Raw genomic sequence first — 115,343 nt, forward strand, 5'->3', positions numbered from 1 at the left:
GCTTTTCATTCAGGGGACGGTCCGCATAGCGGATATGGCTTTGCACTTCGCCGGTGCCGGCCGCCAGGGTCAGGCGGTTCCAGGCCCGCTCATGGGCCGGCCGGGGGTCGAAATACATGAACTGGTAATCTCCCCCCGGCTGGGGCAGACGCAGGGTGGCGGTGGAATAGCCCAGCGGTGCCGCCTGCTCGAAGAGCCGCCAGACCCTGTCCACCTGCGCAAAACGGTCAACCGCCAACTGGCGAGGCGGGGATGCCTCGCGGCCCATGGGGCCACGGGGACCCGCTTCTCCGCCTCGGGCACTGCCCGGCCGGGCATCGGCATTGCCCTCCTGGGCGGGTTGCGGGGGACCCGGGCGCACCGGCATGGGTACGCCGCTGAGCTCATGCAGGCCGGCCCGGTACCAGTCATAGGACCAATACAGCCCCGTCAGGGCTGCCAGCAGATAGAGGGGCAGCACCCAGGTACCCACCACCCCATGCATGCTGGAGATGAACCCGCGCCCCGAGCGGCGAAAACTGAAGGTGAACCAGCCGGCCAGGGCCTTCCAGGACCGGGGCCAGCGCAGGTAGATGCCCGACAGCACCAGGATGATCAGCATGATGGTGGCCGCCCCGGTGATCTGCTTGCCCACGTCCCCCATCAGCAACCAGCGATGCAGGCGCTGCAAGGTGCGGAAGAAGGCCTGTCCCTTGAGTTCGGCGCCGATCAGCTCCCCGTTGTAGGGATTGAAATAGTGATTGACCCCGCGGCGGGCCTGCGGCCCGTCACCGGCCACGTTCACGGTGGCCGCATCCTGGGGATCGGAGGACAGGCTCAGGGAATTGATCTGCCGTTCCGGCAGGACCTCTTGGGCCTGTCGCAGCAGGGCTTCCGGAGACAGGCGTTGTGTGTCCAGGGGCTCCACCCGCAGGACATCACTGTTGATGGCGCGGATGATCTCGCGCTCGAAGGTCAGCATTCCCCCGGTCACGCCGAGGATGATCAGCACGACACCGACCGTGATGCCCATGAACCAGTGAAGCTGGAACCAGAGTTTGCGTAGCATGGAAGAATGCGCCTGTGCATGGAGAAGGAAAAGCGAAGAAAATACGGCCGAATACATGAGGCCCGTGGGCGCCGGCCTGCCGGCGGAGATCGCCGTATGCTGTCCTCAGGCAAGGTCCTTCGCCGCCGGGGGCCGCTCCCACAGGGACGGCCCCCGGGGATTAACTCCCATCGGGGGCCGGCACCCGCTTTGGATCAGAAGTCGTAGGTGGCGGACAGCCACAGACTCCGACGGTCCAGATACACCCCGCTGGTGGCGGCGGCGGTCTGGGTGTACCGGTAGGCGTGGTAGGTCTGGCCATCGTGGACATAGCTGTCCGATTTGCCGAAGTCCTTGTCCAGCAGGTTGTAGACGGTGCCGGTCAGGCGCACCCGGTCGGACATGCGATAGGTGGCGCCCAGGTTGAACACGGCGTAGCTGTCCAGCTTGTTACCCAGTTGCTGATACAGGGAAAGGTTCTGACCGGAGGTGGGCAGCCCGCCGCTAAAGCGCTCCCGGGAGGAATAGAACTCCCCGTCCAGGCGGGCCGACAGCCGGTCGCTGACATCCCACAGCAGTCGGGTGGTCAGGGCGTGCTCCGGCGTGTTGGTCAGCAACAGCCCCTTCTGGGCACCGGAGCGGATCTCGGTGTCCGTGTAGGTATAGCCGCCACTGATCTCCCAGGCCGGGGCAAAGCGATAACGGGCACTCAGTTCCACCCCCTGGGAAATGGCGCGATCGATGTTCACCGACTGGGAGAAATCTTCCTGCTCGGTGAAGTTACCGATGCTCAGACAGCCCGGTGTCCCGGCATGGGGCTGGTTGCCGCTCCCATCCACATACTGGCAGTTGAGGATCCCTTCACCGCTGGCAATCCGATCCGTGAAGCGGGTATGGAAGAGAGTGACATCCGCAGACAGCCCGGTTCGGTTGTCAAAGCTTGCGCCCAGCTCATAGTTGGTGCTCTTTTCCGGCTTGAGATGGGGTGAGCCGATGGTGATCGTCCGCCCCTGGTTGGTGAAACCGGTAATGCCGTCATGGAGCTGGTTCAAGGTGGGGGTCTTGTAACCCCGGCCGACACCGCCCTTCAAGGTCCACTGATCATCGGTCTTCCAGACCAGATAGGCGCGGGGGCTGAAGTGTCCGTCAAAGGCATCATGGTTTTCATAGCGGGCACCCAGGGTGAGGGCCAGATCATGTCTGAGCCACCACTCGTCCTCGACAAAGACCGACCAGTTGCTCTGCTCAAAGGCCTCGCTGCCTGCCGCGCCATCTTCCAGCTTGGAATCCACATACTGTCCACCCAGGGTCAGCATGTGATCGCCGGTGGGCATGACCCATTTGCCATCCACCACCAGGTCACGGTTCTCCAGCAACCTGGGCTCGCCGCCCACGGCCTCATAGCCGTAGTCCGGCGCACTGCCCGCGGGCAGGGTGCGGCCAAGGGTTTCCGTGGTGATGCGGGTCACACTGCCTTCCAGGGTGCCGGCCTCGAAATTGCCGCGATAACCCAGCACGGCCTGATCCCGGTTGAAGCGCATCTCATCCTCATAGCCCCAGACCGTGCCGGGCTGAGGGGCGCAGGTGTTGCGGTTGGTGCCATCCAGAGTGCCCAGACGGCAGTTTTCGTTGGAATAGGTCTGCCGGGCACGCTCCAGATCCAGCCAGACCTGCTGATCGTCCACGGGGGTCAGGGTCAGACGGCCGCCCAGGGTGTGGATCCGGGCCTCCGGTGGACGGGGATCACGCCCGGCGCTGTCCTCGATCAGCCGGTCCGAGGCATCCCGGTCGAACAGGCGTCCACGCACCTGCAGGCCCAACCGGTCTTCCACCAGCGGTCCGGTGGTGAAGACGCTGATGCTGGAGCTGTTGCCGGCACTGCGATCTTCCTGGAAGGTGTTTTCCACCGTGACGCTGCCCCCCCACTGTCGGCTGACCGGGCGGGTGATGATGTTGATCACCCCGCCCATGGCGTCCGATCCATACAGGGTGGACATGGGGCCACGGATTACCTCGATGCGCTCAATGGCCGACAGCGGCGGCAGGAAGCTGGTGGAGGTCTCGCCGAAGCCATTGGGGGTGACATTGCCTGAAGTGTTCTGGCGGCGACCATCGATCAGGATCAGGGTGTATTCACTGGGCAGACCGCGGATGCCGATGTTCAGTCCGCCGGTTTTGCCGGTGCCCGCCCGCACATCCACCCCCGGCACATCCGCCAGGGCCTCGGCCAGATTGGAAAAACGCTTCTGCTCCAGATCCTCCCGGGTCACCACCGAGATGCTGGCGGGGGCATCCCGCAGCGCCTGCTCAAAACCCGCGGCACTGATGACGGTGATCTCGTCCAGCCGGAGGGTTTCCGAAGCCAGGACGGAACCGACCATACCCCCCAGGGCCAGGGCCACGGCGGTCCTGAGCATCAGGGGGCGAAGGGTCGGAAATGAAGATACCGAGGGTCGGGCGGGTGAAACCATGACGTGACAACTCCCATTTAATGCGGATTGAACTGTTCTGGCAGGCTGCATGCCCTGACCTGGAGACATCCCGCGTCAGGGACAGGACTGGCTGGCTGACAGCAACAGGAGGAAGAAATAAGGGTGCGAATGTTAATCGATATCAATTAATATTATCAGCGTCCGCGCCCCTTCCACCGACCCGGGCGGCGCATCTTCACACAATCTCCACAATCCTCATGGACTTCCCTTCGACGGCATGTCTGCTATCCCAATCCCCCAGCCCGACATCCACCCCATGACCCGCGCCCATGTCCTGGTGGTGGAAGACGAACCCAAGATCGCCGCCCTGCTCTCGGATTACCTGCATCGGGACCACTACACGGTCAGCCTGCTGGACAGCGGGCAACCGGTGATGGACAGGCTTCGTGCCACCCCCCCCAACCTGATCCTGCTGGACATCATGCTGCCCGATATGGACGGGATGCGCCTGTGCCGGGAGATCCGGCAGATATCCACCGTACCCATCATCATGCTCACCGCCCGGATCGAGGAAGCCGATCGGCTCAGGGGCTTTGAACTGGGCGCGGATGACTATGTCTGCAAGCCGTTTAGCCCCCGGGAGGTCATGGCCCGGGTCCGGGCCCTGCTGCGTCGGGTGGGACAAGAGCCGATACCACCGTCGATGCACACCCAGGATGCCTTGGGACTGCATCTTGAACCCGCCTGTCACCGGGCCGTGTTCAACGGCCGGGAACTCACCCTCACCCCCGTGGAATTTCGTCTGCTGCAACAGTTTCATGATCAGCCGAACACCGTCCTGAGCCGGGAAAGCCTGCTCGACGGTCTCTACGATGACCATAGGGTGGTAACGGCACGCACGGTGGATAGCCACATCAAGAACCTGCGCAGGAAACTGCAGGCGGCCGCGCCGGGACACCGCCTGATCCAGGCGGTCTATGGTGTCGGCTACCGCTTCACTTCCTTGGCACCCTGAATCATTGGCTCAACTTCACCCACCCGCCCCTGGGCTGCGCACCAAGCTGTTTCTCGCCATGGTGATCACCTTCGCCATCCTGACCCTGGCCATCATGGGCGCCACGCGCCTGAGCTTCCAGCAGGGACTGGCGGGTTATCTGGCGCAGGTGGAGCAGGAACAGGCGCACAATTTCACCCGCACCCTGGCGGCGTATTACCGGGTCAACGGCAGTTGGGAGTCCCTGGTACAGAATCCGCGCCTGTGGGGGCGCCTGCAGCGGATGGCCGACGGCGCGCCGCCGGCCTATCCGTCCGAAGACGCGGTACTTCAGGATCTGATCCGGCGACCGGGACGTCTTGCCCTGCTGGATGAGACGGGCCGCAGGCTGATCGGACCGCCCCTGCCGTTCCCGGACGAGGGCAAGCGTTACCCGGTGCAGGTGGACGGCACCACCGTGGGCATCCTGTATGTGATGCCGTCCACCCACATCACCGACGGGCTGGCCCAGCAGTTCGAGCGCCAGCAGGAACGGATTCTGGGTCTTATCGGCCTGATCGCCCTGCTGGTGGCCGCCATCGCCTCCTACCTGCTGGCCAACCGCCTGCTGGGTCCGCTGCAGGCCCTGACGAGCGGCACCCGCGCCCTGACCACGGGCGACTACTCGGCCCGGGTACGACTGCGCACCCGGGATGAGTTCCAGACCCTGGCCGAGGACTTCAACCAGCTGGCCCTCACCCTGGCGCGGAATGAAGCGGCCCGGCGCCGCTGGATCGCCGACATCTCCCATGAACTGCGTACCCCCCTGTCGGTACTGCGGGGAGAAATGGAGGCGCTGGAAGACGGCATCCGCACGCTGGACATGCAAGCACTCCAGTCACTGCAGGCGGAGGCGGCCCTGCTGGGAAAACTGGTGGATGACCTCTATCAGCTGGCCCTGTGCGATGTGGGCTGCCTGGACTGTCACCGGGAAAGCGTGGACATGATCGCCCTGCTGCGGGAGACCGCGGTCCAGCACCAGACCCGTTTCACCCAGCAACGGCTGACCATCACCCAGGCACTGCCGCCCGCCCCGGCCTTCGTCCAGGCCGACCCGACCCGCCTGAAGCAGTTGCTGAACAACCTGCTGGAAAACACCCTGCGTTACACGGACCCCGGCGGCAGACTGCATGTGGAGGCCCGGCAACAGGATCGGCAGCTCATCATCACCCTGGACGACACCGCCCCCGGCGTACCCGCGGACGCCCTGCCCCTGCTGTTCGAACACCTGTTCCGGGTGGAGCCCTCCCGCAGCCGGCGCCACGGCGGCGCGGGCCTGGGTCTGGCCCTGTGCCGGCGCATCGTGGAAGGTCACGGGGGGCGGATCACCGCCGCGCCCTCCCCCCTGGGCGGACTGCGGATCAGCGTCTGCCTGCCGCTGACCAGGCCGTGACCGGCGGGTTGTTTCCTGCGATCAGTCCGCCACACCGTGCTCAGGCAACAGGCGATAGCGCCGTTTGCCGTCCGGGTATGCCGACTCCAGCAGCATGACGGTATCACCCACCACGGGCGGACGGCCCAGACCCTGGACCCGGGTTTCCTCGCCGGTTTCCAGACGGACCCGCAGGGTCACCAGAGTGACGGACTGACCGGAGCGCAGTCCGGTGGCGGTGCCTTCATTGACCTCCAGCACCGTCGCGCTCACCTGTCCCGTGACCGGGGCACCCTGGGGCAGCAGCCACAGCCCGGCCACCAGGGCAAACCCCATGACCACCACCAGAAACCTCAGGCGGTTGCTCACGTAACCAAACCCATCGGCCATGGCCACCCCTCCCCGGACAGGACTTACCAGAACATGAAGATCAGGAATGCCCCCAGCAGCAGCCGGTAGATGACGAAGGGCAAAAAGCTCATGCGGGCCAGCAGCTTGAGGAACAGGTGAATACACAGATAGGCGCTGATCCCGGCCACCAGGGCGCCGATCAGAATCATCGACCAGGCGACGTTTTCCTCCGGGGCCTGGATGAGCCCCCAGGTCTCATAGCCACCCGCCAGGGCGATGATGGGAATGGAAAGCAGGAAGGAGTAGCGGGCCGCCGCCTGACGGTTGAACCCCATGAACAGGGCGGCGGTCATGGTGGCACCGGAGCGGGAGACCCCGGGGATCAGCGCCAGGGCCTGGGCCAGACCGATCACCAGCACGTCCAGCCAGCCGATCTGGTACTCATCCCGGCGCCGCCGACCCACCCAGTCCGCCAGCCCCAGCAGCAGTGCGAAGGTGATGGTGGTGAAGATGATCACCTCCACCGAACGCAGGCTGGTGGAGATCACATCGTGGAACAGGAGTCCCGCCAGGCCCGCCGGAATGGTCCCCAGACCCACGGCCCAGGCCAGCTTGGCATCCGGAGTGAAACCCCGCCCCACCAGCGAGCCGGCCCAGTGGGTGGCCATGCGCCGCAGCTCGGCGCGGAAGTAGAAGATCACGGCTGCCAGACTGCCCACATGGGTGGCCACGTCAAAGGTGAGCCCCTGATCCTCCCAGGCGGTGAGCTCGGGCACCAGGATCAGGTGGGCGGCACTGGAAATGGGGAGAAATTCCGTCAGGCCCTGTACCAGGGCAAGGACCAGGGTCTGAAAGAGATCCAAGGGGAGGCTCCATTCGTGGGTTCCGGAGACACATTATCCGTGCCGCGTCCCGTTTGAACACCCCTTCTCTGTGCTTGTCGTTCTTCCATGGGGATGCCCGGGCAACACGCCTGTCGTCACACCTATGAATCCCCCGCCGTCACTCCTGAAATCTCTTGCTGTCGCTCCCGCGCAGGCGGGAGCCCATAATGCCCAAGCCCGCCCCTGGATTCCCGCTTGCGCGGGAATGACGGCGTTGAAACCAGCCGCCGATGATGGATACCCATGGATTCCGCTGATGCGGGAATGACTTGTTCAGAGCGCCCTTTAGGGAATAACCTTTCGACCGATATTGATCATCAAGAGACGGCCAGCGACTGCTCAATCAACCATCGGACCCACTGGATGGCAGGCAGCCGTGACGGATGGTGACGGTACCGGGGGACCGCACCTCAAGTCGAAAAACCAAAACAAGAATCGACATAGGGACGACAAAATGACAATCCGGCTGCGGATGATCCTGTTTGCCAGCTTGAGCTTCCTGCTGCTGGGTTGCCTGCTCACCGGCGTGGCGCACCTTTCCGCGTCGGGGATGGCCCGGCTGCTGGTTGACCACACACTCCTCATGAAGGTCGACGGGGACCTGCAAGCCCTGAAATCCTACCTCAAGAACCATTACGGCTCCCTGAGCGTCCACAATGGACAACTACTGGACAGTGACGGCCGCCCGATTGAAGGTCGTTTCGAGATGGTGGACGCCTTCCACCGGGACATGGGGGTGGACCTGGGACTGTCCGTGCGGCGCGGGGACGATTTCGTCAGGGTCAGCACCAATCTTCGCAACGCAGAGGGACAAAGGGCCATAGGCACGACGCTGAGCCGGCAATCGCCCGCCTACGACGCCATGATCCGTGGTGAGCGGCACGTCGGCGAGCTGCAGGTGCTGGGCACGCGCTACCTGGCCGCCTATGAGCCGGTGATGGACGATGCTGGCCGGGTCATCGGGATGTTCGGCCTGGGGGTGTCCCGCCAGGACGCGGACGACATCATCGCCTCGGGCATGCGGCGCCTGGTGACCTGGATGCTGGTCGCGCTGGCCGCCGCCATCCTGCTGGGCCTGATGCTGTCCGTTGGCTTTGCAGGCATGATCACCCGCCCCATCCGGGAACTGGCCGGTGCCCTGAAGGAGATTGCCGAAGGCGGCGGCGACCTGACACGCAGGCTCAAGGTGCGGGGCCAAGACGAAGTGACCGAACTCTCCGCAGCCTTCAACCGGTTCGCGGACCGAATCCATGAACTGGTTCGCGGTGTAACCCAGGGCACGGAACAAATCGCCGGAGCCGGCAACCAGTTGTCCAGCCATGCCGTGCAGGCACAAGGCCAGACCGAGCGGCAGACCCGGGAGATCGAGCAGGTTGCCACCGCCATGAACGAGATGGTCACCACCATTCAGGAAGTGGCCAGAAACGCCAGCCAGGCCGCCGATTCAGCCCGGGCCACCCGGACCGAAACCACTGCCGGCAACCGGGTGGTGTCGGAAACCATCCAGGCCATCGGGGAACTGGTCACGGAGGTGGAAAACGCCGCCGAGGCGATGAATCGCCTTTCCACCGACAGCGACGATATCGGCAAGGTGGTGGACGTGATACGAGGCATCGCCGAACAGACCAACCTGCTGGCCCTCAATGCCGCCATCGAGGCGGCCCGGGCCGGTGAAAAGGGACGGGGATTTGCCGTTGTGGCCGACGAGGTTCGTACCTTGGCCAGCCGCACCCAGGCCTCCACCCAGGAGATCCAGGCCATGATCGAACGGCTGCAAAAGGGCGCCAACGATGCGGCCCAGGTCATGAACCGGGGCCAGACAAAAGCCAGAAACACGGCGGAAAAGGCCGGCTTCGCGGAAGCCTCTTTGTCCACCATAGAAACCGGCATCGCCGCCATCTCCGACATGAACCTGCAGATCGCCAGTGCCGCGGAGGAACAATCCACCGTGGCCGAAGAGATCAACCGCAACATCAACAATATCAGTCAATCCGCCATCCAGACCGCCCAGAGCGCCACGCACATCGCCACCACCAGTGACGGGCTTGCGGGAACCGCCGCGGCACTGCGAAAACAGATCCAGGGCTACAAGACATGAGTTCAGAATGGTGGTGACCCGGCGACTCACGGTCGACGGGATCATGTCCCCCCACGACACCCCGGACCGCTGATCCGGCTTCTGCCTCCGGTCTGGGGGGTCACCTGGATACGGGTGGCGATGCGTTCCTTCAGTGCGGATACATGGGAGATCAGGCCGATCAGCTTGCCCTCTTCCCGCAGCCCCGCCAGGGTCTGCAGGGCCGTATCCAGGGCATCGTCGTCCAGGGTACCGAACCCTTCGTCCAGGAACAGGGAATCCACCCGAACCTGACGCCCCGCCATGTGGGACAGCCCCAGGGCCAGCGCCAGACTGACGATGAACCCCTCGCCGCCGGAGAGGTTCTTGGTGGAACGGATCTCGCCCCCCTGATAGCTGTCGATCACGTTCAGCTCCAGCGGCTGGGCCTCGTCGCGGATCAGCAGATAACGGTCCGTCATTTTCTGCAACTGCCGGTTGGCGTGGCCGATCATCAGTTCGAAGGTCAGCCCCTGGGCAAAGTTGCGGTATTTCTTGCCGTCGGCGGACCCGATGAGTTCATGCAACTGATCCCAGCGGTCACACTCCCGTTGCTGTGCCTCGATGGCCGCCGTCTGCTCCCGATACCGGTGCCGCAGGGTGTCATTGTCCGCCAGGCGCTGACGCAGTCCGCCGATCGCCTGCTGCACCGCCTGATGGGCACGGATCTGCTCCGTCAGCTGTTCCCGCAGCACCACCAGGGGCTGATCGGTCAAAGCCTGTTCCCGGGCCGTCGCCAGCAGACGGCGGGTGTCCTCGGCGCGGGCGTCCAGGGCCACCCGCGCCGCCTCCAGTGCCTGGGCCTGTTCGCTCAGTGCCCGGCGCTCGGGTTCCGGCAGACAGGCGGCCTGGAAGTCGGCCTCATCCGCCAGGCCCAGCGCCTCCAGGCGCTGCCGGAAGGCCGTCTCCGCCTCCCGCAGCCGGGGTTCCCGCTCCGCCAGGGCCGTGCGCAGATCCTCCAGCCGGATGCGCAACTGCCGGCATTCATCCCCCGTCCGGCGGGCCTGTTCCCGGGCCGACTCCAGCGCCCCGTCCGCCGCTTCCACGGCGGCCTCCAGCTGTTGCTGTTCCGTCTCCGGCGACTGCTCCCCCAGTAACCGCCGGCGCTCGGCCCAAAGGATCTCGGTCGACTGTTCCAGGGTGTCGGCCTGGATGGACCGCTGATGCACATCCTCGGCGCTGTCCCGGATCTGTCCGTCACGATGGGTCATGCCGATCTCCAGGGCCTTGAGTTCTCCCTCCAGGGTCGCCAGGGCCTGCCGGCGGGACTGCCATTGATCATGACGCTGTTCCAGTTGTTCCAGCAGCGCGGGCAGGGATGCCCGATCGACGGACCGGATACCCAGCGGCTGCACCGAATCCAGCAGCAGATCCTGCTGCCGGGCTAGGCGCGCCCGCAACTCCGACAGCTCCCCGTCCAGTCGCCGGACCGTCGCCGCTTCCCCATCCCGGCGATGGCCGGCGGCCATCAAGGCCTTTTCCGCCTCGACCAGCGCCTCCCGGGCCTGCTCCAATGCCTGTCGACGCCCCTCCAGCGCCGTCTGGTCCGCCTCCACCGTCGCAATGCGCGAGGCGACGGCCTTCAGTTGATCGGCATTCTCCCCGGCCAGGGCCTCCAGTTGCCCGGGCCACTCGGGGTCCGCCGACGCCAAGGCTTCCCCATGGCGGACCAGTTCGGTGGTCCACGCCTCCAGTGCCGTGGCCTGGGTCTGCCGTTCCCGGGAAATCCGTTCCAGATCCTTATCCACCTGGGCCCGTCGAACCCGCAGATCCGTGTCCTGTTGCCGCAGGGTCTTCAGTTCGGTCCTGACCCGCTCAAGGGCCTCCCGGGTCTCGTCCGCCGCGGGCACATTGCCCCGTGCATAGGGGTGGTCAAGGGCGCCGCACAGGGGGCAGGGTTCCCCGTCCCGTAACTGCCCACGCGCCGATTCCAGGGCCTCGATGCGCTGCAGCAGACCCTGCTGGGTCTCCAGCAATGTCGCCTTTTCCTCCAGCCCGTGGAGCCGTTCGGCCAGGGTTCCGGCCTCCCCGCCCAGGCGCTCAAGGTCCGCGGACAATCCCTGCTCCTCCACCACCAGGGCCGCCAGCCGGGAGTGAGCCTGATCCCGGGCCGCCAGGGCCTCCCCTGCCTGCCGGATCCGCGTCTCCCGCGCCTGCAACGCCGCCAGATCCGAGCGCCAGTCGGTCAGGGTCCGGCCCAGCAGCCGGGCTTCCATGACCTGGTGGATCTCCTGCCACCCGGCCTGCAGATCCTGCTGCGCCAGGGTCAAGGCTTCAAACCGCTCGTGGCAGGCCTGTCGCTCCGCCTCGGCCCGTTCCTGGGCCTCACGATACTGCCGAAGCGCGGTGATCCCCTCATCCTGCTGTCGATGCAGGGCCTCCAGGGCATTGGCCTGCTCCCGGATGCCGGTCAGCCGACCCACCAGGGTTTCATCGGCACGGGTCCGGTCCAGTTCACCACGCAATGCCTCGATCTGTTCCCGTCCCGCCTGCAACCGCGCTTCCGCCCCGGTCTGCTCCGAGCGTAGCGCCTCCAGACGCTGCTTCGAAGTCGCCAGCGTTTCATGGGACTGGGCCAGGGCGGCGCGACGGTCGGCGACCTGCAGATCCAGTTCCCGTACCTTCTGCAGCACCGGCAGACGCGCCCGCAGCGTCTCGCGGGCGGTGTTCAGTTGTTCCTGCGTTTGCTGCAGGACGGCTTCCGCCTGCCGGGCCGCCTCCTCGGCACCGGGCAACTCGGCCTCACCGGCAACCTGCCGCGCCCGATCCCGTGCCTGACCCTGGCGCAACTGGATCAGGGCGGCATGATCGCCCGCCAACTCCAGGGCCTGCCGGGCCCGGTGCAGCCGTTGCCGATCCGGGGCGAAGGCCTCGATACGGGCCTCAAGATCCGCTGCCTCCTGTTGGATCTGCAACTGGGCGGCCTCCAGTGTCGCGATCCCCTCCAACCAGTCGACGGCCTTGCGCTGCTGTTCCACCTGTGCGTGCAAGGCCGTCTCCTGGGCCTGCCGCGCCGCCAGTTCCGCCGACAACTGCTGCTCTTCCTCCAGGCTGAGCAGACGCATGCCTTCCAGCGCCGTCCGTAGATGCTCAAGGGTACGGCGGGCCTCGCCGCGACGCTCATGCACGGCCACGGAGATGCGGCTGTAGATCTCCGTGCCGGTGATCTGCTCCAGGATCGGCGCGCGCTCGTCCGGCGGCGCCTGCAGGAAGGCCGCAAAACCGCCCTGGGCCAGCAGCATGGAACGGGTGAAACGCTCGAAATCCATGCCCGTGGCCTGTTCGATCTGTTCCGCCACCCCCCGGACCTTGGCCTCGAAGATCTCCCCGGTGTCCGCATTGGCGATCTCGTGGCGGGGGGCCTGCAACTCCCCGTCGGGCCGCCGCCGGGCCCGGTGCTGGCTCCAGTGGCAACGATAACGTCCCGTCGGCGTCTCGAAGGTGACTTCGGCAAAGCAGTCACCCGTGTGCCGGGACATGACCTCGTTGCCGCTGCGGTTGACCCGGTGCAGGCGCGGCGTGCGCCCGTACAGAGCCAGGCAGATGGCGTCCAGCAACGTGGTCTTGCCGGCGCCGGTGGGGCCGGTGATGGCAAAGATGCCGTCGGCGGTGAAAGCGGGATGGGTCAGGTCGATCTCCCATTCACCGGCCAGGGAATTGAGGTTCTTGAAACGTATCTGCAGGATGCGCACGGGGCAGAGTCCTATTCCGCAAGCGGGTCGGCATCATGGAGGGCGGCCACGGTCTCCCGATAGGCCAGGCGCAGGGACGGCCGCTGCGTGTCCGGCACTTCATGCCGGGTCAGGCAGCGTTCGAAGACATCATGGACATCCAGATCATCCAGGGTTTCCCGGTCGTGGCACTGCGCCAGCACACGGTCGATGACCCGGGCATTCTTCAGCCGCAGGACCTCCAGACGACTGCCCGCCAGGATCTCGTCCAGCCGTGCCCGCAGGTCACCGATCACCGCCTCCCCCTCGTAGATGATCTCCAGCCAGGCCCGCGAGTCGGCGGCAACCAGTTCCCGCAACCGGGTCTGGATCGCCTCCCAGTCGCCACGCACCCGGGCCAGGGGTTGGAACACCGGCACCTCCGGACAACGCACTGTCAGGGTGCCGCCTGCCTCCAGTTCCACCAGGCAGACACTCTTGCGTTGCCCGGCCTCGCCAAAGCCCATGGGCAGGGGCGAGCCGCTGTAGCGCACCCGCTCCGAGCCCTGCACCGTCTGCGCCACGTGCAAATGGCCCAGGGCCACATAGTCCAGGCCATCAGGGAAGATATCGCTGCCCACGTGGGCCAGGGCCCCCACATACAGATCCCGCACCCCGTCGCCGTCCACCGTCCGGCCACCGGCGGTAAACAGATGGCCCGTGGCCAGCATGGGCGGATGCCCGTCCAGTGCCGCCCGGCGCCGACAGGCCAGTTCGACCACGCTCCGGTAATGGTCACGGATTCCCTCGATCAGCTTGCGGTCCTTGTCTTCCACGCTCTCCCCCGCCTCCACCCGGCGGATATCCCGGTCCCGCAGATAGGGCACGGCGCAGACCACCAGTTCCGCCGTCCCCGTCTCCGGGTGATGCAGGACCAGCACCTCGTCGGCAGGGTCATCGGGCACGGCACCGATCACATGCACATCCAGCACCTTCAGCAGTTCGCGGGGGGCATCCAGAAAGGTGGGGGAATCATGATTGCCGGCCACCACCACCACATGCCGGCAGCAGGAACCGGCCAGCCGGCACAGAAACCGGTAATACAGGGACTGGGCCCGGTTGCTGGGGGTGCTGGTGTCGAACACATCCCCGGCCACCACCAGCACATCCACCCCGGCGTCCTCGATGAGCACGGCCAGCCAGTCCAGAAAGGCCTCAAATTCCTCATAACGCTGGCGGCCGAAAAGACGTCGGCCCAGATGCCAGTCGGAGGTGTGGAGGATTTTCAATGTTCAAGCCCCCCTCGCGCTACCGGCGTCGCCCCAATGCCGGCAATGGCACGGCGGTTCGTCGGCACCATGGGTGCCGACATTGTTGAAGAAATGCTCCATCGGAAACTCCGCCACACTCTGCTCCTTCACTCCCAACCACTCCAACACTCCCAAACACGCCGTGGCAACAGAGGCCCATGTCCTTCCCCACTCACCCCAACGGCGTCAGCAACCCCACCACGGCTCCGGTCATCAGGGTGGCCAGTGTCCCGGCCACCAGGGCTCGCATCCCCAGTGCCACCACCTCGCCACGCCGCTCCGGCACCATCGCGCCCAGACCACCGATGAGGATGCCCAGACTGCCCAGGTTGGCAAAGCCGCTCAGGGCATAGATCAGGATGAGCTCGGAACGCGGGGAAAGCACCTGAGGGTCCAGCTGCGCCAGCTGCAGGAAGGCCAGCATTTCGTTGAGGACGGTCTTCACACCCAGCAATGTCCCGGCCACCTGGGCCTCCGCCCAGGGAATGCCCATCAACCACGCCAGCGGCGCCATGATCCAGCCCAACAGGCGTTCCAGGCTCAGGTCGGCTCCCCCCACCGCGGGCAGCAGGCCCAGCAGGCCGTTGGCCAGGGCCACGAGGGCGATCAGCACCACCAGCAAGGCCACGATCTGCAGCAACAGCTCCAGTCCCCGCAGGGTACCCCGGGTGATGGCGTCCATGGTCCCGGCCGCCGGATCCAGCCCCTCGTCCAGCGCCCCCTGAGTGGCCGGGCCGGTGGCGGGGACCATCACCGCCGCGATCAGCAGCGCCGCGGGCAGGCTGATCACCGAGGCAATGATCAGGTGCCCCAGGGCGTCATCCAGCACATGGCCGATGAAGGTGGCATAGAGCACCAGCATGGTGCCCGCCAAAGTGGCCATGCCCACGGTCATCAGGGCAAACAGCTCGCTTCGGGTCATGCGCGCCAGATAGGGTCGCACCAGCAGAGAGGACTCCACCATGCCCAGAAAGACATTGGCCGCCGTCCCCACCCCCAGGGCTCCGCCGATGCCGAAACTGCGCTCCAGCACCCGGGAAGCCCCGCGAATGATCAGCGGCAACACACGCCAGTGGAACAGCAAGGCCGACAGGGCACTCATGACCAGGATCAGCGGCAAGGCCTGGAAGGCGAAGACAAAGGCCTGCCCGGCCCCTTCGGCCTCGAAGGGTAACTCGGCACCACCCAGATAACCGAAGACAAAGGCCGTGCCCGCCCGAGTGGCCTGGCTCAGGGCAATGACCAGTTCGTTGGCCCACAGGAACAGATGACGTCCGCCCGGCACCCACAGCAACAACGCCGCCAGACCGAACTGCAGTCCCAGGCCCGCCGCCACCGCCCGCCAGGGCATGCGCCAGCGATCCTCGCTGAGCAACCAGGCGATGCCGATGAAGACCACCAGTCCGGCAATTCCCTGCACCATCAACACGGGCTCGCCCCCCAAGTTCAAATGTCGGGGAGGATAACCCGCGGATGGCGAACCTGGGTATCCGGGGCACACCGAAGCAGCTGATGCACCGGCATGGCCCACAGCCTCATCCCACAGGGACGAGGGCATCAATCAATTGTTAAAAACTATCAAAAAAATGAAAACCATTTATTTGATTGTATTACCCATACCATCTATAAACTAATAACGAACGCAGGGCGAACGAATTGGCGCGAGTCACTCCCGGCAGTCATCGTCGGTGAACCTGGCCTCGCACAGGCCGCATGAGCGGGCTGCCCTGCCCCGAACGTGGTCTGGATTTTGATCGAATCAACCAACCAAGTGGTAAATGGGGAGATAGACATGGCCGGAAACAACGTCAGCAGCCCGGGCAAGTGCCCGGTAGTACACGGCGGCAACACCGCCAGCGGAGCTTCCAACAACGTCATGGAATGGTGGCCCAATGCACTGAACCTGGACATCCTTCACCAGCATGATTCCAAGACCGACCCCCTGGGCGAAGATTTTGATTATGCAGAGGAATTCAAGAAGCTGGATCTGGAAGCCGTAAAGCGGGACCTGCGGGCGCTGATGACGGACAGCCAGGACTGGTGGCCGGCCGACTGGGGACACTACGGCGGCCTGATGATCCGCATGGCCTGGCACGCCGCCGGCACCTACCGCATTGCCGACGGCCGCGGGGGGGCCGGGACCGGCAACCAGCGCTTTGCGCCGCTCAACAGCTGGCCCGACAACGTCAACCTGGACAAGGCCCGTCGCCTGCTGTGGCCGATCAAGAAAAAGTACGGCAACCAGCTCTCCTGGGCCGATCTGATCATTCTGGCCGGCAACATGGCCTATGAGTCCATGGGTCTGAAGACCTTCGGCTTTGCCGGTGGCCGCGCGGACATCTGGCATCCGGAAAAAGATATCTACTGGGGCTCCGAGAAGGAATGGCTGGCCAAGTCCGGCGGCGAAGGCAGCCGCTACTCCGGCGAGCGCGACCTGGAAAACCCCCTGGCCGCCGTGATGATGGGCCTGATCTACGTCAATCCGGAAGGGGTGGACGGCAATCCCGACCCACTCAAGACCGCCCATGACGTGCGCATCACCTTTGCCCGCATGGCGATGAACGATGAGGAAACCGTGGCCCTGACCGCCGGTGGCCATACCGTGGGCAAATGCCATGGTAACGGCGATGCCTCCAGGCTGGGCTCGGACCCCGAAGGGGCCGGCGTCGAAGAACAGGGCCTGGGCTGGCATAACCCCCAGGGCAAGGGCTGTGGCCGTGAAACCATCACCAGCGGCATTGAAGGCGCCTGGACCACCTACCCCACCAAGTGGGACAACGGCTACTTCAAGATGCTGCTGGAGCACGAATGGGAGCTGAAGAAGAGCCCGGCCGGTGCCTGGCAGTGGGAGCCTGTCGATATCAAGGAGGAAGACAAGCCGGTGGACGTGGAAGATCCGTCCATCCGCTACAACCCGATCATGACCGACGCCGACATGGCCATGATCAAGGACCCCATCTATCGGGAGATCTCCGAGCGTTTCTACAAGGATCCCGAGTATTTCAACGAGGTCTTCGCCAGGGCCTGGTTCAAGCTGACCCACCGCGATCTGGGGCCGAAGAGCCGTTACCTGGGTCCGGACGTGCCCCAGGAGGACCTGATCTGGCAGGACCCCATCCCCACCGTGGATTACACCTTGGATGATGGCGAAATCGCCGACCTCAAGAACAAGATCCTCGCCAGCGGCCTGAGCGTTTCCGAGCTGGTCGCCACTGCCTGGGACAGTGCCCGTACCTTCCGTGGTTCCGACTGCCGGGGCGGCGCCAACGGCGCCCGGATTCGTCTGGCGCCGATGTGCGACTGGGAAGGCAACGAGCCGGAACGTCTCAAGAAGGTACTGGGCGTGCTGGAAGGCATCCAGGCCGGCCTGGGCAAGCCGGTGAGCATGGCCGACCTGATCGTGCTGGGCGGTACGGCGGCGGTGGAAAAGGCGGCACGGGATGCCGGCGTGGACATCACCGTGCCCTTTGCACCGGGCCGTGGGGATGCCACCGAGGAGATGACCGACACTGAGTCCTATGCCGTGCTGGAACCCATCCACGACGGCTACCGCAACTGGCAGCAGAAGGACTATGTGGTCACCGGTGAGGAACTGTTGCTGGACCGCACCCAGCTGATGGGGCTGACCGCCCCGGAAATGACGGTGCTGGTGGGCGGCATGCGCGTCCTGGGCACCAACCATGGCGGCACCCGGCATGGTGTGTTCACGGATCGCGTGGGCGTGCTGAGCAACGACTTCTTCGTCAACCTCACCGACATGCGCTACAGCTGGAAACCGGCCGGCAACAACCTCTACGAAATCCGTGATCGCAAGAGCGGCGAGGTGAAGTGGACGGCCACCCGGGTTGATCTGGTGTTCGGTTCCAACTCGATCCTGCGTTCCTATGCCGAAGTCTATGCCCAGGACGACAACCGGGAGAAGTTCGTCAAGGACTTCGTCAAGGCATGGGTCAAGGTGATGAATGCTGACCGCTTTGATCTGAAGTAGGTGGAGGGATAGAGGCGGGGTTCAGACCCCGCCTCTACCATTCACTCTGAAATCTTCGGGCGCAAACTGATTTCGGCTGCGCCCTTTTTTCGTCTGCAGATCTTGATCTGCTGAAAGCTTTCCCTCGCCGAACCATTCCTATTGACCCTTGCCCTGGCAAAGGCCTGCGAAACCCTGGGCGTGACATTCCTGATGAACACCTCGATCGAGGCCATTGACACCGGCAAAAGTGGCCGTCACCCACTTCAACACCGCATCCGGATGGGAGGGATTGATGAGGTCTCCGTCGACAACTATCTGGCCCTCCTGCTCCGGTAGCGGCGCGGACTGAGCCAGCAGTGATTCGGTGGGCCGCTGGTGGCGCTGCCACTGAGAGGCGTGGACCACCGGTTCGCGCAGTCATCTGTTGACAATGGAATCTGAATCATTATTATTTTCACTAGCGCTTTCTGGCATCCATAGATTTCCACGTCAAGCGCTAGCAAGGATGAACGTTAGTCACCGCGACAGGAGGTTGCATGGTGTTCTCCCATTCGTTATCCCGAACCGGTCACAAGCATGGTGGCTTCTACGCGGTGGGTCGCGATTGGGTGTTGCGGTTGACCGCGTGGGTTGCCGCCACCGTATCGGCAACCTTGGCAATGCCGCTACACGCGGAAGAGGTTTCCAACTCCGATACCCCCTTCAGGATTGAGGACTTCGCACCAAGCCAGGGCCGGCATGCATTGACTGCTGGCATTGGATACAGGAGTTCCGACAGCAGGAGCGTCAGCGTCTCCACGAATGCCTTCCCCATTGCGCACGGTTATGCGCTTGTACTCCCGGAAGTGAACGTTGATGATCGGCGCCGAGACGCCTTGTTTGTCAATTTCGACATGCGCTATGCCATCAGTCCCACGTCCAATTTAAATCTTGGTCTCAAAGCAGACGCAAGCCGCAGCTTGATACGCGAAAACGATACGACACGAACCGAGCGTGAAGCGGACTGGCGCGTCCTTAGCGCTGGTTTTGATCGCCGTATCACCCGGCCCATCGATCAGCCGTATGTGCTGGCCTTTGCAGAGGTGGCGCTGGCGGAACGAAGTAGCGGAAACACGTTATCGGGCAAGACGGCGACCCTCGGTGCTTCCGGTCATTGGGCATTCGACCCTGTCATTCTCACGTTGACTGGAACCTACAGCCACCTGGCATCCCGTAAAATTGATGGCAGACATCATGACCCCGGGGATGTACTGGGGATCGGCATGTCCGTGGGACTGGCGATGAATCCGGAGATCAGCGTCAGAGGAGGGCTTACCCAGAGCTTCCGTCTTGCGGGGGCGGTGAATGACTCGCACGACCATTGGCAAGGAAGCACGGCGCTTACCTTGGGTTATGTGCAGCGTTTCACGCCTTCGGTTGTGATGAATTTCAATGTTCAGGGTGGCGTGGCCGGGAATGACATGGCTCAAATCACTGCCAGTCTGACATGGCGGCGCTAGTAGTCGGTCGCTGTTAATTTCCATTGCCTATTTTCACCAAGGAAGGAGAAGCAGCATGAAAGCATTATACAAGTTTTCCCATCAGGCTGTCGGCGCCGCTGCGTTTTCAATGGTGTTGATTTCTGGTTTCTTTTCCCAGACTGCCAGTTCCACTCAGTCAGATTCAGTGTCCAACCACGGCATGTCCTCGCATGCCGATCCACCCCATCAGTTCCGCATATCCTGGGATCTGAAGCCAGAACCATTGAGCGAGGAGGCGCTGGATTACCTGTTCAGTCCGCAGGATCCTGATGAAAACCAATTGACGCCTTTGAATCTTTCATATCTGAATGATCAGGAAATGAGAGATGTGACAGGTAGATGGGGGCTGCCAGGTGCTGTTATTGGAGGGCTTTCTGGTGGCGCTTTTTATCTCGGGCAGGCAATGGGTTCGGGGGAGGGATCTTATGGTGGTCTAGCTACAGCAGTTGGTGGTGGCGCACTTACAGGTGCCCTGTTAGGCCCAGTCGGAAATTTTGGCACTAATCTCATACTCGGAACTCAGGTTGGGTTTTACTCTGGATTGGCAATTGGGTATACGCAAAGTGGATGCGCGAGCTGTCATTCCGCAAGAGTTATCACGCATGACTCAGATGATATGTAATAAGCAAAAACCATCATCTAGGTGACACCCATGATTTCATCATGTGAGTTCTTGGTGACTTTCTCGGTCGGAGTATTACTGATAATTGGACCTTATACATTGGCTCTTGTCTTCCGCGGCCTAAAGAGAGGGGATTGGCGCATAGTCGAGCTTTCATTCCCGGCGTTTATGTTGCTGATTTTTATTTCTGTCTCTGTTAATTCTACGTTCGGGCTTGGAGGCTATGTGACAAGTCAGGTTTGCGATCAATGAGGGGATGTTCGCGGGTTTTAAGCGCGCCGCATCATTTTTTATGGCGAGACCGGAATCATTATAATGCTATTTATGTAGATCCGGCTTGCCTTACCTTTGACCAATGAAAGCCAATACATGTCAGCGCTTACATCTCCATTATGCTCCTTACTAGCATTACCGGCATACCGGGCATTATTTATGATGACAGCAATCCTCTCATACTCTCTGGCGAATATTTATTGTCGACAGAAGGAAATGAATACCCGCCGTTAGGCAACGGCAGTTTGCGTGACCAAAAGGGATAAGCACGCTGCCAAAACCGTGAGGCAACCGAAATGAATATAATTATGATCGCCGTCGATCTGGCCCGCCTCAAGGGCCGGCCGATGACCGACTACACTTTCCCTTTCTGGCAGGCTGCGATTCTGCTGACGGTGATTGGCTTGGTCCTAGGTCTCGACCCCTCACTGGGGGTGCCGCTGCCGTTCGCCTTCCTGATAGGCATTGTGGTCTACTGGGTATGGTTCTGGGTGTGTCTTCGTATCATGCGCTGGTGGTTGGTTCGTGGGAATCGGTGGGATGGGCAGGGCTGGCTGGATAAGGTCATCATTGCCTCTTGGGGCATTGATATGCTGTTGCCCTTGCTGGCCTTTGCGGGAGTGCCCGGGCTTCTACTATTGCCCCTATGGCTTTACACCCTCTGGGTGATGGCTAATGCCATTTCCGACGCAACCGACGTCACCTTGGGATACAGCATTGCGGGAATACTGATCGCCACGGTGGTATTCGTGGTGGGATTGGCACTGCTGACCATGGCGGTGGCGATTGGCCTGGTATTTACCGGCATTCTCCCGGGGGGTGCTGCGTGACGAGCGCCATACGTGAACTCTTCCTGCTAGGTTGTTGCGGGGCTCTATTGATCAGTCCCATGGGAGGTGTCTCGGCGACGGATGTGGCAATCGCCGATCGTTTCCTCGATAGGATGCCTGTGCGCTCCTGGAAGGAGATGAGAGATGAAGGTTTGATCAAGCAGCGCTTCGATTATTCCTGCGGTGCCGCATCGCTTGCCACCCTGCTCGGCTATTACGGAGTGGAGACAAGCGAACTGGAGATCATTGATCGTATTGGAGCCAAGGCCGAGTTCTCCTTTGCGGATCTGGCGCGTGTTGCAGAGGAATATGGTTTCAGGTCGATCGGAATAGCGATGGATTACGGCACGCTCAGGCAACTCCGTCGACCGGTCATCGTCTATTTGAACCAATGGGAAGAGGGACATTTTTCCGTGCTCAAGGGAATCGATGCGCATGGCGTCCTGCTTGCGGACTCATCCTGGGGAAATACCCGTCTTCGACGCAGTCGATTCGAACATTTCTGGATGTCGCAAAATGACGCCGTATCGCAGGGCAAGCTGCTGGCCCTGGTGCCGTCAACAGAATCCAGAGCAGAGAATCCTTTGCTCACTCTGGGTGAGGATGCGTTACTGCTATCACCCCATCAGCTGATGCCAGTATCGTTTCAATGAACTGCATGATCCACCGTCTCGCGAATCCTATCATTCTTATCCTGATCTGGCTTCTTTGCGCACACCCTTTGTCGGGAGCGGAAATAGATTATTTCGACACGGTTACAGGTGCCCGGATAAGCGAGTCCGAACTCATGAATCGACTGCGTGATGCCGACACGGTACTCATTGGTGAACTGCATGGCAATGTGCAACACCATCGTGTTCAGGCCCGCATCATACAAATGCTTGTCGATGCGGGCGCCGAACCCGATCTTTACTTCGAGATGCTGAGTGAAAGACAGGAGAAACGCTATGAAATCTATCGAAATATGGTGAAACAACCAGTCGCATTCCTGACGCTGGAGGATCACGACCGGGCTCGCGAGGAGGCGCTGGAATGGAGCGCGCGAGGCTGGCACCGATGGGATGCCTATGCCCCTCTTTTTGAAATGGCGGATCGCGCTGAACTTGCGGTCCTGCATGCGGATCTTCCCGACCCATTGATGCGCAATGTCAGTCTTTATGGCTCCATGGCAATTCCCCGTTCCCTGCGTGACCAGTTGTTCCCCCTGGGAAGGGTGGGCGAACTGGAGTCCATCTCGCAATGCCTCTTGCCATTGATGAGGAATTCGCATCAGTTGGATGAAGGCTCGTCAGCCATCGGTGGTCTGGTGATCGCACAATTGGCGCGTGATGCATACATGGCTCTGCGCCTGTCCCAGGGTCGAGGGCAGCGGGTGCTGGTGGCCGGGAGGGAGCATGTTCGCACGGACGTCGGCGTGCCGCGACACTTGAAGGGGCTCGATCCGAAACTGCGTATACTGACCATCGCGCCAATGGAGGCAAACACCAAAATACCTGAACACGACTGTGCCGACGACGCCATGCAAGTACCCTATGACATCCTCTGGGAGTCATTTCATTCCCCACCCTAACCCTCAGTGGTGGATGCCATCTTCAACTTCTGCGAATTCGGCGACCTGGAACCGACCTCCGAAGAAAAAAAGAGGCTGATCGAACCCGCAGTGACCATCATCGAGCGGGAAGGTAAGCGGATCGAGGAATACCGGTTTCACGGGGAGTTGTACATGATCCGGATGACGCCAGCCTGCTTCAGTCCATGCCTGACCAGGGCGGTGTCATTCATCCTGAAACCCTCGAGCGCAGCCGTCTTCCGGCCGCGCCCTTTTTTCATCCGCCGACCCTGATCTGCTGAAAGTCCGTGACTGGCTCCCCGCCTCATCAACTTTTCCATCAAACAGAAAACTTTCCCGCACCGAATCATTCTTACCTGAAAAGACCCATCCCCTTCCCGGCGTATGAGGCTCCACCCATGAAAGTTCTGGTATTGGGCAGTGGCGTGATCGGTGTCACCAGCGCCTGGTATCTGGCCAGGGCGGGACACGAAGTGACGGTGATCGACCGGCTGGAGGAACCTGCCATGGAAACCAGTCACGCCAATGCGGGCATGCTGTCGTTCGACCACTCCACCCCCTGGGCCGCACCGGGCGTCCCCTTCAAGGCCATCCGATGGCTGACGCAGGACCTCGCCCCCCTCTACATCAACCCAAAGGCCATCGACATTCGGGCATTGGGCTTTCTGGTCAGGATGCTGGGGCAGTGCACCAGCTCGGCCTTCACGGTGAACAAGGAACGCATGCTGCGGGTGGCCCGTTACAGCGCCGAATGCTTCAAGGTACTGCGGGAAGAACTGCCGCTGCACTACGATGGCCGTCAGAAGGGCACCCTGGAACTGTTCCGCACGGAAAAGGATCTGGCGGAGGCCGGCGACAATGTGGCCATCCTGGAACGCTGGCATATTCCCCATGCGGTGCTGGACGTGGACGCCTGCATCCGCCATGAACCGGCCCTGGCCCACGTGCGGGAAAAGATCGCCGGAGGCGTGCTGCTGCCGGGAGATGAGACCGGTGACTGCCGCAAGTTCAGCCTGGCCCTGGCAAAGGCCTGTGAAACCCTGGGCGTGACCTTCCTGATGAACACCTCGGTCGAGGCCATCGACACCGGCAACGGGAAAATCACCGGCGTCAGGACTTCCACCGGCACCCTGACCGCCGACCGCTACGTAGTGGCGCTGGGCTGTGAATCACCCAGGGTACTGGGCGGGATCGGCATCCATCTGCCCATCTATCCCCTCAAGGGCTACTCCCTCACCATGCCGATCCTGGACGAGGATCGGGCACCCCAGTCCACGGTGATGGACCAGAAGTACAAGGTGGCCGTCACCCGCTTCGACCACCGCATCCGGGTGGGAGGGATCGCGGAGATCGCCGGCGACAACAAGGACCTGCCGCAACAGCGCCGGGCGGCCATCGAATTCGTGGTTCGGGACCTGTTCCCCGGCGGCGGCGCGGTGGAGGTGGCGGAGTTCTGGACCGGACTGCGCCCCATGACCCCGGACAACGTGCCCATCCTGGGCGGGACCCGCTACGACAACCTGTTCCTGAACACCGGCCACGGCACCCTGGGCTGGACCATGTCCCTGGGCTCGGCAAGATTCGTGGCCGATCTGGTCAGCGGACGTTCCCCGGACATCGACCCCGCCGGCCTGGGGGTGGATCGTTACCGCTGAACGGCATCGGCCTCGGCCACCCAGGCATTACCACGTGCCGCCAGCTCTCCCAGGTCCACATGTGAACGCGCCAGTTCGGATCAATCACATCCATTGATCGTTGCAAACCCTTCCTCTGGCGCCACACGGCGTCAATCCGCTGCCTGGAAGGCAAACGGCTCGGCCGCCACGAACAGCCCCGACACCTCACCGGAAAGTACCCGTTCCATATCCACACCCAGGTCCAGTTTGATGACGCTAAAAATCAAACCAAGGCAGCAGCGCCCCCGCGGACCCGATCTTACGGAGCCAGGCTTGCGGGTTCGGCGTCATCCCCAATTCGGTCCAGTGAGGCCTTTCCAACACCAACGATATCCATTATTCTGGATTTTCTTCTTTAAAAGAAAACCCATTGGAGGCACTTGAGCCGTGCTGGAGACAGACAGCAAACGGGTATGGAGCATAGGGCAGAACGTTGCGACCATCCGACGCCGCCGGGGTTTGACGCTGGATGGGCTTGCGGAACTCAGCTCGGTCAGCCGCGCATCGATCTCCGCACTTGAAAACGGGGCCGACAACCCACGTGTGCAGACGCTATGGAACCTCGCGGACGCACTTGGCGTGAATTTCGGCACCCTGATCGGCGACAGCAAGGATGAGTGCGTTGTGGACGACGACGGCGCCAGCGTGCAGCTCATTGACCGGCGGACGAGCCCGAAGATCGTCGAGGCTTACCTTTTGGAATTGCCAGCCGGAGTATCCCGAAACGCCCGCCCCCATGTTTCCGGGGTCCACGAACATGTGGTCGTTCTTGCCGGAGAGCTGCTGACGGGACCGGCGGAAGGCCCCAGCCTGCTGAAAGCTGGGCAATCCGCCTCATTCGCGGCCGATGTACCACACATCTATTCGGCCGAACGCGCGAGCGCACGCGCCATCGTAACGGTGGTCTATCCCCTCCAGGAGGATGGGGCACGGCCCGATTTGGAGCTGAACTGGCCTCGGAGCAAGGTTGATTGGGAGGAAGTTGTATCGCTGATGGCCCGCGCCACGATCGAGGTGCAGAACGGGGTGGGCATAAACACCAAGAGGTTCCAGCTCCCGGCGCAACTCAGCCCCGCGAAAGCCGTGAGTGAGCTTCGCAGAAGAATCGCGACCGTCCCGCATAGCCCCGCCGTGCGTCGCTTCGTCCTCACTGGCAGCGCCCCCGGAATCCTCTCACTCTACCGGGCACCGCAAATGGCGCGCCTTCCTACAGCGACTGAGTCCCTGAAGGGAAACCTGGCGGACCGATGCCTGAAGCTTGCAGACCTCGCTACTGCGCGTTTCGGATCGTGCGATCTGGACCGCATCCAGCGCTCTGTCAGCGAGACGTCATCCCTGATGGAGTCGGCCTTGGCTGCGGAGGCTCTGACGAGACACGGCAGGCCAACAGTGCCGCTGGGCGTGGGCACGATAGAACATAGCCGGGAGCCAGATGACGCCACCGCAAGGCGCCTGTTTGAAGCCAGGATCGATGTTGACGCCTACGAGGCCTACGAACTTGTCCATCCCGCCTATGCCCGCCAGACGCTTGCGCTGGCAGGCTACCTACCCGTGACGGAGGGACTCCGGATCCTCGATGTCGGAACAGGGCCCGGCCTGCCCTTGGCGATGCTTCGCGAACTGCGCCCGGACCTGCAGGCGCTCGCGGTCGATCCCAGCGAAGTAGCGGTTCAGCATCTGACACGACGGTTCGCCAAGGATCCCGCAGTTGAGATCCAGCAAACCTCAATCACGGAACTGGATCCCCCAAATCAGGGGTTCGAGGTCGTCGTATCGGTCGGTGCGTCCCACCATCTGGACACGTCCACCTTCCTTGCCGCAATACGGGATCAAGTCCGGAATGGCGGTCGTGTTCTAGTCGCCGACGAGATGATCTCAGCGTTTTCTGACTGCGAGGGACGCCAGGCCGCCCTCATTCGCCATCACCTTTGGTACATCCTGGATACGTTGGTGGAGCTGCCGAAAGGATCACATAAGGGCGACATCCAGCTCGCGAAGCGCTTGGCCGAAGTGCTTCCCGAGGCGTTGGGAATGGCATATTCCCAACGGAGCGATGCGGCCAGGCACACGATTCGCGATCTCTTCGAGGAGGTCACGGAAATCGAACGGCCGATGCAGCCCTCACACCCCTTGGCGGTATTCTCTCGATTCCACCTTCTGGAACTCCAGGCGCTCATCGCAGGGTTCGACTACGAGGTCGAGCAGAAGACATCTCCGGCACGGTTCAAGGCGCTCGCCCGGACGAACGGGTTCGAGATCATGGAGCATCACAGGATCTATGCAACCGATGGAGACGGCCAGGAGGATGCCGGGACACATCTTCTGGTCATGGAGGCTGTATGACAGCCGATCTCGGTGTGCGCGCAGGAGTGCAAGCCGCCCTGCCCATTGCAGCCGCCTACTTGCCGGTGGCCTTCGCGCTGGGAGCGGCGTCCTCACAACTGGGCTTTTCGGTTTTCGGAAGTGCGTTGTGGTCCGCGATCATGTTTTCGGGGGCCAATCAGGCACTCCTGCTGAGCGGGCTTGCCTCAGGGGTTCCGCTGGTCATTCTGGCGTTATTGGCGATTGCTGCCAGCCTCAGACACATCCTTTACGGAGCGGTTCTCGCGGGGCGTCTCAATGCTTCGCCCGCAGGCCGGGCAACCTACGGTTACGGCCTCACGGACGAGGTATTCGCAACCACCCTGACCGCATACGAAGCGCGTGGCCACGCCTTGCCCTCCAGGTGGCTCGTAGGACTGGCCATTTCGGCGCTGGGGACATGGATCATCGGCACCGCACTGGGGAATGCGGTCGGCGACGTTCTCCAGTCCCACGCCCCAGGCATCAGTGGGGCGCTCGACTTCGCCCTTCCCGCACTTTTCGTAGGGCTGGTCTGGTCCACTGCGAGGCGGTCGATACTTGGGCGGATGCTGCTCGCCGGAGTCCTCTCGGCGCTCATGGTTTTGCTCGGTCGCCCTGAACTCGCGATCCTGGCTGGCGCCCTGCCTGCCCTTATCCCGGATCGGAGAACCGAATGACCGCCCTCTGGACTACCATCACCATCATCGGTATGGCGACCTACGCCACTCGTGTTTTGCCCTTGTTCTGGATTCGACCCAGTGGCCGGGAAGGACCACGATCATCCTGGCTGGACCGCCTGGGCCCGTGTTTGCTGGCGGCAATGGCCGCTGCGGTCATCCTGCCCACGTTCGAGCAGTCCGAAAGTTCGTTGGAGTTGATGGCCGTGACGGGAGGGGTGATCGCTGCGGGTGCGTCCATGTCGATACGGCGAGATCCAGGCTTGGCCACGCTCGTCGGTATGGTCGCGTTCTACCTCATCAATGCCCATCCAGAATTCATCCTGCACTAAAGCGGCAGTGTTCAACGATGGCAAGGACAAAAGTGACGACGACCAACCCAACACCGCCTTACCCGAAAAGAAGCAAACGATGGTGGCCATGGAAGATGCGCGCCTTGTGGGCATCCACTCGCTCGGCCCGGCTCACCGGCGCCATGTTGAAGGCGATGTAGGCCAGCACATCGTAGAGATCGCTGTGCTCGGCCTCGATCAGCTTGCCCACATCGGCCAACTCCTGCCTGCCGTAGCCCTTCTCCTCCAGCCCCTCCAGCAGCTTTTTCCGGGTATCCGGGCGACCCCACAGGCGGCGTAGTTCGTCTTCGTCCTTGAACAGCTCGGGCAGATCCCTGAACAGGCGTGCCCGAGGCGCGTGCCGCCAGACTCCAGCGGGCATGAAACAGCTTCCAGGCAATCTGGAAGGCGATGGCGGTCTTGCCGGTGCCGGTGGCCAGGTCAGAAGAATGCGATCCCGACCCGCCGCAACGGCCTCCAGCGCCTGGTTGATGGCGTTGTGCTGATAATAGCGCGCCTGCCAGAACCCACCCTTGTCCTCGAAGGGCACCGCGCCGAAGCGTTCCCGCCAGCTGTCTTGAACACCGGCACCCGTGCCAAAGGTCTCCACCCACAGCCCATCGGGAGAGGGCCAGGCATCCACCGGCCCCTCCGTGCCCGTGCCCATGTCCACCCGGTAGATGCCGTCGCCATTGGTGGCGTAGGCGAATCGGGTCTGCAAGCGCTCGGCATAGCGCTTGGCCTGGGCCAGTCCCTCGGTCACCGGCAAGCTGCGTTTCTTGGCCTCGATCACCGCAAGCTTCTGGCCGCGATAGATCAGCACATAGTCGGCGATGTCCTGCCTGGCCCGTTTGCCGCCGCCCTGCAGCCGACCGAGGGTGATCACCTCACGCCGCACCCGGCTGGCCTCCATCACACCCCACCCTGCCTCCTTCAGGGCCGGGTCGATGAGTTCAGCGCGGGTTTCGGCTTCGTTGAGGCCGGCTTCCTTCACTCTCGGGCTCCAGCCAGCATGTTCATGATCAGACGGATCATGGTCTCCTTGTGGGCGGCATCCGACTCGGCCACCAGCAGGGTCAGTGCCGCGAGGCCCACGTCGTTGATCACCGGCTCACCTGCCGCATTCAGCAGACGGCCATTACGGTGGAGGAAGTCCACGAACAAGAAGGCCGCGCTGCGCTTGTTGCCATCGGAAAACGGGTGGTTCTTGACCACGAAATACAGCAGATGCGCGGCCTTGGACTCCACGCTGGGGTAAGCGGGCTCGCCAAACACGCTCTGATCCAGATTGCCCAGCAGCGAGGCCAGACCGTCACCCCGATCCCGGGCGAACAGATCGGTCGCCTCGCCGCGCGCCATGAGCTCGGATTTCAGACTGTCCAGCGCGGCCCGCGCCTGTTCCAGTGTGGGCAGGCTTCCACCCGGCTGGGCACGTGGCTCGGTCAGCAGCCCCTCGTCGTAGCGCTGCAGCAGCAGAAAGGTCTGGGCGTAGCGGCTGACGATATCCACCAGACCACGACCGCTGCCCGCGTCCAGCGCCGGGCTTTGCGCGGCCTTGCGCACCAGCGCCAGGGCCGCCTCCAGTTCCCGGGCATTTTCCTCAAAGCGCTGGCGGTTCAGGGTCCAACCCTGGGTGAGGTGTTCGCGGAGGACGCGGGTGGCCCACTGGCGGAAGCGGGTACCCTGATGAGACTTGACGCGGTAACCCACTGAAATGATCACATCCAGGTTGTAAAACTCCACTGGCTTGTCTGAGTTTGCACTATGCATTTTTTGCATAGTGGTCTCCCGATCCAACTCACCCTCCCGGTAAGCATTACCAACATGGCGCGAGATCACCGACTGATCCCGCCCAAACAGCACGACCATCTGCGCCTGGCTAAGCCAGACGGTCTCGCGGTCGGTATCTAGTCGTACCTCGACGGCCTTGCCAACGCCCTCGAAGATGATGATGGGGGCCTGAGTTTCAGTGGTCATGCAACTTCCTCCTTGTTGCGGATTACATCGGATACTTCCTTACCCGCGGTGAGTTCGCCGGAGAAGGCTTTTTGCAGGAAAGATTGTTTGAGTTCACTCAGGGCCTCGAGCTTTCGCTGGTAGATAAACTCGAGGCTATTTGATTCCTCTGATAGCCTATCGATACTCGAGGGAACCTCGAAAAATACGTCCTGCTCGGTCATGATACAGATAGGCTCCCACCGTGACGCCGCCGCCAATGATCCCCGGACTGTTTGACCTGGACGAACGCTACGCCCTGTTGGAAAAGCTGGGCGACCCGCTGCCAAAGCTGAATCGGGTGGTGGACTGGGAGATGTTTCGTCCGTTGCTGGCTCAGGTGTATGACAAGCCCCGCAAGAGCAAGGCCGGGCGCAAGCCTTATGACGTGGTGCTGGTGTTCAAGGTGCTGGTGATTCAGCGCCTGTACAACCTGTCGGACGATCAGGTGGAGTACCAGATCCGTGATCGCTACTCGTTTTGCCGTTTCCTGGGCCTCAAGCCGGAGGGACAGGTACCGGATGCCAAGACGGTCTGGGTGTTTCGGGAGCGGCTCAAGGAACTGGAATTGGTGGATGAGCTGTTTTGTGCCCTGATACGGCAGATCGAGGCTGCGGGCTTTGTGGCCCGGCAAGGGCAGATCGTGGACGCGAGCATGGTGCAGGCGCCCCGCCAGCGTAACAGCCGCCAGGAGAATGAGGCGATCAAGGAGGGCAAGATGCCCGAAGGCTGGGAGGACAAGCCGCACCAGTTGCGGCAGAAAGACCGTGACGCTCGCTGGACCAAGAAGCACAACAAGACCTTTTACGGCTACAAGAACCACATCAGCATTGACCGCAAACACAAGCTGATCCGGCACTTCGAGGTGAGCGATGCCAGCGGCCACGATAGCCAGATGCTGGATTTTCTGCTGGATGACACCAATACCAGTGCCGATCTCTGGGGGGATGCCGCCTACCGGTCGAAAGATCGGGAACAGGCGCTGGCTGCTCAGGGCTACCGCAGCCACATTCACACCAAAGGACAGGTCAATCGACCGCTCAACGAGCGGCAAAAGGTCGCCAACCGGCGCCGATCCAAAATACGCGCTCGGGTCGAGCATGTCTTTGCCAGCCAGGCGACCATGGGAGGGCAACTGGTGAGAACCATCGGCCTGGCCCGCGCCCGGGGTCAAGATTGCCTTGAACAACATGCTGTACAACCTGAACGGGCGACCGCATGAGGGATCATGCATATCCTTGGGATGGGGCGCAAATCGCCCGGAAAGATCCATCATTTGAGATCTTGAGGCCTCCATTTTCCTGTCTGCAGATGTGATCATGGGCTGTGAACTTCTGTTTCCATACCAGAGAAGCAGGGCTTTTCAGGAAATGTGATTTTTAGAGCCCCCCTAATGCCCGCTCTGCCGTTCAACACAGCACTCAGGGTTTTTTGACTGACCCTCAATGCTTCTGCAGCGGCCGTTACAGAGAGGCCCATTGGCTCCAGGCAAAGCTCACGCAACACTTCACCAGGATGGGGGGGGTTGTGCATCAACATCGGCGACACCTCAGTGGTAATCTTCATAGTTCACGATCCCGGCATCTCCATCCTCGAACCGGAAGGTCACGCGCCAGTGGCCACTGGCCTTTACTGACCATATTCCGGCGCGATTAACCGAAAGCTCGTGCAGTCGAAGGCCTGGCACAACTCAAGAGTGCCTGTCCCTTACTTTTTCGTGGACGTTCCGACGCTGGGGGATGGCAGTGCTCACCGGCACGGCCATGTCCTTCTTTATGCCTTTTTAACGAACTCAGATTTGAGCTTCATTGGACCGATGCCATCGATTTTGCAATCAATATTATGATCACCATCTACCAACCTGATGTTTTTGACCTTGACTCCAACTTTCACCACGAGGGACGTTCCCTTAACTTTTAGATCTTTAATCACAGTAATTGTGTCACCATCACTCAGCAAGTTTCCATTTGAATCCTTTACTACTATACCAGCGTATTGCTCCTCACCTTCTCCTGCCTTCCACTCATGGCCACATTCAGGGCAAACTAAAGCGCCTCTATCTTCATATGTAAAGCTGGATTTACAACCTGGACAATTAGGTAAATTACTCATCAGTCAACTCTCAAATGTCGTATCGGAAAACACTTGCCATCGATGTGCGTACGTTGATGTGCGTACGTTTAGGTTTAGCTGAGCCTACAAGGGCCTGACTCCGTGACTTGAACTACCACACCTTCTTGCCCGAACTGACGGAGTAACGCTACCAACCAATATTGCTGGTTAGAAGGAGTAGCTTTAAGTTCCCAAGGCCCTCACCGACAAGATGGCCGGTGAGCCCCAGCCCGTAGCTGGCTCATTCATCGATGAGAACCTGCGCAGCACCCGCGGTGACCGGCTATGCTGCGCCTCATCGAGCGCAAATTCGGCGCCCGGGCCAGGATTGTACTGCCAACAGCATGTCCAGCAGGCCACTGAAGCTCGATTATCCCAGTGGATCGACAAACATCCTCACCGCTGAAAACATCGAATGTTGGGGTGAGGCCAGACATCGACCCCACCGGCCTGGAGGTGGACCGCTACCGCCGGGCAGGGCACCACACGTCCGGCTTGCCTATTCATTCAAACGACTGTTAGAGTTCCCCTTGATGATTATCAAACCATGATGCCGCCGGGATCGCTCCAGGGTGTCCACGGCAGGCCGACGTCACACCAAGGGAACTCGCATGAAAAAGACACCCAACCCCGCACCCACCCGACCCGGCCAGCGCGTGGCGGTGGTGGCCGGGCTGCGCACGCCGTTTGCGCGGCAGCTCACCGCCTTCCGGAACCTGTCCGCCATTGATCTGGGCATTCTGGTCACCAACGAACTGATGGCCCGCACGGACCTGGACCCGGCGCTGGTGGAACGGGTGGTCTACGGTCAGGTGGGGATCCTCCCCCAGGCCCCCAATATCGCCCGCGAAGTGGTGCTGGGCGCTGGCCTGCCGGCAGGAACCGATGCCTACAGCGTCTCCCGCGCCTGCGCCACCAGCCTGCAGAGCACCGTGGACGTGGCCGCCGCCATCGCCCGCAACGAGATCCAGGTGGGACTGGCCGGCGGCGCCGATTCCACCTCGGTGCTGCCGCTTCAGCTCAGCGCCCCCCTGGCCCGCGCCTTCATGCGGGCCAGCAAGGCCCGCTCCCTGCTGGACAAGCTGCGCTGCTTCAAGGACATCCGCCCCGGGCATCTGCTGCCCAACCCACCGGCGGTGGCGGACTATTCCACCGGCCTGCGCATGGGCGATATCGCCGAACAGATGGCCCGCAATCACGACATCGGACGGGTGGAGCAGGATGCCCTGGCGGTGGCTTCCCACCACAAGGCCCACCAGGCCTGGGAGGCGGGACACCTGCAAGCCGAGGTGATGACCGGCATCGTGCCCCCCTTCCGGGAAGTGATCACCCGGGACAACACCCTGCGACCCGATACCAGCCTGGAACACATGGCACGCCTGCCGCCAGTGTTCGACCGTCGCCACGGCACGGTCACCGCCGCCAATTCCAGCCCGCTCACCGATGGCGCCGTCAGTCTGCTGCTGATGACCGAATCCCGGGCGCGGGCACTGGGTTTCGACCCCCTGGGCTTCATTCGCGGCTGGGCCTTCACCGCCATCGACCCCTTCAACGACGGACTGATGGGTCCGTCCCATGCCACCCCCCTGGCCCTGGACCGGGCCGGCATCCGGCTGCAAGACCTGGCACTGGTGGAGATGCACGAGGCCTTCGCCGCCCAGGTACTCGCCAATCTCAAACAATGGCGGTGCCCGCGCTTTGCCCGGGAGGTCCTGGGACGGGACACCCCCATCGGCGAGGTGGACCCGGATCGCTTCAACGTACTGGGCGGCTCCATCGCCTACGGCCATCCCTTCGCCGCCACGGGGGGACGCATGATCATCCAGACACTGCGCGAACTGCGCCGCCGGGGCGGCGGACTGGCGCTGACCACCGCCTGCGCCGCGGGCGGCCTGGGCGCGGCCCTGATCCTGGAGGTGGACTGATGAATGCCTTTCACATGCAGAAGGATGACCGGAACGTGGCCGTCATCACCGTGGACCTGCCCGATGAGCGCATGAACGTACTCCGGGCGGAGATGGTGGACGAATGCGGCGCCCTGCTGGATACCCTGGCACGGGACAACACCCTGCGGGGCGTCATCATCACCAGCGGCAAGCCGGACAACTTCATCGCCGGGGCCGACATCCGCATGCTGTCCGCCTGCGACAGCGCCGAGGACGCCGCCGCCCTGGCCCGCGCCGGACAGGCCCTGTTCGACCGACTGGAGGGCTTCCCGGTGCCGGTGGTGGCCGCCATCCATGGCCCCTGCCTCGGTGGCGGACTGGAACTGGCCATGGCCTGTCACGGCCGGGTGGCCACGGATCATGACACCACCCGCCTGGGCCTGCCGGAAGTACAGCTGGGCCTGCTGCCGGGAAGCGGCGGCACCCAGCGGCTGCCGCCGCTGGTGGGCCTGCCCCAGGCCCTGGACATGATGCTCACCGGACGCCAACTGCGCCCGCGCCAGGCCCTGCGGCAGGGACTGGTGGATGAACTGGTGCCCCCGCCCCTGCTGATGCAGGCGGCCCGTGCCCGGGTGCAGGCCCTGACGGACGGGAAACAGACCCGCCGCCGCAGGGCCTGGCACCAGCGCCTGCTGGAAAACAACACACTGGGGCGACACCTGGTCTACCGGCAGGTCGGCAAGCGGGTACACGCCCGCACCCAGGGCAACTACCCGGCCCCGGAACGCATCATCGACGCCGTGCGCACCGGCCTGGAATCCGGTCGGCGGGCGGGGCTCGCCGCCGAGGCCGGGCATTTCGGGACCCTGGCCATGACGCCCCAGGCGGAGGCGCTGATGTCCCTGTATCTGGCCGGCAATGCGCTGAAAAAGGACCCGGTCACCTCGCCGCCGGCCACCCCTCGTCCGGTGCGGACCGTGGGCGTGCTGGGCGCGGGCCTGATGGGGGCCGGGATCGCCCATGTCACCAGCACCCAGGCCGGCAGGAACGTGCGGCTCAAGGACGTGAGCGCCGAACGGCTCAACGAGGCCATGGGCCATGTCCATCGCCAAATCCGGACCCGGCAGCGGCGCCAGGGGCTAAGCGACTTCGAGGCGGGACGCCGGCTGAACCGCATCACCCCCACCCTGGACTACAGCGGCTTTGGTCGTCTGGACATGGTGATCGAGGCGGTGTTCGAGGATCTGGCACTCAAGCACCGCATGCTGGCGGATGTGGAGGCCCATTGCCCGGAGACAGTGATCTTTGCCACCAACACCTCGTCCATCCCCGTCGCGCAGATCGCCGCGCCGGCCCGGCGGCCGGAACGGGTCATCGGCATGCACTATTTCTCGCCGGTGGAACGTATGCCCCTGCTGGAAGTGATCGTCACCGACCGCACCGATCCGGAAGTGATCGCCACCACCGTGGCCCTGGGCCGGGACCAGGGCAAGACGGTGATCGTGGTTCAGGACGGGGCCGGGTTCTACGTCAATCGCATCCTCGCCCCCTACCTGAACGAGGCCTGCCATCTGCTCATGGAGGGCGTGCCCATCGACCACATCGACACCACCCTGGTGCGGTTCGGCTTCCCCATGGGGCCCTTCGCCCTGCTGGATCAGGTGGGGCTGGACGTGGGCGGCAAGGTGGGACCCATCCTGCACGAAGCCTTCGGTGAACGCATGCGCCCCTCACCGGTGGGCGAGCGCCTGCTGGCCCAGGGGCGGCGGGGCCGCAAGTCCGGCAAGGGATTCTACCGCCATGATCGCCGTGGGCGCGGCGCCCCCAAGGTGGATGCAGCGGTCTACACCGAACTGGGGGTCCAGCCCGGGCAACGCCTTCCGGCCCAGGAAATCATCGACCGCACCGTGCTGCCCATGATCAACGAGGCGGTCCGTTGCCACCAGGAAGGCATCATCCGTCACCGGCGGGACGGAGACATCGGAGCCGTCTTCGGCATCGGATTCCCCCCCTTCCTGGGCGGACCGTTCCATGAACTGGCCCGGCGGGGACCGAAAGCGGTGGCAGAGCGCCTGAACGAACTGCAGACCCGTCACGGGGACCGCTTCGAGCCGGCACCCGGGCTGGAGAAGGTGCTGGAGGGGGATGGCGGTGCTTCACCGGCACGGCCATGCCCTTCAGTGGGATCGGTCCGGTGAAACCGCTGCTGCCGTTTGAAGGCGCATTCGCCGAACGAGAACAACCCGGCATCCCGTTTGCCTTCGAGGATTATCTGGCCCTGGTGGACTACACCGGTCGGGCCATCGACCCGAGAAAGAAAGGCGTCATCGCCAATACCCTACCCCCGATCCTGCAGCGGCTGGGACTCACCCCGGATCAGTGGCTAGCACAAAGTACGCAGTTCGAGGCCCTGTACCGACAACAGCGACGACGATCAGTGGCCTGATAGCCCTCCCCCCTGTCTCAATGGTTTCCTCTCTGCGGTCATGTGCCGAGGATTATCCTTGGACGCTGCTCATCTGCCGGGGTAGATATCGACGGAAATCAGGACACGGTCGTGGCTCAGGAGCCGGAAACTGGAGGGAACCCGGAACAGGGGCACTCGATGTAATGGGTAATCAACCGAAAAATCCACCAAAAAACTCAAGATGACTCAAGAATGCCTGTCCCTAGATGATGCTCTTCTCCTGTCCCTTACTTCTTATCCCAAGAGTGCCCTGACTCAAGAGTGCCTGTCCCTAACTCCACCGCACGGCGTAAACGTAGCTCTCCTGCGTACGCTTCGAAAAACCACGCTGACACACGGCGCCCAGCATCTGGTGACGAAGGGGTGTCATGACGATTCTCCTCTCGAATCTCGGGCCAAGGAAGTGGCCCTGAAAGGAGTTTCGATGAATAATCTCTCTGCGGAGGCGAAGACAGGAAAAGCTGCCGCGAATGCGGATTAGTTCAACGCCTCTCAGCACGCGCGGTTACGGAATGGAGGCACAGCCACAATGAAGTAACTGTCGCCGTGACTGGCCTTGTTAAACGTTTTCATCTGACTTGTGCAGCGGTGAGCTGCTTTTGTATGGAACTCTACCCGACGGAATATGTTTTGCAGCCGGTTCCAGATGAAGGTCCTGATCATCAAAAAAGATGTGCGCCTTGAATGCCTTTAATATCTTTGACTTATCCAATCCACCGAGAAAAAATATTTCATCAACATACACTCCCCAATGCCTGAGTGTCTTTATAACTCTCATTTCGGCAGGACTATTGCGTGCGGTAACAATGGCAATTCGGACTGGAGAAAATTCCACCCTATGGGGCAATCTGTCCTGCAAACGAGAAAGCTTTCTAAGCAAAGTTGCATATGGACCGTCATTTAGTGGATTATCTTGCTCTTTATCTTCTACGGTATGAAACCCTTCAAGCCCTTTAGTCTTATATACAATCTCGCTTTCGTCACTGAATAGAACTGCGTCTCCATCGAATGCAATCCGCACTTGGCCGTCGGGTATTTTTTCGATGCTTTCGGGCGGTTCTTTTACCAATGCAACTGCGCATGTATCGCTATCAATAACTCGTTGCGCATCTCTGGCGTTTGTTGTGAGAAAAAGATCTACGTCATATGCGTCTAGGTAATCAACAACCGATTCACCTCCAGTGAATGCAGAGCGAGATATATTAAGCTCATATTCGCGAATATTATGAAACACACGAACACCTGTTTCGGGGCTATTTCGTGACATTACCACCACTTCAACCAGAGGGCTTTGTCCTCCCGGTTGGAACTGGTTTAGCGAAAGGAGGGCCTTGACCAAGTAGAGCCCAGTCCCTGGTTTCAACGGCTCAGACTCCCGTTCTGCCATATACTTACGATATTCCTCAATCGCAGCCTCTCGGTCTAAATCAAACTTCTCACGAAATACGCGATCAGACTCGCTCATATCGAATAATGCTGTAGCCGTAATTCCAACCACTAATGTATCTGACAGATCTAAAGGCATGATGATCCCTTACGTGTAACGTTGAAAATCAGCGGCGTCGTAGGCGTCCGTCTGGATTGCCTTGTGTACGCCCGACATGGGCATGAACTGATGGGGTGAAAGTCCCCTGTAGGAGTACCTGTGATGTCCACTCTGTGGACGACTGTAACTACTAGCCGACGGCAAGGGCAAACCCGTGAGGGAATGTCTGAAGGAAGCCCGAGCGCAAAAGTGTGAGCCGACGGACAGAAATCGCATATAAGGCTCAGTCCCCGGGCGAGTCAGCACAAGGTGACAAAGCCCATCAGGTGCAGGGGATAGGGTAAATGCGGCGGTTGTGCACTGAAAGTTCATGTTCTTATTCGGGGAGATCTGTTCCGCATGCGGCCCGTGCCGCCATGGGAGTCGAACTGAGGCCCAGTCCGAAAGGACTGGATACGCCATCGAACCCTACCGTGGCTGTGGTCGCCATGGGAGCCGGACTGAGGGCCAGCCCGAAAGGGCTGGGCATCCCACCGGACCCTACCGCGACCCGGGCAGCGCGTCCAACGGCAACGTTCGACGTGACGGAGCAGAGGTCAGCCGAGGCCATAGTAATCGCACGCCCGTGGACGGGCCTCGCGGTGAAGGGCCGAACATGAGAAGACAAGGCGGAGCCGTGGATTGCTCGCACGCGTCGTCGAACCCGTCCGGGGGAGACGCGTCGCGGCGTGATGCCACGCAGCCAGCCTTGCACGACGACCTGATGGAGCGGGTGCTGGCAAGCGAGAACATGCGACGGGCATGGAAGCGGGTGAAAGCCAACAGGGGCGCCCCCGGTGTCGATGGGATGCACATCGAGGACTTCCCTGAGTTCGCACGTTCGAACCTGCCGGTCATCCGCCAAGCCTTGCGTGATGGCACGTACCGGCCACAACCGGTGCGACGAGTGACCCTTCCCAAACCCGATGGGGGCGAGCGACTGCTTGGCATCCCGACGGTGACGGATCGGGTCATTCAACAGGCCATGGCGCAAGCTCTGGGGCCGATCTTCGATCCAGGATTCTCGGATTCGAGTTTCGGCTTCCGACCCGGACGCTCCGCCCATGGAGCACTGAGACGGATACAAACCCATATCACTGATGGCTACCGCATCGCCGTCGACCTTGACCTGGCGAAGTTCTTCGACACGGTCCAGCACGACATCCTGATGGCCCGAGTGGGCCGCAAGGTGCGCGATAAACGGCTGCTGGCGTTGATCGGCGAGTATCTGCGGGCGGGTGTGCGGGTCGGGGATACTCTTGAGGCAACGGTGATCGGGACACCCCAGGGTGGTCCCCTGTCGCCCTTGCTGGCCAATATCCTTCTGGATGACCTGGACAAGGAACTGGAAGCGCGAGGGCATCGGTTCGTCCGGTATGCGGACGACCTGCTGATCCTCGTGCGGAGCCACCGCGCCGGGGAACGAGTCATGGCGAGCGTGTCTCGCTTCCTGACCGGCACCCTCAAGCTGGTGGTCAATCCGCACAAGAGCCGCGTGGTCAGGACCAACGACTGCCAATTCCTGGGATTCACCTTCCGGGGAACCAAGCTGCGATGGTCCGAGCGCGCCTATCAGGACTTCCGTCACCGGCTGCGAAAGCTCACCGGCCGGAGCTGGGGCGTGTCCATGGATCACCGGCTCAAGACGCTGACGGAATATGTCCGTGGTTGGATGGGCTACTTCGGCATCTCGGACTACTATCGGCCCATTCCCGAGCTGGACCACTGGCTGCGACGACGTATCCGCATGTGCTACTGGAAACAGTGGCGCGGGGTGCGAAACCGTATCCGCCACCTGCTGGCCCTGGGAACGCCAAAACGCGCCGCCATCTGGACAGGCATGAGCTCCAAAAGCTACTGGCACCTGTCCCGATCCCTCGGCACCCAGACCGGGATGACCAATGACTGGCTGCAATGCCAAGGCTTGATCAGCATCCGCGATCAATGGATGAAAGCGCATGGTTATGCCTGAAATCGTCGTGTGCTCCCTTCTTATGAACCGCCTAGTGCGGACCCGCATGCTAGGTGGTGTGGGGAGGGCGGGCTAAACACCCGCCCTTACCCGATTAGGAGCTTTTCTACGAATAGTATTTTGACAAAACCTGCTGAGCAAGAATGCGTTTTTGACCAGATTGATCATCTGAACCATTCTTGACCCATGCCTTGAAATAGCCGTTTCCTGGTGACGGATGCGTGGCATAAACCCAAAGTGCGCCACCCGCAGAAAACGAAACATGGTTGATAGCTTTGAAATCTTTATGCAAGCGTTGAATCAGTGCTTTTGTCTTCTTGATGTATGTTTCGCTAGTGCCGAGAAGAATGACAAGTCTAGTGCTGCTCGGCAAACTACCAAGATACTTTGAAGAGCAGTTTTCAATGACCTTTAATGTGGATTGGTTTGTAAATGAGGAAGGAATGACATCTCCGCTAGTTTTGCAGGTGCCGCCTTTCATTTTGCAAAAGCTGCAACGAACCAGCGACGCAACACCAAAGGATTTTTCTTTGGCCGTCATCAAATAATCAATGTTTCTATCAGACGGCATGAGTTTTAGAGTTTCTAGGACTTCTTGCAGGCGATGACGGGCTTTTGCAAAAGCCACTTTATCGAAATCGCCTTCTGCCGCAGTTTTATTCTGGTTTGCCCCTTTGGAAAAACCGAGAACAAGAATTTGCGGAGAGTTGCTACCGTAATAGCCAGGATTATTGTGTAAACGCCAATCTCCAAGAGCCATAACCGCTTCTTCTCCTGCATAGCAGTCTCTGCAAGAGATCGGCCCGTGGGAATATCCGTTTGTCATCTTCTTATTACTCCTAACAGCTTTAATGGATAGAATCTGCATTTCTCAGGAAAGACAGATTCCGCATAGCACACCCCAGTAACCCGGTTCACCTCCAACCAACAACACACCCATCTTCCGTCCCGCCCCCACAACCCTCTGATTCAAAAAACCATCCAGCCCGAAAAGGTACGCCCAACTCAGCCCCTCCAATGATTGAAGGCACCCACGCAGTCGGTGCTATACGGATTCTGTATAAGTTGACATGCACGGAATGAAATACAACGTTCGCCAAGCGATACCGACGCATTCCATTCAACCCTGGAGATGAAACACAGCACCCGCTCGGCAAACACTGAAACGTCGCACTGATGGCGACAGGCCAGCGGCTTCGCGTCCGCGATGAGGGATGTGATCGGGGATTGATCGAGGTGAGATGCCGCGGCCCTACCCCATTCGGGCCGCACGGGTTCCCTGTACTCCATGACCTTTTCCAATGCATGGTCCTGGAGTCGAGATTAGCCGATTTTGTGACGCACTTCCTGTTTCAGGTCAGGTTTATTCTGCAATTAGCACCGTTCAATCCACGCCGGACAGGTGGCTCTCCATGGCCAGCCAGTCTTCGATGGCGGTGGGCCGGGGCGGTGTTTCCGGGGTGAAGCCCAGGGATTTGGCAAAGACCCGTTCCGGGGCCACGTGGCCGCCCTTGCAGCGGATCAGTCCCTTCACCAGACCGATGGCCACGGTGCGCCCCTGCCGCACGAAGCGTTGTTCCATGTAGAACCACTTGTCGTCCCAGTAGAGCACCCGGGTGCGCAGTTCGAAGCGCTCGAAGGGCATGAGGGAGCGGCGCCAGCGCATCATGGACGAGGCAATGACCGGCATCCATTTTTCCTGCACCACCAGCCTGCCCATGCCGCTGCGGAACATCAGGTCCACCCGCCCCAGGTCCATCAGCAGCAGAAACCGGGCGTTGTTCATGTGGCGGTTCAGATCCAGGTCGTTGGGCAGTACCCGCATCCGCAGCACCGACTCGTCCAGGGGACCCAGACGGGGCCGGAAACGCATGGTGATCATCAGCAGAAGCAGCCGGAAGTACAGGTTCATCCGTTCGGACTCCTGGGGGTGGGCAATGCCCCGAGTGTTTCAAACGCTTGAAAGAAAATCAAGGCCTGCATAAGCTCATAAGCGATCGAACAAACGATCAAATTAGAACGAATAAACCACCATGGATCCAAGGTTGAGGAGGCGCAATCATGCGCAATGACAGCAGTGATGGACGTTTCACCCGCCGCCGTGCCTGGCAGGCGGCCTTGCCCGGCGCCCTGCTGATGAGTGCCCTGTCCGGCGGCGCCCAGGGGGCCGCCTTCGCCCTCAAGGAGCAGAGCGCCGCCGCCCTGGGCAATGCCTTTGCGGGGGCCACGGCGGGGGCGGAGGACATCAGTTACAGCTTTTTCAATCCCGCCGCCCTGGCCTACGGCACCGGGACCGAGATCTCTCTGGTGGGCAGCCTGATCCTGCCGCAGTTCGAATATGCCTCGGACAACCCGACGGCCGGTCTGCCCTACCCCGGCGCCCATCACAGCAAGAGCGATCAGGGGGCCTTCGTGCCGGCGGCCTTCGTGGCCCGGGATCTGGGTGAAGGGCTGCGCCTGGGGCTGAGCGTGACGGTGCCCTATGGCCTGGAGACCGATTATGTCCGCCGCTGGGTGGGCCGTTACGATGCCATCAATACCGACCTGCTCACCGTGGACATCAATCCCGCCCTGGCCTGGCGGGTGTCCCCCCGGCTGGCGCTGGGGATCGGTCTATCGGCCCAGTATGCGGACGCCAGTCTGAGCAGCGCCGTGCCGGGGGCGGGCATCACCCCGGACACCGACGGCAAGATCCAGGTGGAGGGGGACGACTGGACCTACGGCTTCAATCTGGGCCTGCTGTATGAACCCGTGGCGGGCACGCGCCTGGGGCTGGCCTACCGTTCCCGCATCAGCCATGAGCTGTCGGGCCACGCCCGCTATACCCCGGCCGGTCTGGGACCGGTCACCGCCGATCCCCAGAAGGTGGGCGGCACGGCCAAGCTGGAACTGCCGGAGACCGTCGGCCTTGGTCTGCATCAGGACATCGGGCCTCGCTGGTCGGTGATGGCGGACGCCACCTGGACCCGCTGGAGCCGCTTCGACGAACTGCGCATCCGGTTTGCGGATGACATCGCCCTGGCCACAGACCCGGTCACCGGCCTGCCCATCAGCGCCATTTCCGAGAGCGTGGATGAATACAGCTGGCAGGACACCTGGTTCCTGGCCGTGGGCGCCAGCTATCGGGTCAATGAACGCTGGACCCTGAGAGGCGGGCTGGCCCATGACGAGAGCCCGGTGAGCACCTGCTGCCGCACCCCGCGCATCCCTGACGATGACCGCACCTGGGTGACCGTGGGGGCCACCTTCCAGCCGTCCGACCGGACCCGCCTGGATCTGGGGTATGCCTACATCCGCCTCAAGGACGCGGACATCGTGCTCAACGGGGAATCGGCCCTGCCCGAGATCTCCGGTGGCTATGAAAGCTCGGTGCAGATACTCACCGCCTCGTTCAATCATCGTTTCTGATCCGGAGGGGACGGATGCGGGCCGCCACGGGCATCATGCCGTCGGCGGTTCCGCGCGGTCCCGAAGGGTGCGCGCCAGCGCGATGAAGGCGCGCAGATAGTCAATGTCGGCATCGGCTTGCCGGATACCAAGAAAGATCTGCTTGGCGATGCCCTGCGCCCCCAGCGGCACCGAGGTCAGGTCAAGCCGCTGGGCATGTTCCTCCACCAGCCAGCGCGGCAGGGCCGCCACGCCGCGTCCGCCGGCCACCATCTGCAGCATGATGTCGGTGGTCTCGATGGGCTTGTGACGCTTGGGCCGGATGCCCGCCGGCAGGAGGAATCGGGTGTAGATGTCGAGCCGGTCGATGGCCACCGGATAGGTAATCAACGTCTCTTCCGCGAGCTGCGCCGGCTCCACGAAGGGGGCATGGCAGAGGCGATGCCCCTTGCCGACCACAAGCACCTGCTCATAGTCGAACACCGGCTCGAACCGCAGGCCGCGGGTGTAGAGGGGATCGGGCGTGACCAGCAGGTCGATCTCGTGGCCGAACAGCGCGCCGATGCCGCCGAACTGGAATTCCTGCTTCACATCCACGTCCACGTCCGGCCAGGCGTCAAGGTAGGGGGCGACCACCTTCAGCAACCACTGATAGCAGGGATGGCATTCGATGCCGATGCGCAGGGCGCCGCGCTCCCCCTGGGCGAATTGCCGCAAACGGGCTTCCGCGTGGGCAAATTGGGGCAGCAGGCGATGGGCCACCGCCAGCAGATATTCACCCGCCTGGGTCGGCCGCAGACTTCGGCCCTCCCGGTACCAGATGGCCACGCCGAGCTGCGCTTCCAGCTTGCGCACCGCATGGCTCAGGGCCGACTGGGTGAGATGCAGGTGCTCGGCGGCGGCGGTCAGGGAGCCGTGCTGATCCACGGCACGGATGATCGCCAGATGGGAACGGTCCAGGTGTGTCATGGCATCCGCCTCACATGAATTTCATACATGCTTTGATGAAATAAAACCATTTTTATTCATGGTAATGGCCGATCAGAATGGTGTCATCCATTCACCACTCAGGACAATCGGCATGGCCATCACGCACAACCTCGGCTTTCCCCGCATCGGTGCCAGGCGGGAATTGAAGTTCGCTCTGGAATCTTACTGGAAGGGTGAGTCATCCCTGGATGCCCTCAAGGCGGTGGGCGCCCAGCTGCGCGCGCGCCACTGGGAGGACCAGGCCGGTCTGGACCTGGTACCGGTGGGGGATTTCGCCTTCTATGACCAGATGCTCGACATGAGCTTTACGCTGGGCAACCTGCCCGAGCGCGTGCAAGGCTTCGAAGGGGATGCACTGGACAACTATTTCCGTGTCGCCCGCGGGCGCTCGGCGCCCGAAGCGGATGCCCAGGCCCGTTGCGGAGGCGTCGCCGCCGGCGAGATGACCAAGTGGCTCGACACCAATTATCACTACATCGTGCCGGAATTCACCGCCGACACGGCTTTCAGGCTTGATGCCTCCCGTCTGCTGGCGCAGCTGGAGGAAGCCAGGGCACAAGGCGTGGGCGCCAAGCCGGTCATCATCGGTCCGGTGACCTATCTGGCGCTGGGCAAGTCGAAGGATGGGGCCGACCGCCTCGCCCTGCTCGATCGCCTGCTGCCGGTGTACGGAGAACTGCTGAACACCCTGGCGGCCCATGGGGTCGAGTGGGTGCAGATCGACGAACCCATCCTGGTCACTGAACTGGACGCGCCGTGGCGCCATGCCTTCGAGGACGCCTATCACACCCTCAAGAGCGTGCCCGTGAAGCTGCTGCTGGCGACCTATTTCGGCGAACTCCAGGACCAGCGCTATCTGGTCGCCAACCTGCCCGTGGCCGGCCTGCACATCGACGCCATCAACGGCCGCGATGACGTCATGCCGCTGCTGAACCTGTTGCCTTCCGGCAAGGTGCTGTCGCTGGGTGTCATCAACGGGCGCAATATCTGGAAGACCGATCTGAACGGGGTGCTGGACTGGCTGGAGCCGATCCACGCGCAGCTCGGCGAGCGCCTGTGGATCGCGCCGTCCTGCTCCCTGCTGCATGTGCCGGTGGACCTGGACAGCGAGCGCAAGCTGGATGGCGAGATCAAGTCCTGGCTGGCCTTCGCCAGGCAGAAGCTGGAGGAGCTGCGCATCCTGGCGACAGCCCTGAATCAGGGGCGCGAGGCGGTCAGGGCCGAACTGGTTGCCAACCGCGCCGCCATTGAGGCGCGCCGACACTCTCCCCGGGTGAACAATCCGACCGTGAAGGCGGCCATCGCCGGGATCGATGCCGGAATGGGCCGGCGCCGTAGCCCCTATGCCGAGCGTGCTATCCGGCAGGCGGCGCGGCTCCAGCTGCCGAAGTTCCCCACCACCACCATCGGCTCGTTCCCGCAGACCAGCGAAATCCGGGTGGCGCGGCGGCGTTTCAAGGCGGGTGAGATCGACGCGGCAGCCTATCAGGAGATCATGCACGGGGAGATCGCGCGCTGTGTGCGCGAGCAGGAGGCGCTTGGGCTGGACGTGCTGGTGCACGGCGAGGCCGAGCGCAACGATATGGTGGAGTATTTCGGTGAACAGCTCGACGGCTACGCCTTCAGCCAGTTCGGCTGGGTGCAGTCCTACGGCTCCCGCTGCGTCAAGCCACCCATCCTGTTCGGCGACATCAGCCGCCCGCGGCCGATGACCGTGGACTGGATCAGCCATGCCCAGTCGCTCACCGACAAACCCATGAAGGGCATGCTCACCGGCCCGGTGACCATCCTCAACTGGTCCTTTGTGCGCGACGACCAGCCGCGCGCGGTGTCCTGCCGGCAGCTGGCGCTGGCCATCCGCGAGGAGGTGCTGGACCTGGAAAAGGCCGGCGTGGGCATCATTCAGATCGACGAGGCGGCACTGCGCGAGGGCCTTCCCCTGCGCCGTTCCCAGTGGCAGGACTATCTGGACTGGGCGGTGGAATCCTTCCGCATCACCGCCAACGGGGTGGGCGACGAGACCCAGATCCACACCCACATGTGCTACTCGGAGTTCAACGACATCATCGAGTCGATCGCCGCCATGGATGCCGACGTGATCACCATCGAGACCTCGCGCTCCGACATGGAACTGCTGGATGCCTTCGACCGATTCAAGTACCCCAACGAGATCGGACCCGGCGTCTATGACATCCACTCGCCCAACATCCCGACCGAAGCCCACATGGTCGACCTGATGACCAAGGCCGCGGCGCGGATTCCCGCCGAACGCCTGTGGGTGAATCCGGATTGCGGCCTCAAGACCCGCCAGTGGGGAGAGGTGATCCCGGCCCTGACCCGGATGGTGGCCGCCGCGAAGACGCTGCGTACCGGATACGCGTGAACGATGCACATGAACAGGGTTGCCGGGCCGGACCCGGCAACCCTCAGGCCTGAAGGGGGCCTATACGGCGGCGGAATCCGCCCTTTCCCGGCGCCGGCCGGATGAGGGCCTGGCGCCGGTCGGGGCAAGGGCCTCCGGCGGCAGGGCATCGGTGAGGACACACTCGTAGCGCAGGTCTTCATAGACCTGCAGCCGTTCGGCTTCCTCTTCGTCGAGCAGGCCCCGCTCCCGGGCCTGGGCCAGACGCTCGCCAAAGGTCAGGCCTTCCACCTCTCCCCGCGCCACCAGCTTCTGGAAGCGGTCATACAGTGGCTCCACCTGCTCCAGCATGCGCAGGGCCACCTCCATGCGGCCGACGGCATCCTCCCCATCATCCTCGGCCCAGAAGCCGATGCCGGTGAGGCGGTCGCGCACCCCGCCGGTCTGCATCATGGCCTGGGCGATGGACTGGCCATCCTTGTCCCGGGGCGGGTGGTAGGGACGGCCCAGGGGGAAGACCAGGGCCCGCAGCGCGGCGCCCAGCAGGGGGCTGGGGAAGTTGCGGAAGAACGCGTCGAAGGCCAGACCGATCTGGTTGAGGGAGTCATCCAGGGCCCAGCGCACGAACGGCAACTCTGCCTCCGGGCGACCGGCATCCTCGTGGAACTTGAGCACGGCGGACCCCAGATAGAGGTGACTGAGCACATCCCCCAGACGGGCGGACAGACGCTCCTTGCGCTTGAGTTCCCCGCCCAGCACCCCCATGGCCACGTCGGAAACGAAGGCCAGGGCCGCGCTCATCCGGGTCAGCTGCCGGTAGTAATCGGCGGTGGGGCCGGACCGGACCGGTGTCTGCGCCCAGCGGGAACCGGTCAGGCCCAGCACCAGGGCCCGCGTCCCCCGGTTGAGGGAATATCCCACATGGCCGAGCAACAGGCGGTCGAAGGCGGCCAGATCCTCATTGCGCACCGCTTCCATCTCCTGGAACACGAAGGGATGGCAGCGCACCGCCCCCTGGCCGAAGATCATCAGGTTGCGGGTGAGGATGTTGGCCCCCTCCACCGTGATCCCCACGGGGATGGCCTGGTAGCTGTAACCCAGGTAGTTGCGGGGTCCGAAGATGATGCCCCGGCCGCCGTGCACGTCCATGGCGTCATTGATGGATCGGCGCATCATTTCCGTCATGTGGTACTTGGCGATGGCGGAGATGACCGAGGGCTTGATGCCCAGATCGCCGGCGGTGGCGGTGAGCCGCCGGGCCGCCTCCATGCGGTAGGCATAGCCTCCGATGCGGGCCATGGCCTCCTGCACCCCTTCGAAGCGTCCGATGGGCAGCCGGAACTGGCGCCGGATGCGGGCATAGGCGCCGGTCATGCGGAAACTCATGTGCCCGGCCGCGGTGCCCAGGGCCGGCAGGGAGATGGCACGCCCCACCGACAGGCATTCCATCAACATGCGCCAGCCCTTGCCGGCCATTTCCGGGCCGCCGATGATCCACTCCAGGGGGATGAACACGTCCCGCCCTTCCACCGGACCGTTCATGAAGGCCAGTCCCATGGGCAAATGGCGGTCGCCAATGCGGATGCCCGGATGGGCGGCGGGCACCAGGGCACAGGTGATGCCGTATTCCCGGGGCGCGCCCAGCAGACCCTCCGGGTCATGGAGACGGAAGGCCAGGCCCACCACCGTGGCCACCGGGGCCAGGGTGATGTAGCGCTTGGAGAAACTGACCCGCGCCCCCAGGACCTCCCGGCCTTCGTGCATGCCCCGGCAGACCACGCCGAAATCCGGCATGGAGGCGGCATCCGAACCCACATCGGGACCGGTGAGGGCAAAGCAGGGGATTTCCCGGCCATCCGCCAGCCGGGGCAACCAGTAATCCTTCTGGGCCTGGGTGCCGTAGTGCAGGATCAGTTCCCCCGGCCCCAGGGAGTTGGGGACCATCACCGTCACCGCCGTGGAGATGTTGCGGGTGGCGATGCGGGTCACGACGCAGCTCTGGGCGTAGCTGGAAAACTCCCGGCCACCGTAGGCCTTGGGAATGATCAGGCTGAAGAAGCGCTCCTTGCGGATGTATTCCCACACCTCGGCGGGCAGGTCACCCTGTTCCCGTTCGATGCGGTCGTTGTCCAGCATCCGGCACAGGTGGGCCACCTGATGATCCAGAAAGGCCTGCTCCTCCTCGGTGAGTCGGGTCACCGGGATGGACCGCAGACGCTGCCAGTCCGGGTTGCCCTTGAACAGCTCCCCTTCCCACCAGGTATCACCGGCCTCCAGGGCCTCCCGTTCGGTGGCGCTCATGGGCGGCAGGCTGCGCTTAAACACCGTGAACAGCCGACGGCTCAGCAAGCGACGGCGCAGCATCGGCAGGTTCAGCACCAGGGCCAGGGGCGTCAGCACCGCCAGGGTCAGGAGCATCCCCCCATCCGGCAGCAAGCCGCCGCCCCACAGTCCCAGCGCGTAGAGAAAGACCGCCAGGGTCCAGATCACCAGCGGCGCACCCTGATAGGCCAGGTACACCCCGCCCAGAACGGCCACGGCCATAGCAATTGCCAGCATCATTTTTGTTCACCTCTTGGTGGCGAGGGCATCCCACCCTCATATACAAACGATCGTTTCATATAGGGTCGCATCAACCCGCGTTTTCCAGGTCCGGGCGCCCCTACATGCGCTCGAAGATGCCGGCGGCCCCCATGCCGGTGCCCACGCACATGGTCACCATGCCGTAGCGTCCGCCGGTACGGCGCAGGCCATGGGTCAGGGTGGCGGTACGAATGGCGCCGGTGGCCCCCAGGGGATGACCCAGGGCGATGGCGCCGCCCAGGGGATTGACCCGGGCCGGGTCCAGATCCAGTTCCCGCATCACCGCCAGGCTCTGGGCGGCGAAGGCCTCGTTGAGTTCGATCCAGTCCAGATCCTGAACGCCCAGACCGGCGCGGCGCAGGGCCATGGGCACCGCCTCCACGGGACCGATGCCCATGATCTCCGCCGGCACCCCGGCCACCGCGTAACCGGCGAAACGGGACAACGGTTCCAGTCCCAGGGCCTTCACCTGACGCTCGCTCACCAGCAACACGGCACCGGCGCCGTCGCTCATCTGGGAGCTGTTGCCGGGGGTGACGCTGCCGCCGGCGGAAAACACCGGCTTGAGGCGGGCCAGGGCCTCGGCACTGGTGTCGGGACGCGGCCCCTCGTCGGTGTCCACCCGGCACTCCCGCACGGCGATGCAGTTCCCCTGGGGGCCCGGCGCCGCATGGCGCACCGTGACCGGCAGGATCTCCCGCCGGAAATGCCCGGCATCCATTGCGGCGACGGCGCGGGCATGGCTCTGCAGGGCGAAGGCATCCTGATCCTCCCGGCTCACGCCCCAGCGGACCGCCACCTTTTCGGCGGTCAGGCCCATGCCGTAGGCAATGCCCACCTGGCCCTCGTCATGGAACAGGGAAGGATTGAACTGGGGACGATGCCCCATCATGGGCACCTGGCTCATGGACTCGGTGCCGGCGGCGATCATCACCTCGCTCTCCCCCAGGCGGATGCGGTCCGCCGCCAGGGCCACCGCCTGCAGGCCGGAGGCACAGAAACGGTTGACGGTATAGCCGGGCACCCGGTCCGGCAGCCCGGCCAGAAGGGCGCCGACCCGGGCCACGTTGAGCCCCTGGGAGCCTTCCGGCATGGCACAGCCCACCACCACGTCGTCGACCAAGGCTGGATCCAGGGTGGGACAGGCATCCAGCACGCCGCGGATGACGTGGGCCAGCAGGTCGTCCGGGCGGGTGTGACGCAGGCTCCCCCGGGGCGCCTTGCCCACCGGGGTGCGCAGGGCGGAAACAATGTACACAGCGTTTTCACTCATGATGCATGACTCCTTGCCGTCATCGGTTCGGCTCAGTTGCGCAGGGGCTTGCCGGTCTTGAGCATGTGGGCGATCCGCTGCCGCGTCTGATCGGTGCGCAGCAGCGCCATGAACGAGGTGCGCTCCAGCTGCAACAGCCATTCCTCGCTGACGCTGCTGCCGCTTTCCACTTCCCCGCCGCACAGGGCAGCGGCGGCATGACGGGCGATGGCCAGGTCGTGGGAGGAGATGAAGCCGCCCTCGTGCATGTTCACCAACTGGGCCTGCAGATTGGCCAGCCCGGCCTTGCCGGTCACCGGGACGGGCGCCGGCAGGGGGGGCCGGTAGCCGCTTTCCGCCAGGGCACGGGCCTGCACATGGGCCACGTGCAGGAGCTCGTGGGGATTGAGCACCACCGTGTCCGAAGGGCGCAGCAGCCCCATCTGCCGGGCCTCCCTGGCACTGCGGGACACCTTGGCCAGGGCCACGGTTTCAAAGGCGCCGCGGATGAAGGGGAACAGGTCCCCGTCGGGGCTGGACTGGGCCGCCCGCCGGGCCAGCTCCTTGCAGCCGCCGCCGCCCGGGATCAGGCCCACCCCGGCCTCCACCAGGCCGATATAACTCTCCATGGCGGCCACCACGTGGTCGCAGTGCATGAGGAATTCGCAGCCGCCCCCCAGGGCCAGACCACGCACCGCGCCCACCACCGGGATGCTTGAACGGCGCAGACGCTGGGTGGCCTCCTGGAAGCGGACCACCGTGTCCTCCAGGCCGGCGTAGTCCTGGCGCTCCAGGGCGGCCAGCACCTGCTTGAGGTCCGCCCCCACGCAGAAGAGTTCGCCGGGATGCCACAGCACCAGGGACTGATAGCGCTGCTCCGCCTCGGTCACCGCCTGCAGCACGCCCTCCAGCACGGCGGAGTTCACCGCCTGGCGCGGCGTCAGGAAACTGAGGATGCCCACGTCTTCCTGGAGATGCCACAGACGCACGGCCCCCGTATCCAGAGTCACATAACGGGCCCGGGACGGGATCTCTCCCAGCACCCGGTCCGGAAACAGCTGACGCCGGTACACCGGCAACGGCGAGCGGGCGACATACTCCTTCCCATGCGCATCCCAGGAGGTTTCCGAGCGGTGGACCTCGGAGACTTCATCCACCCAAGCGGGCAAGGGGGTATTGGCCAGGCTGTGCCCGGCCTGGATGTCTTCCCGGATCCAACCGGCCACCCGCTCCCAACCCGCCGCCTGCCAGGTCTCGAACGGCCCGCTTGCCCAGCCAAAGCCCCAGCGCATGGCCAGATCCACGTCCCGGGCACTGTCGGCGATCTCCGCCAGCCAGCAGGCGGCGTAATGGAAGACATCCCGCTGAATGGCCCACAGGAAACGGGCCTGGGGATGTTCACTGGACCGCAGGGCGTCCAGCCGCTCCCCCGGGTCCTTCAGGCTCAGGATCTCCCGCACCGCCTCGTCCATCACCTGGCGGGCCTCCCGGTATCCTCCCTGGGAGGGGTCAAAGACCTGCAGCAGCCTGTCCTGGCGACGATAGACCCCCGCCCCGGTCTTCTGGCCCAGGGCCCGCTGCTGGATCAACCCGCCGATCCAGTCCGGCAGCCTGAAGAAGGGTTGCCAGGGGTCCGTCCGCAGCAGACGGGCAGATCCGTCCACCACGTGAGCCAGGGTATCCAGCCCCACCACGTCCGCGGTCCTGAAGGTGGCGGACTTGGGCCGGCCGATGGCGGGACCGGTGAGTGCGTCCACCACGTCCGCCCCCAGGCCCATCGCCTCGGCATGGTGGATGGTGGCCACCAGGGAGAAGACGCCGACGCGGTTGGCGATGAAGTTGGGGGTGTCCCGGGCGCGGATTACCCCCTTGCCCAGACCGCCCACCAGGAAGGTCTCCAGGGCATCCAACACCTCGGGATCGGTTTCCCGCCCGGGGATCAGCTCCACCAGGTGCATGTAGCGGGGAGGATTGAAGAAATGAACGCCGCAGAAGCGGCGGCGCAGGGATTTGGGCAGGACATCGGCCAGGGCATTGATGGACAGTCCCGAGGTGTTGCTGGCCAGCAGGGCATCCTCGGACAGGAAGGGGATGATGCGACCGTAGAGTTCCCGCTTGAGGTCCATGCGCTCGGCGATGGCCTCGATGACGAAATCGCACTCGGACAGGGCCGACAGGCCGGTGTCATAGTTGGCGGGACGGATATGGGCGGCATCGGCCGGGTCCGCCAGGGGGGCGGGCTGCATCCTGCCCAACCCCTGGATGGCGCGACGGGCATGGGCATTGGGATCGCCGCCGTCGGCGGGCAGTTCGAACAGGACCACCGGGATGCCGGCATTGACCAGATGGGCGGCAATCTGCGCCCCCATCACCCCGGCGCCCAGCACGGCGGCACGCCGGATGAAGGTGGGCGCCGGACGAAAGGGGGCGCCGAGCGCCGCCTGATGCATCATCACTGAACTCATGGACTCCTCCATTATCATCTTGAGTGGGCCAGACGCGGGGCCTGGCGGGGGCTGTGATGCCCTTCGTACAGAGCCTCCAGTTCGTCCTGGAAGCATTTCAGGATGCTGTTGCGCTTGAGCTTGAGGGTGGGCGTGAGCATGGCGTTGTCCACCGTCCAGGGTTCCGGCAGGACCCGCAGACGCCGCACCTGCACGTAACCCGGGAAGCGGTGCAACAGGTCGCCGATCCGTTCCAGCAGCCAGGCTTCCACCTCCGGCGAGGTGCTGGCGATATCCATGCGGGTGGGCAGGCCCTGCTCGGCGGCCACCTCCCGCCAGATCGCCTCGTTGAGTACCACCAGCGCCACCAGATAGGGCCTCCCCTCCCCCACCACCATCACCTGCTCGAACATCGGGTCGTTGGCGATGGCCATCTCCACCTCGATGGGCGGCACCTTCTCGCCGTTCGCCAACACGATGATTTCCTTGATCCGGCCGGTGATGGTGATGCGCCCCTCCGGGTCCAGGCGGGCCTTGTCGCCGGTGCGCAGCCAGCCATCCCGGGTCAGGGCCTGACGGTCGGCGGCGGGGTTGTTCCAGTAACCGGCCATGATGTTGGGGCCGCGCACCTGCAGTTCGTCCTGTTCACCGATGCGCACGTCCACGCCGGGCAGGGGTTTGCCGACGGTCCCCGGGCGGTTGTCGCTTAGGGTGTTGACCGCAATGACGGGGCTGGACTCGGTGAGTCCGTAGCCTTCCAGCACCGGTACGCCCAGGGCCAGAAACAGGCGGGAGATTTCGGGGCTGAGGGGAGCGCCGCCGCTGATGGCCACCCGCAGACGGCCGCCCAGCCGACGGGTGACCTTGCCGGCCACCAGGGCGCGAAGCAGCGGCCATGACAGTTCCCGCGGATGCCAGGAGACCTGGCCTTGCTCCCGCTGATAGCGATGCCAGCCCACCGCCACCGCCTGGTGGAACAGTTCGCGGGCGGTCGGGGATTTTTCCTTGAGTCCCTGCAGGATGCGCCCGTAGACCCGTTCATAGATGCGCGGCACCGAAACGAGGGCGGTGGGACGGTGATGGGCCAGGTCCTCGGGCAGATCGCCGACCGACCGGGCATAGGCCACCGTGGCGCCGGCCATGACCGGCACGTAATAGCCGATGGTGCGCTCCAGGGTATGGGAGAGGGGAAGGAAGGACAGGAACAGATCGTCCGGATGAATGGGGATGCGCTGCAGACCGGCCCAGGCATTTTCCAGCATGTTCAGATGGGACAACCTCACGCCCTTGGGGCGCCCCGTGGAGCCGGAGGTATAGACGATGGAGGCCAGATCATGGCCGTTTGCGGCCATCGCTTCAGCCCTGCCGTCGCCACCCCGCTCCAGCCACTGGTCCAGGCTCATGACCCGCCCCCGGCTGTCCATGGGACCCGCCGCCTGGGTCACGATCACCCGCTGCAGCCGCTTGAGGGTCTGCCCACCCTGTTCGATGCCGCGCCAGATCTCCATGTGCTGAAGGATCAGCACGCTGGCGCCGCTGTCTTCCAGGATGTAGGCCAGGTTGTCGGCCCGATCGCTGGTATAGAGGGGAACGACCACCAGCCCCAGGCTCAGGGCCGCCTGATCAAAGGTGAGCCATTCACCGCTGTTGGGCAGCATGATGGCCACCACGTCGCCCGGTTTGAGGCCCTCCCGGGCCAAAGCCGTCCGCCAACGCTCCACAGCCGCCGAGGCGTCGGCCCAACTGCATTCCCGCCAGAGACCCTGGCCGGCATCGAATTGACGATAGGCGATGGCCTCGGGGGTGCGCCGCACCCGCGCCTGAAACAAACGGGGCAAGGTGCCGACTTCCCCGGGTGGTATGTAATCCGTCCTCGTTCCCATGGTGTTTCCTCCGATCCTGTCGGGGCTGTCTGTGCAGCCTGAATGCTGAATGACCGATCCTTTCTTGCGACCCATGACCCGCTGCCGCACTGATGACGCACCGCAAAAGATTAAACGTTTGTTTGATATCGGTTTAAAAAAACTCGCTCACTTCGAAACGCAAACTGTCGGGTCGCGGAAACAGTGCTGCATTGCGTCAATGAAACGTTCGTTTTACAGTCTTGAAAAAAATGCCCATCCCCGTCCCCAGTGCCTCAGGCCGGGTCGCGGGGTGACGCTTCCAGCACATCCCGAGCCTGCGCCAATTCTTCCGGCAAGGGTGCCCGCAGACCCGCGGCGAGAAAAGGCACCACGCGACGGATGATCTCCCGCGGCTCTTCCTGTTCCGAATTCCGGCTCGCCGCCAACAACTGCATCATGTCGTTGCCGGCCATCACGTAGGACATCACGCCCACCAGGAAATGCAGCCGCCAGTACAGTTCCGTCTTGGGCAATTCGGGCAGCACCGCCCGGAAGGCCGGCTTGAACCGGTTCACCAGCGCCTCGTTGGCATGACGCATGTGCTCGTGCAGAAAGCTGGCATGTTCCGTATAGGTGCGACCCATCAGACGCACGAAGCGACTGCCGCCGCCCCCATCCCGGCTCAACTCCAGGGGCGGACCGATGAAGGCCTCGATCAAGCCCTCCAGGGTCACGTGACCCTGACGCTCCAGACGATCCAGACGCCGGATGCGCTCCCGGTTGAGGGGCTCCAGTCGCCGCGCCAGCACCGCCTTGATGAGCCCTTCCTTGGAGCCGAAGTGATAATTCACCGCCGCCAGATTGACCTCGGCATGGGAGGTGATCTGACGCAGGGAAGTCTGTCCAAGACCGCGTTCGGCAAACAGGTGTTCCGCTGTGTCCAGAATACGGTCCTTGGTATCGCTCGCTTCAGCCATGGTGCCTTTCGGAATGGTAAACGTACGTTTATTTATAACGCACGGAACGGGCAGGTCAAGGAGAATTTGATAAAACGCAACTCCCACCCACTACCCATCCCGCGTCGTCCGCCACTAGTAGACGCGCGGCTCCCCTTGCGGCCGGGTCTTGAAGAACCGCAGTGTCCACAGGTACTGGGCCGGATCCCGGTGGATGAGCGCTTCCAGCGCGGCATTCATGCGGGCCGCGTCGGTCGCGTCATCCCCGGTGGGAAAGTCTGCCAGTGGCGGCGCCATCACCAGCTCGTAGCAGTCCTCATCGGTGCGGTAGAAGCCGATGGCGGGTACCACCGGTGCCCCGGTGAGTTTCACTAGACGCCCCAGGGCCGGTACCGTGGCCTTGGGGATGCCGAAGAAGGGGGCGAACACGGCGTGCTCCCGGCCCAGGTCCTCGTCGCCCAGGTAGTAGAACACCTTGCCCAGGCGGATATGGCGAATGGCCGGGCGCAGGCCCTGATCCCGGGAGAACATGGCGGCGCCGTACTGGGATCGGCTGCGGGTGTTGATCCACTCCACCACCGGGTTGGACATGGGCTTGGCAAAGGATACGCCGCCCACCTCCAGGCTCAGCCGCAGACCGCCGAAATCCAGCGCCGGGGCATGGGCGGCACAGAGGATCACCGGCCGACCGGCCTGCTGCATGGCCAGTACCCCGGCCTCGTCCACCAGCCGGATGCGCTCCCGGTGGCGGCGGCGGCTGCCGAACCACAGCAGGGGGTAGTCGACGAAGCATTGACCGGCGATGCGGAAATGGTCCCGCAGCACCTGTTCCCGGCGGGCGGCGTCCCAGTCGGGGAAGCACAAGCGCAGGTTCACGTCGGCAAAGTGCCGACGCTTGCCGCCGCTGCGCCAGGCCATCCAGCCCACCAGCCGGCCCAGCCCCAGGGCCACGGGACGCGGCAGCCCCATGACCGCCCACAGCAGGCCGATGCCCAGCCAGGTGGGCCAGTAGCGGGGATGGAGCATGAAGGCGCGAAAGGGGGGCAGGTAGCCCTCGGGGGCGTGTTCCCGCCCGCTGGTGTCGGTCACTTCCGTCATTGATCCTGCCCGGCCAGCTGTTTCTCCGCCCGCTTGCGGAACACCTGCATCTCCTTGACCGCCTGCAGGTCGCCCTTCTGCCCGGCCACCCGGATGCCTTCGTCGAAGGCCTCGATGGCCTCGTGCAGGGCACCCCCCTCGGCCAGGGCCCGGCCCAGCAGTTTCCAGGCGGCGGAATAGCCGGGGTCGTGGCCCACGGCGGCCCGCAGATGGATGGCGGCCTCTCCCGGCTGCCCTTCCGCCAGATGGGCATTGCCCAGGGTGAAACGCAGCATGGCATTGTCCTGACCGGCGGCCAGCATGGCTTCAAAACGCTGAATGTTGCTCATGAATGAACCCCCTAGAGGAAGGTCACGCTCACCTGGAACAGGCGCTCGACCTCGTTGACGCGGCGCTTGTCGGTGAGGAAAAGAATCACATGGTCTTCCGCCTGGATGACCGTGTCGCGGTGGGCGATGATGACTTCGTCCCCCCGCACCAAGGCACCAATGGTACAGCCCCGGGGCAGGTTGATCTCCTCCACCATGCGTCCCACCACCCTGGAGGTCTTGCTGTCGCCGTGGGCGACCGCCTCAATGGCTTCGGCGGCACCGCGGCGCAGGCTGTGCACCGCCACCACGTCACCCCGGCGCACATGGGTGAGCAGGGCGCCGATGGTCACCTGCTGGGGGGAGATGGCGATGTCGATGATGCCGCTCTGCACCAGCTCCACGTAACTGGGGCGATTGATCAGGGACATCACCGTGCGCGCCCCCAGGCGCTTGGCCAGCATGGCGGAAAGGATGTTGGCCTCGTCATCGTTGGTCACCGCCACGTAGACATCGGTGTTTTCGATGTTTTCCTCGATCAGAAGCTCCTCGTCGGCGGCATCGCCGCCGAGCACCACCACGTTGTCCAGCACCTCGGCCAGCTCCCGGGCCCGCACCGGGTTGTGCTCGATGAGCTTGACGGAAAAACGCGGACCCAGGGCCTGGGCCAGGCGCTTGCCGATGTTGCCGCCGCCGGCGATGATGAGCCGCCGATAGGGCTTGTCCAGCTTGCGCAACTCGCTGGTGACGGCGCGAATGTTGCGCCGGGCGGCGATGAAGAAGACCTCGTCGTCCACCTCGATGACGGTCTGGCCGTCCGGGTAGATGGCGGTGTCCTTGCGGAAGATGGCGGCCACCCGGGTCTGCACCCCCGGCATGTGGCTGGCCAGGTGGCGCAGTTCCTTGCCCACCAGCGGCCCGCCGTGATAGGCCCTCACCGCCACCAGGGAGACCCGGCCATCGGCAAAGTCCAGCACCTGCAGGGCGCCGGGGTGCTCGATCAGGCGCTGGATGTAGTTGGTGACCTCTTCCTCGGGGCTGATGAGCACGTCGATGGGCAGGGCTTCGGGGGCGAACAGGGCCGGATAGCCCAGGTATTCCACACCGCGGACCCGGGCGATCTTGGTGGGGGTGTGGAACAGGGTGTAGGCCACCTGGCAGGCGATCATGTTGGTCTCGTCGGAATTGGTGACCGCGATGATCATGTCCGCGTCACGGGCACCGGCCGCTTCCAGCACCTCCGGATGGGAGGCAAAACCGGTCACCGTGCGCAGGTCCAGGCGATCCTGCAGGGCACGCAGGATGTCCGACCGGGTATCGATGATGGTGATGTCGTTGGCCTCGCTGGACAGGTTATGGGCCACGGAACTGCCCACCTGCCCTGCCCCCAGGATCAGGATCTTCATTCTTTCGCCTTCTTGGGCTCGATGCCGAGGGCGCGCAGTTTACGGTACAGATGCGTGCGTTCAAGCCCTACCCGCTCCGCCAGCCGGGTCATGTGGCCGTCCACCTGCTCCATCTGGCGCAGCAGGTAGTCCCGCTCGAACTGCTCCCGGGCTTCCCGCAGGGGCAGGTCCACATCCACCGGCGGGGCGTCCCGGCAGTCCTGGGCCAGAGGACCGCGCCCGGCCAGGGCGGCCTGTGCCTCGTCCGCGTCCACTTCCTCGGTATTGCCGAGGATCAGCAGGCGCTGCACCAGATTGCGCAACTCACGGATGTTGCCGGGCCAGGGATACCGGGCCAGACGGGCGCAGGCGGCATCACTGAAGCGGCGTCGGGGCAAACCTTCCTCCTGGTGCAGGGACTCGGCCTGATGGCGCAGCAGCTCGGGAATGTCCTCCGGATGCTCGCGCAGCGGCGGGACGTGCAGGGGCACCACGCTCAGGCGATAGTACAGATCCTCCCGGAAGCCACCGGCACGCACCAGGGCGCGCAGGTCCTCGCGGGTGGCGGCCACCACCCGCACATTGACGGCGATGGGATCACTGCCGCCGACCCGGGTCATGCGCCGGCTCTCCAGGGCGGACAGCAGGCGGCCCTGGGTATGCAGGTCCATCTGCGCCACCTCGTCCAGATAGAGCACGCCCCCCGCGGCCTGCTCCAGCAGGCCGTAGCGGATGCGGTTGCCCTGTTCCTGGCCGAAGATCTCCACCGCCGCCTCGTCGGCGTTCATCGCCCCCACCGGCACCTCCACGAAGGGACGGGATGCCCGGGCACTATGACTGTGCAGATAGCGGGCAAAGGTCTGCTTGCCCACCCCCGCCTCGCCGCTGATAAGCACCCAGGTGTCATGCTGGGCAATGCGCAGCACCTGCTCCCGCAGGGCCTGCATCACCGCGCTGCTCCCCTCCGGGTGGACCCCATGTCCGAACCGGCGGCGCAGACCGATGTTCTCCCGGGTCAGGCGGTCCGCTTCCAGGGTCCGCTCCACCGTCAGGGTGAGCTTGGCCATGGACAGGGGCTTTTCCAGAAAGTCGTAGGCCCCCAGGCGGGTGGCCTCCACCGCCGTCTCCACCGAGCCATGGCCGGACATCATGATGACCGGACTGGGCTGGCCGCCGGCCTCGCTCCATTCCTTGAGCAGGCTGATGCCGTCACCGTCCGGCATCCAGATATCCAGCAGGATGAGGTCGAAACGGCGTTGGCGCCGCTGCTCCCGGGCTTCCTCCACGGTGCCGGCAACGGCCACGACGTAACCCTCGTCCTCCAGGATCTCCTGAACCAGGGTCCGGATATCCGGTTCGTCATCCACTACCAGGATACAGGCCTCTTTCACACAACCTCCCGTACATCACTGTCCTCGACATGGAGACTGCCGGGGCCGGACAGGGGCAGATGGATCACGATCTGCGCCCCGCCCCCGGCGGGATTCTCCGCCCAGACCATGCCGCTGTGTTCTTCGACGATCTTCTTGACGATGGCCAGGCCAAGCCCCGTGCCCCGGTGCTTGCTGGTGACATAGGGCTCGAACAGACGCGGCATCATGTCCTCGGACAGGCCGCGCCCGTTGTCGCGCACCCGGATCTCCACCATGTTGCGCTGCGCGTCCTGGATACAGCAGGTGGCCAGTTCCAGCTCGCCCCCGGAGACGCCTTCCAGGGCCTCCAAGCCGTTCTTGATCAGGTTATGCAGCAACTGGCGGATACGCCCGGCGTCCGCCGTCAGGGTCGGCAGGGACTCATGCAGTGCCAGGGTGAATCGTACCGGGCTGTCCCCGTGCCGATACAGCTCCACCACCTCCCGCACCAGCCGGTTCAGATCCAGGGGCGAGGGGGTCATGGCCGGGGGACGGGCATAGTCGCTGAAGGCGTTGACCATGGCCTTCATGGCCTCCACCTGCTGCACGATGGTATGGGTGGCCCGCCGGAGTACCTGTTCCTCCTCCGGCCCCAGATGGGGCTGCAGCTTCTTCTGCAGACGCTCGGCGGAGAGCTGGATCGGGGTCAGGGGGTTCTTGATCTCGTGGGCCAGGCGCCGGGCCACCTCGGCCCAGGCGGCATCCCGCTGGGCCTGCAACAGGGTGGTGATGTCGTCGAACACCACCACCGGCCCGCCCCGCAGCCCGCCCCCGTAGGAGAGCCAGACACCACGACACATGAGCACCTTGCGACCACTGGCCCCGAAAACCGTGAGCTGCTCGGTCCACTCCGGCTCCCGCTGGTTGAAGCGGCCTTGCAGGGCCTGGATGAAGGTTTCCACCACCCGGGAGTACTGTCCGATCTCCTCCAGGGAGCGTCCCAGATGGCGCTCCAGATCCACTTCCAGGATCTGTGCGGCGGCGGCGTTGGCGGTGCGCAAGGTCAAGCGCCGGTCCAGGGTGATGACCCCGGAAGACAGGTTCTGAAGTACCGTCTCCAGATACATGCGCTGACTTTCCGCCAGGCGCCGGCTGCGCTCCACCTCGTCCCGGGTGGCGGCCAGGGTGGCGGTCATGCTGTTGAAGGAGCCCACCAGGAAACCCAGTTCGTCGTTGCGGGTGACCAACAGCTTCTTGTGATATTCGCCCGCCGCCACCGAGCGGGTCCCCTCCGCCAGTTCCTGGATGGGGGCCACCAGGCGCCCGGAAAAATACAGGGCCGCCCAGATGGCGGTCATGACCGATATCAGCAGGGCCAGGGAGAGGGTGGTGTTGAAGCTCTGTTTCAGGGGGACCCGCAGATAGGCAAACGCCTTGTAGTCGGAGAAGGCGTCCTGGACGCTGTCCGCCAGCACGCCCATGCGGGCCGCCACCGGATAGACCGCCTGCAGGATGCGGCCGTCCCCGGTGGGGTCCCGGGACGGGATCTGGGTCACCACCCGGATGTGCAGGCCACTTTCGTAAACGGGCTCCAGCGCGGTGTAGGTATTGCCCTGGGACAGGATCAGCAACACCTCGCCCGCCGGCAGGACCGGCAGGCGCTGCACCCGCTCACCGCTGGCATAGGCGATGATGCGGTTGTTGGCCCCGAACAGGGACAGCTCCTGGGCCTGGCTGCTCTCCCGCATGTCCCGCAGCCTCAGGGCGGCCAGGGTCTCGGGCACGTCCACCAGCTCCCGCGCCAGCAGCTCGGTCTGGCGGGCATGCTGGCGCACCCGCAGGTCCAGGGAGGAACGGGACAGCTCCAGGGCATCTTCCAGGGCCTTTTCCACCCGCACGTCGAACCAGCTGTCGATGCCCTCGTCGAGGAACTTGAGGGAGAAGTAATAGACGATGGTGACCGGCAGCAGAGACAGGGCCACGAACAGGACCAGCAACTTGGCCGTAAGCCGGGACCCGGGTTCACGGCGGATGACCTGTCGGCTCACCCTCAGCAGACGCACGCAGATGGCCAGGGCCATGGCCACCAGGGCCAGGGAATTGAACAGCAGCATCCAGACGTAAAGACGTTCAAAGCGCTCGGAGTTCTGGGCCGCATCCCCCATCACCACCAGGGAACCCAGCAGCAGCACGAACACCACGGCCATGAAGATCAGCCCCACGGGGGCTCTTTTCAGCGCAGCGACCATGCGAACCACTCACTCACCGGACTCCATTCGCGGGACAGATACCCCCGCACCCGCAGCGGCAGGGGCAGGTCTTCCGCCTTCAGGCGGGCGCGCAGACGAACGGTGTAGTCCTGGTCATCATCCAGCAGGGCGGCATCCAGCAGCGGCAGTTCCCGTAGGTCCCCCAGGGTGAACAGGGCGGACTCCAGGCGATAGAAGGCCCGCTGGACGCCGGTATTGAGGTGGGTGACGATGTAGAGACGGCTCAAGGCGTGATACTCCACCCGATACCGCTGCACCAGCTCGGCCACCGTGGCGTTCCACAGCCAGTCCCGGCTGCGGGTGATCTCGATCTGGACCTCGAAGGTCAGCTTGACGCCGTTGTGCAGCGCCTGATTGAGATTGCGGGTAAGCCGGTAGTCGATATCCGCATTGAGCAGGTAGATGCCGCTGACCAGTTCGGTCCCGGCCCAGCGCACCTTGAGGGGATTGTCATCCGACGAGGCCGCCAGTACGCCCGGCCATGCCAGCAGGAAAGCCAGCAACAGGGCCGGAGCGGCGGTTCGGGGCTGGCGGGTCAGGGCATTCAAGATCGGCTCAGCAGGGCATAGTAGAATCCGTCCCCCCCCTGCTCACCGGCACGCAACTGACGGCCGGCCTCGACGCTCACCCCCCAGGCGGCCTTGATGGGCCGCTCACGGGCCGTGGGCTCTTCGGCCAGAAAACGGGCAACCGTCATGACATTTTCCTCCGGCATCAGGGAGCAGGTCACATAAAGAAGCATACCCCCGGGGGCCAGCAGGGGCCAGAGCGCCCTCAACAGACGGGCCTGTTGAGCCTGCAATGCCCGGATGTCCTCCTCCCGGCGCAGGTGCTTGATGTCCGGGTGGCGACGGATCACCCCGGTGGCGGAACAGGGTGCATCCAGCAGGATGCGGTCATAGCCGGGACCCTGGTGCCACGCCTCGGGGGCGCCCGCGTCGGCGGCGATCAGGCGGGCCTCGTACCCGCCCCGCCGCAGATTCTCCCGCACCCGCTCCAGGCGGGCGGGGTCCGCATCCACGGCGGTGAGATCCAGATACCCCCCGGCCTGCTCCAGCAGGTGCAGGGTTTTGCCGCCCGGCGCGGCGCAGGCATCCAGTACCCGCATGCCCGGGGCGCAGGCCAGCAACGGCGCGGCGAGCTGGGCCGCGACATCCTGAACCGACACCATCCCCTGCTCGAACCCCGGCAGCCGTTCCACCGCCACCGGCTGCGCCAGGGTGAGCGCCGTCTCCACCCGGGAATGGGGCTGGGACGCCAGGCCCTGATCCGCCAGGGCGCCCTGGTAATCATCCCGGCTGACGCGGGCTGTATTCACTCTCAGGGTCATGGGGGGGTGGGCATTGAGCGCCTGGCAGAGGGCTTCGGTGTCTTCGCCATGGGCGGAAGCCAGACGACGGTAAAGCCAGTCCGGCAATGCATGGCGCACGGCGGGATCCTGGTCCACGAGCCGGGCCGTCTCGTCCATCTCCCGCTGGGCGCGCCGCAATACCCCGTTGATGAGTCCCACCGCCCATTTCTTGCGCAGCCGCCGCCCCAGGTCCGCCGTCTGCTGGATGGCCGCATAGTCCGGGGTGTTCATGTGCAGCAGCTCGAACAGGCCCATGGCCAGAGCGCAGGCCACGTCCTGATCCCGCCCTCGCAGGGGCTTGTCCATCCACTGCGCCAGCATGGCTTCCAGGCGGCGATGCCAGCGCAGGGTGCCGTAGCTCAGGGCCTGCACCAGTCCCCGGTCACGGGCGCCGACCTGATCGAGCCGGGGCGGCAGGGCCTCGGACAGGGAGACGCCGTCCCGCAGGACACGCAGGATGACGCCGAGGGCGGCTTCACGGGCAGACAGGGACATGCATGACTCCGGTGGTATTGCGGCAGGACGCCCGCGAGGGGCATGGGTCGATCAGCAGGCCTTGCCCCCATCGTCTCCCAGACAGGTCCCCAGGAGCGATCGCGCATTCAGGAAGGCCTTGGCCTCCAGGGGCTTGCCGCCGGGCAACTGCAGGCAGGTGATGCGCAGGATCCCCTCGCCGGTGGCGACGTCGATCCCCTCCGGCCCCTCCGCCACCACGGTGCCCGGCGTCGCGCCGGTGCCGGCGGCCGGCAGGGAGCGGGACATCCATAGCCTCAGCGGCTGTCCCTGATACAGGGTCTGGGCCACCGGCCAGGGGTTGAAGGCGCGGATGCGACGGTCCAGCACCGCCGCCGGCAGCGACCACTCCAGCAAGGCTTCGGCCTTGTCCAGCTTGCGGGCATAGGTGGCCAGCGTCTCGTCCTGGGGTTCGGGATGGAGCCGACCGTCGGCCAGGTCATCCAGGCAGGGCAGCAGCAATGCCGCCCCCATCGCCGCCAGGCGGTCATGCAGGGTCCGGGCGGTGTCGGCGGGGGTGATGGGGCACACCCCCTTGAGCAGCATGTCACCGGTATCCAGGCCGGCCGCCATCTGCATCAGGGTGACGCCGGTGCTTTCATCCCCTTCCGCCAGGGCCCGCTGGATGGGCGCCGCGCCCCGCCAGCGGGGAAGCAGGGAGGCATGGATGTTGACGCAACCCAGCCGGGGAATGTCCAGGACCGACTGGGGCAGGATGAGGCCGTAGGCCGCCACCACCATCAGGTCCGGCCGATACTCCCGCAGTCGCACCTGCACCGGTTCGGGGCGCAGGCGCTCGGGCTGTTCCACCGGGATCCCGTGGGCCAGGGCCACCTGTTTCACCGGGCTGGGGGTCAGCTTGCGGCCGCGCCCCGCCGGGCGATCCGGCTGGGTATAGACCGCGACGACGTCATGGGGGGAGGCAATCAGTGCCTCAAGGGCCGGCACCGCGAAATCGGGGGTGCCGGCGTAGATGATGCGCAGGGGACTGGGCAATGGAAAACCTTGTGAATGAGCGTTGGATCAAGGGCAAGGGTGAACGGGAGGCTCAGACCGCCTCCCGGTGACGGGCGGCACCGGCGGTACCGGTCAGCCGGGCCTGCTTCTCCAGCTTCTTCTTGATGCGGCCCCGCTTCAGGGTCGAGATGTGATCCACGAACAGCTTGCCGTCCAGGTGGTCGATCTCATGCTGGATGCAGACCGCCAGCAGCCCGCCCGCCTCCAGTTCGAAGGGCTTGCCGTCGCGGTTCAGGGCCCGTACCCGCACCCGCTGGGCACGCCGCACCGGCTCATAGAAGCCGGGGACGGACAGACAGCCTTCCTCGGTCTCCACATCCCCCTCGCGGGCAATGATCTCGGGGTTGATCAGGCAGATGGGATGCACTCCCTGGCCGGAGCGCTCGTCCGAGCCCTCCTCGGCCACGTCCATCACCACCACCCGGTGCAGCACCCCCACCTGGGTCGCGGCCAGGCCGATCCCCGAGGCGTGGTACATGGTCTGGAACATGTCGTCCACCAGCTTGCGGATGGCGTCATCCACCACCTTGACGGTTTCGGCCTGACGACGCAGCCGGGGATCGGGAAAATGCAAGATTTCTAGCAGGGCCATGACCGCTCATCCGCTAAAGTGGGTGTATGTGTGCAGGCTCAAAATCATTTCTGCTACAGTTGGGATCATATTAGATCATTGCCGTACAGGTCGGGTTCTTTACTCCAGCCATGGGGCTTCCATGGGCTGTCTTCGGGGCAGTGCCACGGAAGGGTCCGGAACAATGATGCCTTAGTGACGAGGGGAAACCATGTCCGCTCCCAATCCGCGGCGTATCGGGCGCCGCCTGTCCGCCGTAACGCTTATTCTAGCGTTCCTGGCCTCAGGATGCGCCACCACGCCACCGGAGCCGGAACCATTGCCGCCGGTACCGGCGGCGGCCGCACCGGAACCCGCCCCCGCGCCACCGGCGGAAGTCCGCATCCGCCCCACCGCGCCGGAACGCTACGTGGTCCAGCGGGGCGACACCCTGTGGGACATCTCCAGCCGGTTCCTGCGCGACCCCTGGTTCTGGCCGGAGATCTGGGTCAGCAATCCGCAGATCGCCAACCCTCACCTGATCTATCCCGGCGACATCATCACCCTGTACTACGTGGATGGTCGTCCCTACCTCACCGTGGATGGCGGACCGCGGGTCCGGCCCACCCTGCGCCTTTCGCCCCAGGTCAGGGCGGAACCCCTGCCGCCCTCGATGGATGTGCCCATCCAGGCCCTGCAGCAGTTCCTGATCCGTCCAAGGGTTGTGACAAAGGAGCAGCTGGAAGATTCCGCCTACCTGATGGCCGCCCGGGATGAGCGACTGGTATTCGGCGCCCATGATCGCCTCTACGCCCGCCGCCTGGAAGGAGAGCCCCTGGGCCAGCGCTTCGACGTCTTCCGCCCCGGCGGCGAACTCAGGGATCCCAAGACCCGGGAACTGCTGGGCTACGAGGCCATCCCCGTCGGCGAGGCCGAACTGGTCCGTGGAGGGGATCCGGCCACGATACTGCTGGTACGCAGTGATCGCGAGGCCCTGATCGGGGATCGCCTGCTGCACCAGGAAGCCGAGGAGCAGAACTTCCTCTTCACTCCCGCCGCACCACCCCGGGAAGCCGAGGGCCAGATCATCTCCCTGTTCGACGCCATCAGCCAGATCGCGCGCTTCCAGGTGGCGGTCATCAACCTGGGGGAGCGGGAAGGCATCGAGCGGGGCCATGTCTTCGCCACCTATCAGTCCGGCCGGGTGGTGCGTGACCGCATGGCGGGGCGCCTGGGCGAGCAGGTCACCCTGCCCGACGAGCGGGTGGGTCTGGTCATGGTGTTCCGCACCTTCGAGAAGGTGAGCTATGCCCTGGTGATGGAGTCCACCCATCCCATCGAGAGGGGATTCGCCGTCAGACGCCCCTGAGCGGGGCATGGGGACACGGGCACGACACATGGACTCGTCAGCGCTGACCGCCTGGCTCCACCTCCTGCATGCACCGGGGGTGGGGCCCGCCACCTTTATGCGTCTGCTGCGGCAACATGCCACGCCTCGGGACGTGATGGCGGCTGGCCCGTCCGCCTGGCGCCGGGCGGGCCTGTCGGTGGCGGCCATTGACTTTCTCCAGGCAGAGACGCCACCGGGGGTACAGGCGGACCTGGACTGGTCCCGCCGGGAGGGACACCACATCCTGACCCTGGACGATCCCCGCTATCCGGTCCGTCTGAAGGATATCGCGGGGCCGCCCCCGGTGCTGTATGTGGTGGGGGACCCCCAGGTGCTGTCCTGGCCCATGCTGGCGGTGGTGGGCAGTCGCCATCCCACGCCCGGCGGCCGTGAAACCGCCGCGGCCTTCAGCGCCCATCTGGCCCGCCGGGGACTGGTGATTGCCAGCGGCCTGGCCAAGGGCATCGATGCCGCCGCCCATGAAGGCGCCCTGGCGGCCCAGGGCCTGACCGTTGCGGTGACGGGTACCGGCCCTGACCGGATCTATCCCGCCGCCCACCGCGACCTGGGCCATCGCATCGTGGCCGAAGGGGCCATGGTGACGGAACTGCCCACCGGCACCCCGGTCACACCCCAGAACTTCCCCCGCCGCAACCGCATTCTGGCGGGCCTGGCCGTGGGGACCCTGGTGGTGGAAGCGGCCACCCGCAGCGGCTCGCTGATCACCGCCCGGCTGACGGTGGAACAGGGGCGGGAGGTGTTTGCCATCCCCGGCTCCATCCACAATCCCCTGGCCCGGGGCTGTCACCGCCTGATCCGCGAGGGCGCGAAACTGGTGGAAACGGCGGATGATATCCTTGAGGAACTCGGTGATCTGCTGCCTCCCCAGCCCCCGGACCCGCGGACACCGGCCATGGTGCCGGCGGCGACCACCGACCCGGCGCCGGATGCAGACCATGTCCGTCTGCTGGAGGCCATGGGCCATGACCCGGTCTCGGTGGACCAGCTGGTGGCCCGCACCACATTGACCGTGGGTGCGGTTTCCTCCATGCTGCTGCTCATGGAGTTGCGCGGCCAGGTGGCCTCCTTGTCCGGTGGTCGTTATGTCCGCCTGCGGTCGGAAAGCGGAAAATGAAAGAAAACGTACTTGATGTCCTGATGTATTTGTTTGAAAACTATATTGATGACGATACCGAGCTGGAGCCGGATCGGGAACAGCTTCAGGACCTCCTGCTGGATGCCGGGTTTCCGGTGGCCGAGATCCACAAGGCCTTCGACTGGCTGGAAAACCTGGCCGCCCAGGACTCGCCGCAGACGGTCCATGCCGGTTCGGCGCTGCGCGTCTACACCAAGGCCGAGATGAACCGCATGGATGCCGAGAGCCGCGGATTCCTGCTGTTTCTGGAACAAAACGGTGTCCTTAGCCCCGCCACCCGCGAGGTGGTCATCAACCGGATCATGGATCTGGATGCCGAAGACATCAGCCTGGAAGAAATCAAATGGATCACGCTCATGGTGCTGTTCAACCAGCCCGGGCAGGAAGCCGCCTACACCTGGCTGGAGAACATGATGTTCGACAGCCCGCCGGAGTATCTGCACTGAAACCCCACAAAGAACCACAGGTAGCCAGGACATGAGCAAGAACCTGGTCATCGTCGAGTCCCCCGCCAAGGCCAAGACCATCAAAAAGTACCTCGGCAGCGATTTCGAGGTGCTGGCCTCCTATGGCCACGTGCGCGACCTGGTGCCCAAGGAGGGCGCCGTGGACCCCGACCACGACTTCCGCATGCACTATCAGGTGATCGACCGCAACGAGAAGCATGTGGAGAGTATCGCCCGCGCCCTGAAGAAGGCCGATCGCCTGATCCTGGCCACCGACCCGGACCGGGAAGGCGAGGCCATCTCCTGGCATCTCCATGAACTGCTGCGGGAACGGGGCCTGCTGGACAACAAGACCACCGAGCGGGTGGTCTTCCACGAGATCACCCAGCGGGCCGTGCGCGACGCCATTGAGCATCCCCGCGAGCTGTCCAACGATCTGATCAACGCCCAGCAGGCGCGGCGTGCGCTGGACTATCTGGTGGGCTTCAACCTGTCCCCCCTGCTGTGGAAGAAGATCAAGCGCGGTCTGTCCGCCGGTCGGGTACAGAGTCCCGCCCTGCGCATGATCGTGGAGCGCGAAGAGGAAATCGAGCGCTTCATCACCCGGGAATACTGGACCCTGGACGCCCTGGCGGCCAAGGATGAAAGCCCGTTCACCGCCCGTCTGCAGATTTACGGCGGACGCAAGCTGGAACAGTTCGACATCAACAACGAGGCCGACGCCGACCAGGCGCGCCAAACCCTGCTGGCCGCCGCCCAGGGCCGGCTGCGGGTGGCCAAGGTGGAAAAGAAACAGCGGCGCCGCAATCCGGCACCGCCGTTCACCACCTCCACCCTGCAGCAGGAAGCCGTGCGCAAGCTGGGCTTCTCCGCCAGTCGGGCCATGCGCGTGGCGCAGCAGCTCTACGAAGGGATCGATCTGGGCTCCGGCCCCATCGGTCTGATCACCTACATGCGTACCGACTCCTTCACCCTGGCCAATGAGGCCGTGGAAGAGATCCGCGGCCTGATCGCCCAGCGCTACGGCCGCGACAAGGTCCCCGGCAGCCCCCGCCAGTACAAGACCAAGTCCAAGAACGCCCAGGAGGCCCACGAGGCCATCCGCCCCACCTCGGTGCTGCGCCTGCCCGAGGAGGTGAAGGGCCATCTGACCACCGATCAGTTCAAGCTCTATGACCTGATCTGGAAACGCACCGTGGCCTGCCAGATGATCCACGCCACCCTGGACACGGTGGCCGCCGACCTGGAAGCGGGTAGCGCCGAGCATATCTTCCGCGCCACCGGCTCCTCCGTGCGCGACCCCGGCTTCATGGCCGTCTACCGGGAGGATCAGGACGACGCCCCGGTGGAAAACGATGAACGCCTGCTGCCGGAGCTTCAGGAAGGTGAACAGGTCACCCTGAACGACGTGCAGGCGGATCAGCACTTCACCGAGCCGCCGCCCCGGTATTCGGAAGCCAGCCTGGTGAAGGCCCTGGAAGAGCACGGCATCGGCCGTCCCTCCACCTATGCCTCCATTATCAGCACCCTGATGCAACGGGAATATGCAGAGCTGGTGAACCGGCGCTTCGTGCCCACGGACATCGGCCGCATCGTCAACACCTTCCTGACCCAGCACTTCACCCAGTACGTGGACTACGACTTCACCGCCCGCCTGGAAGACGAGCTGGACGAGATCTCCCGGGGCGAGAAGGACTGGATTCCGGTGATGGAGGGCTTCTGGAGCCGCTTCCATGAGCAGGTGAAGGAAAAGGATGCCTCGGTCACCCGCGAGGAGGCGGTGCAGGCCCGGGAGATCGGCACCGATCCCAAGTCGGGTCGGCCGGTCTCCGTGCGCATGGGGCGCTACGGACCCTTCGTCCAGATCGGCACCAAGGAAGACGAGGAAAAACCCCGCTTTGCCGGCCTGCGCCCCGGCCAGAAGATGGACAGCATCACCCTGGACGAGGCCCTGGCCCTGTTCCAGCTGCCCCGGGAACTGGGGGAGACCCCGGAAGGGGAGCCGGTGAGCGTGAACATCGGCCGCTTCGGACCCTACGTGAAGTTCGGCAGCCGCTATGCCTCCCTGAAGAAGGAGGACGACCCCTACACCATCGAGCTGTCCCGGGCCCTGGAACTGGTGGCGGAGAAGAAGGAAGCGGATGCCAATCGATTCATCCAGGTGTTCGAGGAGGCCGGCATCCAGGTGCTCAACGGCCGCTACGGTCCCTACATCACCGACGGCAACAAGAATGCCCGCATTCCCAAGGACGAGGACCCCAAGGCCCTGACCCTGGAGCAGTGCCGCACCCTGCTGGCGGCCGCGCCGGAGAAGAAGGGCCGGGGCACCCGGAAGGCCGCGCCGAAGAAGAAGGCCACCACCGCCAAGGAGGCATCCGAGGACAAGGCCAAACCCGGGAAAAAGGCCGCCGCAAGCAAGAGCAAGGCCGGGACCACCACATCCGGAGCTACCAGGACGGGTACCCGTTCCCGCAAGGCCACTACCACTGCCAAGACCGGTGACCGGGACACCTCCCCGGCCGAGCGCAGTGCCGGCAACTCCCGCTGACAGCCCTCGCCATGACCAGACGACTGACGGACGCCACCGATGCCGCCGCCCTCATCCGTGGGGGCGGCGTCATTGCCTACCCCACCGAGGCCGTGTTCGGTCTGGGTTGCGATCCCCGCAACGAAGTGACGGTCCACCGGCTGCTGCAGATCAAACAACGGCTCCCCGACCAGGGACTGATCCTCATCGGCGCGGACTTCGCCCAGTTCTCCCCCTTCCTGCGGCCGGTGGATGCCCGGCTGCAGGAACAGGCCATGGCCACCTGGCCCGGCCCCCACACCTGGCTGTGGCCGGCCCGACCGGACACGCCGCGCTGGCTCACCGGGGTCCATGACACCCTGGCGGTCCGTGTCACCGATCATCCCCTGGCGGCGGCACTGTGCCGGGCGGCCGGCATGGCCCTGGTCTCCACCAGCGCCAACCTGTCCGGCCATCCCCCGGGGCGATCCGCCGACGAAGTGGACGCAGCCCTGGGCTCGCTGCTGGACGGCATCCTGGAAGGCCCTACCGGTGGCCGGGAAAACCCCAGCGAGATCCGGGATCTGCAGACCGGCCGGCAGATCCGGGGCAGCTGAGCCCATGACCGGCACGGCCTCCCCCCGGATTGAACCGGTTCTGGACTACTTCCGTGGCCTGCAGGACCGGATCTGCCAAGTCCTGGCCGACCGGGACCCGAGCGCCGCCTGGGTGGATGATGCCTGGACCCGGGAGGAAGGCGGCGGCGGCCGCAGCCGGGTGATGCGCCGAGGGGCGATCTTCGAACAGGCCGGCATCAACTTCTCCCATGTCTCGGGCCGCAACCTGCCCCCCACCGCCACGGCCCACCGCCCTGCCCTGGCCGGACGGCGCTTCCAGGCCGCCGGGGTCTCCCTGGTCATCCACCCCCTCAATCCCCATGTCCCCAGTTCCCATGCCAACGTGCGCTTCTTTCTGGCGGAAAAGGAGGGTGAGGCGCCGGTGTGGTGGTTCGGCGGCGGCTTCGATCTCACCCCCTATTACGGCCACGACGAGGACTGCATTCACTGGCACGCTCATGCCCATACCCTGTGCACGCCCTTCGGCGAGGGGGTCCATGCCCGCTTCAAGCAGTGGTGTGACGAGTATTTCTATCTCAAACACCGCCGGGAACACCGGGGGATCGGCGGATTGTTCTTCGATGACCTGAACGAATGGGGCTTTGAGCGCTGTTTTGAGTTCGTGCGCGGCGTGGGGGACGGCTATCTGCCCGGCTATCTGCCCATCGTGGACCGGCGTCACGGGACGCCTTACACCCAGGCCCAGCGGGATTTCCAACTCTACCGGCGGGGGCGCTATGTGGAGTTCAACCTGCTCCATGACCGGGGCACCCTGTTCGGGCTGCAGTCGGGGGGACGGACCGAGTCCATCCTCATGTCCCTGCCGCCGCTGGTGCGGTGGGAGTACAACTATCAGGCGCCGCCGGGAAGCCCGGAGGCGCAATTGCTGGAGCGGTATCTCACCCCCAGGGAATGGGTCTGAGGCGGGAGCGGGGGTTCTGCCTCAGTCCGCGGCCGGGGCCACCTCGGGAAACTCGTTGAGCACCTGGTCGGTGCGCGCATCCACCTCGTGGAGCTTCACCCCGTACCCCCACAGGGTGGCCAGATGCCGCAACACCTGACGGGCATCGGACGCCTCCAGCAGGCGACCGTCCACCACGCGATGCTCCAGGATCAGCCGCCGGTCCCCGGACAGGTCCACGTCCACCACCTGAATGTCCGGCTCATGGCGGGCCAGATCATACTGGGCCGACAAGGCCCGGCGCACATCCCGGTAACCCCCGTCGTCATGGATGGCCTCCACCACCAGGTTCGCCTCGTCCGCATCATCCCGCACCGAAAACAGACGCATGTCCCGCATCACCTTCGGCCCCAGGAACTGGAGGATGAAGCTCTCGTCCCGATACTCGGCCCAGGCCTGCTTCCAGGTGCCCAGGAAGTCCCCGTTGCCGGCAATGTCCGGGAACCAGCGCCGATCTTCCTCGGTGGGGTTCAGACACATCCGTTTCAGATCCTGCAGGATGTTGAAGCCCAGGGCATAGGGATTGATGCCCGAAAACCGAGGGTCATCGTACTCCGGCTGGAACACCACGTTGGTGTGGTGGTGCAGGAACTCCATGAAGGCCCCGTCGGTGAGCCGACCGGTTTCGTGCAGGCGGGTCATGAGGTGATAGTGCACCGCCGTGGCGCAGCCCTCGTTCATCACCTTGGTCTGCTTTTGGGGATAGAAATACTGGGACACCACCCGCACGATGCGCAGGATCTCCCGCTGCCAGTGCTGCAGCCGGGGGGCGCGCTTTTCCAGGAAATAGAGCAGGTTTTCCTCCGGTAGGCCAAGGGCTTCCCGGCGCTCGTCCAGGGCCCGCTCCCGGGGGGCCGGCCCGCCCGTACGCTGGGGCAGGGTGCGCCACAGGTCGCTGAAGGTCTGCTCCTCGTAACGGCGCCGCTCCTTTTTCCGCTGCATTTCCTGATGCAGGTTCAGCGGCTGGCGGCGGGGATAGCGATGCACCCCGTGACTCATCAGGGCATGGGCGGCATCCAGCACCCGCTCCACCTCCCGCAGGCCGTAACGTTCCTCGCACTCGGCCACGTAGGCCTTGGCAAAATCCAGATAGTCCAGGATGCCTTCGGCGTCGGTCCAGGAGCGGAACAGGTGGTTGTTCTTGAAGAAATGGCTGTGACCGAAGGCGGCGTGGGCCATGACCAGGGTCTGCATGGTCATGGTGTTCTCTTCCATGATGTAGCACAAGCAGGGATTGGAGTTGATGACGATCTCGTAAGCCAGGCCGGTCATGCCCTTGCGGTAGTACATCTCGTCCCGGGCGAAGTGCTTGCCGAAGGACCAGTGACGATAGAACAGGGGCATGCCCATGGAGGAATAGGCATCCAGCATCTGTTCCGAGCTGATGATCTCCACCTGACTGGGGTAGGGATCCAGCCCCATCTCGTCGATGGCCACGCGCTCGATGGCGTCAAAGGCCTTCTTGATGAGCGGATAGTCCCAGTCGGCACCGGTGTAGAGGGGGGTGTTCGTGGTCATCGGGTGCCGCCTCCTACCGTCGCAGTTCCACCGGGGTGAACAGATCCCGGAACACGGGAAAGATGTCCGCCCGGGACTTCACCTTGCGCATGGCCAGGGGCCGGCCGGCCTTCACCAGGCGCTCGTAGACCTGCCACAGGTCCGTGGTCATCTCCCAGCCCCGCTCCTCGGCCACCTCGATGTAGGCAAAGTACCGGCACACCGGCAGGATCACCGATTCCATCAGATCCACCACCGCCGGGTTGTCCGCCGGGGTGTTGTCGCCGTCGGAGGCCTGGGCGGCGTAGATGTTCCAGTCCGCCGGGTCATAGCGCTCCCGCAACACCCGCTCCATTTCCTCCAGGGCCGGGGAGACCAGGGTGCCGCCGGTTTCCCGGGAGTAGAAAAAGGTGTCCTCGTCCACCTCCTGGGCAATATGGGTGTGCCGGATGAAGACGATGTCCACATGCTGGTAGCGGCGCTGCAGGAACAGGTACAGCAGCATGAAGAAGCGCTTGGCCAGGTCCTTCATGTCCTCGGTCATGGAGCCGGAGACGTCCATGAGACAGAACATCACGGCCTGGGAAATGGGCTTGGGCACCGGGTCGAAGCGGTTGTAGCGCAGATCGATGGGGTCGATATAGGGGATGCGCTTGGCACGGACGACCTGCTCCTCCCGCAGCCGGATCAGCGCCCGCAGACGCTCCGGATCCTTGCCGGAACGCTCCAGGCGGTCGATCTCCTCGTCCAGGGCCCGGGTCTCCTCCCGCCGGGGACGCTTGAGGGCCAGGCGCCGGGACAGGGAGTTGCGCATGGTGCGGGCCAGGTTGAGATTGGAGGGGGAACCGGAGACGGAATAGCCCGCCCGCTGCAGACCCTGCTGTTCCACCTTGGTGAGCTGGGTACGCACCAGGTCGGGCAGTTCCAGGTTCTCGAAGAACAGGTCCAGAAACTCGTCCCGGCTGACGGTGAACTGGAAGGCATCCTCCCCCTCCCCCTGGGGACTGCCGCCGCGACCGCCCTGCCCCGATCCACCCTCGGGCCGGGCAATGGCGTCTCCGGCCACGTACTGCTTGTTGCCGGGCACCACGTGGCGGCGCAGGCCCTTGCCGCCGTCCTTGCGAAAACCGGGCTCCTGCAGGCCATCGGTCGGAATGCTGATCTCCTCACCCCCCTGACCGATGTCCGCCACCTTGCGCCGGGCCGAGACGTCCCGCACCGCGTCCAGGATCTGGCGCCGGGCACGGCCGATGAAACGCTGGCGGTTGGCCAGGCTCTTGTCCTTCGGATTGAGACGCCGGTCGACGATATTGACCACTGTGGCACTCCCGAGGCAGGGCCGTCAGCCCGCCTGCTTGACCCGCATGTACCATTCCACCAGACGGCGCACCTGCCGCTCGGTGTACCCACGCTCCACCATGCGCTGGACGAACTCGGTGTGCTTGCGCTCCATGTCCGAGTCCGTCTTGGCGCCGAAGCTGATCACGGGCAGCAGGTCCTCCACCTGGCTGAACATGCGCTTCTCGATCACCTCCCGGATCTTCTCGTAGGAGGTCCAGGAAGGCATCCGCCCCCCCTGACTGGCCTGGGCCCGGAGGGCGAACTTGACCACCTCGTTGCGGAAATCCTTGGGATTGGCGATGCCCGCCGCCTTCTCGATCTTGCTCAGCTCCTGGTTCAGGGCCTGACGGTCCAGCAACTGGCCGGTGTCCGGGTCCTTGAAGTCGTGGTCCTCGATCCAGGCGTCGGCGTAGGACACATAGCGTTCGAACAGGTTCTGGCCGAAGTCGCTGTAGGACTCCAGATAGGCCTTCTGGATCTCGTGGCCGATGAAGTCGGCATAACGGGGCGCCAGTTCCGCCTTGATGTACTCCAGGTAGCGCCGCTCCGTGTCCTCCGGGAACTGCTGGCGACGGATGGACTGCTCCAGCATGTAGAGCAGGTGCACCGGGTCGGCGGCCACTTCCCGGGTATCGTAGTTGAAGGTCTCGGACAGCACCTTGAAGGCAAAGCGGGTGGAGACCCCGTCCATGCCCTCGTCCACCCCGGCCACGTCCCGGTATTCCTGCATGGACTTGGCCTTGGGGTCGGTGTCCTTGAGGCTCTCACCGTTGTAGACCCGCATCTTGGAGAACAGGTTGGAATTCTCATGCTCCCGCAGGCGGGTGAGCACGGAGAACTTGGCCAGGATGTCCAGGGTGGCCGGGGCGCAGGGGGCGTCGGCCAGTTCGCTGGACTGGATCAGTTTCTCGTAGATCTTCTCCTCCTCCGCGACCCGCAGGCAGTAGGGCACCTTGACCACGGAAATGCGGTCGATGAAGGCCTCGTTGTTCTTGTTGTTCTTGAAGCTCTGCCATTCCGATTCGTTGGAATGGGCCATGATGATCCCCTGATAGGGGATGGCGCCGATGTTCTCCGTGCCCACGTAGTTGCCTTCCTGGGTGGCGGTAAGCAACGGGTGGAGCATCTTGATGGGCGCCTTGAACATCTCCACGAACTCCAGCATCCCCTGGTTGGCCCGGTTGAGGCCGCCGGAATAGCTGTAGGCGTCGGTATCGTTCTGGCTGTAGAGCTCCAGCTTGCGGATGTCCACCTTGCCCACCAGGGAGGAGATGTCCTGATTGTTCTCGTCCCCCGGCTCGGTCTTGGAGACGGCGATCTGGCGCAGGCGGGAGGGGTAGAGGCGCACCACGGAGAAGCGGGCGATGTCACCGCCGAACTCGTCCAGCCGCTTCACCGCCCAGGGGGAGATGAGGCCGGTGAGGCGGCGCCGGGGGATGTTGAAGCGCTGTTCCAGGGTCTCTCCCATGACGGCGGGATCGAACAACCCCAGCGGACTCTCGAACACCGGCGAGATTTCGTCACCGGCCTTGAGCACATAGATGGGATGCGTCTCCATCAGGGCCTTGAGACGCTCGGACAGGGACGACTTGCCACCCCCCACCGGACCGAGCAGGTAGAGGATCTGCTTGCGCTCCTCCAGACCCTGGGCCGCATAGCGGAAAAAGCCCACGATGCGCTCGATGGTCTCCTCCATCCCGTAGAAATCCTCGAAGGCGGGATAGATCTTGATGGTGCGGTTGAGAAAGATGCGCCCCAGCCGTTCATCCTTGGCGGTGTCCAGCACCCTGGGTTCGCCGATGGCGGCCACCAGTCGCTCGGCGGCACTGGCATAGCGCATCGGATCATCGGGGCATCCTTCCAGGTATTCACCCAGGGACATCTCCGTCTCCTGGCGTTTCTGATAGGCGCGTGCGTACTGCGCAATCAAGGCTTCAGCCGAATCCATCGCAATCACCCCCTCGTTATGGAGTCAGATGACACTGCGTTGACCTATGCAAGATAGGGACCACAGCCGAATATCCGTCGCACTCAACCCGCCAGACCGCCCCTGGGCAGGGGCCCGGTTTGCCGGCAACCTGAACGGGAAGGTGGATGAGCTGCCCGGGTACTTTTTCAAGCCTGACCCGTGGCCTGTCTTTCCGGTTGGACGTCACCCGCCGTGCACAGTTCCTGTGCGCGGCCGGCTTTTTGCCACGGAAACGGGCATCCGCCCTGCATGAAGCATAGTACAGTCGTCGGACTTTCCCCGAACCCGCGCCGGCTTGACAACCGGCCGGCAATCCCCAAACCTGCCCTCCCGCGCAGGCCCCCGGAGGAGATCATGGAGCCCAAAGACAGCACCGAAAACGAGGCCTACAAGGGCTTTACCAATAGCGCCTGCCCGTTCATGCCCTGCCACCGGGGTATCACCCGGGAGTTCAACTGCCTGTTCTGCTACTGCCCGCTGATTGCCTATGAATGTCCCGGGCCTTACACGGTCTTCACCGACCCACGGGGCATGCGACGCAAGGACTGCAGCGACTGCACCCTGCCCCATGACGGCTACCGCCAGTCCTGGCACTTCATCCAGAAATGGCTGGAACGTCCGGTCCTGTGGGACGGTCATGAACAGACCCGCTACCGGGTGGCCCGGCCCGAGGACGCACAGCCGGAACCGTGACCCCGCGCATGGACGGGCTGGGCGCCGTTCTTCCGCGCAATGTCCTCAATCATCCGGTGCGCCTGCACCACCCCGGAAATATTGGTTAAGCTATCGGTTCAACAATCGGGGTAAGGATGAATCGCTGGACTCTCCGCCACGCCTTGGTGGTGATGGCGATCACCATGGGCATCGGCCTGCTGCTGAGCAGCATCGCCATCCAGCATATCGACCTGAAACTTCGCCAGGAATTGCTGGAGAAGGCGGGCAGGATCCAGCTTGGCCTGGACATCGAGCAGATCCGCGCCCTGAGCGGTCACCCCGACGACACCGAACTGGAAGCCTTCCGCTCGCTGCAGTCCGCGCTGATGCGGGCGCGCCTGGACAACGAGCGCTATGCCTATCTCTATCTCCTGGGGCTGGATTCGACCGGCAGGGTGGTTTTCCTGGTGGATCAGCCATTCGCCCCCTGGGAAGAATGGACTGAATTGCCACCCGGCTCGATATTTGAAGAGCACTCGGCAGAGCTTGCCGCCGCATTCGAACACGGCAGACCCTTCGTGGAAGGCCCGCTGACCGACGAGTGGGGCACCTGGGTCAGCGCCATCCTGCCCATCCATGATCCCGACACCGGCAACATACCGGCCATCCTGGGCATCGACGTGGATGCAGGCACGTGGAAACAGGACATTGCCGGTCGGGCAGCCCTCCCCCTGGGCTTCTTCTGGAGCCTGTTCATCGGGTTTGCCGCCGCCCTCGTCTCCACCTACCGGCTCCATGAATCCCCTCGCCCCATCCTTGGCCGGCTGCTGATTCCGCTGGTGCTGATGCTCGTCCTGCTGGTGAGCGGCTTCAATCTCATCGTCCTCTGGTTCCAGTCCGAACATCTCCAGGAATCCAGCCGGGAGGCCTACACCGGGGTGCTGAGGGATATCCGCCATCTCCAGGGCGAGCAGGCACGCATCCTGAATACGAGCACCGAACTGCTGATCCAGCACCCGAGCCTGGAGCGGGCACTGCGCCATCCCGATGACACCGCGACAATGGGGGACGCCCGCGATCTGCTGCATCAGTTCGCCTCACTCCACCCATTTCATTACGCGGCCCTGCTGACCCCGCAAGGCGAGTGCCGGGCCTGCACGGCCCGGATGCCCGCCGAACTCCAACCCCTTTGGGGATACCCGCCGAGCGGAGACCAGGCACCATCACGACTGGTGCTGGACGAGACAGGAAGCCTGCTCATGCAGGCTACCCGCCCGATCCTGGACTCACGGGAACAGCGGCTCGGCACCCTGGAACTTGCACTGTCCTTCGATCAGGTGCTTGCCGGCAGCCATCTGCGACCGGACATGGAACTGGCCTTCATCGCACCGGTATCCGAACCGGGCGGCGATGGGTCGAGCGGACATCGACCCCGGTCCGGCACGCTTCTCTATGCCTCCGACCCGCTGCTGCGGGAAATCCTCGCGCCCTTCGTCGTCGCGCCGCCCATGCATGCCTTGCGGGACCTCCCCTTCAGGGACGGGCACTGGCGCCTGACGGCCCTCCCATTTCAGGACGCCAGCGGGTATCGGATCGGCAACCTGTTGCTGTTGCACGAGATTTCCGAACTCCAGGCGGCCCACGGCAGGGTTCTGGGCCTGTCCGGCGCATGGACCCTGGTGTTGCTGGGAGGTCTGCTCGGGTTCCTGATCGTGCTGCTGCGGCGGACCGATGCCGGCATCCGCGAGCAACAACGGGAACTGCGGGAAAGTGAACGGCGTTTCCGCGGCTTCTTCGAGAAAAACAGTGCCGTCATGCTGCTCATCAACCCCCGTGACGGAAGCATCGTGGATGCCAACCCCGCCGCCGCCCGGTTCTACGGTCATGAGCCGGCAACGCTGCGCACCATGAGCATATTCCAGATCAACAACCGGCAGGAGGCGGAAATCAGGTTGGCGATGCAGCAGGCCCTGCAACAAATCTGCAACCAGTTTGAATTTCAACATCGTCTGCATGACGGCGACATCCGCCATGTGGAGGTCCATTCCACGCCGCTGGACCTGGACGGGCAGACCCTGCTGTTTTCCATCGTCCATGACGCCACGTCCCGTCATCAGGCCCAGCAGGCGCTGGTGCGGGCCAAGGAGGCCGCCCTCATGGCCAGCCAGGCCAAGAGCGATTTCCTGGCCAACATCAGCCATGAGATACGCACCCCGATGAACGGCATCATCGGCATGGCGGAACTGCTCAAGGATACCCCGATGGCACCCCGGCAGGCCGGTTACACCCGCGCCCTGCTGTCCAGCGCAAGAACGCTGATGGATCTCATCAACGACATCCTGGACGTCTCCCGCATCGAGAGCGGCAAACTGGAGCTGGAGGCGATCCCCTTCTCCCTGCCGGAGCTGCTGGACAGCGTGACCGGAACCCTGATACCCACCGCCCATGCCCGGGGTCTCACGCTGGGCTATCAGATTGAATCGGATGTACCGGCATGGCTGGTAGGGGATCCGACCCGGCTGCGCCAGGTCCTGTTCAACCTCACCGGCAATGCTGTCAAGTTCACCCACGCAGGCGGCGTACGGATCACGATCAGCCGACAGGCACGGGAACAGGGGCGCGGGCTGCTGCAATTCGCGGTCGTGGATACCGGGATCGGCATCGCGGCGGACAAGCTGGACCTGCTGTTCCAGAAATTCACCCAGGTGGATGCCTCCACCACCCGCCGCTACGGCGGCAGCGGACTGGGGCTGGCCATCTGCCGGCAACTGGTGGCGCTCATGGGCGGGGATATCCAGGTCGAAAGCCGGGAGGGACAGGGCTCCACATTCCAGTTCACTGTGCCGCTCCAGGCCGCCACCTCGGCAAGGTTTGAGACCGCACCGGAACAGAAACTCGACGGCGTCGGCAATCCCGACGTCCGCATCCTGGTCACCGATGACAACCCGGTGAATCGCGAGGTGGCCATGGGTATCCTGCGCAAGCTGGGGCTGACGGCGGATTCCGTGCCTTGCGGCCGGGACACGCTGGCGACCCTGCGGGACCGCGACTACGATCTCTTGCTGCTGGATATCCAGATGCCGGACATGGACGGCCTGGAGGTGACCCGACGCATCCGACGCGGTGAAGCCGGCCCGGCCGCGCGGAACATGCCGATCATCGCCATGACCGCCCAGAGCAGCCCCGAAGAGCAGGCCCTTTGTCGCGAAGCGGGCATGGATGGGCACCTGGGCAAACCGCTGACACCCGAGGTCGTGGCACGAACACTGCTGCCATGGCTCGGCCGGGATCCGGGGAATAAGTCACCCCCACCCGGTGTGTCGGCACGGCCATCACCCGGCACTCCGATCTTCGACAGGCCGGGCATGGAACGGCGCCTGCAGGGGGATCTGGATCTGCTTCGCAAGGTACTGGAAACGGCGCGGACAGACCTGCCCCGCCAGATTGAGACACTGGAACGGCTGCTGAACACGCCCGGCAGCACGCCGGAACAGGTCTGCCGGCAGGCCCATGCCCTCAAGGGTGCCGCCGCCAGCACGGGAGGCGAGTGCCTGCGCCTGGCCGCCCAACGCCTGGAAACGGCCGCGAACGACGATATCCAGGCCGCGGCCGCCCTGCTGCCGGATCTTGAACAGCAATGTAACGAATTGCTGGAGGCTTTGCGGCTTGTGCTGCGGGAGATGTCCGATCATGATCCACGACCCGATGCCGAAACGGCATGACCATCCGAGGTGACACGCCGGTGCGCATCCTGATTGCCGAGGACGACCTGACCTCCCGCACCCTGCTGGTATCGCTGCTGGAGAAAGCGGGACATGAGGTGATCGAGACCCGGGACGGCATGGAAGCCTGGCGGATGCTGCGGATGCCCGACGCCCCCCCGACTGGCGATCCTCGACTGGATGATGCCGGAGATGGACGGCATCGACGTGGTGCGCAGGGTGCGCGGCCTGCGGACCGAGTTGCCCACGTTCATCATCATGCTGACCTGTCGGGATACCAAGGCCGACCTGATCCACGCCCTGGACAGCGGTGCCGACGACTATCTGGTCAAGCCCTTCGATGCCGGCGAACTGCGGGCCAGGATGGGCGTGGGCATCCGGATCATCCGACTCCAGGAGGCCCTGTTGCAGAGCCGTGAAGACATGGCCTACCAGGCCACCCATGACCCCCTCACCGGCCTGCCCAATCGCCGAGCCATCCTGGAACACCTGGAACGGGAGCGGGAACGCTGCATTCGCAATGGTGAAATGCTGGCCATCGGCATGTGCGACGTGGACCGGTTCAAGACCATCAACGACACCCACGGCCATCAGACCGGCGATGAGGTCCTGTGCGGGATTGCCCACCTGCTGCGCGAGAGTGTGCGATCCTACGATGCCGTCGGGCGCCTGGGGGGTGAGGAGTTCCTGATCGTCGCCGCCATGCCGGTCGGTGCCGATCCCTGGCAACTGTTCGACAAACTGCGCCAGCAGCTGTGCAGGACCCCGATCGTGACCCGGGCCGGCGCCCTACCCGTCACCCTCAGCATCGGCGTCTGCGCCGCCGCCAGGGACAGCAGCCTGGATGAAATGCTGGCCCTGGCCGATGAGGCCCTCTACCAGGCCAAGAGCCAGGGACGCAACCGTACCGTCTGCAATACCAGGCGCCCTCGGGAACCTGGATGATACAAGCCCTTGACGCAGCGCATGTCCAGCTGTCCATCAAGGTTGACAGTGCCAAAAATGCACGGGTACGATCGGGCATTCCGGGGAACTTAGGAACGCCCCGCCTGTCTTGTTCACCCGCGGGAGAACCCGAGGGTGATGAATCCTTTCGCGGGAGCAACGTATGCGAATCCTCTTCGTCCATCCCAATTACCACTCCGGGGGCGCCGAAATCGCCGGTAAGTGGTCCCCCGCCTGGGTGGCCTATCTGGCCGGCTACCTCAAGACCCACGGTTACACCGAGTACGTCTTCGTCGATGCCATGACCGACGACACCTCGGATGAGGATCTGCGCAGGATCTTCGCCGAAGCCCAGCCCGACATCATTGCCTGTACCGCCGTCACCCCCGCCATCTACAAGGCCGAACAGACCCTCAAGATCGCCAAGGAAGCCTGCCCCAACGCCGTGACCCTGCTCGGCGGCATCCACGCCACCTTCATGTTCCAGCAGGTGCTCACCGAAGCCCCCTGGATCGACGCCATCGTGCGCGGCGAAGGCGAGGCCGTGGTGCTGGAAGTGGTCCGTGCCGTGGACGAGGGCCGCTGGGAATCGGGCCGTCAGGACATCAAGGGCATCGCCTACATCGAGGACGACAAGGTGGTCGCCACCCCCGCCGCGCCCACCATCCGCGACGTGGACTCCATCATCCCCGACTGGGGCGTGCTGGACTGGAAGAAATACATCTACATCCCCATGGGCGTGCCGGTGGCCACCCCCAACATGGCCCGCGGCTGCCCCTTCACCTGCAGCTTCTGCTCCCAGTGGAAGTTCTGGCGTGACTACCGGGTGCGCGATCCCAAGAAGGTGGTGGACGAGATCGAGATCCTGGTGAAGGAACACGGCGTCGGCTTCTTCATCCTCGCCGACGAGGAGCCCACCATCAACAAGGCCAAGTTCGTGGAGTTCTGTCAGGAACTCATCGACCGCGACCTGGGCGTGCTCTGGGGCATCAACACCCGCGTGACCGACGTCATGCGCGACGAAGACCTGCTGCCCTTCTACCGCAAGGCGGGCCTGGTCCATATCTCCCTGGGCACCGAAGCGGCGGCACAGCTCAACCTGGACATGTTCGTCAAGGAAACCACCGTGGCCCAGAACAAGCGGGCCATCGAACTGCTGCGCAATGCCGGCATCGTCACCGAGGCCCAGTTCATCGTCGGCCTGGAAAACGAGACCGCCGAGACCCTGGAAGAAACCTTCCAGCTGTGCATGGACTGGAACCCGGACATGGCCAACTGGGCCATGTTCACCCCCTGGCCCTTCTCCGACCTGTACACGGAGATGAAGGACAAGGTGGAGATCTTCGACTTCGAGAAGTACAACTTCGTGACCCCCATCATGAAGCCCAAGGCCATGACCCGCGGCGAACTGCTGGACCGGGTGATGCACAACTACCGCCGCTTCTACATGAAGAAGGCCTTCCTGGGCTATCCGTGGGAAAGAAACCCGCTGCGCCGCAAGTACCTGCTGGGCTGCCTCAAGGCGTTCCTCAAGAGTGCCTTCGAGCGTCGCTTCTACGACCTGGGCAAGGCCGGCTACTGGGGCCCCCAGTCCAGAAAGACCGTGAACTGGAACTTCGACACTTCACGTACCCTGGTGAAACCCGAGCCGCAGCTTGAGGAACAGGTCATCAAGTGGAAGAGCGCACCGCCCCGCAAGCGGGCCGGTGCCAAGGGCGCCGCCCTCAAGGCCTGCGGTGGCGGCGACGAGCAGCTGCCGGAGAACACCTCCAGCACCGCCCAGCAGGTGAAGATCTGCGGCGGCGGGGACCAGCAGCTGCCCGAGAGCATGGATGACGCCAAGATCAAGGAGAAGATCAAGGAAAACGCCTGAGGCGCCGTTTAACGACAGCCAGGGCCGTCATTGACGCAAGGGCACCTTCCGGGGTGCCCTTCGTCGTTTCAGGGCATCGCCTTGCCCAAGCCAAATGCCTGCCTGTATCTTGACCCATCGCCTTTACCGTCACTGCCCAGGTATCCCTCGTGATCGAAGATCCCACCGCCCCCATCGACTTCCCCGCCATGCCCGATCCCGGTCCCCGCAAGGCCCGTGCGCTGATGATCCAGGGCACCAGCTCCGACGTGGGCAAGAGCCTGCTGGTGGCCGGTCTGTGCCGGGCCTATACCCGTCGGGGCCTGACTGTGCGGCCCTTCAAGGCCCAGAACATGAGCAACAACGCCGCCGTCACCCGGGACAGCGACCTGCCACCGGGGCCTGACGGACAGATCCCCCGCGGAGAAATCGGCCGCGCCCAGGCCCTGCAGGCCCGGGCCTGCGGGGTGGAGCCCTCCATCCACATGAATCCGGTGCTGCTCAAGCCCCAGACCCTGATCGGCTCCCAGGTGGTGCTGCGGGGGCGGGTGCTGGGCAACTGCCGGGCCAAGGTCTACCACAAGATGAAGCCCCAATTGCTGCCGGCGGTGATGGACAGTTTCCACCGCACCGCTGCCCAGGCGGACCTGGTGCTGGTGGAAGGGGCCGGCAGCGGCGCCGAGGTGTACCTGCGCAAGTCCGACATCACCAACATGAAACTGGCGCAACTGGCCGATCTGCCGGTGGTGATCCTGGGGGACATCGACCGGGGCGGCGCCCTGGCCGCCATCGTCGGCACCCATGCCCTGTTCAACGAATCCGAGCAGGCCCGGGTGGTGGGCTACATCATCAACAAGTTCCGGGGTGAGCTGTCCCTGTTCGAGCCCGCCTGCGAACTGATGACCCAGCGCACCGGCTGGCCCTCGCTGGGGGTGCTGCGCTGGTTCGAGGGGGCCACCCGCCTGCCGGCGGAAGACTCCCTGGCCCTGGAACGCCCCGCCGACGGAGAGGGCCGGGGTCTCAACATCGCCGTCCCCCAGCTCTCCCGGGTGGCCAACTTCGACGACCTGGACCCGCTGGCGGCGGAACCCGGGGTGAGCGTGCGCTGGGTGAAGCCGGGCAATCCCATCCCCCGGGATACCGACGTAATCATCCTGCCCGGCTCCAAGGCCACCCGCGCCGACCTGGAAGTGCTGCGACGGGAAGGCTGGGACATCGACATCCTCTCCCACGCGCGCCAGGGCGGCCGGGTGGTGGGCCTGTGCGCCGGGTTCCAGATGCTGGGCAAAGTGGTACGGGACCCCCGGGGCATCGAGGGTGAACCGGGAGAAACCCCCGGGCTGGGCCTGCTGGACGTGGAAACGGAGATCGGCGCCGAGAAAAAGCTCATTGAACTGGATGCCCGGGACACCCTGAGCGGCTGCCGGGTCACCGGTTACGAGATGCACATGGGGCGCACCCACGGCCCCGGCCTGGAACGGCCCTGGCTGATGCTGGACGACGGCAACGGCAGCCCGCGGCCGGAAGGCGCGGTGTCCGCCGACGGCCGGGTCACCGGCGGCTATGTCCACGGCATCTTCGGGGATGACGGCTTCCGTGCCGCCTGGCTGTCACGGGTAGGCGCCCAGGCCTCCGCCCTGGATTACGAGGCGCGGGTGGAAGCGGCCCTGGAAGCCCTGGCGGACCACTGCGAGGAGAACCTGGACCTGGATGCCCTGCTGGCCCTGGCTCGGTAGAGACCATGCCCTCACTACCCTTCACCCCACTCCCGAACGCCACACCGGCCCGCGCCCGCATCCTCATGATCCAGGGCACCAGTGCCGATGTGGGCAAGAGCCTGCTGGTGGCGGGCCTGTGTCGGGCCTACACACGCCGGGGTCTGACTGTGCGGCCCTTCAAGGCCCAGAACATGAGCAACAATGCCGCCGTCACCATCGACGCGGACGCTCCGCCGGGTCCCGACGGCAGCCCTGCCCGGGGGGAGATCGGCCGTGCCCAGGCCCTGCAGGCCCTGGCCTGCGGCGCCCCCTGCTCGGTGCACATGAATCCGGTCCTGCTCAAGCCCCAGAGCGACCTGACCAGTCAGGTGGTGCTGCGCGGTCGCGTGCTCGGGAGCTGGGCCGCCGCGGATTACCAGGATCTCAAGCCCGGCCTCATGCCCGCTGTCCTGGACAGCCTGCGGCGCCTGGCCGCCGAGGCGGATCTGGTGCTGGTGGAAGGGGCTGGTAGCGGCGCCGAACGCTATCTGCGGGCCCGGGACATCACCAACATGGGTCTGGCGGAGGCGGCGGACATCCCCGTGGCCCTGCTGGGGGAGGATGCCCGCGGCGGCATGACCGCCTCGGTACTGGGGGCGCACCAGCTATGGACGGCCTCGGAGCGGGACCGGGTGCGCGGCTATATCGTCAACCGCTTCCGCGGCGACCCGCGGATTTTCGATCCTGCCCGCGAGGACATGACCGGGGCCACCGGCTGGCCCTGCCTGGGCCTGGTACGCTGGTTCGACGGCGCCGCCCGGCTGGCCCAGGAGGACTCCCTGGCCCTGGAACAACGCAGATCCCGCACGGGATCGGGTCTGCTGATCGCCGTGCCCCGGCTGTCCCGCATCGCCAATTTCGACGACCTGGACCCGCTGGCGGCGGAACCGGGCGTAAACCTGTGCTGGGTCAATCCCGGCGAACCGATCCCACGGGCGGCGGACGTGGTCCTGCTGCCCGGGTCCAAGGCCACCCGCACCGACCTGGAGATGCTGCGGCGGGAGGGCTGGGACATCGACATCCTGGCCCACGTGCGCCAGGGGGGCGGCGTGGTGGGGCTGTGTGCCGGCTACCAGATGCTGGGCAAGGTAGTGCGGGACCCCCAGGGTCTGGAAGGACCGCCCGGCGACACACCGGGCCTGGGGCTGCTGGATCTGGAGACCACCATCACCCGGGACAAGCGCCTGCTGGACCTGGATCAACTGGATCGTCGCAGCGGCCAGCGGGTGCAGGGCTACGAGATGCACATGGGACGTACCACGGGTCCGGGACTGGCCCGACCCTGGCTCATGCTGGATGAGGGGCCGGAAGGGGCGGAGTCCGCCGATGGCCGGGTCATGGGGGCCTACGTGCATGGCCTCTTCGCCGGGGACGGCTTCCGTGGCCACTGGCTCCGGCGCATGGGGGGCGAGGCCGGCGAGCTGCACCACGCCCGGCAGACCCAGGCCACCCTGGACGCCCTGGCAGTGCAACTGGAAGAGGATCTGAACCTGGACCGGCTCTGGGACATCAGCCGCCCCATGGGCGCCCTGCCCCCGTCATGAACGACGTCCTGGTCATCGGCGGCGGCATCGCCGCCTTCTGTGCCGCCCTCGCCGCCCGCCGGGCCGGTGCCTCGGTGCAGCTGGTGGACAGTGCCCCCCGCCATCTGCTGGGAGGCAACACCCGTCACTCCCGCAACCTGCGCCTGGTCCACGACGCCCCCTCCCCCCTGTTCCCGGGCCGTTATACCGTGGAGGAATTTCTCACCGACCTGCGGCGGGTCGGCGGCGGCCACATGGATGAAGACCTGGCCCGCCTGATGGCGGAACGCTCCCGGGAATTGCCCGACTGGCTGCAGGCCCAGGGCGTGAGGTTCCAGCCCACCGGCGACGGCATGCTTCCCTGGTCCTGCAAGACCGCCTTCTTCCTGGGTGGCGGCAGGGCCATGATCAACGCCCTGGCCCGAACCGCCGAAGACCTGGGGGTGGAGATCCTGCACGACACGAAAGTTCTGGATGTCCGGCTGCGGGCCGCGGACCACCACCACCTTCCGGCATGCCGGGAAGGGTCATCACTGACCCTCTCGGCCCGCACCGTGGTGATCTGCAGCGGCGGCTATCAGGCCAACCCCGAGGCCCTGTCCCGGACCTGGGGCATCGATGCCGCAGCCTTCCTGGTCCGGGGCAGCCCCCATGTCCGGGGCGAGATCCTGCTGTCCCTGCTGGCCCAGGGTGCGGCACCGGCGGGGGTTCCCGGGGCCTGCCATCTGGTGGCGGTGAATGCCATGGCCCCCGCCGCCGACGGCGGTATCGTCACCCGGGTGGACGGTATGCCCTGGGGTCTGGTGGTGGATCGGGACGGACGCCGTTTTCAGGATGAAGGGGCGGAGATCACCCCGCGCCGCTATTCCTTCTGGGGCCGCCGGGTGGCCCGCCTGCCCGGCGCCAGGGCCCACCTGATCCTGGACGCGGCGGGACTGCGCCGGGCGCCGCCCTCCATCTATCCCACCCACCGGGCGGATACCCTGGAGGCACTGGCCCGGACCCTGGCACTGAACCCGGCGATCCTGCGGGACACGGTGGATCGCTACCATGCGGCCCTGCGGTCCGATGGCCCGGAGGACGGCCACACCGAGGGCCTGGAACCGCCCAAGACCCGCCACGCCCTGCCCCTGACCACCCCGCCCTTCCATGCCTGGACCATGGCCCCCGGCATCACCTTCACCTGCCACGGCCTCAAGGTGGATGCCCGGGCCCGGATCATGACGGTCGACGGCCGGCCCTGCGACGGTCTTCATGCGGCGGGGATGATCATGGCCCCCACCGTCCTGGGCACCGGCTACGTGGCCGGCGCCGCCCTGACCGTGGGCGCCGTGTTTGGCCGCATCGCCGGGGAGGAAGCCGCCCGCCGGGTCCTGACACTGCGCCCCGAGGGAGAAAAATGCCTGAACTGAGTCCCCCGGATGCCTCCACAACACTCGCCGAAGCCCGCCGGGTGATGAACCTGTGCAACGTCTGCAGCTACTGCACCGGCTACTGCGCCGTGTTCCACGCCTCGGAACAGCGCCCGGACCTCACCCGGGACGACCTGCATTATCTGGCCAACCTGTGCCACAACTGCCGGGCCTGCTGGTATGCCTGCCAGTATGCTCCGCCCCACGAATTCGCCATCAACGTGCCCGCCACCCTGGCCCGGGTTCGCCACGACAGCTACCGCCGTTACGCCTGGCCCCGTGCCTTCGCCGCCCTGCTGGCCCGCAGCGGTCCGGCCACCCTCATGGTGAGTCTGGCAGCCACCCTGCTGATCCCCCTGCTCACGTTGATACTGGTGCCCTGGGACACCCTGTTTGCCGTGCACCGGGAGGCAGGGGCCTTCTACGCGGTGATCCCCTGGGGGGTGATGACCACGGTGGCCCTGGTCACCCTGGGCACATCGGTGCTGGCCCTGGGGATCGGGGTGGCCCGTTTCTGGCGGGACATCGGCCGGGACGCACCACCGGCCTCATCCTGGTGGCGGGCATTGCCCCGGGCAGCGGCGGACCTGCTCACCCTGCGCAACCTGGACGGCGGGGGCGACGGCTGCAATGACGTGGACGGGCGCTTTACCCAATGGCGACGGGGCTTTCACCATGCCCTGTTCTACGGTTTCCTGCTGTGCCTGGCCGCCACCACGGTGGCGGCCGGCTATCATCACTTCCTGGCCCTGGAAGCACCCTACCCCTTCTTCAGCCTGCCGGTGCTGCTGGGCACGGCGGGGGGTGTCGGCATGATGGCGGGAGCGGCCGGGCTGGTGTGGGTGAAACGGCGGGGGGACCCGGCACCCACCGCGGCGGAAACCCTGCCGGCGGACTACGCCCTGCTGGGTCTGCTGTTCGCGGTGGCCGCCACCGGCCTGGTGCTGCTGGCCCTGCGGGAGACCGCGGCCATGGGGCTGTTGCTGGCCCTGCACCTGGGCACGGTGCTGGGCTTCTTCCTGCTGGTGCCCTACAGCAAGTTCGTGCACGGGGCCTATCGGGGGGCGGCACTGCTGCGTCGCGCCATGGAGCAGCGCCAGGGACCCGGAACCGGAACGGCGACTAAGGAATGAGCATTTCAGATGCCGTTCGATCCCTATGACGGCCGCCACACCTCATAGCCGCAACTCCAGCAATGGTGCAGGGCTTCGCGCCCGGCCCCTTCAGCCCGTTCCCGCACCCGCCCCTTGACCGCATACAGTCCCCGCAGGGTGCAACGGGGACATTTCAGGGCATCGCCTTCCTGCTCCAGGGTCTCGGGGTTTGCGTCGGCCTTGTCTTCGGTGGTGACGGCTTCACCGGCCATGTCCGCCGACAGGCGGTTCAGATCATCCCCGAGGGCGGCGATGAGTTCAGTGGCCCGGGGATTGTCGTCACCGACGGCGGCCTGCAGTTCATCCAGACGACGCTGCAGGGCGGAGAGGCGGTTGCGGATATCGCTCATGGAACCTCCTGGATGCGTTGGGCTGGCACTGATTGTTGAACGGCGGCATGTCGTGGGCAAGCCTTTCCCGTCGAGGCTCACGCCTGACCGGAGGCCGACTCCACCGCCTGGGTCACTACCTGCCGCAGGGTGTGATGACAACGGACGATCTCGCCCAGGACCACAATGGCCGGCGCCTCCAGCCCCTCCCGACGGATGGTCTCCAACAGCTCGCCCTTGGTGGTGATCACCACCCGCTCCTCCAGGGTGGTGGCGGAGGCGACCACCGCCGCCGGGAGCGCGTCGGCCATCCCGCCCTGCCCCAGGCCATCCAGGATGAAGGGCAGGTTGCGCAGGGACATATACAGGATCACCGGCTGATTCAGACGCCCCACCAGGGTCCAGTCGATGCCGTCCGGCGTGGGCCGGGTGCCGGCACCATGGCCGGTGGCCAGGAACAGCGCCTGATTCACCCCCCGGCAGGTGGCCGGGATACCCACGGCGCTCAGCCCCGCCAGCCCCGAGGTCAGCCCCGGGATGACCCGATGGGGGATGCCCTGGGCCACCAGCTCGGCCACTTCCTCGCCACCGCGACCGAAGATGAAGGGGTCCCCGCCCTTGAGCCTCACCACACGGAAGCCCCGCCGGGCCTGATCCACCAGGGTGGCGGTGATGTCGTCCTGATGGGTGGAGGGCCTGCCACCGCGCTTGCCGGCAAAGATGCGCACCGCCTCCGGACGGGCGAGGGCAAGGGTACGGGGATCGATGAGGGCGTCATGTACCAGGACATCCGCCTGCAACAGGGCCGACAGGGCATGCAGGGTCAGCAGCCCGGGATCACCGGGACCGGCTCCGACGATCCACACCTCTCCCTGCCGCAGTCGGGGCATGCCTGGCAACAGGGTCCCCAGGGTGTCCAGAGCGGTCTCCGGGGACAAGGGGCGAGTGGGTGAGACTTCGTTCATCGGAATGCTCCGGGGCTGTCCGCTCACGACCCGTAACCGGGACGATAACGGCGGACATAGTCCGTGTTGTACAGGGCACTTTCGCGAAAATCCTCACTGCCCAGGGCCGGCCCCACCAGGATCAGGGCGGTACGCTCGATGGGATCGACCCGGTGCATGGCCACGATGCCGGACAGGGTGCCCCGCAGCACCGTCTGATCCGGCCAGCTGGCGCGGGCGACGATCGCCACCGGGCAGTCCTCGCCATAGTGGGGTACCAAGGCCGCCACCACGTCCTCCAGACGGTGGATGGCCAGGTGAATGGCCAGGGTGGCGCCGGTGCGGGCGAAGTTTTCCAGGGTTTCGCCCGGCGGCATGGCGGAGGCACGTCCGGACATGCGCGTGATCACCAGACTTTGGGCCACTTCCGGCACCGTCAGTTCCCGCCCCAGCACGGCGGCGGCGGCGGCAAAGGCAGGCACGCCGGGGGTGAGGGTGTAGGGAATGCCCCGTCGATCCAGACGGCGCATCTGCTCGGCCACGGCGCTGTAGACGGACAGATCGCCGGAATGCAGGCGGGCCACATCCTCCCCGGCCTCGTGGGCGCGGACGTATTCCGCCTCGATGGCATCCAGATCCATCGGCGCCGTGTCCACCAACCGCGCCCCGGGTGGGCAATGTTCCAGCAACTCCGCCGGCACGATGGAACCGGCGTAGAGACACACGGGGCAACGGGCCAGCAGGCGCGCGCCCCGCAGGGTGATCAGATCCGCCGCGCCGGGACCGGCGCCGATGAAGTGTACGGTCATCAATCAGTTCCTCTTTTCCACCGCCCATTGCACCACGGGCATGGCGGGACGAAAACCGTGCAGAGTGCCGACGGGTTCCAGGCGTTCCACCGACAGACGGGTCAGGGTGCCGCCGTAGCGCTGCCAGGCCCGCTGGATGACCTGCTCCGTCTCCAGCACCACCACGTTCGCCACCAGGCGACCACCGGGGAGCAGGGCGGCCCAGCACTGGTCGATGACGGCCTCGTCGCGGGCGCCGCCGCCGATGAAGATCGCATCCGGCCGGGGCAATCCCTCCAGTACGGCGGGGGCACGACCGACCCGCACCTCCAGCCGGGGGACGCCCAGGGCGGCGGCATTGCGGGCCGCGCGGGCGGCCCGCTCCGGGTGGCTGTCCACGGCAATGGCCCGGGTGTCGGGGTGGGCCAGCAGCCATTCAATGCCGATGGAACCGGAACCCGCCCCCACGTCCCAGAGCAGCGCGCCGGCCCGGGGACGCAGGCTGGACAGGGTGACGGCGCGAATCTCCCGCTTGGTGATCTGGCCGTCGTGTTCGAACCACTCATCCGGCAGCCCCGGGGCCAGGGGGATGATAGGGGCATCCACCTCCGCCTGTACCTCCAACGCCAGCAGGTTCAGGGGCTGGATGTCCTGGAGGTCGAAATCCCGCGCCCTGACATGACGCCGGCGTTCCCGTGGACCGCCCAGGGCCTCCATCAGGGTCACGGCGGTCTCACCGAATCCCCAGCGGGTCAGGGCCTCGCAGATCTGCCCCGGCGAGTCCTGGTCGGCGGTGAGCACGAACAGGCGCGCCCCCGGCTGCAGGGCCGGCCGCAGGGTCTCCAGGGGGCGACCGGTGAGGGACACCACCGCGCATTCCTGCTGGGCCCAGCCCAGGCGGGCGGCGGCCAGCGACACGCTGGAGGGGTGAGGCAGGCAGCACATCTCCCGCGCCGGCAGATGCCGCAGCAGGGTGCTGCCCACGCCGAAGAAAAAGGGATCACCGGAAGCCAGCACCACCACTGGCTGTCCCCGCCGGGCGAGAATCCGGGGCAGGGTGTCGGACAGGGGCGAGGCCCAGGGCAGTGCTTCTCCCCGGATCAGGGGCGCGGCCAGGGTCAGATGACGCGCTCCGCCGACCACCAGGACGGCGGCACCGATCAGGGCGCGGGCAGCGGGGCTCAGGGCCTCGACGCCCTCCTCTCCCAGGCCTATGATGCTCAGCCAGGGACCCGGGGGAGCACCGGCCGGTTGACGGACGTGTTCAGCGGTCATGGCAGTCTCTGCCCCGGCAACATCCCGCGCCCTGCCCCACCGGCCAGAGGGCCGGGCCCGTCCATCCGTTCTGCCTGAAGCGAGCCATGACCCACACACCCCTGCGCATCCTGATCCTCGGCGGCACCGGAGAAGCCTTGCAACTGGCCCGGGCCCTGGAAGGTGACGCACGCTTTGCCCCCACCTACTCGGTGGCCGGGCGCACGCAAAATCCCCGCCTGCCGGACCTGCCCTGCCGCGGCGGCGGCTTCGGGGGCCCCGACGGCCTGGCCGGCTACCTGGGCCGGGAGGCCGTCGAGGTACTGGTGGATGCCACCCACCCCTTTGCCGCCCGCATGTCCACCCATGCGGTCATGGCCGCGAAGCAGACGGGCGTTGCCCTGCTGGCCCTGCGGCGCCCGGCCTGGATACCCGGCCCGGAGGATCACTGGCACGGGGTGCCGGACATGGCCGCCGCGGTACAGGCCCTGGGCACCCGCCCCCGGCGGGTCTTTCTCACCATCGGGCAACTGGAACTGGCTCCCTTTTGCGAGGCACCCTGGCATCGTTACATCATTCGCAGCGTGGATCTGCCCGCGGTACGTCCGCCGGACTGCCTGTGCATCACCGAACGCGGCCCCTTCCGGCTGGAGGATGAACAACGACTGCTGCTGCAGCACCGCATCGACGCCCTGGTGACCAAGAACTCCGGCGGCGAGGCCACCCGCGCCAAGCTGGAAGCGGCACGGATGTGCAACGTGGAGGTGATCATGGTGGATCGCCCGTGGGTGCCGCCGGCGCCCGCCGAAGTGCCGGACCCGAAGGCCGCCCTGGACTGGCTGGGCGCCCACTACGTCCGTTCCCGACCCACGCTGCGGGGCGTGTAGATCCAGGGATCCTGCCCGGTACGGGGGATCAGCCGGGTCTCGGCGTTGCCGACGATCACCAGGGTGCGCATGTCCGCCTGCTCCGGCCGGGCCCGGGCCAGGGTGGTCACCGCCACCGCCTCTTCCGGGCGGCTTACGGCACGGGCAAAGATCACCGGCACATGGCCCGGTAGATGACGACGCAACAGGGTCAGGGCTTCGCCCAGTTGCCAGGGACGCGCCTTGGAAATGGGATTGTAGAACGCCATGGCAAAACCGCCGCGGGCGGCGCACTCAAGGCGATTCAGGATGACGGTCCAGGGTTTGAGGTTGTCCGACAGGGACATGACGCAGAAGTCATTGCCGAACGGCGCCCCCAGACGGGCACCGGCGGCCAGCACCGCGGACACCCCGGGATGCACGGTCACCTCCAGATCCCGCCAGCCGGGCTCGCCATGGTCCATGGCCTCGAAGACCGCGGCCGCCATGCCGAACACACCGCCGTCGCCGGACGAGACCACGGCCACCCGAGCGCCTTCCGCGGCCAGTTGCAGGGCCAGGCGCGCCCGCATGATCTCCTCGCGGTTGTCGGAGGCATGGATCCGCTGCCCCCCCTCGGCGACCACCCGCTCCACATAGGGGACATACCCCACCAGATCCGTGGCCTGGGCCAGGGCCAGGGTGGCCCGGGGGCAACGCAAATCCTCGGCGCCGGGACCCAGACCGATGACATCCACGCGACCGCTCATCGAACCCCCTGCCTGCCGGGTACCAGCACGATGGTGAAATAGGGCGCCGTCCGGTCTTCCGGCCAGTCGGCCAGGCGCGCCACATGGGCGCCCTCCATGGTGCCCCGCTCCACCAGGATGGCCCGTTCCAGCAGACCGGCCCGGATCAGGGCCGTGCGGATACGGGGAAGATTACGGCCCACCTTCATGAAAACAGCGGCATCGGTACGGCTCAGATGGGACACCATGGCGTCCTCCGGCAGGGTGCCGGGGATCACCGTGAGCACATCGTCACCATGGGTGATCGGGGTGTCGGCCTGGGTCCAGCATCCACTCATGCCGCTGATGCCGGGGACCACCCGGGCCGGGAAGCGGTGAGACAGGCGATCGTGCAGATACATGTAGGAACCATACAGGAAGGGATCACCCTCGCAGATCACCGCCACATCCTCTCCTGCGTCCAGATGGCGCGCCACCGCCGCCGCCGCCTGGTCGTAGAAGTCGCTCATGTCGCGCGCATAACGGGGATCATGGATGGAGACCTCGGTGGTGAAGGGGTACTCCAGGCGCAGGATCCGCTGCTCGGGAAGCAGGTGGGGGCCGGCGATCCCCAGGGCCTGCCCGGTGCGACCCTGCTTGGCAAAGGCGGCCACCACCGGTGCCGCCCGCAGCAGGCGCAAGGCCTTGAGGGTGATGAGCTCCGGATCACCGGGCCCCAGACCGATGCCGAACAGGGTGCCGGAGCCGCTCATTCCTGTTCACTCGCCAAGGCGTTGATGGCCGCCACGGTCATGGCGCTTCCGCCCAGACGGCCGTGGACGATCACGGACTCAAGACCCGGATAGGCGGCCAGGGCCTCCTTGGATTCCGCGGCGCCGACGAAACCCACCGCCATGCCGATCACCAGAGCCGGACGGGGCGCCCCCGCATCGATCAACTCCAGCAGGTGGAACAGGGCGGTCGGGGCATTGCCGATGGCCACCACGGCACCATCGAGCCGTTCCCCCCACAGATCCAGGGCGGCAGCGGAGCGGGTGTTGCCGATCCGCCGCGCCAGTTCGGGGACGCGGGGGTCGTCCAGGGTGCAGATGATCTCGTTGTCCGCCGGCAGCCGGGCGCGGGTAATGCCGTGGGCCACCATCTTGGCGTCACAGAGGATGGGCTTCCCCGCCAGCAGGGCCGCCCTTCCCGCCTTGGCGGCATCGGGCGTGAAGACCACCTGGGGCGCCAGTTCCACCATGCCGCAGGCATGGATCATGCGCACCACCACCCGGGCCTCCTCGGTACTGAAACCGTCCAGTCGGGCTTCGCCGCGGATGGTGGCGAAGGATTTACGATAGATGGCCGCGCCATCCTTGATGTAGTCGTAGGTCTGGGGCATGGATCGAGTGAACTGCGTGAAGGGCAATGCCGGGGCGGCCGGAGCGGGTGGGTAAGCTTAGCGGGTCGGGGTCCACGGGGCAATGCCCGACTTGCCCGACACCGGCCATCGGCCACCGGCGTTACCGGCTTTTTGAGGCCCGGGCATGCAAGCGCACTATAATCAGGCATGCAATCCTGTCGCCGCCAATCCCGTCAACCCTCGCCGAGGCAAGATTTTCAGGCCTGAAAAACCGTCACCATGCCGATCCCTCCAATCATGCCGCCGCTACCATGCTCGCAGGTTCCCAAAGGCACCTCGGACCGTTATCGGCGCCACGGGAACTGCCTTCTGGTCGGTGACGCGGCGGTCCGATGGGCGCGAACCCTGGAGGCGGAAACTGATGAACCCATCAGCTCTTGATCCCACCCTGCAGCCCGAACTGGCTCGGGCACTCCACAGCTATGTCATGGAGTCCGGCCGCCTGGTGGTAGTGGAAGTGGACAGTGACGGCCGGATCATGGGTGCCAACGTCACGTTCCGTTCCCGCTTTGCCGGATTTGCGGATGTACGCGGTGAATCCCTGTCCCGGTTCCTGGCCAGCGATGACGAGATGCCCGACATCGAGCCGGGACTTGCCCACCGTACCGCCATCGCCCGGATATTCAACACCGTCATGGGAGGAGAAAACTACCTGTTCCATGCCTATCCGCTCAATGCCCACACACTGCTGATCGGGGAGCCCGCCAAGACGGACGACAGCGACGTGATCGGCCGCATGGGCAATCTGGCACTGGAAATGTCCCGCCTGGTCAGGGATCTTCGCAAGGCCAATCACGATCTGGCCGTGGCCAACGAGCTGAATCAGCAGCTGGCCCGCACCGACGCGTTGACGCACCTGGCCAACCGCCGGTATTTCATGGAGCGCCTCCAACAAGGGGTGGTCCAGGCCCAGAGTCGCCGGCATGCCCTCTCCATCCTGATGATGGACCTGGATCACTTCAAGCAGATCAATGACAGCTTCGGTCATGCCGCCGGTGACACAGCGCTGACCGCCTTTGCGGAACTGCTGCGCGCGCTGGTCAGAATGTCAGACCTGCCGGGGCGACTGGGGGGAGAGGAATTCGGACTTTACATGTTTGACACCCATCGCCACGTGGCCGCGGCGGTGGCGGAACGCATCCGGGCAAGTACCTGGGAGCTTCGCCCCAACGGGCTGGATCATCGACTCAGTGTCAGTATCGGTATCGCCGTGCTTGAGCCCGAAGAGGATGCGGAAGCGCTGATAAGACGTGCCGACGCCGCGCTTTATCAAGCCAAGAATCAGGGCCGTAACCGGGTCGTCATCGCAGGGCCGGAGTCGGAACACGCGACCGGACGGGAAGAGAATGCACCTAGGAAGGACTGACATGATCGACCGCACGGACCGCGGGCGATAAAAATTTCAGGAGGGGGGGTTGCAATACCCGAGGGTTTTGATCAATATTAGACCCATGCCCTCAAACGGAAGGTGGAGGAGCCTGGCGGTTCTCCGAACGATTGGCCTCTGCAAAAGTCACAATCGCGCGTCGATCGAACCGACAGGTATTCCTCCACCTGCACTGCTAGTGCAGCACCGCTACTGCAAAGACCTTCTTAGTAGAAGGGTCTCCACATGAACACCAGGAAGTGAGCGGCGGCAGCCAGAACCATGAACACCGTGAAGGTGGTCTTGAACTGCTCGTGGAATTCCTTGGCTTGTTCTTCGGTCAGGCCGGAGATGCTGTTGTCATTCATGGTCTAGTCCTCTCTTACTCGGAAGCTTCAACGGCGCTGGCGTCGAAGGTCAGCGGGTTGTAGTTGTCGTTGGCGTACACGAAGGCGTGAACGGCCAGGGCAACGACCAGGACAGCCATCAGAATGGGCATCAGCCAGGTGCCAGGATTGACCACCAGCCACAGCTTCCAGTCGTCTCTGGGGTTGCTGGGCTTGCTCGCTCTGTATTCGCTCATTGATATTACCCTCTTGGTTTAAGTACAGACCCCTTTCGAGATCCGGACGTTCTTGCAAACATCAACTTCTGATGCAGCCCCTTCAGTCCGGCCTGGCCGACCTGTCTGACAGGGACCGTAGTCAGGGTGTAAGTCTAGGCTGACGCCGCGCGATGTCAAGGTTTCGATACAGACGGAAGCCCCGGAAAGACCCAAGACTCACAAAAGCTTGACCCGGGTCAACGAGTGGATGGGTCATGGCGGCAAAAGCCGGGGTTTCAGCCGGATGGACACACCCGCCAGGACACGTCATGATGCCCGCAAGCCCCAGGACACCGGACTGTCCGCTCAGCACAAGGAGGTCAACCATGCCCATCACCGACTGGCCCGCCGCCGAACGCCCCCGGGAAAAACTCATTGCCCGCGGCGCCGCGGCCCTGTCCGATGCCGAACTGCTGGCCATCTTCCTGCGCACCGGGGTGGCAGGCCGCACCGCCGTGGATCTGGCCCGTGACCTGCTCACCCGTTTTGGCGGCCTGCGCCCCCTGCTGCAGGCGGACCTTCAGGACTTCTGCACCGCCCATGGCCTGGGAAAGGCCAAGTACGCCCAGCTCCAGGCCGTGCTGGAGATGGGAAGGCGGCACCTGTCCGAGACACTCAAGCGTGGTGATGCCATCACCAGCCCGGAACATACCCGGCGCTACCTGAGTGCCCGCCTGCGGGACTATCCCTTCGAGGTCTTCGCCTGTCTGTTCCTGGACAATCGCCACCGGGTCATTGCCTTTGAAGAATTGTTCCGGGGCACCATCGACGGCGCCAGCGTCCATCCCCGGGAAGTGGTGCGCCGCGCCCTGATCCACAACGCGGCGGCCGTCATCCTGAGTCACAACCACCCATCGGGAATCGCCGAACCCTCACGGGCGGACGAGGCCATCACCCGACGCCTGAAAGAGGCCCTGGGACTGATCGACGTGCGGGTACTGGATCACATCATCGTTGGCGACGAACTGGTGTCATTGGCGGAACGCGGCGTGATCTGAGACCGCTTTCCCGCATGCTTTTCAGGGTCTTGACGGGGCCGGAAAGGTTTAAGATAGGCCCGCCTTCAGGTCGTCAAGGAAACAGGATCGTGTCGGAACATGAAACCGAACTGAGCAACCGCCCCACCAGCCGCAACCTGCGGGTGCTGGGACGTCTGCTGGGCTTTGCCAGACCTCACACGGGCCGCATCATTGCCGCCGCCGTGGCCCTGGTGGCGGGGTCCGGGGCCGTGCTGGCTTTCGGGGCCGTGCTGCGCCTGGTGATCGATCAGGGACTGACCGCCGGCGATGCCGCCGCTTTGAACCAGGCCCTGATGCTCCTGCTGGGCGTAGTGCTGCTCATGGCCACCGCGGTCTCGGTACGCATGTATCTGGTGACCTGGATCGGTGAGCGGGTGGTGGCGGACCTGCGCCGGGCGGTATTCGAGAAAGTACTGCGCCTGGACCCAGCCTTCTTCGAGATGACCCGCACCGGGGAAGTGATCTCCCGTCTGACCACGGATACCTCCCTGGTACAGGTGGTGGTGGGCTCCACCCTGGCCATCGCGGTACGCAACCTGCTGCTGTTCTGCGGCGGCATGGCCATGCTGTTCATCACCAGCCCCAAGCTGACCCTGGGCGTGTTGCTGGGGGTGCCACTGATCACCGTGCCGGTGTGGATCCTGGGACACCATGTCCGCCGTCTTTCCCGCCAGTCCCAGGACCGGGTGGCCGACATTGGTGCCTATATTGACGAAACCCTCTATGGTATCCGCACCGTCCAGGCCTTCTGCCATGAAGCGGTGGACATGCTGCGCTATGGCCGCCAGGTTGAACAGGCCTTCGACACCGCCATCCGGCGCACCCGCTTCAGCGCCCTGCTCAGCGGCATGGTGATGCTGCTGGTATTTTCCAGCATCAGCCTGGTGTTGTGGGTCGGCGGGCACGACGTGCTGGCCGGACGCATGAGCAATGGACAGCTGGCGGCATTCGTGTTCTATGCCGTGCTGGTGGCCGGCGCCGTGGGCGCCATCAGCGAAGTCATCGGCGAGCTGTTCCGGGCCACCGGTGCGGCGGAACGCCTGATCGAACTGCTGGATACGGAACCCGCCATCACCCCGCCCACCCGGCCGCGAGTCCTGCCGGCCCCACCCGAGGGCCGGGTGCAGTTGGAGCAGGTGGTGTTCCGCTATCCCTCCCGCCCCGAGCCTCCGGCCCTGGACGGGATCACCCTGACCCTCGAACCCGGCGAGAAGGTCGCCCTGGTGGGGCCCTCGGGGGCCGGCAAGTCCACCGTCCTGCAGTTGCTGCTGCGCTTCTATGACCCCGAGTCCGGACGCATCCGTTTTGACGGGGTGGACATTCGGGAAACAGATCCGGGCCAGCTACGAAGACGCATGGCTCTGGTGCCCCAGGATGCGGTCATCTTCGGCGCCGATGCCTGGGAAAACATCGCCTTCGGCATGGACGGAGTGAGTCGGGAACAGATCCGACAGGCGGCGGATGCGGCCCATGCCAGCGAATTCCTGGACCGCCTGCCGGAGGGGTTTTCCAGTCATCTGGGAGAACGGGGCGTACGCCTGTCCGGCGGCCAGCGCCAGCGCATCGCCATCGCCCGCGCCATCCTCAGGGACCCGGCCCTGCTGCTGCTGGACGAGGCCACCAGCGCCCTGGACGCGGAAAGTGAACGCCTGGTCCAGGAAGCTCTGGAACACCTGATGGAAGGACGCACCACCCTGATCATCGCCCACCGCCTGGCCACGGTCCGCAAGGCGGACCGGATCGTGGTCATGGACCAGGGCAGGATCGCCGCCGTGGGGACCCACGATGAGCTGGTGGCCCAGGGAGGACTCTATGCCCGACTGGCAGCCCTGCAGTTCAGGGAGGGACAGGAAGGACTGACGGAACCAGGCCGGCGCACCGGCACCGGGGGCTGAACCCGGGGCCGGTGGCGGTTCCCTCTCATCCCCGGATCAGCAACACGTCCGCGTCCTGCACCTGGTGCACCACCCGGCGGGCCACGCCGCCCAGAAGGGCATCCTGGAGACGGTTGCGGCCGTGGGTGCCCATCACCACCAGCTCGGCCCTGAACTCCTGCACGGCCCGCTCCAGCACATCGGGCGCATAGCCCAGACGCAGCTCGGCGGAGAGCCGCTCCGTCGGCAGACCGCAACCGGCCAGAAAATCATTCAGCTCCTGCTCCTGTTCGGCGCGCACTTCCTGCTTGATCCTCGCCACCTCGCTGGCCACCACCCGGTTGCGCAGCACCTCGTCCAGGGAATCCATGTTGTAGGCATGCACTGCGCGCAGGGTTTCCTCGGGGGAAAGCGCCGCGGCCAGGCGGAGGGCGCTGCGGGTCCGTTCGGAATAATCCACCGGCACCACGATATGGCGGTAAGCCCCCTGCACCGGCTTCTTCACCACCAGGATGGGGCGATCGGCATGGTGGACCAGGTTCTGGGTGGTGGTGCCCAGCAGGATCTCCTTGAAGCTGCGCTGGCCGTGGGAGCCCACCACGATCAAGTCCGCTCCGAACTCGCGGGCCTCCGCCAGGATCTGCTTGTGACCCTGACCCCGCACGCAGCGGATGTCCATGTCCAGGTCGTCGGCGGCGCCCAGCGCCGTCATCCGCTCCGCCATGGCCTGCTCGGTGGCCTCCACCAGATCCGCCATGAGGGTGTCCGCATCACCCCGCCATCGCTTGAGGACGGTCTCGTCCAGGGTCGGGGCAGGAATCACGTTGACCACCCGCAGTCGGGCGCCTTCCGAAGCGGCCAGCTGCAGGGCGCGTCGACCGGCGTTGTCGGCGCCGGCGGAAAGGTCGGTGGCAAACAGGATCTTGCTCAGCTTCATGGTATATCTCTCTCGTGCAGGACATGGCTCTTTGCTGTCTCGGCGCGCCAGTCCACCCTGACATGGCACCGGTCGCACTGATTGTCGCACAGTTACTGCCGCTGTCACGTGACCGGCTGTAAAATGCAACCCACGGTCATCGCCCCGTCCAGCAGCATTGCGCCTGCGTCAGGAGCACTCCCTTGCATATCAGTCATCTTCTTATCGTGCAGTATTGCGCGATTCTGGTCTTTTCATCCCTCTATGCCCCCCAGCCCCTGCTGCCCGTGCTGGCGGAGGCATTTGCCGTCAGCGAGGCCAGGGCCTCGCTGCTGATCACCGTGGCCCTGCTGCCCCTGGCCATCGCGCCGGTGGCCTATGGTTTCCTGCTGCAGAGACTGTCGGCCAGGCGCCTGCTGATCGGCGCCACCTGGCTGCTGGCCGTCACCCAGGTGGCGGTGTATCTGGTCACCAGCTTTGAACTGCTGCTGGCCCTTCGCCTGGCCCAGGGGCTGATCATTCCCGCCATGCTCACTTCCCTGATGACCTACCTGGCCGCCAGCGCCCCGCCGGGACAGATCGCCCGGGTGATGGCCATCTACATTGCCGCCAGCGTGCTGGGAGGCTTTCTGGGGCGCATGATCTCCGGGCTGATCTCCACCCAGTTCGGCTGGCGCTGGTCATTCCTGTTCCTGGCCGTGGCCATCGCCCTGTGCGCTTTGCTGTTGCAGCGCCTGAAGGCCGACCCGCCGGTGAGCTTCCAGCGCCTGGACCCGCGGACCATCCTGCAGGTGCTGCGGCAACCCAGCTTCCTGCGTCTGTACCTGGTGGTGTTCTGCGCCTTCGGTGCCTTTGCCTCGCTACTCAACTTCCTGCCCTTCCGCCTGGTGGAACTGGGCACCGGACTGAGCGAGACCGGCATCGCCTTCATGTATGCGGGTTACCTGATGGGCGTGGTCACTTCCCTGCTCTCCCTGCGCATCGCCGACCATATCGGCGGCGCGGTGAACACCATGCTGCTGGGCAGCGCGGTGTTCCTGGCCGCCCTGCTGTTCTTCACCGGTTCCCAGGTGTGGGTGATGTTCGTGGGCATGTTCGTGCTCTGCGCCGGCATGTTCCTGATCCATTCCCTGGCACCGGGCGTGCTCAATCAGGCCGGCGGCGAGCAGCGGGGGGTGGTCAACGGACTGTATATTGCCTTTTACTATGCGGGCGGTACCACCGGGTCGTTCCTGCCGGGATTCCTGTATCACGGCCTGGGCTGGCACGCGTATCTGGGCGCGCTGGCCGTGACCCTCAGCTTCGGCGGGTGGCTGCTCTGGACCTTGCGACGCAGCGGCCTTTGAGACCGGCCGAAAAACCGAAACACCCTGGAGGCAAAGGATAGATGAGCCAAGACACTGCCAAGCCGTCCCGCAAGGGACTGCCCCGCTGGGCCAGACTGCTGATGACGCCCCTGATCCTGCTGGCGGCCGCCGCCCTGATCTGGAGCCAACTGCCTAAGGGCGCCTACTCCACGGATTTGAGCCGCATCGGAGACGGGCGCCCTGCCCTGGTACTCACTTACGACGCCTCCTTCCTGGCGGGCATGCGGGTGATGGGCTACATGGACGAGATCCGTGATGACTACATGCCGCGGGTCCACTTCCTGGTGGCCAATGTGGGCACCCCCGACGGACGCAGCCTGGCGAACCGGCACGGGGTTCGGGACGGGGCCGTGCTGCTGTTTTCAGCCCAGGGGACACTGGTGGAACAATTGCCGGCACCGGCCGGCGCGGAGGAACTGCGTCAGGCCCTGGATCGGACCCTGATGGCGACCCGGTAGGCACCGGGCGCAGGGGGCGGGCAGGGGGCAGGGATGCCCCCACGAACCGGATCAATGCTTGTAGCGGTAGCTGATACGGCCCTTGGTCAGGTCGTAGGGAGACATCTCCAGCTTGACCTTGTCGCCGCTGACCACACGGATACGGTAGCGGCGCATCTTGCCGGAGGCGTAGGCCTGCACCTGCACGCCGTTCTCCAGTTCCACGCGAAAACGCTGATCGGGCATCACGTCGGTGACGGTGCCTTCCATCTCGATGAGATCTTCCTTATTGGACATGGGGTACCTCTCTTTCCGTCAGGCAGGACACATGAGGGAACCGCGTTTCTGTCCGGCCTGAGTGAGTGTCGGCCTGGCCCTGTGGGCCTGTGCCATGGGGTCGTGCGTCTGCCGATGCAGCGCAGATAAGGTGGGGCAAGGCGGTCTTGATGCCGCTTGACAGGGTCCCGATGCCGGTCGTCATGCCCAGGACCGCTGCAGTATACACGAATCAGGATTCATTTTCAGGGACTTACGCGCATACCCCTGAAAAGGAGAGCGGAACGGGGTTGCCACGATGAAATTAAGCGATGGCTAATATTGCCCGTTTCCCTTAAAGTGTGCGGCATTCAAAGGGCGCCGGAGTCCGGCTTCGGGCGTCGCCGGATCAACTGCTCACGGGGGCATCCGATGGAATCACAACCGAGACTGCCGCACTTCCCTGTCGCCTGGTTCGCCATGATCATGGGCCTGCTGGGCTTCGCCATCGTCTGGGACCGGGCCGATGCCCTGCTGGCCGTCCCCCCGGTCATCGGTGATGTCCTGAGGGGCTTCGCCGTGGTGGCCCTATTGGGAGTGGCGGCACTCTATCTGACCAAGCTGGTCCGCTACCGGGAAGCCGTGGTCAAGGAACTCAACCACCCCATCAAGCGCAACTTCTTCGCCACCATCTCCATCAGCCTGATCCTGCTGTCCATTGCCTTCCTGGAGGACGCCCCCGGCCTGTCGCTGGTGCTCTGGTCCGTGGGCGCGGTGCTTCACCTGCTGTTCACCCTGTACGTGATGTCGGTGTGGATCAATCACACCAGCTTCCAGATCCAGCACATGAATCCAGCCTGGTTCATCCCCGTGGTGGGTAACATCCTGGTGCCCATCGCCGGAGTACACCATGCCAGCCCGGAAATCTCCTGGCTGTTCTTCAGCATCGGCCTGGTGTTCTGGATCGTGCTGCTGACCATCGTGTTCTACCGGATCATTTTCCATGATCCACTGCCGGAAAGGCTGGTGCCCACCCTGTTCATCCTGGTGGCGCCGCCGGCCGTGGGCTTCATTTCCTATCTCAGCCTGACCGACAGCCTGGATCCCTTTGCCCGGGTGCTGTTCTACACCGGCCTGTTCCTGACCCTGCTGCTGTTCTCCCTGGTGGGTCGCTTCGGACGACTGAAGTTCTTCATCTCCTGGTGGGCCTATTCATTCCCCATGGCGGCCATGACCCTGGCGGCCATCAAGATGCACGGCCTGACCGGTGATCCCCTCCATTACGTGATCGGCGTGGTCATGATCGGCGTGCTCACCTTCATCATCGGCGCCCTGCTGATCCGCACGGGCATCGCGATCAGAAGGCGGGAGATCTGCGTCGAGGAATGATCCGGCGCCTCATTCCGGCGGCCCTGTCCGCGGAGTATCGGCCATCTCGATCCTGATGGCCTTGCCCTGCAGCAGGGCCTCGGAGACCTTTTTGCGGGCAGAGTCCAGCATGCGGGAAAACGTGCTGCGCGACACGCCCATGCTGTCCGCCGCATCCGCCTGATAGCGGCCTTCCAGGTCCGCCAGACGCAGGGCTTCCACCTCCTCCAGTGCCAGCACGACCTCCTCCAGATCCCGCAGCGGGATGCCGGCCGGCTTGAAGTAGGTACAGTCGGGACGACAGGTGATCCGGCGTGGACCGCGTGGCCTTGGCATGGGCTGCTCCGTGATGGATGCTTGTATCTATTATGGTCATATGCGCATAATTGGCCACGAATCTTGACGGAGAAACCAACATGCGCATTGCCGTGACAAGTCAGAATTTTCGCACCATCACCGGCCATGCGGGCAAGTGCCGGCGCTTTCTGGTCTTCGGGCCGGGCGCGGCGGATGCCCCGGAAGAACTGCAAAGCCTGGATCTTCCCATGGAGATGGCCCTGCACGAACATCGGGGCCAATCCCACCCTCTATTCGAGCTGGGACTCACCGACCTGATCACCCAGGGGGCGGGTCCCGGCTTCATTCGCCGTCTGGCGGCCCAAGGGATCCGGGTCCATGTGACCAGCGCCACGGACCCGATCGCCGCCGTTCGCAGCCTGTTGACCAAAGAACCCCTGCCGCAACCATTGGAGGGGGCCTGCCGACATTGAAACGCCCACCGGGCGGCGCCGGGACACAACCCATCCGGCAGATCACCTCTGATCCCGGGGCCGCTCGCGACGCGTCTGCTTGATGCGATACATGGCCTCGTCGGCTCGGTTGAGAAAGTCCTGGGGCTTGTCCGTGTGCCTGAATAACGCCACGCCGACGCTGCAACCCACATTCACCATGTGGCCCTTGGCCTCGATGGGCAGGGAAATCTGTTCTTCGGCACGCAGTGCCAGTTTGCCGGGATCGGCGTTCCTGCCGCCGTTCTCCGAAAGCAGCAGGGCAAATTCGTCCCCTCCCAGACGGGCCGCGATATCATCACCACGCACCAGGTTGCGCAGGCGCTCCGCCACCACCTGCAGCACGATGTCTCCCGCCTCGTGCCCCAGACGGTCATTGATGGGCTTGAACCCGTCCAGATCCAGATAAAGCAATGTCAGACGCCCCCCATCATGCCGGTGCTTCTCCATCCGTTGTCCGAGTGTTTCCATGAACCGGCGCCGATTCACCAGCCCGGTGAGTGCATCCGTATTGGCAAGATCGGCCAGCTTCTGCTGTGAACGACGCCGTGCCTCCACCTCCCGGCTCAGGTCCCGGGTGCGGCGGGTGATGATGCCGGCGGACTGGTTGAAGGATCGGGTCAATTCGGTGAATTCCCCCCAGAACGGCTCCTTGACGAAGACATCGCTCTGATGCCTGCGCAAGGCTCGGGTGGCCTGGGTCAGCAGGCTCACCGGCCTGGAGATCATGCGGGTCAATACGAGTGCCATGACCAGACAAAGCAGCAGGACGAACAATACCGTCACCAGGAGAAACTGCGTCTGTTCCCTGAGCGCCGCCTTCAGCACCTGGAGCGATACATAAACCACCACGTCGCCCAGGCCATGGTCCAGGGGCATCGCCAGCAGCAAATGGTCACAGACACGGACCGGTCCGGCATCGGGGACGAATGGAACCTCGCCGAAGGCGACACAGATACCGTGATCCAGACCGGCATCGACACCGAGGATACGAAGACCTTGCTGCCCCTCACGCAGTAGCAGCAAGGTTTTCCCGCCCAGATCCTCATAGGGGAAGTCTTCCACCACGGCCAGCAGATCATCCATCAGTACCAACAGGTGCAGACTGCCGATATGACGATCATCAAGCACCAGAGGGCCGCTGACCCAGAGCGTGGGCCGGTCGCCGTTTTCCGGCCAGTGAACCTCGAGACTGATCTCCGGCTGCCGCAACACGGGCGGTCGCATGCCGGTCTCACCCAGGCGCCCTTCATGGTATACACCCGTCACGGAGCGACCCTCCCCGTCGCGAATCCAGATCCCGCCGAGCGCTTCCACGGGTTCCAGTGCATCCCGCAGGATGCGATCAATCAGCCGGTGATGGACGGGATCGCCGGTCCGCAGATAAGCCTCCAGGCTGATGCGCATCTGGGTCCGGCTGGCCACCAGGTCCAGGTGATCGATCATGCGCCGGAACTCCAGATTCAGGCGCCGCTGCTGAACCTGGGCAATCCGCTCCAGGCCGGCCTCCGCAAGGGACAAGGTGAGGACACGGGTGTGATGGTATTGAGCCAGGAACAACACCCCCTGGGGAACCAGTGCCACCAGCAGAAACGCCATCAGCAGCCTGTGGCGCAGCCCCAGGCTGCGCCACAGGCGACGCACTCCGGCATGGGGCTTGGCAGGCCTTTCCCGCTGCCCGGTGTCATCGCCCTGTTCGGCATGCCCCATACCCTCTCCCGCGGGACGAAATCCCATTTCCAAATGCCGTCACGATACCGCCACCGGGCACGATTGCAAACCTCCGTGAACCAAAGAAAGACAGGCCTGCCAAAAACTTGAAAGACCTTCACGGAGTATCCGCGATGATCAGGATCAGACGTTCCCATGAACGCGGCCATGCCGATCACGGCTGGCTGCAGTCCCGTCACTCCTTCTCCTTTGCCGATTACCACGACCCGGCGTGGATGGGCTGGGGCAATCTGCGCGTCATCAACGAGGACCACATCGCACCGGGGGGCGGCTTCGACACCCATGGGCACCGGGACATGGAGATCATCACCTACGTGATCAGCGGTGAACTGGCCCATCGGGACAGCCTGGGCAACGGCACCGCCATTCCCCCGGGGGACGTGCAGCGCATGAGCGCCGGCAGCGGCATCCGTCACAGCGAGTTCAATCACGCCCCGGACCGCATCACCCACCTGCTCCAGATCTGGATCCTTCCCGATCGGAAGGGCATCCCGCCCAGCTACGAGCAGAAACACTTTGGCGACGAAGAAAAGCGTGGACGACTGCGCCTGCTGGCCTCGCCGGACGGTGCCCAGGGTGCCGTGACCCTCCACGCGGATGCCCGCCTGCTGGCCGGCCTGTTCGACGGCGCCGAACAGGCCGCGCTGGATCTGGATCCGCAACGCAGATACTACGTACATCTGATCAAGGGGGCGCTCACCGCCAACGACCATCGCCTGGCGGACGGCGATGCCCTGCTCCTGACCGGAGAGACGCGACTGGCGCTGAGTGACGGAGACGGGGCCGAGGTGCTGGTCTTCGATCTGGCCGCCTGAAAGGATGCCGCCATGAGCAACCGAAATGACAGCAGCTATACTCACACTCGATACGGGTTTCCGGAGACCCCCGGCCATGGTCAAGGCCCAGACACGCACGCTGATAAGACGCCCGCTGGAACAGGTCTTTCGTTTCGTGGTGGAAGACTTCGTCACCAACTACCCGCGCTGGTCCCCCGAGGTGAAGAGCCTGCGGGTGCTCACCCACGGCCCCTTGCAGGTAGGCTGGACCGGGCATCAGGTGCGGGTGGACCAGGGGCGGCGCACGGAATCCGACTTCAGGGTGATCGCACTGGAGCCGGGGCGGCAGGTCACCTTTCGCGGCGTGAGGGACCCCTACCGCATCGACTACCGGTTCGAACCCCGGGAGCAACATACCGAACTGCACTTCAGCTTTGAGATGGGGAAGCTCAGTCTACCCCTGCGTCCGTTCGAGAAACTCATCCGTCTGGCGGTACAGGAGGGTACCGAGCGCACGGTGCGCAACCTCAAGGGACTGGTCGAGGCGGAGATCGAGCCGCCATCCCCCTCCGCGGCCTGAAACCCGCCCCGTTCAACCTTCAGAGTCATCGCCTCCATGGACTTCATTCCCGAAAAAGATGCCTCCGGCCTGATCCCTTCCGTACTCGCCCAGATCCTGGATACCTGCGTCAACGGCGTGACACTCTCGGACCCCGATCTGCCGGACAACCCGATTGTCTACGCCAACGCGGTATTCGAGCACATGACCGGCTACTCCCGCGCGGAAATCATCGGTCACAATTGTCGTTTCCTGCAGGGAGAGGACCGGGAACAGCCGGCCATCGAGGAGATCCGCAAAGCGCTGGCGGAAAGACGGGAGGTGGAAGTCACCCTGCGCAATTACCGCAAGGACGGCACCCTGTTCCATAACCGCCTGAGCATCCGGCCCCTGTTCGATGCCTCCGGCAAACTGATCTATTTCCTCGGTGTGCAGTACGACGTCACCGACCTGGTGAATGCCCAGACCGAAGTGGCCCGACTGGAGGCACTGCTCCGGCAGGGGGGCTAGCCAGCCTGGCTTGAAATGCCCGCTCGGGCCATTCCATCCCCCCTCCCCTCATCCCCGACCCTTCTCCCCCAGAGGGAGAAGGGAGCATCCGTGGCCGAACCCAGGTTCATGCGTCATTCCCGCGCACGCGGGAATCCAGACACTGACCCGCTGAATCCTTGACTCCCGCTTTCGCGGGAGTGACGGCAAAGGACAAGCGCTTGAGCCGCCCCAAAACTGTGGACAAGACTGTGGATGTCATGTCGATACCCTGATCACCTTCAGGCGCCGACACCACGGCAGGAAACAGAGCAAAAAAATATAGCATTGATTTAAAAAGACTAAACCACCCAACACTCAAAGACTTCCGACTGCGGGAAAGGCGATTCCGGGCCAAGGCCAACCATGGCAAGCCTGTGCATAACCGGCCCTGAAAATAACAGGCGCGGACGAATCTCAGATGATGGCGGGAATGCTGATGACCCGGTTTCGGCCCTGGCGCTTGGCCTGATACAGCGCCGAATCCGCACGCCGCAGCAGGTCATCGGGATACTGATCAGAAGCCTGACACTGTGTCAGGCCAAAGCTCGCCGTGACACCGAAGGTGGCATCCCTCGCACCGCTCAGCCGGATGGCCGCCACATCCACCCGGATCTCCTCCCCCAACCAGAAAGCCTGGTCCAGCAAGGTATCCGGCAGGAAGATCACGAACTCCTCGCCCCCCAGACGGGCCGAGACATCCGTGCGGCGCAAACGCGCTTTAAGGATGCCTGCGAAGGCGATCAGGACCTCATCGCCCTTGGCATGACCGTGCTGGTCGTTGATGGCCTTGAACTTATCCAGATCCACCATGATCACGCAGAACGGGGAGGCCGTCCTGCCGAACCGGTCCAACTCCCGGGATACCACGTCGAAAAAATAGCGCCGGTTGAACAGACCGGTCAGGGCATCGCGGATGCTCATTTCCCGCAGTTCCTGTTCCAGTTGCTTCTGGCGGGTGATGTCCATGACCAGACCATGCCAGAGGGTTCCCCCTTCAGGGGTCCGTTCCGGAGTGGACTGCCCGTGCAGCCAACGCACTTCACCATCCACGCAGACCCGATAATCAACGCTCCAGAACGTCTGGGTGCGTTCCGACGCTTCGACACTCTGCATCACCCGTTCGACGTCATCGGGATGAAAGACGTTCAGCAGCCGGTCCAGATCATTCTCCACATCCCCGGGATCGACACCAAAGAGATCCCGCATCTGATGGCTGGCATAGGGTATGCAATAACGCCCGTCGGCACGGCGTTCAAACTGATAGATCATGCCTGGAGCCGCCTCGGCGATCTTGCGCAATGTTTCTTCCACCTTCTGCTGGCGGGTGATATCCAGCGCGGCACCGGCAATGTGCATCAGCCGTCCCTCCTTGAAGACCTTGCGGCAGGTATCCTCGACCCAGATGTAACTGCCTTCGTGGGTCATGATCCTGTAACGACGGTTAAGATCCCGGGTTGAATCCCCCTGCAGCCAGGTCTCGAATTGAGCCAGGGTGGGCGCCACGTCATCGGGATGTACGAGATGGAACCACCCCCCGGGGGCGGTGAGTTTCTCGTCATCAATGCGCAGGAACAGGCGTAGATTGGGTGAAATGTATTCGATGCGGTAAGGAGGGACGGCTTCGGTGTAATAAACCACGGCCGGAGACAGCCGGAGTATCTCGTCCAGCATCGCTGGGAGGCCGGAAGAATCCGTCGGTTTGCTGTCTTCGGCGTCGAACGAGCCGTTCACCGGGGTTGCCAAGAGAGATCCACCTTAAGAGGGAACCACGAATCCACCTTAGCAGATTTGCCGACATGGTAAGGCACATCCTGCGCCCTACCTGCCCTGCCCCTCACCGGTCAGGGGCGGAACAACCGCTTCGCCCGTGTCTCAGGCCCGGCGCAGCCAGGCCAGCAGCAGCATCCCCAGACCGGCGATGCCGGCCAGCCAGGCCGGCCAGGGCGCGCCCATCACCGCCGGCAACTCCGGCGCCAGGGTCAGCATCAGCACTCCGCTGATCAGCAGGCTGCCCCCGGCCACCGCCAGGATGGTGGCCCGGTTGCCCTCCCGGACTTCCGTCCGCAGGGCCTGGAACTGGGCCTTGTCCATGCCCCGCACCCCCACGCCGCGGGCCTGAAGCCGCAGGGCCTCGTGGATCAGACCCGGCATGTCCGGGGCCTTTTCCAGGATCAGGGGCAGATTGCGCCGCAGACCCTTGACCAGGGCCCGCACCCCCACCTGCTCGTCCATCCAGCGCTGGATGAAGGGACGGGCGGTCTGCCACAGGTCCAGTTCCGGGTAGAGATCCCGACCCATGCCTTCGATGTTCAGCAGGGTCTTTTCCAGCAACACCAGCTGGGGCTGGACCTCCATGTTGAATCGCCGGGCGGTCTGGAACAGGCGCACCAGCACGTAACCGAAGGAGATGTCCTTGAGGGGCTTTTCGAAAATGGGTTCGCACACGGTGCGGATGGCCGCCTCCAGCTCCGTGATCCGCACATCCGGCGGCACCCAGCCGGACTCCACGTGCAGCTCCGCCACCCGGGCGTAGTCCCGATTGAAGAAGGCATAGAAATTCTCTGCCAGATAGCGCTGATCCGCCGGCGAGAGGGTGCCGACGATGCCGAAATCCACCGCCAGATAGCTGGGGTCCGCCGGATCGGAGACATCGATGAAGATGTTGCCCGGGTGCATGTCCGCATGGAAGAAATTGTGGCGGAATACCTGGGTGAAGAAGATCTCCACCCCCCGCTCAGCCAGCAGCTTCAGGTCCACCCCAAGGGCCTTGAGGGTGGCCACGTCGGACACCGGCACCCCCTGGATGCGCTCCATCACCATCACGTCCTTGCGGCAGTAGTCCCAGAACACCTCGGGCATGTAGAGGATATTGGAATTCTCGAAGTTGCGGCGGATCTGGGAGGCGTTGGCGGCCTCCCGCAGCAGGTCCAGCTCGTCCAGGATGGTCTGTTCGTACTCGGCCACCACCTCCACCGGTCGCAGCCGCTTGCCCTCGGGCCAGTAGCGCTCGGTCAGCTCGGCGATGACGTACATGAGTTCCACGTCCCGGCGGATGGCCTTCTCGATGTTGGGCCGCACCACCTTGACCACCACCCGGCGACCGTCATGCATGACCGCCCCATGGACCTGGGCGATGGAGGCGGAAGCCATCGGGGTCTCCTCAAAGGAGGCAAACAGGCTCTCGATGGGACGCCCCAGGGACTTCTCGATGATGGCCCGGGCCTGCTCGTTGGGGAACGGCGGCACCCGGTCCTGGAGCTTGGCCAGTTCCACCGCGATATCCTCGGGCAGCAGGTCCCGCCGGGTGGAAATCATCTGGCCGAACTTGATGAAGATGGGGCCGAGATCTTCCAGGGCCCGGCGAATCCGTTCGCCCCGTCCATAGGGTACGGTGCGGAACCAGTTCCACGGACCCAGGTAGCGCAAGAAGCGCACGGAGCGCAGCAAACGGATCGTCAGCACCACGTCATCCAGCCCGTGGCGGATGAGGACACGATTGATGGTGATCAGTCGAAGCAACTGGGAAGGGTGCAGATGACGCATCGAGAGTCCTGAATGTTCTTATCGCTGGGCCCGTTCCCGGGCTTGTTCCAGGCGCTGGATACGGGCCTGGAGGCGGTCTGCGTCGCTGCGCAGACGGTCCACCTCGTCCATGAAGACCTCCACCTCGCCCCGGGTGGGCAGGCTGCGGGTCTCTTCCTGCAGGTATTCCTTCACATCCAGGCGCAGGGATTCACGGCTGCGTTGCAGCCAGGCCGACAGGCCTCGCCAGGCCTCACCGGCGCGATGGGCCACCAGATCACCGGTGAGGCCGGCCAGCAGTTCTTCCCAGTCCAGATCCACCTGCCGCAGCAGGTCGCTGAAAAGGCGGGCCAGCTGAGGGTCGCCGATCACGCCGACCCCTTCCGGCAACCGGGCGCCGGGCTCCCCCGCCATCAGGCTCGCCAGGGTGGCGGGGGCACCGCTGATGGTCACCCCAGGCTCGCCGTCATACTGCCCCAGCACCTGCAGGTAGTCCTGCGCCGGCACGAAATACAGACACAGATCCACGCCGGTGACCTGCAGCGCCACCACGCCGCCCCGCAGGACCGCCAGGCGCTCCCCGCTGTCGGGGTCCAGCGCCAGGTAACGACGGATGGCCTGCTCCAGCAGGGCCGTGACCAGGGTGGGCGGTGTAGGCATGGGCATCTCTCCCGTGGGGCAGGCCCGCGGCGCTAGAGCTTGTAGCCCTTGTGCAGCGCCACGATGCCGCCGGTCAGATTGTGGTAGTCGCAGCGCTCGAAACCGGCCGTCTGCATCATCTGCTTGAGGGTTTCCTGGTCCGGGTGCATGCGGATGCTCTCCGCCAGATAGCGGTAGCTGTCCGCGTCTCCCGCCACCACCTTACCCATCAGCGGCAGGGCCTTGAAGCTGTAGACATCGTAGACCGACTGCAGGGGCTTGCTGGTGGGCTGGGAGAACTCCAGCACCAGCAGCTTGCCGCCTGGACGCAGCACCCGCAGCATGGAACGCAGGGCGGCGTTCTTGTCGGTGACGTTGCGCAGGCCGAAGGCAATGGTGATGAGATCAAAATAGTCGTCCGGATAGGGCAGGCATTCCGCGTTGCCCTGGACGTAGTTGATGTTGCCCACCAACCCCTCGTCGATCAGCCGGGCGCGGCCGCAGGCGAGCATGGAGGCGTTGATGTCGCACAGCACCACCTGACCGGTGGGACCGACGATGCGGGAAAAACGGGAGGTCAGGTCGCCGGTGCCGCCGGCCAGGTCCAGGATCTTCTGACCGGGACGCGCCGCGGCCACCTCGATGGTGAACCGCTTCCAGATCCGGTGAATCCCCATGGACATGAGGTCGTTCATGACGTCGTACCGGCTGGCCACGGAATGGAACACCTGCCCCACCCGTTTGACCTTGTCCTGCACCGGCACCTGTTCG

General features: G+C 64.5%; 96 protein-coding genes and 3 pseudogenes (2 of these 99 cut by a window edge). 47 read left to right on the plus strand and 52 right to left on the minus strand.

The annotated features are described in order from the left end of the window. Window positions 1-1,048, minus strand: partial view of a PepSY domain-containing protein gene (locus ACLF6L_RS14870; protein ID WP_412851988.1) — the start only. The gene continues 1,439 nt to the left of window position 1, outside the view; the window shows 1,048 of its 2,487 coding nt (coding positions 1-1,048); its start codon is at window positions 1,046-1,048; its stop codon lies beyond the left edge, outside the window. Window positions 1,049-1,242: 194 nt separating this feature from the next. After that, the gene (locus tag ACLF6L_RS14875) at window positions 1,243-3,498 is read right to left on the minus strand and encodes a TonB-dependent receptor domain-containing protein (RefSeq protein ID WP_412851989.1); all 2,256 of its coding nucleotides are present in this window, start codon (window positions 3,496-3,498) and stop codon (window positions 1,243-1,245) included. A 238-nt stretch (window positions 3,499-3,736) separates the two neighbouring features. Here ACLF6L_RS14875 and ACLF6L_RS14880 point away from each other — a divergent pair, with 238 nt between their 5' ends. Next, window positions 3,737-4,474 (plus strand): response regulator, encoded by a 738-nt coding sequence (locus tag ACLF6L_RS14880; protein WP_238616500.1) that lies wholly within the window; start codon window positions 3,737-3,739, stop codon window positions 4,472-4,474. A gap of 58 nt (window positions 4,475-4,532) precedes the next feature. After that, complete coding sequence (locus tag ACLF6L_RS14885) at window positions 4,533-5,885, plus strand: ATP-binding protein (RefSeq protein WP_412851990.1); 1,353 nt, start codon at window positions 4,533-4,535, stop codon at window positions 5,883-5,885. Between the two features lie 21 nt (window positions 5,886-5,906). Here ACLF6L_RS14885 and ACLF6L_RS14890 read toward each other — a convergent pair whose 3' ends face one another. Continuing rightward, complete coding sequence (locus ACLF6L_RS14890; protein WP_412851991.1) at window positions 5,907-6,254, minus strand: hypothetical protein; 348 nt, start codon at window positions 6,252-6,254, stop codon at window positions 5,907-5,909. Between the two features lie 23 nt (window positions 6,255-6,277). Then, complete coding sequence (locus ACLF6L_RS14895; RefSeq protein WP_238616503.1) at window positions 6,278-7,078, minus strand: undecaprenyl-diphosphate phosphatase; 801 nt, start codon at window positions 7,076-7,078, stop codon at window positions 6,278-6,280. Window positions 7,079-7,553: 475 nt separating this feature from the next. Here ACLF6L_RS14895 and ACLF6L_RS14900 point away from each other — a divergent pair, with 475 nt between their 5' ends. Continuing rightward, window positions 7,554-9,197, plus strand: coding sequence for a methyl-accepting chemotaxis protein (locus ACLF6L_RS14900; protein ID WP_412851992.1), 1,644 nt, complete (start codon window positions 7,554-7,556; stop codon window positions 9,195-9,197). Window positions 9,198-9,238: 41 nt separating this feature from the next. On the opposite strand, the gene ACLF6L_RS14905 is transcribed toward ACLF6L_RS14900, so the two are convergent. The 3 genes from ACLF6L_RS14905 to ACLF6L_RS14915 all read right to left on the minus strand — a co-directional run bounded on the left by ACLF6L_RS14905 (window position 9,239) and on the right by ACLF6L_RS14915 (window position 15,598). Next, entirely contained in the window at window positions 9,239-12,907 is a 3,669-nt protein-coding gene (locus ACLF6L_RS14905; protein ID WP_412851993.1) for an AAA family ATPase, read from the minus strand. Window positions 12,908-12,918: 11 nt separating this feature from the next. Beyond that, on the minus strand, window positions 12,919-14,154 hold the full coding sequence (locus ACLF6L_RS14910) for an exonuclease SbcCD subunit D C-terminal domain-containing protein (protein WP_412851994.1): 1,236 nt from the start codon (window positions 14,152-14,154) through the stop codon (window positions 12,919-12,921). Window positions 14,155-14,347: 193 nt separating this feature from the next. Further along, complete coding sequence (locus tag ACLF6L_RS14915; protein ID WP_412851995.1) at window positions 14,348-15,598, minus strand: NupC/NupG family nucleoside CNT transporter; 1,251 nt, start codon at window positions 15,596-15,598, stop codon at window positions 14,348-14,350. Window positions 15,599-15,967: 369 nt separating this feature from the next. Here ACLF6L_RS14915 and katG point away from each other — a divergent pair, with 369 nt between their 5' ends. The 12 genes from katG to ACLF6L_RS14975 all read left to right on the plus strand — a co-directional run bounded on the left by katG (window position 15,968) and on the right by ACLF6L_RS14975 (window position 27,988). After that, window positions 15,968-18,163 (plus strand): catalase/peroxidase HPI, encoded by a 2,196-nt coding sequence (katG, locus tag ACLF6L_RS14920; protein WP_412851996.1) that lies wholly within the window; start codon window positions 15,968-15,970, stop codon window positions 18,161-18,163. 192 nt (window positions 18,164-18,355) lie between these two features. Beyond that, window positions 18,356-18,481: a hypothetical protein gene (locus ACLF6L_RS14925; RefSeq protein WP_412851997.1), complete on the plus strand. Its 126-nt coding sequence runs from the start codon at window positions 18,356-18,358 to the stop codon at window positions 18,479-18,481. A gap of 200 nt (window positions 18,482-18,681) precedes the next feature. Continuing rightward, the gene (locus ACLF6L_RS14930; RefSeq protein ID WP_412851998.1) at window positions 18,682-19,644 is read left to right on the plus strand and encodes a hypothetical protein; all 963 of its coding nucleotides are present in this window, start codon (window positions 18,682-18,684) and stop codon (window positions 19,642-19,644) included. Window positions 19,645-19,699: 55 nt separating this feature from the next. Further along, window positions 19,700-20,287 carry a hypothetical protein gene (locus ACLF6L_RS14935; protein ID WP_412851999.1) on the plus strand — a complete coding sequence of 196 codons (588 nt, stop codon included), beginning with the start codon at window positions 19,700-19,702 and terminating at the stop codon, window positions 20,285-20,287. Between the two features lie 581 nt (window positions 20,288-20,868). After that, window positions 20,869-21,390, plus strand: coding sequence for a hypothetical protein (locus tag ACLF6L_RS14940; RefSeq protein WP_412852000.1), 522 nt, complete (start codon window positions 20,869-20,871; stop codon window positions 21,388-21,390). 83 nt (window positions 21,391-21,473) lie between these two features. After that, a complete protein-coding gene (locus ACLF6L_RS14945) occupies window positions 21,474-22,043 on the plus strand; it encodes a C39 family peptidase (protein WP_412852001.1) in 570 nt (189 codons plus the stop codon). Window positions 22,044-22,048: 5 nt separating this feature from the next. Further along, a complete protein-coding gene (locus ACLF6L_RS14950; RefSeq protein ID WP_412852002.1) occupies window positions 22,049-22,960 on the plus strand; it encodes a ChaN family lipoprotein in 912 nt (303 codons plus the stop codon). 9 nt (window positions 22,961-22,969) lie between these two features. After that, window positions 22,970-23,233, plus strand: coding sequence for a DUF2782 domain-containing protein (locus ACLF6L_RS14955; protein WP_412852003.1), 264 nt, complete (start codon window positions 22,970-22,972; stop codon window positions 23,231-23,233). A 125-nt stretch (window positions 23,234-23,358) separates the two neighbouring features. After that, window positions 23,359-24,615, plus strand: a complete 1,257-nt coding sequence (locus ACLF6L_RS14960; RefSeq protein WP_412852004.1) for a D-amino acid dehydrogenase — start codon at window positions 23,359-23,361, stop codon at window positions 24,613-24,615. 408 nt (window positions 24,616-25,023) lie between these two features. Further along, window positions 25,024-26,979, plus strand: coding sequence for a methyltransferase domain-containing protein (locus tag ACLF6L_RS14965; RefSeq protein ID WP_412852005.1), 1,956 nt, complete (start codon window positions 25,024-25,026; stop codon window positions 26,977-26,979). Further along, the gene (locus ACLF6L_RS14970) at window positions 26,976-27,656 is read left to right on the plus strand and encodes an AzlC family ABC transporter permease (RefSeq protein WP_200176626.1); all 681 of its coding nucleotides are present in this window, start codon (window positions 26,976-26,978) and stop codon (window positions 27,654-27,656) included. Before ACLF6L_RS14965 ends, ACLF6L_RS14970 begins: the two co-directional genes overlap by 4 nt. Then, entirely contained in the window at window positions 27,653-27,988 is a 336-nt protein-coding gene (locus ACLF6L_RS14975; RefSeq protein ID WP_200176627.1) for an AzlD domain-containing protein, read from the plus strand. The genes ACLF6L_RS14970 and ACLF6L_RS14975 overlap by 4 nt, the downstream gene beginning before the upstream one ends. A 58-nt stretch (window positions 27,989-28,046) precedes the next feature. On the opposite strand, the gene ACLF6L_RS14980 is transcribed toward ACLF6L_RS14975, so the two are convergent. From ACLF6L_RS14980 to ACLF6L_RS14995, 4 genes and pseudogenes are all read right to left on the minus strand, one after another. Continuing rightward, a complete protein-coding gene (locus ACLF6L_RS14980) occupies window positions 28,047-28,370 on the minus strand; it encodes a type I restriction-modification enzyme R subunit C-terminal domain-containing protein (protein WP_412852006.1) in 324 nt (107 codons plus the stop codon). Further along, window positions 28,330-28,982, minus strand: a pseudogene (locus tag ACLF6L_RS14985) (type I restriction endonuclease); the annotation flags it as partial. The pseudogene ACLF6L_RS14985 and the gene ACLF6L_RS14980, both read right to left, overlap by 41 nt. After that, a complete protein-coding gene (gene rhuM / locus ACLF6L_RS14990) occupies window positions 28,979-29,965 on the minus strand; it encodes a RhuM family protein (protein ID WP_412852007.1) in 987 nt (328 codons plus the stop codon). The gene rhuM and the pseudogene ACLF6L_RS14985, both read right to left, overlap by 4 nt. Further along, window positions 29,962-30,168 (minus strand): restriction endonuclease subunit S, encoded by a 207-nt coding sequence (locus ACLF6L_RS14995; RefSeq protein WP_412852008.1) that lies wholly within the window; start codon window positions 30,166-30,168, stop codon window positions 29,962-29,964. Before ACLF6L_RS14995 ends, rhuM begins: the two co-directional genes overlap by 4 nt. 35 nt (window positions 30,169-30,203) lie before the next feature. Here ACLF6L_RS14995 and ACLF6L_RS15000 point away from each other — a divergent pair. Next, a pseudogene (locus ACLF6L_RS15000) lies at window positions 30,204-31,263 on the plus strand (IS5 family transposase). Between the two features lie 112 nt (window positions 31,264-31,375). On the opposite strand, the pseudogene ACLF6L_RS15005 reads toward ACLF6L_RS15000, so the two are convergent. The 3 genes and pseudogenes from ACLF6L_RS15005 to ACLF6L_RS15015 all read right to left on the minus strand — a co-directional run. Then, a pseudogene (locus tag ACLF6L_RS15005) lies at window positions 31,376-31,522 on the minus strand (HigA family addiction module antitoxin); the annotation flags it as partial. A gap of 10 nt (window positions 31,523-31,532) precedes the next feature. Further along, complete coding sequence (locus ACLF6L_RS15010) at window positions 31,533-31,670, minus strand: type II toxin-antitoxin system RelE/ParE family toxin (protein ID WP_412852009.1); 138 nt, start codon at window positions 31,668-31,670, stop codon at window positions 31,533-31,535. Window positions 31,671-31,756: 86 nt separating this feature from the next. Then, window positions 31,757-32,095: a zinc ribbon domain-containing protein YjdM gene (locus ACLF6L_RS15015; protein WP_200176632.1), complete on the minus strand. Its 339-nt coding sequence runs from the start codon at window positions 32,093-32,095 to the stop codon at window positions 31,757-31,759. A 611-nt stretch (window positions 32,096-32,706) separates the two neighbouring features. Between ACLF6L_RS15015 and fadI the strand changes: the two genes are divergently transcribed. From fadI to ACLF6L_RS15030, 3 genes are read left to right on the plus strand one after another with little or no spacing between them, the layout of a single operon-like run. Further along, a complete protein-coding gene (fadI, locus tag ACLF6L_RS15020) occupies window positions 32,707-34,020 on the plus strand; it encodes an acetyl-CoA C-acyltransferase FadI (protein ID WP_412852010.1) in 1,314 nt (437 codons plus the stop codon). Beyond that, on the plus strand, window positions 34,020-36,179 hold the full coding sequence (gene fadJ, locus ACLF6L_RS15025; protein WP_412852011.1) for a fatty acid oxidation complex subunit alpha FadJ: 2,160 nt from the start codon (window positions 34,020-34,022) through the stop codon (window positions 36,177-36,179). Before fadI ends, fadJ begins: the two co-directional genes overlap by 1 nt. Beyond that, window positions 36,176-36,427: a hypothetical protein gene (locus tag ACLF6L_RS15030; RefSeq protein WP_238623209.1), complete on the plus strand. Its 252-nt coding sequence runs from the start codon at window positions 36,176-36,178 to the stop codon at window positions 36,425-36,427. Before fadJ ends, ACLF6L_RS15030 begins: the two co-directional genes overlap by 4 nt. A gap of 580 nt (window positions 36,428-37,007) precedes the next feature. Here the strand turns inward: ACLF6L_RS15030 and ACLF6L_RS15035 are convergent. After that, window positions 37,008-37,973 (minus strand): 5'-nucleotidase, encoded by a 966-nt coding sequence (locus ACLF6L_RS15035; protein WP_412852012.1) that lies wholly within the window; start codon window positions 37,971-37,973, stop codon window positions 37,008-37,010. 709 nt (window positions 37,974-38,682) lie between these two features. Between ACLF6L_RS15035 and ltrA the strand changes: the two genes are divergently transcribed. Further along, a complete protein-coding gene (gene ltrA, locus ACLF6L_RS15040; protein WP_412852013.1) occupies window positions 38,683-39,945 on the plus strand; it encodes a group II intron reverse transcriptase/maturase in 1,263 nt (420 codons plus the stop codon). Between the two features lie 106 nt (window positions 39,946-40,051). Here the strand turns inward: ltrA and ACLF6L_RS15045 are convergent, their stop codons facing one another. Both ACLF6L_RS15045 and ACLF6L_RS15050 read right to left on the minus strand, forming a co-directional pair. Next, complete coding sequence (locus ACLF6L_RS15045; protein WP_412852014.1) at window positions 40,052-40,771, minus strand: hypothetical protein; 720 nt, start codon at window positions 40,769-40,771, stop codon at window positions 40,052-40,054. 558 nt (window positions 40,772-41,329) lie between these two features. Continuing rightward, the gene (locus ACLF6L_RS15050; RefSeq protein ID WP_200171278.1) at window positions 41,330-41,857 is read right to left on the minus strand and encodes a thioesterase family protein; all 528 of its coding nucleotides are present in this window, start codon (window positions 41,855-41,857) and stop codon (window positions 41,330-41,332) included. 149 nt (window positions 41,858-42,006) lie between these two features. Here ACLF6L_RS15050 and ACLF6L_RS15055 point away from each other — a divergent pair, with 149 nt between their 5' ends. Next, on the plus strand, window positions 42,007-43,353 hold the full coding sequence (locus ACLF6L_RS15055) for an OmpP1/FadL family transporter (RefSeq protein WP_412852015.1): 1,347 nt from the start codon (window positions 42,007-42,009) through the stop codon (window positions 43,351-43,353). A gap of 33 nt (window positions 43,354-43,386) precedes the next feature. Here ACLF6L_RS15055 and ACLF6L_RS15060 read toward each other — a convergent pair whose 3' ends face one another. Continuing rightward, on the minus strand, window positions 43,387-44,301 hold the full coding sequence (locus ACLF6L_RS15060; protein WP_412852016.1) for a LysR family transcriptional regulator: 915 nt from the start codon (window positions 44,299-44,301) through the stop codon (window positions 43,387-43,389). Between the two features lie 112 nt (window positions 44,302-44,413). Here ACLF6L_RS15060 and metE point away from each other — a divergent pair, with 112 nt between their 5' ends. Then, window positions 44,414-46,705, plus strand: coding sequence for a 5-methyltetrahydropteroyltriglutamate--homocysteine S-methyltransferase (metE, locus tag ACLF6L_RS15065; RefSeq protein WP_412852017.1), 2,292 nt, complete (start codon window positions 44,414-44,416; stop codon window positions 46,703-46,705). 60 nt (window positions 46,706-46,765) lie between these two features. Here metE and ACLF6L_RS15070 read toward each other — a convergent pair whose 3' ends face one another. The 14 genes from ACLF6L_RS15070 to def all read right to left on the minus strand — a co-directional run bounded on the left by ACLF6L_RS15070 (window position 46,766) and on the right by def (window position 65,649). Beyond that, the gene (locus ACLF6L_RS15070) at window positions 46,766-49,246 is read right to left on the minus strand and encodes an acyl-CoA dehydrogenase (protein WP_412852018.1); all 2,481 of its coding nucleotides are present in this window, start codon (window positions 49,244-49,246) and stop codon (window positions 46,766-46,768) included. Between the two features lie 100 nt (window positions 49,247-49,346). Further along, entirely contained in the window at window positions 49,347-50,540 is a 1,194-nt protein-coding gene (locus ACLF6L_RS15075) for an acetyl-CoA C-acyltransferase (protein ID WP_412852019.1), read from the minus strand. Window positions 50,541-50,572: 32 nt separating this feature from the next. Then, window positions 50,573-52,984 carry a 3-hydroxyacyl-CoA dehydrogenase/enoyl-CoA hydratase family protein gene (locus ACLF6L_RS15080; protein WP_412852020.1) on the minus strand — a complete coding sequence of 804 codons (2,412 nt, stop codon included), beginning with the start codon at window positions 52,982-52,984 and terminating at the stop codon, window positions 50,573-50,575. A 14-nt stretch (window positions 52,985-52,998) separates the two neighbouring features. Beyond that, on the minus strand, window positions 52,999-54,846 hold the full coding sequence (locus ACLF6L_RS15085) for an AMP-dependent synthetase/ligase (protein WP_412852021.1): 1,848 nt from the start codon (window positions 54,844-54,846) through the stop codon (window positions 52,999-53,001). Window positions 54,847-55,100: 254 nt separating this feature from the next. After that, entirely contained in the window at window positions 55,101-55,784 is a 684-nt protein-coding gene (locus ACLF6L_RS15090; protein WP_238617046.1) for a TetR/AcrR family transcriptional regulator, read from the minus strand. A 114-nt stretch (window positions 55,785-55,898) separates the two neighbouring features. Next, window positions 55,899-56,861 (minus strand): lipid A biosynthesis acyltransferase, encoded by a 963-nt coding sequence (locus tag ACLF6L_RS15095; protein WP_412852023.1) that lies wholly within the window; start codon window positions 56,859-56,861, stop codon window positions 55,899-55,901. Then, window positions 56,858-57,190 (minus strand): tetratricopeptide repeat protein, encoded by a 333-nt coding sequence (locus ACLF6L_RS15100; RefSeq protein WP_008930839.1) that lies wholly within the window; start codon window positions 57,188-57,190, stop codon window positions 56,858-56,860. The genes ACLF6L_RS15095 and ACLF6L_RS15100 overlap by 4 nt, the downstream gene beginning before the upstream one ends. A gap of 11 nt (window positions 57,191-57,201) precedes the next feature. Further along, the gene (trkA, locus tag ACLF6L_RS15105; RefSeq protein WP_008930838.1) at window positions 57,202-58,575 is read right to left on the minus strand and encodes a Trk system potassium transporter TrkA; all 1,374 of its coding nucleotides are present in this window, start codon (window positions 58,573-58,575) and stop codon (window positions 57,202-57,204) included. Next, on the minus strand, window positions 58,572-59,945 hold the full coding sequence (locus ACLF6L_RS15110; protein WP_238617050.1) for a sigma-54-dependent transcriptional regulator: 1,374 nt from the start codon (window positions 59,943-59,945) through the stop codon (window positions 58,572-58,574). The genes trkA and ACLF6L_RS15110 overlap by 4 nt, the downstream gene beginning before the upstream one ends. After that, window positions 59,942-62,155, minus strand: a complete 2,214-nt coding sequence (locus tag ACLF6L_RS15115) for an ATP-binding protein (RefSeq protein WP_412852024.1) — start codon at window positions 62,153-62,155, stop codon at window positions 59,942-59,944. The genes ACLF6L_RS15110 and ACLF6L_RS15115 overlap by 4 nt, the downstream gene beginning before the upstream one ends. Next, complete coding sequence (locus ACLF6L_RS15120; protein ID WP_238617051.1) at window positions 62,140-62,724, minus strand: DUF4390 domain-containing protein; 585 nt, start codon at window positions 62,722-62,724, stop codon at window positions 62,140-62,142. The genes ACLF6L_RS15115 and ACLF6L_RS15120 overlap by 16 nt, the downstream gene beginning before the upstream one ends. Then, a complete protein-coding gene (gene rsmB / locus ACLF6L_RS15125; protein WP_412852025.1) occupies window positions 62,721-64,022 on the minus strand; it encodes a 16S rRNA (cytosine(967)-C(5))-methyltransferase RsmB in 1,302 nt (433 codons plus the stop codon). The genes ACLF6L_RS15120 and rsmB overlap by 4 nt, the downstream gene beginning before the upstream one ends. A gap of 51 nt (window positions 64,023-64,073) precedes the next feature. Continuing rightward, window positions 64,074-65,036: a methionyl-tRNA formyltransferase gene (gene fmt, locus ACLF6L_RS15130; RefSeq protein ID WP_238617054.1), complete on the minus strand. Its 963-nt coding sequence runs from the start codon at window positions 65,034-65,036 to the stop codon at window positions 64,074-64,076. Between the two features lie 52 nt (window positions 65,037-65,088). After that, complete coding sequence (gene def / locus ACLF6L_RS15135) at window positions 65,089-65,649, minus strand: peptide deformylase (protein WP_412852026.1); 561 nt, start codon at window positions 65,647-65,649, stop codon at window positions 65,089-65,091. Window positions 65,650-65,839: 190 nt separating this feature from the next. Here def and ACLF6L_RS15140 point away from each other — a divergent pair, with 190 nt between their 5' ends. The 6 genes from ACLF6L_RS15140 to hemF are packed head-to-tail and all read left to right on the plus strand — an operon-like array spanning window position 65,840 to window position 72,644. Continuing rightward, complete coding sequence (locus ACLF6L_RS15140) at window positions 65,840-66,976, plus strand: LysM peptidoglycan-binding domain-containing protein (RefSeq protein WP_238617055.1); 1,137 nt, start codon at window positions 65,840-65,842, stop codon at window positions 66,974-66,976. A gap of 28 nt (window positions 66,977-67,004) precedes the next feature. After that, window positions 67,005-68,132, plus strand: a complete 1,128-nt coding sequence (gene dprA / locus ACLF6L_RS15145) for a DNA-processing protein DprA (RefSeq protein ID WP_412852027.1) — start codon at window positions 67,005-67,007, stop codon at window positions 68,130-68,132. After that, the gene (locus tag ACLF6L_RS15150; protein ID WP_238617058.1) at window positions 68,129-68,599 is read left to right on the plus strand and encodes a DUF494 family protein; all 471 of its coding nucleotides are present in this window, start codon (window positions 68,129-68,131) and stop codon (window positions 68,597-68,599) included. The genes dprA and ACLF6L_RS15150 overlap by 4 nt, the downstream gene beginning before the upstream one ends. 31 nt (window positions 68,600-68,630) lie before the next feature. Then, complete coding sequence (locus tag ACLF6L_RS15155) at window positions 68,631-71,147, plus strand: DNA topoisomerase I (protein ID WP_412852028.1); 2,517 nt, start codon at window positions 68,631-68,633, stop codon at window positions 71,145-71,147. Between the two features lie 11 nt (window positions 71,148-71,158). Next, window positions 71,159-71,722 carry a Sua5/YciO/YrdC/YwlC family protein gene (locus ACLF6L_RS15160; RefSeq protein WP_412852029.1) on the plus strand — a complete coding sequence of 188 codons (564 nt, stop codon included), beginning with the start codon at window positions 71,159-71,161 and terminating at the stop codon, window positions 71,720-71,722. A gap of 4 nt (window positions 71,723-71,726) precedes the next feature. After that, window positions 71,727-72,644 (plus strand): oxygen-dependent coproporphyrinogen oxidase, encoded by a 918-nt coding sequence (hemF, locus tag ACLF6L_RS15165; protein ID WP_412852030.1) that lies wholly within the window; start codon window positions 71,727-71,729, stop codon window positions 72,642-72,644. Window positions 72,645-72,665: 21 nt separating this feature from the next. Here hemF and ACLF6L_RS15170 read toward each other — a convergent pair whose 3' ends face one another. From ACLF6L_RS15170 to ACLF6L_RS15180, 3 genes are read right to left on the minus strand one after another with little or no spacing between them, the layout of a single operon-like run. Then, complete coding sequence (locus ACLF6L_RS15170) at window positions 72,666-74,201, minus strand: SpoVR family protein (RefSeq protein WP_412852031.1); 1,536 nt, start codon at window positions 74,199-74,201, stop codon at window positions 72,666-72,668. Between the two features lie 13 nt (window positions 74,202-74,214). Next, on the minus strand, window positions 74,215-75,498 hold the full coding sequence (locus tag ACLF6L_RS15175) for a YeaH/YhbH family protein (RefSeq protein WP_412852032.1): 1,284 nt from the start codon (window positions 75,496-75,498) through the stop codon (window positions 74,215-74,217). Window positions 75,499-75,522: 24 nt separating this feature from the next. After that, window positions 75,523-77,469, minus strand: coding sequence for a PrkA family serine protein kinase (locus tag ACLF6L_RS15180; protein WP_238617066.1), 1,947 nt, complete (start codon window positions 77,467-77,469; stop codon window positions 75,523-75,525). 375 nt (window positions 77,470-77,844) lie between these two features. Here ACLF6L_RS15180 and ACLF6L_RS15185 point away from each other — a divergent pair, with 375 nt between their 5' ends. The 8 genes from ACLF6L_RS15185 to tcuB all read left to right on the plus strand — a co-directional run bounded on the left by ACLF6L_RS15185 (window position 77,845) and on the right by tcuB (window position 90,488). Further along, entirely contained in the window at window positions 77,845-78,183 is a 339-nt protein-coding gene (locus ACLF6L_RS15185) for a cysteine-rich small domain-containing protein (RefSeq protein WP_238617068.1), read from the plus strand. A gap of 116 nt (window positions 78,184-78,299) precedes the next feature. Continuing rightward, window positions 78,300-81,866, plus strand: coding sequence for an ATP-binding protein (locus ACLF6L_RS15190; RefSeq protein ID WP_412852033.1), 3,567 nt, complete (start codon window positions 78,300-78,302; stop codon window positions 81,864-81,866). A 192-nt stretch (window positions 81,867-82,058) separates the two neighbouring features. Further along, window positions 82,059-82,811 (plus strand): diguanylate cyclase, encoded by a 753-nt coding sequence (locus ACLF6L_RS15195; protein ID WP_412852034.1) that lies wholly within the window; start codon window positions 82,059-82,061, stop codon window positions 82,809-82,811. A 163-nt stretch (window positions 82,812-82,974) separates the two neighbouring features. Then, on the plus strand, window positions 82,975-84,684 hold the full coding sequence (bchE, locus tag ACLF6L_RS15200; protein ID WP_200171346.1) for a magnesium-protoporphyrin IX monomethyl ester anaerobic oxidative cyclase: 1,710 nt from the start codon (window positions 82,975-82,977) through the stop codon (window positions 84,682-84,684). A gap of 188 nt (window positions 84,685-84,872) precedes the next feature. Then, window positions 84,873-86,399: a cobyric acid synthase gene (locus ACLF6L_RS15205; protein ID WP_412852797.1), complete on the plus strand. Its 1,527-nt coding sequence runs from the start codon at window positions 84,873-84,875 to the stop codon at window positions 86,397-86,399. Between the two features lie 5 nt (window positions 86,400-86,404). Continuing rightward, the gene (locus ACLF6L_RS15210) at window positions 86,405-87,964 is read left to right on the plus strand and encodes a cobyric acid synthase (RefSeq protein ID WP_412852035.1); all 1,560 of its coding nucleotides are present in this window, start codon (window positions 86,405-86,407) and stop codon (window positions 87,962-87,964) included. Then, a complete protein-coding gene (tcuA, locus tag ACLF6L_RS15215; RefSeq protein WP_412852036.1) occupies window positions 87,961-89,355 on the plus strand; it encodes an FAD-dependent tricarballylate dehydrogenase TcuA in 1,395 nt (464 codons plus the stop codon). The genes ACLF6L_RS15210 and tcuA overlap by 4 nt, the downstream gene beginning before the upstream one ends. Beyond that, window positions 89,343-90,488 carry a tricarballylate utilization 4Fe-4S protein TcuB gene (tcuB, locus tag ACLF6L_RS15220; RefSeq protein WP_412852037.1) on the plus strand — a complete coding sequence of 382 codons (1,146 nt, stop codon included), beginning with the start codon at window positions 89,343-89,345 and terminating at the stop codon, window positions 90,486-90,488. Before tcuA ends, tcuB begins: the two co-directional genes overlap by 13 nt. Before the next feature lie 23 nt (window positions 90,489-90,511). On the opposite strand, the gene ACLF6L_RS15225 is transcribed toward tcuB, so the two are convergent. The 4 genes from ACLF6L_RS15225 to cbiE all read right to left on the minus strand — a co-directional run bounded on the left by ACLF6L_RS15225 (window position 90,512) and on the right by cbiE (window position 93,845). After that, a complete protein-coding gene (locus ACLF6L_RS15225; protein WP_412852038.1) occupies window positions 90,512-90,859 on the minus strand; it encodes a hypothetical protein in 348 nt (115 codons plus the stop codon). A gap of 77 nt (window positions 90,860-90,936) precedes the next feature. Further along, entirely contained in the window at window positions 90,937-91,803 is an 867-nt protein-coding gene (gene cobA / locus ACLF6L_RS15230; protein WP_412852039.1) for a uroporphyrinogen-III C-methyltransferase, read from the minus strand. Between the two features lie 23 nt (window positions 91,804-91,826). Continuing rightward, complete coding sequence (gene cobM, locus ACLF6L_RS15235; protein WP_200171362.1) at window positions 91,827-92,591, minus strand: precorrin-4 C(11)-methyltransferase; 765 nt, start codon at window positions 92,589-92,591, stop codon at window positions 91,827-91,829. A gap of 3 nt (window positions 92,592-92,594) precedes the next feature. After that, window positions 92,595-93,845, minus strand: a complete 1,251-nt coding sequence (cbiE, locus tag ACLF6L_RS15240; protein WP_412852040.1) for a precorrin-6y C5,15-methyltransferase (decarboxylating) subunit CbiE — start codon at window positions 93,843-93,845, stop codon at window positions 92,595-92,597. A gap of 86 nt (window positions 93,846-93,931) precedes the next feature. On the opposite strand from cbiE, the gene ACLF6L_RS15245 reads away from it, so the two are divergent. Continuing rightward, a complete protein-coding gene (locus tag ACLF6L_RS15245; RefSeq protein WP_238617077.1) occupies window positions 93,932-94,711 on the plus strand; it encodes a cobalt-precorrin-6A reductase in 780 nt (259 codons plus the stop codon). On the opposite strand, the gene cobJ is transcribed toward ACLF6L_RS15245, so the two are convergent. From cobJ to ACLF6L_RS15260, 3 genes are read right to left on the minus strand one after another with little or no spacing between them, the layout of a single operon-like run. Further along, entirely contained in the window at window positions 94,675-95,439 is a 765-nt protein-coding gene (cobJ, locus tag ACLF6L_RS15250; RefSeq protein ID WP_238617078.1) for a precorrin-3B C(17)-methyltransferase, read from the minus strand. The genes ACLF6L_RS15245 and cobJ overlap by 37 nt on opposite strands. Beyond that, complete coding sequence (locus tag ACLF6L_RS15255) at window positions 95,436-96,170, minus strand: precorrin-2 C(20)-methyltransferase (protein ID WP_238617079.1); 735 nt, start codon at window positions 96,168-96,170, stop codon at window positions 95,436-95,438. The genes cobJ and ACLF6L_RS15255 overlap by 4 nt, the downstream gene beginning before the upstream one ends. After that, the gene (locus ACLF6L_RS15260; protein ID WP_238617080.1) at window positions 96,167-96,799 is read right to left on the minus strand and encodes a precorrin-8X methylmutase; all 633 of its coding nucleotides are present in this window, start codon (window positions 96,797-96,799) and stop codon (window positions 96,167-96,169) included. Before ACLF6L_RS15260 ends, ACLF6L_RS15255 begins: the two co-directional genes overlap by 4 nt. Window positions 96,800-97,181: 382 nt before the next feature. Between ACLF6L_RS15260 and ACLF6L_RS15265 the strand changes: the two genes are divergently transcribed. After that, entirely contained in the window at window positions 97,182-98,186 is a 1,005-nt protein-coding gene (locus ACLF6L_RS15265; RefSeq protein WP_412852041.1) for a GGDEF domain-containing protein, read from the plus strand. Window positions 98,187-98,413: 227 nt separating this feature from the next. On the opposite strand, the gene pufB is transcribed toward ACLF6L_RS15265, so the two are convergent. Both pufB and pufA read right to left on the minus strand, forming a co-directional pair. Further along, window positions 98,414-98,554: a light-harvesting antenna LH1, beta subunit gene (pufB, locus tag ACLF6L_RS15270; RefSeq protein WP_200171375.1), complete on the minus strand. Its 141-nt coding sequence runs from the start codon at window positions 98,552-98,554 to the stop codon at window positions 98,414-98,416. Between the two features lie 14 nt (window positions 98,555-98,568). Next, the gene (gene pufA / locus ACLF6L_RS15275) at window positions 98,569-98,769 is read right to left on the minus strand and encodes a light-harvesting antenna LH1, alpha subunit (protein ID WP_238617083.1); all 201 of its coding nucleotides are present in this window, start codon (window positions 98,767-98,769) and stop codon (window positions 98,569-98,571) included. A 347-nt stretch (window positions 98,770-99,116) separates the two neighbouring features. Between pufA and radC the strand changes: the two genes are divergently transcribed. Together radC and ACLF6L_RS15285 are read left to right on the plus strand one after the other, a co-directional pair. Further along, on the plus strand, window positions 99,117-99,788 hold the full coding sequence (gene radC / locus ACLF6L_RS15280) for a RadC family protein (protein ID WP_238617084.1): 672 nt from the start codon (window positions 99,117-99,119) through the stop codon (window positions 99,786-99,788). 89 nt (window positions 99,789-99,877) lie between these two features. Continuing rightward, window positions 99,878-101,704, plus strand: a complete 1,827-nt coding sequence (locus ACLF6L_RS15285) for an ABC transporter transmembrane domain-containing protein (protein WP_412852042.1) — start codon at window positions 99,878-99,880, stop codon at window positions 101,702-101,704. Window positions 101,705-101,729: 25 nt separating this feature from the next. Here ACLF6L_RS15285 and ACLF6L_RS15290 read toward each other — a convergent pair whose 3' ends face one another. Further along, window positions 101,730-102,620, minus strand: a complete 891-nt coding sequence (locus ACLF6L_RS15290) for a universal stress protein (protein WP_238617086.1) — start codon at window positions 102,618-102,620, stop codon at window positions 101,730-101,732. Between the two features lie 182 nt (window positions 102,621-102,802). On the opposite strand from ACLF6L_RS15290, the gene ACLF6L_RS15295 reads away from it, so the two are divergent. Further along, entirely contained in the window at window positions 102,803-103,945 is a 1,143-nt protein-coding gene (locus ACLF6L_RS15295) for an MFS transporter (protein ID WP_238617087.1), read from the plus strand. A gap of 41 nt (window positions 103,946-103,986) precedes the next feature. Further along, the gene (locus ACLF6L_RS15300; protein ID WP_412852043.1) at window positions 103,987-104,424 is read left to right on the plus strand and encodes a hypothetical protein; all 438 of its coding nucleotides are present in this window, start codon (window positions 103,987-103,989) and stop codon (window positions 104,422-104,424) included. Between the two features lie 51 nt (window positions 104,425-104,475). Here ACLF6L_RS15300 and infA read toward each other — a convergent pair whose 3' ends face one another. Next, window positions 104,476-104,700 (minus strand): translation initiation factor IF-1, encoded by a 225-nt coding sequence (infA, locus tag ACLF6L_RS15305; RefSeq protein WP_008930796.1) that lies wholly within the window; start codon window positions 104,698-104,700, stop codon window positions 104,476-104,478. Between the two features lie 390 nt (window positions 104,701-105,090). On the opposite strand from infA, the gene ACLF6L_RS15310 reads away from it, so the two are divergent. Further along, on the plus strand, window positions 105,091-106,047 hold the full coding sequence (locus tag ACLF6L_RS15310; protein ID WP_412852044.1) for an SLAC1 anion channel family protein: 957 nt from the start codon (window positions 105,091-105,093) through the stop codon (window positions 106,045-106,047). A 9-nt stretch (window positions 106,048-106,056) separates the two neighbouring features. Here the strand turns inward: ACLF6L_RS15310 and ACLF6L_RS15315 are convergent, their stop codons facing one another. Then, the gene (locus tag ACLF6L_RS15315; protein ID WP_008930794.1) at window positions 106,057-106,362 is read right to left on the minus strand and encodes a DUF134 domain-containing protein; all 306 of its coding nucleotides are present in this window, start codon (window positions 106,360-106,362) and stop codon (window positions 106,057-106,059) included. Between the two features lie 80 nt (window positions 106,363-106,442). On the opposite strand from ACLF6L_RS15315, the gene ACLF6L_RS15320 reads away from it, so the two are divergent. Further along, window positions 106,443-106,796 carry a NifB/NifX family molybdenum-iron cluster-binding protein gene (locus ACLF6L_RS15320; protein WP_412852045.1) on the plus strand — a complete coding sequence of 118 codons (354 nt, stop codon included), beginning with the start codon at window positions 106,443-106,445 and terminating at the stop codon, window positions 106,794-106,796. Between the two features lie 42 nt (window positions 106,797-106,838). Here the strand turns inward: ACLF6L_RS15320 and ACLF6L_RS15325 are convergent, their stop codons facing one another. Further along, window positions 106,839-108,524 carry a diguanylate cyclase domain-containing protein gene (locus ACLF6L_RS15325; RefSeq protein WP_412852046.1) on the minus strand — a complete coding sequence of 562 codons (1,686 nt, stop codon included), beginning with the start codon at window positions 108,522-108,524 and terminating at the stop codon, window positions 106,839-106,841. Window positions 108,525-108,658: 134 nt separating this feature from the next. Between ACLF6L_RS15325 and ACLF6L_RS15330 the strand changes: the two genes are divergently transcribed. From ACLF6L_RS15330 to ACLF6L_RS15340, 3 genes are all read left to right on the plus strand, one after another. Then, window positions 108,659-109,360, plus strand: a complete 702-nt coding sequence (locus tag ACLF6L_RS15330; RefSeq protein ID WP_412852047.1) for a pirin family protein — start codon at window positions 108,659-108,661, stop codon at window positions 109,358-109,360. A 76-nt stretch (window positions 109,361-109,436) separates the two neighbouring features. Continuing rightward, entirely contained in the window at window positions 109,437-109,901 is a 465-nt protein-coding gene (locus tag ACLF6L_RS15335; protein ID WP_238617094.1) for an SRPBCC family protein, read from the plus strand. Between the two features lie 36 nt (window positions 109,902-109,937). Further along, window positions 109,938-110,390, plus strand: coding sequence for a PAS domain-containing protein (locus tag ACLF6L_RS15340; protein WP_238617095.1), 453 nt, complete (start codon window positions 109,938-109,940; stop codon window positions 110,388-110,390). Window positions 110,391-110,825: 435 nt separating this feature from the next. On the opposite strand, the gene ACLF6L_RS15345 is transcribed toward ACLF6L_RS15340, so the two are convergent. From ACLF6L_RS15345 to ubiE, 4 genes are all read right to left on the minus strand, one after another. Then, window positions 110,826-112,154, minus strand: a complete 1,329-nt coding sequence (locus tag ACLF6L_RS15345; RefSeq protein ID WP_238617096.1) for a sensor domain-containing diguanylate cyclase — start codon at window positions 112,152-112,154, stop codon at window positions 110,826-110,828. Between the two features lie 129 nt (window positions 112,155-112,283). Beyond that, window positions 112,284-113,954 carry a ubiquinone biosynthesis regulatory protein kinase UbiB gene (gene ubiB, locus ACLF6L_RS15350; RefSeq protein ID WP_238617098.1) on the minus strand — a complete coding sequence of 557 codons (1,671 nt, stop codon included), beginning with the start codon at window positions 113,952-113,954 and terminating at the stop codon, window positions 112,284-112,286. Window positions 113,955-113,972: 18 nt separating this feature from the next. Further along, window positions 113,973-114,593, minus strand: coding sequence for an SCP2 domain-containing protein (locus tag ACLF6L_RS15355; protein WP_412852048.1), 621 nt, complete (start codon window positions 114,591-114,593; stop codon window positions 113,973-113,975). 32 nt (window positions 114,594-114,625) lie between these two features. Beyond that, window positions 114,626-115,343: the 3' portion of a bifunctional demethylmenaquinone methyltransferase/2-methoxy-6-polyprenyl-1,4-benzoquinol methylase UbiE gene (gene ubiE / locus ACLF6L_RS15360; protein ID WP_008930785.1), read on the minus strand. Its footprint extends 32 nt past the window's final position; 718 of the gene's 750 nt are visible here — the last part of the coding sequence; its start codon lies beyond the right edge, outside the window; it ends in the stop codon at window positions 114,626-114,628.

The organism is Ectothiorhodospira shaposhnikovii (assembly GCF_047222355.1).
Taxonomy (GTDB): Bacteria; Pseudomonadota; Gammaproteobacteria; order Ectothiorhodospirales; family Ectothiorhodospiraceae; genus Ectothiorhodospira.

What these genes read in the sequence shown, in the direction of transcription:
- ACLF6L_RS15055 (WP_412852015.1), top strand. Translation starts at nt 42,007, where the DNA reads ATGCGCAATGACAGCAGTGATGGACGTTTCACCCGCCGCCGTGCCTGG.
- ACLF6L_RS15325 (WP_412852046.1), bottom strand. Translation starts at nt 108,524, where the DNA reads ATGGGGCATGCCGAACAGGGCGATGACACCGGGCAGCGGGAAAGGCCT.
- pufA (WP_238617083.1), bottom strand. Translation starts at nt 98,769, where the DNA reads ATGAGCGAATACAGAGCGAGCAAGCCCAGCAACCCCAGAGACGACTGG.
- ACLF6L_RS14900 (WP_412851992.1), top strand. Translation starts at nt 7,554, where the DNA reads ATGACAATCCGGCTGCGGATGATCCTGTTTGCCAGCTTGAGCTTCCTG.
- ACLF6L_RS15095 (WP_412852023.1), bottom strand. Translation starts at nt 56,861, where the DNA reads ATGACGGAAGTGACCGACACCAGCGGGCGGGAACACGCCCCCGAGGGC.
- ACLF6L_RS14880 (WP_238616500.1), top strand. Translation starts at nt 3,737, where the DNA reads ATGTCTGCTATCCCAATCCCCCAGCCCGACATCCACCCCATGACCCGC.
- ACLF6L_RS15060 (WP_412852016.1), bottom strand. Translation starts at nt 44,301, where the DNA reads ATGACACACCTGGACCGTTCCCATCTGGCGATCATCCGTGCCGTGGAT.
- ACLF6L_RS15150 (WP_238617058.1), top strand. Translation starts at nt 68,129, where the DNA reads ATGAAAGAAAACGTACTTGATGTCCTGATGTATTTGTTTGAAAACTAT.
- ubiB (WP_238617098.1), bottom strand. Translation starts at nt 113,954, where the DNA reads ATGCGTCATCTGCACCCTTCCCAGTTGCTTCGACTGATCACCATCAAT.
- ACLF6L_RS15180 (WP_238617066.1), bottom strand. Translation starts at nt 77,469, where the DNA reads ATGGATTCGGCTGAAGCCTTGATTGCGCAGTACGCACGCGCCTATCAG.
- ACLF6L_RS14925 (WP_412851997.1), top strand. Translation starts at nt 18,356, where the DNA reads ATGAACACCTCGATCGAGGCCATTGACACCGGCAAAAGTGGCCGTCAC.
- ACLF6L_RS14975 (WP_200176627.1), top strand. Translation starts at nt 27,653, where the DNA reads ATGACCGCCCTCTGGACTACCATCACCATCATCGGTATGGCGACCTAC.
- tcuA (WP_412852036.1), top strand. Translation starts at nt 87,961, where the DNA reads ATGAACGACGTCCTGGTCATCGGCGGCGGCATCGCCGCCTTCTGTGCC.
- ACLF6L_RS15080 (WP_412852020.1), bottom strand. Translation starts at nt 52,984, where the DNA reads ATGAGTTCAGTGATGATGCATCAGGCGGCGCTCGGCGCCCCCTTTCGT.
- ACLF6L_RS15100 (WP_008930839.1), bottom strand. Translation starts at nt 57,190, where the DNA reads ATGAGCAACATTCAGCGTTTTGAAGCCATGCTGGCCGCCGGTCAGGAC.
- ACLF6L_RS14875 (WP_412851989.1), bottom strand. Translation starts at nt 3,498, where the DNA reads ATGGTTTCACCCGCCCGACCCTCGGTATCTTCATTTCCGACCCTTCGC.
- katG (WP_412851996.1), top strand. Translation starts at nt 15,968, where the DNA reads ATGGCCGGAAACAACGTCAGCAGCCCGGGCAAGTGCCCGGTAGTACAC.
- ACLF6L_RS15225 (WP_412852038.1), bottom strand. Translation starts at nt 90,859, where the DNA reads ATGAGCGATATCCGCAACCGCCTCTCCGCCCTGCAGCGTCGTCTGGAT.
- ACLF6L_RS15320 (WP_412852045.1), top strand. Translation starts at nt 106,443, where the DNA reads ATGCGCATTGCCGTGACAAGTCAGAATTTTCGCACCATCACCGGCCAT.
- ACLF6L_RS15190 (WP_412852033.1), top strand. Translation starts at nt 78,300, where the DNA reads ATGAATCGCTGGACTCTCCGCCACGCCTTGGTGGTGATGGCGATCACC.
- fadJ (WP_412852011.1), top strand. Translation starts at nt 34,020, where the DNA reads ATGAATGCCTTTCACATGCAGAAGGATGACCGGAACGTGGCCGTCATC.
- dprA (WP_412852027.1), top strand. Translation starts at nt 67,005, where the DNA reads ATGGACTCGTCAGCGCTGACCGCCTGGCTCCACCTCCTGCATGCACCG.
- ACLF6L_RS15195 (WP_412852034.1), top strand. Translation starts at nt 82,059, where the DNA reads ATGGACGGCATCGACGTGGTGCGCAGGGTGCGCGGCCTGCGGACCGAG.
- tcuB (WP_412852037.1), top strand. Translation starts at nt 89,343, where the DNA reads ATGCCTGAACTGAGTCCCCCGGATGCCTCCACAACACTCGCCGAAGCC.
- ACLF6L_RS15085 (WP_412852021.1), bottom strand. Translation starts at nt 54,846, where the DNA reads ATGGGAACGAGGACGGATTACATACCACCCGGGGAAGTCGGCACCTTG.
- ACLF6L_RS15310 (WP_412852044.1), top strand. Translation starts at nt 105,091, where the DNA reads ATGGAATCACAACCGAGACTGCCGCACTTCCCTGTCGCCTGGTTCGCC.
- ACLF6L_RS14960 (WP_412852004.1), top strand. Translation starts at nt 23,359, where the DNA reads ATGAAAGTTCTGGTATTGGGCAGTGGCGTGATCGGTGTCACCAGCGCC.
- cbiE (WP_412852040.1), bottom strand. Translation starts at nt 93,845, where the DNA reads ATGACCGCTGAACACGTCCGTCAACCGGCCGGTGCTCCCCCGGGTCCC.
- ACLF6L_RS14935 (WP_412851999.1), top strand. Translation starts at nt 19,700, where the DNA reads ATGAAAGCATTATACAAGTTTTCCCATCAGGCTGTCGGCGCCGCTGCG.
- ACLF6L_RS15265 (WP_412852041.1), top strand. Translation starts at nt 97,182, where the DNA reads ATGAACCCATCAGCTCTTGATCCCACCCTGCAGCCCGAACTGGCTCGG.
- ACLF6L_RS15205 (WP_412852797.1), top strand. Translation starts at nt 84,873, where the DNA reads ATGCCCGATCCCGGTCCCCGCAAGGCCCGTGCGCTGATGATCCAGGGC.
- bchE (WP_200171346.1), top strand. Translation starts at nt 82,975, where the DNA reads ATGCGAATCCTCTTCGTCCATCCCAATTACCACTCCGGGGGCGCCGAA.
- cobJ (WP_238617078.1), bottom strand. Translation starts at nt 95,439, where the DNA reads ATGAGCGGTCGCGTGGATGTCATCGGTCTGGGTCCCGGCGCCGAGGAT.
- fadI (WP_412852010.1), top strand. Translation starts at nt 32,707, where the DNA reads ATGAAAAAGACACCCAACCCCGCACCCACCCGACCCGGCCAGCGCGTG.
- ACLF6L_RS15330 (WP_412852047.1), top strand. Translation starts at nt 108,659, where the DNA reads ATGATCAGGATCAGACGTTCCCATGAACGCGGCCATGCCGATCACGGC.
- ACLF6L_RS15335 (WP_238617094.1), top strand. Translation starts at nt 109,437, where the DNA reads ATGGTCAAGGCCCAGACACGCACGCTGATAAGACGCCCGCTGGAACAG.
- ACLF6L_RS15075 (WP_412852019.1), bottom strand. Translation starts at nt 50,540, where the DNA reads ATGAGTGAAAACGCTGTGTACATTGTTTCCGCCCTGCGCACCCCGGTG.
- ACLF6L_RS15015 (WP_200176632.1), bottom strand. Translation starts at nt 32,095, where the DNA reads ATGAGTAATTTACCTAATTGTCCAGGTTGTAAATCCAGCTTTACATAT.
- ACLF6L_RS15035 (WP_412852012.1), bottom strand. Translation starts at nt 37,973, where the DNA reads ATGCCTTTAGATCTGTCAGATACATTAGTGGTTGGAATTACGGCTACA.
- ACLF6L_RS15315 (WP_008930794.1), bottom strand. Translation starts at nt 106,362, where the DNA reads ATGCCAAGGCCACGCGGTCCACGCCGGATCACCTGTCGTCCCGACTGT.
- ACLF6L_RS15355 (WP_412852048.1), bottom strand. Translation starts at nt 114,593, where the DNA reads ATGCCTACACCGCCCACCCTGGTCACGGCCCTGCTGGAGCAGGCCATC.
- ACLF6L_RS15300 (WP_412852043.1), top strand. Translation starts at nt 103,987, where the DNA reads ATGAGCCAAGACACTGCCAAGCCGTCCCGCAAGGGACTGCCCCGCTGG.
- pufB (WP_200171375.1), bottom strand. Translation starts at nt 98,554, where the DNA reads ATGAATGACAACAGCATCTCCGGCCTGACCGAAGAACAAGCCAAGGAA.
- radC (WP_238617084.1), top strand. Translation starts at nt 99,117, where the DNA reads ATGCCCATCACCGACTGGCCCGCCGCCGAACGCCCCCGGGAAAAACTC.
- ACLF6L_RS15045 (WP_412852014.1), bottom strand. Translation starts at nt 40,771, where the DNA reads ATGACAAACGGATATTCCCACGGGCCGATCTCTTGCAGAGACTGCTAT.
- hemF (WP_412852030.1), top strand. Translation starts at nt 71,727, where the DNA reads ATGACCGGCACGGCCTCCCCCCGGATTGAACCGGTTCTGGACTACTTC.
- ACLF6L_RS15155 (WP_412852028.1), top strand. Translation starts at nt 68,631, where the DNA reads ATGAGCAAGAACCTGGTCATCGTCGAGTCCCCCGCCAAGGCCAAGACC.
- ACLF6L_RS15140 (WP_238617055.1), top strand. Translation starts at nt 65,840, where the DNA reads ATGTCCGCTCCCAATCCGCGGCGTATCGGGCGCCGCCTGTCCGCCGTA.
- ACLF6L_RS15210 (WP_412852035.1), top strand. Translation starts at nt 86,405, where the DNA reads ATGCCCTCACTACCCTTCACCCCACTCCCGAACGCCACACCGGCCCGC.
- def (WP_412852026.1), bottom strand. Translation starts at nt 65,649, where the DNA reads ATGGCCCTGCTAGAAATCTTGCATTTTCCCGATCCCCGGCTGCGTCGT.
- ACLF6L_RS15070 (WP_412852018.1), bottom strand. Translation starts at nt 49,246, where the DNA reads ATGATGCTGGCAATTGCTATGGCCGTGGCCGTTCTGGGCGGGGTGTAC.
- ACLF6L_RS15290 (WP_238617086.1), bottom strand. Translation starts at nt 102,620, where the DNA reads ATGAAGCTGAGCAAGATCCTGTTTGCCACCGACCTTTCCGCCGGCGCC.
- cobM (WP_200171362.1), bottom strand. Translation starts at nt 92,591, where the DNA reads ATGACCGTACACTTCATCGGCGCCGGTCCCGGCGCGGCGGATCTGATC.
- ACLF6L_RS14970 (WP_200176626.1), top strand. Translation starts at nt 26,976, where the DNA reads ATGACAGCCGATCTCGGTGTGCGCGCAGGAGTGCAAGCCGCCCTGCCC.
- ACLF6L_RS15185 (WP_238617068.1), top strand. Translation starts at nt 77,845, where the DNA reads ATGGAGCCCAAAGACAGCACCGAAAACGAGGCCTACAAGGGCTTTACC.
- ACLF6L_RS14940 (WP_412852000.1), top strand. Translation starts at nt 20,869, where the DNA reads ATGATCGCCGTCGATCTGGCCCGCCTCAAGGGCCGGCCGATGACCGAC.
- ACLF6L_RS14950 (WP_412852002.1), top strand. Translation starts at nt 22,049, where the DNA reads ATGATCCACCGTCTCGCGAATCCTATCATTCTTATCCTGATCTGGCTT.
- ACLF6L_RS14980 (WP_412852006.1), bottom strand. Translation starts at nt 28,370, where the DNA reads ATGCCCGCTGGAGTCTGGCGGCACGCGCCTCGGGCACGCCTGTTCAGG.
- cobA (WP_412852039.1), bottom strand. Translation starts at nt 91,803, where the DNA reads ATGAACGAAGTCTCACCCACTCGCCCCTTGTCCCCGGAGACCGCTCTG.
- metE (WP_412852017.1), top strand. Translation starts at nt 44,414, where the DNA reads ATGGCCATCACGCACAACCTCGGCTTTCCCCGCATCGGTGCCAGGCGG.
- ACLF6L_RS14885 (WP_412851990.1), top strand. Translation starts at nt 4,533, where the DNA reads ATGGTGATCACCTTCGCCATCCTGACCCTGGCCATCATGGGCGCCACG.
- ACLF6L_RS15160 (WP_412852029.1), top strand. Translation starts at nt 71,159, where the DNA reads ATGACCAGACGACTGACGGACGCCACCGATGCCGCCGCCCTCATCCGT.
- ACLF6L_RS15245 (WP_238617077.1), top strand. Translation starts at nt 93,932, where the DNA reads ATGACCCACACACCCCTGCGCATCCTGATCCTCGGCGGCACCGGAGAA.
- infA (WP_008930796.1), bottom strand. Translation starts at nt 104,700, where the DNA reads ATGTCCAATAAGGAAGATCTCATCGAGATGGAAGGCACCGTCACCGAC.
- rhuM (WP_412852007.1), bottom strand. Translation starts at nt 29,965, where the DNA reads ATGACCACTGAAACTCAGGCCCCCATCATCATCTTCGAGGGCGTTGGC.
- trkA (WP_008930838.1), bottom strand. Translation starts at nt 58,575, where the DNA reads ATGAAGATCCTGATCCTGGGGGCAGGGCAGGTGGGCAGTTCCGTGGCC.
- ACLF6L_RS14890 (WP_412851991.1), bottom strand. Translation starts at nt 6,254, where the DNA reads ATGGCCGATGGGTTTGGTTACGTGAGCAACCGCCTGAGGTTTCTGGTG.
- ACLF6L_RS14995 (WP_412852008.1), bottom strand. Translation starts at nt 30,168, where the DNA reads ATGACCGAGCAGGACGTATTTTTCGAGGTTCCCTCGAGTATCGATAGG.
- ACLF6L_RS15115 (WP_412852024.1), bottom strand. Translation starts at nt 62,155, where the DNA reads ATGGTCGCTGCGCTGAAAAGAGCCCCCGTGGGGCTGATCTTCATGGCC.
- ACLF6L_RS15255 (WP_238617079.1), bottom strand. Translation starts at nt 96,170, where the DNA reads ATGAGCGGCTCCGGCACCCTGTTCGGCATCGGTCTGGGGCCCGGTGAT.
- ACLF6L_RS15340 (WP_238617095.1), top strand. Translation starts at nt 109,938, where the DNA reads ATGGACTTCATTCCCGAAAAAGATGCCTCCGGCCTGATCCCTTCCGTA.
- ACLF6L_RS14930 (WP_412851998.1), top strand. Translation starts at nt 18,682, where the DNA reads ATGGTGTTCTCCCATTCGTTATCCCGAACCGGTCACAAGCATGGTGGC.
- ACLF6L_RS15050 (WP_200171278.1), bottom strand. Translation starts at nt 41,857, where the DNA reads ATGAACCTGTACTTCCGGCTGCTTCTGCTGATGATCACCATGCGTTTC.
- rsmB (WP_412852025.1), bottom strand. Translation starts at nt 64,022, where the DNA reads ATGTCCCTGTCTGCCCGTGAAGCCGCCCTCGGCGTCATCCTGCGTGTC.
- ACLF6L_RS14915 (WP_412851995.1), bottom strand. Translation starts at nt 15,598, where the DNA reads ATGGTGCAGGGAATTGCCGGACTGGTGGTCTTCATCGGCATCGCCTGG.
- ACLF6L_RS15090 (WP_238617046.1), bottom strand. Translation starts at nt 55,784, where the DNA reads ATGGCTGAAGCGAGCGATACCAAGGACCGTATTCTGGACACAGCGGAA.
- ACLF6L_RS15260 (WP_238617080.1), bottom strand. Translation starts at nt 96,799, where the DNA reads ATGCCCCAGACCTACGACTACATCAAGGATGGCGCGGCCATCTATCGT.
- ACLF6L_RS15170 (WP_412852031.1), bottom strand. Translation starts at nt 74,201, where the DNA reads ATGACCACGAACACCCCCCTCTACACCGGTGCCGACTGGGACTATCCG.